Genomic DNA, 89,759 nt, shown 5'->3' with positions numbered 1-89,759 from the left:
GTTCTGTCAAAACCTTTTTACGATACTTTGGGCAAAAGACAACGTGATATTTACAGTCAAATACGATATTGTGGTTAGTTTCCACTGATCTACTCAAAACCATCACCTATGGTTAATTATACCATACTGCGTTAGATGAATGGAGTATATCTAACACCGATACAAAAAAGAACTATTTTTTGTTTGCTCTTAGCCCCCTAAAGGGGATACAGAGCAAAGTGCCTCATATCCCCATAGCTAAAGCAAGGGGTTTTACGGCACGAATGATAAATTGACCGGAATTCAAAATGATACAGTTCACTGGATGACCTGGGTAATATTTGGAATAGGTGGAAGCTATCTTTTAGTTCCAGACCTCTTCAAAAGAATCAAAAAAATTCAGTGATGGATATCCTTTGACTAACATTGCAAGTACATGATGATAGCAGGATGAGCATGAAAAAACTCGTTAAGGGCGTTTTAATAGGTACGCTAGCCTTTGGACTCTTATGGGGCAGTAAAGTCGCATATGAAATTATTGATTATAAGAAGAAACAAGTACAAAAGTACGCGATTGAAGATAGTATCTATTCAAAGGACTGCTACACTGAACAATTCAAGAGCGGGGAACTTGGTTCTACCTATTGCTTTTTGATATTTAAAGATAGCAAGGATGTAACGCTCAGGGTATCTAAGGAATTCAACGATCGAATGTTTGTTGGGCCAAAGTACTTCGTAAGTTATAATGGACTCAACGAGATAGAGAGTATTGAATGGATAACAGAAAAAATACAGTCACAGACACCCTGAAAGGGTGTTATTTGTTTTATCTGTAAGAAACTAACTGTTTCCAAAGGGGAAGATACGGGAATTAGATTAGAGATAAACTTCATAGGGAGGCATCATGAGTGTTATTGAAATTTTTATGCTGTGTGGTGGATGTATGTTAGTATTATTATCTATGCAAACATCTGAGCCATTAATTAATCATCTTTGGAGATGGTTAGAGAAAAGAAAGGGGAATAAATAAGATGGAGTTTTTCGTCCAACTCCTACTATTAGACATTCCCGAGGCAGTCCTGTTGTTGTTTGTAGGGTGTTCATTGTTCCATATACCCTTACGCAAAGAATGGAAGCGACTGATTCTGTGTGGTATCGTCTTCGCATTGTGGGGAGATTTCTTAACGTATATTGGAGTCAATTATCAAGTCAAACTGATTCTATTTTTTACTGGGCAAATGGTACTATTCTGGATACTTGGATTTCGATATCTGGCCATGGCCATGTCAATGGGATCTGCTTCATGGATGATGATGTCAGAGTCTATTTTAGGCTGGCTATTGAACTACTCCGGGATTGATTTAGAAGTGTTCGCAACAAGTTCATTGTTCCGATACGTACTATCCTATACATATTTGACCGTGATTGCATCACTTGGCATCATTCTATACTTGATCAAATTCAATCTGAGAAGTTTTTGGCCAAAAACTCATCAAAACCGCTATTTGCTACTATTACTTGTCTCAGGTGGTTTGTCTTTTGTCTCCATTCTCTTGATTAATATATCGGGAATACTGGCTGACATTTTGCCCGAAAGCGTCATTGCTGTAACAGCCAACCAGTGGATATATCAGTTGGTTGCTTTAATACTCATGTCCATTACCGCTGTCGTTTTCTTTCTGTATGTCAGGGCAACCATTCAAAGAGTCGAGAATGAAACCGAGGCACCTTTTGCAAGACAGTTGAATGATTTGACGACAGCCGTTCATTCTATCAAACACGACAGTTTAAATCACTATCAAGTGATAATCGGTTTTTTGAAGCTGAAGAATTACGACATGATTACGGATTATATCCAGCAGCTTATCATTGAGGCACGACAAATCATTGATGTCGTTCATGGCGTAAAGAATCCTACGGTATCAGCAATGCTCTACAGTAAAATGGCTATCTATGCTGGAAATGAGATTGATTTACGTCTTAATATTTCTCCTCAAGCTCCTCAGTTTTCTGAGTGGAAGAGTATACATATCTCAAAGGTTTTGGGCAATCTCTTAGATAATGCGATGACGGCAACTCAGAAACTAGAACCTGAAGATCGTTATATTCTAGTAGAATGGATTCGTGAAGGGAATAATGAAATTCTTGTCGTGGAAAATTCGGGGCCAACGATTGACGAAACAAATATTTCAAAGGTTTTTGGTTTGGGTTATACCACTAGAAAGTCGGGAAAAGGCGGCGTTGGGTTATCGGTTGTAGCATCACTGGTTAAGAAATACAGAGGACAAATTGAGGTTACATCTGTTAATGGTATCACAAGATTTACAATTTCGGTTCCGTGTACTGGAGCAGATATGGCTTCAGCTTAAATCGCCAACTTCCACTTAGTTTCATACTATAGAAATTCCATCATTCATTTCCATTGTTTCGCAAATGATGAAGTTAAAGCATAAGACCTGTTTGGTACTAGTTGCTTCTTTCTTGGGGCGAGCCTATTAAATCCTTTTTTAGGTAGCTAAATTTCGGAGCCTTGGATAATTTTGTCGTAACTACTTGTCTGTTAAATTGTTACATGCTATAATTCAAATCGAACGAAGGTCACAAACACAATAGGTAATAAGTCTAATTTCATATATCGCGTGGATATCCCAAGCGTACCAGTAAACTAGTAGATACTTGTTTACCGGGTACGCTTTTTATTTTTTCAGGATACGGACATTTTTATAAAGAAAGCGGGGCTTAAAAAGGTGAGTGTAAACAAGAAAAAGGTGACCTTATATGCAGTGCTATCACTGGGATGTGCAATAGTGGCTGCAAATTTGCTTTACAAACACAGCGAGAAACAATTTATGCAAGAGCAATATGAGGAAATCATTGCGATTCGACCTGGGAAGATCTTGGACCCATACACGCCTATTGTACCAGGCGACCTGTATACCAAGCCTGTACAAAAATCGGAATTGATCGATGGAATGATGAGCTCAACGAATATCCCGAAGATGATTGGGAAAATGACTTGGGTACCAGTAGCAAACGGTGAACCACTTCTTGATTGGAAAGTAGTAGACGATAAAAAGTTGTTTCCAAACCTGGACCAAGCAAGATATGAGATCCCAATTTCAGACTTCACTCCGATGACAGAAATTCGCAAAGGAGACTTTGTGAAAGTGTGGGTCCGCTACTCAGCAAAGAAACAAGAGCAAATGATCGAGCAGCTCGGCCCACCAATTGAATTCAAGCAAACGCCAGGAGCTGCTTCAGATTTCCTCTTTACTAGCCAGGTGGCTGGGGTGAAAGGTTCACAAGGGGAAGAAATCTTTAGCATGCTGGCCCCTATAGTGGAATCTACGCAAGCTGTAGGAGAGTTTATCGATAACAAACCAGAGAACTCTTCGGATACGCAACGGAGATTACAACAGACCTATCGAGGAGCACCTACAGCCATTCCAAGTCGTATGCTTTTCAACTGGTCTGATGAACAATACAAAATTTTTGTTGAAGCATTAAAGTATGGAGATGTCCAGATAGGTGTCTATATGCCACAAGCAGAGAAAATCACACTAAATGATAATGGGAATGTTGAAGTAATAGACATCCCGTTTGTACCGACTATTGGCGAAACAGAGTCGCAGATTACAGCTGCAAAATAGATTTAGTACGTTATTAGGGAGGAGTTATCCATGATTGCACTAGTTTTATCATCTCGCCCGCTTCAAGCAAAAGAATACCTACCAGAAACCGCCTCATTACATCGAAGAGCTCCTGAAAAAGTAGAAGCGATGAATGTGACTACATATGAAATGCTTCTCGAAAGGCTTCAAGGATATGAGCCGAAAATAATTCTTGTGGTGACAGCAGACATGTCTGAATCCGCTTATCGATGGATTCCAGAAGTCATGAATCAAACGAAAGCAGATCAAACACTATACATTCTACCGAAATCACAAAATGATCAATATCATCTTCAAGTTGTGATTGAGGAATTAGCAATAGAGTCCAATTGGAAGGGGAATATAAGTCTCCTAGAAACAAACCTTACTTTCCAAGAGGTAGCAGACCAATTGACAGGATTCGTTAATCCAAAATTGTCTGAATCAAACGAAACGGAATACGAGCATGATCAGGAACAAAGTGAGCTTTCGATCCTGCTTGCTTCCAATGAAATGGATGATGGAAGAAGTGGCCATGTTATTACCATAACTGGTCCAGGTTCTTCAGGGGCCACTACTTTCACCCTCTATCACTTTCCATTTCTAGCAAAACTGAATCCAGATAAAGAGTTTCTCATTGTGGACATCAACGATGATAAAGCTGACTTAGTAGAAACCACCGGCTCACATCATCAACGATTATCGTATTCAAAAACAGCGTTTCAGAGAAAAAAGCTAGAAGATATTGATCTAAAATATCACATCCCGTATAAGAATCTACCGAATTTGAAAGTAATATCAGCGGTGCAAGATCAACACAAATGGAGCCCGAATGAGATTGTGATGTTCTTAGAAAAAGTGAGGAAGGAATTTGATGTCATCATTTTTGATATGGGCGAATTGACATTCACTTCAAATACAAAGATTCGTTTGATGAGAGAATCGAATGAAGTAATTACTGTGGTTCGACCTGATAGTTTTTCGTTAAATCGAACTTTGCAATACATGAAAGTATTAGAAAGACTGCCTACCAAAGTTATCATTACGCATTTTGATACATCGTACGTATCAAAAAGTGAAGTGGAAAAGTATCTTGGCCTGCCAGTTCTAGGTGTGGTTCCGTACGAAAGGGGTTTGATTCCAAAGCAAACTACGAACGATTTGCTTGAACCCACGAAAAAAATGCAAAAAGAATTTGCCACTTATAAATGGGACTTGGAGCTGATTGTTGCCACGAAGAAGAGGGGATTGTTTGCCTCTGTAAGTTAACAATCGTGTAATCAGGGGGAGGGCCAAGTAAGTGAAGCAAACCAAAGCGTGGAACTATCCTCTTTTCAATAGTTATTAGCAAAAGCATGTGACAAAGTAATGCTGCGGATGAAGATCTAAACGATAGAATGGATCAACTGCAAATGGGCGTTCATATTATTTTGGAAGCAAGAACTGAAGGTTACCAGGTGGATTGTCCAGCGATGTACAGCGGTGAACAGGGCTCTATGTAGAAAAACCGTGACGAATCATATTTTTACTATCAGTGGTCGGGGAGGAAAAAATGAGCGCGAGTGTAAGTTCGAAATTATCATTAAGAGATGTTATTTCGTTGGTCACCGAATATTACAAAGATATGAACGAAATAGATGATCCTGACCAAAAGGAAAGGATTGGGAAATGGATCAAGAGTATTCAAACGGAAGATGATAATACTGCAAAACAAAACCTGATTTCAGATTTAACAACGGTTCTTGGCAAGAAAAACATTGTGCTTGGAGACGATCACATAATCTATCCCAATGTTCCACCTATTGAAGGAATCGTATTTCGTATATATGGATTAGGTGTATATGACGCAATTACTCATCAATCGCCAACGATAGAGTCTGTTTGGTTAGGCGGAGGACAAATTGCGCGGTATGTAGAGCACGGCATCACAAAAAGCTATTACGGTTATGTTACAGATGATTCCGAGTTGGAAGCCATACAATCAAGATTAGAAGAAATTTGCAAGAAACCTCACAATGCATCAGAGCCTATTCTTCGAGGATTCATTGAATCGTCTGAAACTCGTATTCAATCCTACATACCTCATCGAACTTATAGTAGGATTATCCGTACTCGTCGATTAATTACACCTTCCTTTTCATTGGATGATATCAAAATGGATGAACGGGCAAGGGAGTTCAGTAAGCAAGCGGTTTACGGACGGTTAAACATTTGTCTTGCTGGCGGACAAGGTGTTGGTAAAACAACACGACAAATTGGTTTGCTTATCTTGAAAGATCCAGAAACGGAGAACATCACGATTTACGAAACTGAACACGAAATGAGATTTCAAAAGAAATGGCCGGGGACCGTCGCAGAGATTCAAGACATTAATGATATGGGGTTTGCTGCGGTTCAACGTGATGTATTTCGAAATGGATCACAAACAATCTGTTTTGCAGAGCCACGGGAAGGGATCGAAGCTCACTATGCACTTATGAGTTGTGGAAGAGGTTCGGACCAAACTGTTTTAACCACCCATATCCGAATACCAGACATAGATGATCCGGTATCAGGAATCCGTGAGTTTGCAACACTTGTGAATGAGCATAGAAAAACAAATATCAATGATATTTATCGAAATATTGCATCGGGAATTGATCTCTTTTGGATACTTGAAAATTTGAAGGGTAACCGGGTAGATTACTGCATATTTGTACCAGAAATGCAAGAAGACTCGATTTCGCCAAGAGGAGACTATGTTCCACCGAAACCAACGGCAAGGGTATTAGCAAAATATGACTTCTCGAAGAAGGAACTTATGTGGACAGGAGAACAGTTAGCTGATCATAAGGTACATTACATGACAAATAAAGGTAAGGCAGATTTAGAAATACTTCGTGAGTTAGGATTAACGAACTTGAAAAGGGAGGTATAAGCGTGATTCAGTCCTTCCTATCAAATGTCAGCATAAGTGCTCTCCTATTAAGCATAACGATGACCTTACTTTTTGCAGGAGGGATGTTTCTTTCACTTGTACTAGCGGGTTCAAAGCTAACAAAGCAAAATAAAGCTCAGGTCCTATATGATACTCTTCGACAGAGGACGATTACAAAAATCAAGTTTTACCAACGAGCTTGGAAGGTAGAGTGGTTCGACAATTTTGAAATGTGGCTCATGGTAATCGGAAATGGTTTAAAGCCTAAGTACGATCCGTATACCTTCCTAATTTGCTCCGTATCATTTGGTCTCTGTGTACTCATATACTTCTTTAAGGTTACAGCTTCGTTTTTATTAGCTGGTACATGTGGAATTGTAGCTTGCGTGTTCCCGTTTGTTCTCATCTACGTGAAATTTTTAGGGGTTGCTTCTGCTACAAGAAAAGTATTCCTACCTTTCGTGGATGCGTATACACAAACTTACCTCGATTACGATCGAATTGTTACTTTAGCTTTTAAAGAAATCGGCGATCGGTGCCCAGTAGAGATGCGATCAGTAATCAATTACATAAATCTATGCATTGCAGACTCAACGGTTCCGTTCGATAAATCCATTTACAAATTCGCGGAAATTCTTAATTTTGGATGGGCTCATGACTTTGTTTCCATCGTGATTAGCGGAAAAAGTGGTGAGTATAAAAGCATAGAAGGAGCGCTTAATAACCTTTCCGTTTCTTTATGGGCAGCCAAATCAGTAGATATGGAACGTAACTCTACGATCAAAGTAGTAATAATGTTTATGATTCTTCTAACGCTCGTTTCATTCGGAATTATGAATCTCAACATGGAGTTTTTGAAGGAAGCAAAGCAAATCTATTTTGCAACTCCAGAAGGTATCAACTTTTTAACGATAAGCGTGATCATACTTACCGTTTCATTTCTTGGAGCAATAATATGGTCGAAAAAAGGGGATCGTCTGTAGTGGATACAATCGTAGATTTTATATCGAACGGGATTCTCGCCTTTAAGACTGTAACAGGAACAGAAACAGGAAGTCTTCTCGTAAAAATTGGATCGATCCTTGCTATAGCTGTTCCGCTAAGTATCTTCATACTATCAATAGTTTACCTGTTTAATAGTAGGTTGGAAAAACCTCAATTGACCAAGCGGCAACAGATCGAGACATTGAGAAGAAGGGTAGATAGAATTGGTACGCAATTTGAAAATCGTGCTTTACGGAAGTTTAAACACTATTCCCAATTCGAGAAAACAGTTAAGCTAGCCGATCATCCTTGGGGGCTATCTGCTAAGGAATGGGTTGTAGTCATGACTTCAACAGCAATTCTCATGTTGTTCATTGTCATCCTTCAATTCTTATTTGATCTTATGGTGACGAAAACACCATCATTCCCTTTGTTTAGTCTCTTCTTCTGGCCAGGTATCTCGGTGTTTATCATGAGTACTTACATAAAGTCAAAAGCAAAGAAGAGAGGAAAAATTATTCAATATGACTTTATGCGTGCGTTTAATCGGTTAGGGGATTTGGAAAAAGAAACTTCGCACAGGATGATTGAAATCGCATTAGCAGGAACACGTATCTTGAAGAAATATACCCCTCGTATCGATGTATTCAAGAACAACCCAAAGGAAGCGATGGAGAAATTTGCTGATGATATTGGGACAGACGAGGCAATTCTCTTTAAAAATACTGTTTTGTATATTATGAATAATCCTCAGAACAAGGAGGCACAGATTCTTAGGGCCGAGCTGGGTATACAAAAAGCACGGTCAGCTGATGAGCAAAAGGATCTAAAAGTTCTAGATACAGGATTTAATATGCTGTTGTTTGGACCATTCACGGTAGCTGCTGGAGCGTTAATCTTGCCATGGTATCAATTCTTTAAACAACAGATTGGACAGTTTATCGGCTTCTAAGCATGGTTTCCATTGAAAGGGGTGATGTATTCACACTCTATACCAGTAGGGGGTCAGAATATGATTAACTTCGCGTTAGGAAAGGTAGTTATCCTTGCTTTGATGTTGGTTTTTATCGTCTATGTATTCACTGATGTTACACCATCAATCGCAGGAAATCCGAATGATGCCAATGCAAAAAGTTTAAAAAAAGAAGTGACAACTAACATGTGGAGCATCGTTCCCAAAAAATGATGTATGAATAGTGAGGAGGAAACAGTTTGTTTGATAAAACGTTTGGAACCATCGTTGGTTTGAGTCTAGGATTGGTATTCTTGTTTGTTATGTTGGTAAACGGTGTATCTGTTGGTGGATTTGAGCTCGGTCAAAAAACTGCGGTTCAATATTCGACTATTGAAACCGATCCGATGAATGGAATGTCTAACGTACCAGTGATGCCAGCAGGTAGTTCTTCAGTAAATATCGTTCGATAGATGAAGGCATTATTTGCAGTACTCCTATCGTGCTTTTTTATCATCGCACTCGTTAATGGCATACAATTGCTGGATAACTTTAATAAAATTGGTGATGCGCATGATGATAGAAGAGATGGGATCGTTTCAACGAATTTGAATTCTAATAGGTAAAGGAGTTTGTACAGAATGTCCGAATTTTCATCTAATCTGCTATCCCTTTTCACATTTATCATCGTCTTTACATTGGGGACAATTACATATGTTTACGATGAAGAGCAGTCTGCGGTTCGGGCAATTCATGTACAAACCATTAAGGAGATGGCGGGAGCGGGTTACCTCGATCCCGTTGTCTCTGCTTATTATGAGTCCCAGTTAGAAAAATTAGGATTTGACCGCTCCAAAGGCCCATTTTTTATGGCTTCTCATAAAGATCCAAACTTTCGAGCTACTAAGCCAGTGTACAGTCAGGTAGATCCTAATAAGAATTTTGTTCGTTTAGAGACGCGAGTAAAGCCAAGCTTTTCTACACAAATGATAAATTGGTTACGTACAGGAGATGGAGATTTCCGGTATATTAACGATCGGGAAAGCCAATATATCCCGTTCATAGGAGGGTGATGTAACCGTGAAAGATGGTTTAGCAATTATCGTTATTTCCTTACTTACTTTGGTTATGGGGGTATTTACCTATATGGCTGATTCCTCGTCTGTCAACCCTCAAACAATTGGTGTTTTTGATCACATATTGCGCTTTCTAAATACATGGGGAACTTAGCGATTCCAGAGGAGTTACGTCATGCATAACTATATAGGAACATTACTTTCCATATTCGTCATGATTCTGATTCCGGTAGGATTTGTTCAAGTCCATGTCGTAGAGCAAGTGAAACAAGAGCTACGTGAAATTCAAGCAGATGCCGTGAAAAAGATCGAGGCAGAAGGAAACTTGCTGCCAGCGAATACAAAACCCTTGTTGCAAGCATTCATTGCAAGCGAGATTGAGACAAAGAAGTTCAGATTAGATATAAACAAGTTGAAGCTACAAGTCTCACGAACAGATGGAATTAGCGATAACGCCTTAACATACAATGATGAATTTATGAGTACACTTACCTACGAAAAATTAAATTTGGTTGCTTTTTTTCAAAGCAATCGGAATTTTGTACATACGATGTTCGGCACCATGGAGCCACTTCCATATGATGCTAACCCTTAGGAGACAAGGATATGTCTAAAATTTTGCTAGCACTCTTTTTGCATTTCGTGTTAATTCTCTCAGGAGCAATGGTTATTGATACGGATGTCGTAACTGGAAAGAAGATGGAAATAGAGAGGCTAGTAGATAACGCAAATCACCACGCCTCATTTGCATTAGTAGAAGAACTAAAACGTCAAGGTGTCATTGAAATTGATATGCCAAGGGCATTGGAGCGGTTTCATACCAGGATGAACCAGAACGGGAGCTTCACTTGGGATAAAGTTGGCTCTTATATCCCCGCTCCTAATTCCATTACCAAAAATAACGTATACGTAGGGTGGCAATATATCGATTTTCAGCAGTGGAAAAACTCGTATGACATTACGATGACTCTAAGTGGTGCGTCTATTAAAACCACGAACATGACAAGCATGGGTACGGGTTCAGTACTTCGGGCTAAATTAGTAGTAAATGGGACCGTGTACGAGCTGCCGCCTAAGGTTATGACAGGGCCGTGCTTAGTGGCAGTTGCGTATGTAGAAGATCCTAGCTTCATTCCAAGGTTAAGGACACAAATCGTGCCCGTGATTAGCGTACAAGAACTTCGATACTGAGTTGTCATTTAGAAAAAAGTAGATTACGCACGGAAACAATGGTATAGTGAACGTGTAAGGAAAATATTTGCTTGTGTACGTAAGGTGTTTCTATGGTATCGGCCCGATGGCCGGGAATTGCATGCCTGAGTGCATGAATAACTGTATAGTTGGCTGACTGGATATCCCAGCGGATCAAGATCTTCTTCTTTCATGGAAAGAGGAGACTTTGGTCCGCTTTTTGTTTTTTAGTAGCCAATTTACCAAACCACTTTTTGTACACCAGTAATTGTATATCAAGACTGTATCAACTATACTAAATGGAAGGGATCGTTAAATCATGTTAAAATCTGGCGAAAAACAAGAAAAAGGTTTTTGGAGTGGATTAAAAGGGAAGGTCATAATTGGAGTGGTGGGAGTACTTTCCATAACTGGAGCATTCTTTGGTGGAATGACCCTTAACCAGCCAAGTTCTAACGCGAGTGCTCAAGAGCTGGTTATGTCAGATGTAGAATGGGCGAAAAAAGAAGGTCTCATTTCGGGTGACATGCAAACTTTTGAACAGCCATTACAAGGAGACTTCCTCCGGATGGTTATGGTTCAATTCGGGGATATCTCGACGAAACCCGTTGATGTTCCAGAGGTTACGGAACCAGAGTACAAACCCATTTATGAATCCGCGAAGTTTTATGGGGTAATTCCGTGTGGTTGTGTGATTCAACCAAAACGAACACTGTCACTTCGTGAAGGCGCGGAATTCGTCATGTACGCGATTAATAAAAAGGTTGGACAACACACTGTTTCTGTAGCAGATGTAGAGGCATGGGTAGGGGTTAAGGACGGTACTGTAGCTCCACTCAATTATGAATTTGCGGCAAAGTTACTACGGAAAATGGATGAAGTATATGCAAGTAAAAATTACGAAAAACTAGGAGGCATTTCTAATGAAAAGACAAGTTAACGGATTGCTGGTTGCTACGTTGATTACAACAGGAGTTTTGGCAATGGGGCCAACACCTGTCACTTTTGCTCAAGCAGCAGCTGCGGTGAAAGCTCAACAGGCAACCGATTATCAGAACCATCAATATAAAACAGCTATTGATTACGTTCTGAATAAAAACGTGATGTGGAAGTACGCGGATGGAACTTTTAAGCCTGAGGTTCAAATGACACAAGGACAGCTGCTAACTAGCTTGGTTACGGTCATGCAATTGAAAGAGAAAACACCAGTAGAGCAACTTCCTGTTGGACACTGGGCAAAAGATGCTTATGAAAAAGCGAACAAGGTTGGGATTCTTGCAGGTGTAACGATCGATCCGAATAAACCTCTTACTAAAGAGGAAGCATCTTTGATTGTTAATAATGCGTGGAAACCATATCGCGGGGGTATATGGCCTGGGAATACAAATTATCAGCACTTACAGTCACGTTCTATTCTACCTAGGGTATGGGGACAAACTGGGGAAAGCCCTTTTGTTAGAGCAGAGGGAGCACTTGTATTAGAGTTTCTTCATGTTGAATACAACGGCATTGTGAGCGGAGGGAAAATTGCTGATCAATTCCATGCTAGTTTAAAGGTAGAGAACGGTTTTTTACTAGGTACGGTTCCAACGAGTAAAGACCATATTATTTACGGTACGATTTTGTTAGCGGATGATTCTATCGTTTATCTTAAACCCGGAACAAAGATAAAAGTGAAAGCGAATATTAAGGCTATGGTTTTTACGGTTGCTCTTCCTAAAAAAGCTGGACTAGTAACCAGTTACAGTTATACGGAATTACCAAAATTAACAAGGGTCAATATGTTACTTAAATAGAAAAACTAATGGCGGGATGAGGATGGAGTTTATAAGAAAGAAAGGCATTCCTTTACTATTAGCAGTAATCTTAGCAGTATCGGGGGTAATAAGTTCACCCCCCATTACTGTTTCAGCTATAGACGCAAATACGAGCGGTTTTAATGTTGGTTGGTTAGACCGAGCTGGAACTGCAACAGAAGAAGCGGGGCGTGTAAATATTGCTGGCCCCACTTTCAAAAAAGAGGACTTATCTACAACACTTGTTGATATGTATGTTGACGGAAAAAAACAGGGAACGGCCCTCCATTTTGCTGATAGAAAAGCGGTAGCGGATAACGGATATATTTTCGGGACCCATTCAGATGCTGAAGAATGGGCAAAAATCTTCAATGGAAACCCCTCTTATGCAAACACATGGAATGGCGGAGTTTATGCTCATGACTTTACTAATCTATCTTCAGTAAACGTAATAGGAAATATGAAAAACCTCGCAAAAGTAGCTGAATCTTCCGGTGGCTGGGGAGAATATGATCACAGTGCCATTTATGATATGGGTGGAGGTAAATATCGAAGAAAAGAATACTTCTTCACAACGCCACGACCAACCCGTGAAGTAAAGACAGATAAAACCACCTATCAGCCTAATGAAGTGGTAAAAATCACAGCTTCAGCAACCGATTTCTCGAAGTTTAATAAAGGGGTAGAAGTTCTAAACCTGTCCGTTATCAATAAGACTTCGGGAAGGGGATACGTCCAATTCGGTGATGTGATTAAATACTACAAAGAGCCTACTGGTCAGCATGTTGAATCTTTTACATGGAATAACAATGGGAAGGTACTTGAGTATAAGCCCCCAGTTGGTGGGCATGAGGCGGGTACGTATGAAGTGCAGTTCCTGATCGTAGATTCGAAAAAACGAGCGAATCAAGGAGCGCCTGATATACGTACTCCAACACCAGCAATTGCAACATTTACAGTAGGTGGTGGTCCACCAGCTGCTGTTTGTGCGAAAATCAATGTTCACTCAGGAACAAAAGCTTCAGATCCGATCGTTACAGCAGGAAGTACACAAATTGTTACGGTTGGAGAAGTAGCTCGGTTTTTGGCTGAAACCAATGGCGCGGGTGCAAAAGGTGATTGGAAAGTTGAAGGCTATCCAGCTTTTAATGTAAACAACTCTGCGACTTTTAGCTTCAGCGTTCCCAATTCTCCTGGACAAGTCTATAAAATCACCTACTCTTTACCGGGATCAAATGAGATCTGCTTAACTACGTACGTGAAAGCAGATATGCAAGGTAGTATACCGTGTCCACCTTCTGATCCTTCCCAAGCACAAAAGATGGATATTACTCACAAACTGAATTCAGGAAGTTCAGAAGCAACTGAATATTCGGTAATTACACCACACGCAACAGCAAATGTAAGCGTGAAAGTAGTCGCTGAATACATGAACAGCAAGCAAGAAAAGGTAACCATACGGCCCAGTAGCGGTGGTGGTGGTGGATCGTGGTATGTAGATGGAGCTCCTGCGAAAGCAAGTGCAGTCACCATTGGTGGCACGAGCCTTATCATCAGTGAGTATGCCATCAGCATCAGCGAGAATGACAATATTACTTTTAAGATTGAGTATAGAGGAAACGATGGAAAAGTATGGTGCTACAACGTAACGTTAACGACCGAGAAGAAAGTCAAACCAGGTGAACCAAAATGTCCCATTGTTTATAACAACTATGTTGGTGGAGAGCAGCTGAGTAGCGGAACTACGATATACCGCACTCCCGATACGGTTAAACTGGATTTCCATGTGGTTTATCATGATGGAAGAGATGCTAACCAACCATACCCTGTAAATTGGGAGATCGTTTACCCAGATGGTACTGTGAAGCGTTGGCCATTACAGCACGATGATCGCAGGGATAGATACGTTCCATATGAAACAGACAACTTCTTGTATCAGGCTTCGTATAACCAAGGACTTCCAAAGAATGATCAAGTATGGTTTGACAAAGCAGGAACGTATAAAATCCGACATGACGGACACAAACGATTTAAGGAGATTGAAGATATAGATTGTCCGCCTTGGGAAATGAATATCGTTATTTCAACAGCTCCACCGGATAAAGGATGCGAAGGATTTGAAATTGGCTCCGTGACAGTGGATGGCGAAAAAGTTAATTTTTCAAGCGGAACCGGTACACCAAGTAATCCATACATTCTCCATGTTGCACCTGGGGAGTTAAATGAGACTGTTTTTGAAGCCTTGTATCAGGGATCGCCTTCAGCAAAAGTCTATTGGTTTGTCCAATCTTCGTATGGAACTTACGGAGAAACAGCATACCAATTGAAGCAAACGTTTAATCAGGGACCTGAAAAAGTGCCTGATGGATTCCTGATTACCGTTTCAAGGGAAGATCCAAAGCTAGGAGGAGAGACGTGCTTTACCATTAAGGTTGTATGGGGATATCCTCCGGGTGGAGAATTTGATTGTGATAATCTCGATTTACGCTTAAAAGTGAATGGTACTTTCGAGAGCAAAAATGGGTCAGGGACGCAAGCCAACCCATACAAACTCAAACTCACAACGGGAACAGCTTTCGACGTCGAGGCCTATGCCCTGATGAACGGTTCTTCTAAAGGAATTCAATCTGTGAATTGGGAATTAACCAGCTCGAAAGGAACCAGTACAAGCACTGGTAACCCGTTTACGAAGAGATTTTCAGAATCTTCCCCAGTGACTTATACCCTGAAAGCAACGATGAAAGGAAAAGGGATCACGTGCATTCAGTATATTGAAATCACTGTAACGGAAACAACGTGTGATGATCTATACATCCACCTATGGACTTCGAGTAATAACAGGTGGACATACGATCAAGGAGGAAGTTCCAGCAACAACGGCGAGGGAAAGGTACATCCTTTTGTTACCTCAACAGGTTCACTCGATATTAAACTCGCTGTATCAGATGCAGATAAGAGTAATCGATTGAAAGTCACTTGGACAGCTGTCAATAAAGTGACTGGACAAGTTATCGCGAACAAAGCTAGCTCTCCTGCTGAAAGTTTTGAGGCGAACGCACTATCTACGGGTACGTATGTGATCAAGGCAAAAGTTGTTGATACCAGATACCCTGCGCTGCTTAATTGCGAACTCGCGATAACCGTTAAGATCCTCAATACATCTGAGGGTTGCGATGCGATTTATGTTCATGTGTTTGATAAGTTCGGTGACGTTTGGACGGAGAAGATTGTCAAAAGTGGTGCTACTATAAACTACCCAACATCACCAGACGTTTTCTCAGTGATTTTATGGAACACTCCAGAGCCATTATTGGATAAATCGAGTGGTTTTGGATTTTACATCGAATCAAGTTGGACATCCTCACCAGCTTTAGAAAACCTGCTTCCTGATGATGTTGGTTTTAGTCCTAGTACCCCTGTGGCTGAGGGAAGCTACCAAATAGCTGGGTCCGTAATTGATAAAGACTGGCCGAATGCTCAGGATTGTACGTATACCATCACTTTAGAGATAGGTAAAGGGAAAGATCCTCCACCTGATCCCGAACCTTGCACTACGTGCGAACCAGGGGGAGAAATCCCTGGTGGAAAGATGAAGATCAAGGTATATGATTCTGACGACCGTCTTCTGCAAAGTACAGCTGATGGGACTTGGGAAAAAGAGCCAGCCCGAATTGAGGTAGAAGTCAATCAAGGTCAAATCAATGCTGCATTTGCTCAGATTGATCAAGAAATTGCTCAAGCAATTGTAGATATGACTGCCTATTACGAAGCCAAGTACCCCGATTCCTATTACGAGAACGTTTCTATTTCAGTTAATCCAACAAGTTGGAATGCACAATCTAATTCCTTGACTAGATGGCCCGGTTCCTTCCCAATGACGGTACTTGGACCTGGAATCGATAGAAACTACTCGTTGAATCCGAAATCTGCTGTACAAAGTCAGATCTACGATGGTACAACAGTACCAACATTAACAACATGGGCACTACAACTAAATGCTGAAGATTACGTTGTTAAAACGGAAGCATTTGAAGTTGAGGTACCCTACAAGGTGGATTTTGAGATCAGTTATGAGTTATGTTCCGGAACGAGCGATCCATCTGATCCAGACGCTCCAGCTGGAGATTGCGCACCAGGAACAGATCGTGGCAGCATTCAAAACACGTTTACTATTAAAGTTACTGGGGATGATACCAAGTTTGAGGTATACGAACCAAATGCAAAAGGCGTATTGCTGCACACACCAGAATGGATTGATAAGCATTCAAGAGACCGGTACAAATCGAGTACAAACAGCTCCTACTATGCCGGGGAAACCATTCTTACTCACATGATCTTCGAGCCACGACATAAGCATCCTTTCTCCAATCAATATCCAGTCATCCTGTCTGCTACATCCTGGATGCAAGAAAAAGGCGGAAAGAACACTGACCTACGAAACTCGCTCAATCTCGTGAAAGTAGGACAAGAGTGGCACGGTCCATCCATTTCCGTACCAAAACTGGGTAATCGAGAAAATGGAGTGGATACCTTAAAGATGGGGGATGTATGGAGTGGATTGCAGCGAGGGAACTACGCTGTATTCTTCCTGCCCCGCTTCAAGTTTGGAGTCGATAAAGGGTATCCCGTGTATGATAAGACGCAGCTGCGTGGTCACAACATGGATGATTACAAGTTGCCTATCGAGATTCTAGGGAACGCAGCCGAATGGCAGGCATACAAAACCCATTACAAGTAGACCATGGAATTACTAAATGGCAAGAGATGGCTGATAATGGTCATCTCTTGTTTTATCTCAAAATCCGATAGAATAGGGGAATTATTATATGTATAATGTGAAGAAGGTAGGATTGGTATTATTTTCAATAATGTTAACGATAATGTTCATGGTTGGTGTTGCTATTAACTATCAATCCGAGACAGCACTAGGACCATCAAAGCACAATACCTACTCTGGAGGTACTGAAAATGAATGAAATTCAAAGCATGAGAGATCAAGTGCACGATTGTTTTTTAGATATAACAGGAACTAAGCCGAGCGAAGAACAAATCACAATTATTGCCGAAGAAGTTCCATCTGACATTAAAGGCTTAGCTCTTCAATGGGGATGGTATGATACAGAGGTTAAAGAGAAAATATACCTGTGGTTAGAGTCTAAATATTCGAAATGAAAATTCAAAAATTACAGTGTCATCCTTGATGTTAACTGCTGCAATAGTCTATACCTTTCTTTTTTACCTTAGTACATTAATCAGGATTGAATCTCCTACTTTTGCAGCATAACATATGAATGAGAGATTTCCTTGCAGGCTAAGTTGGTAATGTACTATAATAGAGTGGAAATTGATCGAACTAAAAAAACCTCGGCGGAAATACCGACGAATTTCTTTTCTCTTCATTGGAGAAAAGGGATTCGTCTTTTTTTGTTTCAGAACGAAAACCCATTAAAGGAGTGTTCCACTTGAAAAAAAGAGCTGCAAGTAAAGTATCCGAATCAATCGATTTGAGAATTAGTCAATTAGCTCCTTTGCCATCGGCAAGTTTCGGTACCATTTTGCGTATCGGTATTCAAGAACCTCAGATTATGGAAGACAGAAGAGGGCACGCTTATTGGGGATTGGATGGCGAAGGATTCTTAATTAGAGAAAAATCCCTATGAACACGGACGAGCCTATATTCAAAGTGAATGAATCGAAACTGAAATGGAGAGTCATCATCGGCAACCTTGCATTGGCTCTCCTTGCTCTCTTGCAAACCATATCTATTTTTAGTCAACAGAGCAATTATGAGTTACTTTATGTTGCTTTTGCATTCCCAGGCTTCTATTACTACATTACTCATAAGCACAACATGGGGTTAGGGAAAGCTGTCCTTATTTGCCTTGGCCTCAACCGAAATTTCGTCATGATAAAAGGATTCCTTACTGGTGTTTTTGGAGGATTCTTTATCGGATGGTACCTGATGTATATGAACTTGTATCATTTTATCCTGTTGAAAAGTCAGGTGGCAAAAGAGAGTAGAGGGCACAGGAAGTCAAAAGGTAAGGACGGGAATAGGGAGGACAAAAAGAGATCCTCTCTTGATCAGAAGACAGATGATTCAAATGCAACGATAGACGAAGACGAAGAGCAAGAGTCTTTATCACTTCAAACCTTCACTGAGGAAGAAGATGAGGAACGAAAGGATCTATTGAAGTCGGAACGTCCAGCTCGGGAGGGAAGATAAGATGAAAGTAGCGTGGTCAACCAAACTAAAACAAAGTGTGATGGCCATTGATTACGATCAGACTGAACATGGAATGGTGCAGTGCATCGATGCTGATTGTAGGGTTAGTGTTATACATAATCGTGGTAATCAGGACATTACGCCTCATTTCAAAACGACAGGACATGCAGATTCTCAACATAAACCAGAGTGCGGATTCTTTCAAAAACTCGATCCACTTGAAGCGCTTGAAAAGACGATTGAGTACCAGACCCTTATGGAAGCCACACAGCTGTATGAAGATGAATACGTAATTGATTTGAATCTCCGTAGGTTAGATCCCGATCGCACGTATCTATCGGACGATGAAGCGGAAAAGAAAGAACCCAGTAAAAAAGAAAAGCCTGAGGAAGAAGAAATTGATCCAGAAAGCAAGAGAATTACTAGATGCAGCTCCCCGAAGGCCATTGTAAAGCTACTCACAAAACTTACTCCAGATGAACTTACAACGATTTCCTTTTCGGTTAAGCGAGGCGGTAAGAAGATAAAGGTCCCGTTGCCGGAGATGATCCTAACACCAGACGTTGCACACCGCTATGTTACCGAGAACAACGATACTGGTGAATATTTTATCCTTGGCAAAGTGAAGCATGTGAACCGCAGGGAGAAAGTCATTTACATCAATTTGTATCCTGTTAACGGAATTAATTTTACGCTAATAGTTTTTCAGGCACATTTCCCTTACTTCACCTACAACAACGAACAATTGGTAGATAAACATTGTGTGATCTATGGTAGGTTGAGGAAAAATCAGCAGAAGGACAATGTTTGCGAAATGGTGATCAAATCGAACGATTACATTGCTGCGTTCCGTAAGAGAAAAGACCCGAAAGAACCATCCAAAAAGAAACCAGAAGGTGAGTAAAATGAACGCCAAAGTGAAAAGAATCGCAATGTTCATCGGAAACATCAACATGATGATCATCGGAATCATCATGTTGATTGGTTTTGGTTATATCTTCTTCGAATACGTGATACCACATCCGACTAGAGATTTTGTCCCTGCTGATCATAGTCAAACACAAGTAGTTAGCCCGTCCTACTTGAAAATTGGAGAAGTGGATGTCAGGGTCATTGTAGTGGATTAATTCATTGTAGAGGGGGATGCACATGGCAGCTCCTATGTCCATGCGCTGGTACCAGGAGAAAGCGGTATCAGAGGTCATTCGGCTGCAACATGAAGTAAAGAGGCAACTCATTATTGCAGCTACCGGTGCGGGAAAGACCATTATCAGTAGTGAAATCTTCAGAAGAATGAATAAAAAATCATTGTTTATCGCACACCGTGATGAATTGGTACGGCAAGCAGCAAGCAAGTTATTGCAAGTCTGGCCGGAGGCAGATGTCGGGATCATCAAGGGCCAAGAGAATGAAGTGGAAAAGCAAATCATTTCTTGTTCCGTCCAATCACTAGTAAATCGGATGGAGCAGATAACCGAAAAAGTAGAACTTATCATCATTGACGAGTGTCATCATGCGGTAAGCCCTACTTATTTGAAGGTCATTGATCACTTCGCTGAAAAGAATCCTGATCTTTTAATTGTCGGGGTTACCGCAACTCCTGATCGAACGGATGGGAAAGAACTATCGACCGTCTTTGACCAGATTGTATTTGAAATCAACATGCTGGATCTAATCAAGGAAGGGTACCTTGTCAATTTAAGAGGGCAGCGAATTGATACCGGAGTGGATCTATCAAAGATCAAAACGACCTATGGCGACTTTGATGAAGCCCAACTGGCGTTGAACTTTAATACGGCTAAAACGAATGAATTGGTAGTCGAAACCTATTTGAATCGATGCGAAGGGAAGTTATCGGTAGCCTTTTGTTGTTCGGTTCAGCACGCGATCGATTTGGCTGCTACTTTCCGCTCATTTGGCATATCAGCCCATCATGTGGATGGCACCATGAAAGACGAAGAACGGAGAAACATTCTAACTAAATTTGCACAGGGTGAAATTCGCGTAGTGACCAATGTTATGGTTCTTACTGAAGGTTTTGATTGCCCGGAAGTTTCATGCGTACTTATGGTACGGCCTACCCAAAGTCGTTCCTTGTACGTTCAAGCAGTCGGAAGAGGTATGAGACTGTTTCCCGGTAAGAAAGATTGCCTTGTTATCGATTTTGCCGGGAACTCAAGTCGACATCAGCTCGTCACTCTGTTGTCCATCATCGGGACAGCGACTGAGCAAGAAGCAATTAAGCGGGAAAAGGGGATTACGAGTGAGGAAGAATCATCAGGAAAAGTAAATGAGAACATTGAAATCAGTACTTCAGACGTCATCCGACAACAGCTCATCATGAATGCCTACGAATCAGCATTAGAAGAGAAATTCCAACAGGTAGAGGTAGTTGATCTTCTCCCGAAAGAGAGTAAGTTCGATTGGAACCCACTCCCCGTAGGCTACAGTATTAACCTAGGAGCGGGAAGTATCTGCCTCGTTCCGTCTACAGACATTGACGATCCAGGATGGAATATCTGGGCGTACGCCAAGGAGCGGGACTTTATCAGCTGTGTCAATCTAGATCCGTATCCCACTTTGGGAGCTGCTCAGATCAAAGCGGAAGAGCTGGTTGAGAAGCGGGCAACAGAACCATGGATGAAAAAGATGGTCTTAAAAGAAGCGGTCGAGAAGCAAGAGCAAGTTACCAGTGAACAAATTGAGCAGCTGCGTAGGTTAAAAATGCCCATTCCCAATACGACTGGCGAAGCTGCCCTTTTGCTAGATCGCTTTGAAATAACGGAGAAACTCCTAGAGCTTCAAATCATTCGTTGAGCTTGGTTCATGGGGCCAATCCGTAAGTTGTAACCTGCTAAGGAGGTGACTCAAGGCAATGGATTCGGAACAGAAAATTCTATCAGAAGAGACGGTAAACTTTGCAAAAAGCGTTAATGTATTTGACCTCGCCAAGGCGCTTGGCCTCCCTCTGTCTAAAACAGGACGATCTTACTTCACCAACTGCTTTGTTCATAGTGAAAAGACGCCTTCTTTAAGTATAGAACCTGGGAAAAATCGCTTTCATTGCTTTGGGCAATGCACGGACACTGGGGGTACAGGGGCTATTTCATTCATGATGTACTATCAGTGGGGAAAATTTGATGAATCACTTTTTCCAAAAGCGGTAGAAGAGGTTTGCTATTACATGGGGTATACCGTTACTTACGTTGATGGCTCGGATAGAAAATCAGATCGCCCAGCAAGGCCACTGTTTGTTCAATCGCAACGGGAAGATTCCCCCTTAGCTGAGCCACAACTCGTTGCAGCGGTCTATCGTTCCTTAATTGACAAGTTGTCTCTTAAGAAGGAGCACCTGGATCATCTGCTCCATGAGAGAAAAATGACAACAGATGTCATTCGGTTACGGCAATACCGCTCGTATCCGGATAAACCATACCTCATTGCTAGAGACATCAGTGATGAATTTACTACGTTAGAGGGTGTTCCTGGTTTTTATGAATCTGTAAAAAAAGATAGTAGCGGTGTGTATTGGAACATGTCAGGGACAAATGGAATCCTGATTCCTGTGAGGAATGAATATGGGGTTGTACAAGGTTTTCAGTTACGAGTAGAGAGCCCGATGTTACATCCTGTCATAGAAGTGATTGGAGAGCATCCTCTTAAAGCGGAAATCTCAGATGGATACGTTCTGACCGTTCACTACAAAAAGCGTTTGATTTACTCGGGGAAAGTAACCGGGAATGATCAGATTCCAATTCAAATAGCAGGGGAAACGGTAGGGAAAGTACGGATCAAAAAGAGGAACAAGTATATATGGCTATCTTCCAATGAGAAGAGAAAGGGATCGAAAATTGTTCCAACGTACCACGTTGCTTACCCGCCAGAAGCAATGCCAGATGGCTCAACCATCGATTGCAGTGTGGTGGATATCACCGAAGGACCTTTAAAAGGAGATATCATGAGTGAATTTACGGGGAGGCCAGCCGTTTGTTTTCCCGGTTTAAGTCAATGGACTCTAGCATTTGAAGGTGCGATGAAATTACAACCAAAGAAAGTAATCTTAGCGATCGATGGTGATGCTATTCGAACAGTGGTAAATAAAGACAAGGAAGATGAACGCGTGGAAGCGGGGGAAGTCATCCGATCGTTCATTCGAGCTTTCTCAGCTGAAGGAGTTAGTATCGATTTAGCTCTTTGGGATATTGCAAGCTCGGCAAAGGGAATAGACGATCTCTACCTCGCTGGGCTTAGGCCTCAGTACTTCCCCATTATTGACTTTAGTTAGCCGTAGTTCGATGACATTAGAGTTAGTAAATTGACATTAGAGTTGTTAAATCAGTCACATTAAAGTTGGTAAATCCGCTAACCTTGAAGCTTTTTGTACACATATTTCCCAATATTGGCGGACGTATTTACTAACTTTAATGTAAACGGAATCGACCGTTGAAGAGCTAAAAATATTGATGAAATAGAATTTTGTATTTACCAACTCTAATGTAAACAGACAGCCGTAGTAAGGTGCAATATTCACGTTTTACGTTCCATACTACTGAAATTTAAGTATGCGAAGCAGTGGAATAAATTTTCCATGTAGCAGGAAGGTTGGTGATTCATGCTGATAACAGAATCAAAAAATGAGAATAAGGTCTATTTCAAGACGATCCTCAAAAGGTTAGCGAAAGTAGCGATCGTGGTTTTGGCCATAAAAATGGTCAGATGGGGAATTAAGACGAATCCAGGTACACATGAACTGTTAGATCTATTAACTCAATCCGAAAATGCAACTCTGGTTATCAGGCACATGGCCAGCTTGGCTGCGATTGCTGGTGTGATTTTCCTTCTTTTCGGATTTCTAATCCGAAAGGGTAACTTTTTTGAAAGCAAGATATTCTGGTTTGTTTTTTCGTTTACGATTTTAGACGCGATACTCATCATTGTATTCCCTGAAGTTACTTGGGCTGCATTACGAGCAATTCTGGTTCATTGATAAAATGGAATCCTTTACTGGGCTGCTTGGGATGAAAGGTTAACATTTAAAGTCTCCAGCAGGAACAAAAGTCGAGAAAATGGATCAATTATTGCAGGGAGGAATTTAAATTGAATTTCACGAAAAAATGGTACATGATTGGTGCGGCATTATTTACGGTATTTGCAGGAGGGGTATTAGTTGGTTCAGCTGCTCCCGCTCAAGAATTTGTGCAAGTCATTAAAGACTCACGGATGAAAGTGTATAAAGATGGTATTCCGATTGTAGCCAAGGATCACAATGGAAAACAGATTTCCCCATTGATCTTAGATGGTGTGACATACGTACCGATCAGAGCGATTGGAGAGGGAACAGGGCTAGACGTTAGTTACGATGATGAAAAGCGAATCGTTCATCTAAATACCAAGCAGCCTGAGGGAAATCTCCGATTAGTGGATTATAAAGGAAGATCCGGAGGGAACGTATTACTCTCACTGGTCGATAAGGACTTGAATCCAGCTGATACCGATTTCTCCCATGGGGCCATCGTAAAAGGGAATACCAAACTTTCCTTTACCTTTCCTGAAGGTACGTACCGTGCATTCGAGTCTGATATTGTTGTCTTAAATAATGACCCTAATGCTAAGGCAAAAAAGACATCGAAACGAAGTATCACAATTAGAGCGTTTGAGGTTGTGAATGGGAAGGAAGTAGCCTTTTTCACGGACACCTTTAAAATGATGAAAACCTCTTCCGAAGGGGAACACTTGTCCATACGCATAGAAGGGAAGAAGGATATCCGGATTGCGGTTGAAGGATCGGATAGTTACACGCAAGTAATATTTGGAGATGCCTACTTTAGAAAGTAAAATTCAACCGGATATGATTTACTCAATCATACAAGGAGGGATCCAAAATCGAGTCCGAAATGGAAATCGAAATGATTTACTCATTACGAAAAGCGAGTTTTTTGGTGGAGTGTATTAGCGGAGCCGTGTATCTCTGGGAAGACGATCCATATTCGGAGGATTGGGAACACATATACAGAGAAGTCATTGAAGGATTCTTCTATCCAGCGCAAGATTCTAAGAATGGCTATTTTCGAGGAGACGATATCTATTTTCAAGGAATCCATGCAGAAGATGGACGTTGGATTCAAGTTATAGATGGTGTCCCTGTTGAGCCCTGGATAGGGGAAACAGAAACACTCGAAACTTTAAGAAGAACGTGGGATCAAACAATGGGAATGATGGATACATATATTCAGGAGGGAAAACCGTCAGAATCGCCATTTGGAAGCGATGATACATACATGATAATGCAATTTGCTTCTGCCTTTCATGGTGCATATTTGGTTAGAAGAAAAAACCATTTCTTTCTGCTGTCGATGAATGAGAACATTCCCAAAGAATTGCATGTCATTCTAAAGGGAAAAAACGAGTTACTATTTGGGTCTCTACTAAAGTTTTAGGGGTGCTTATTTGTTCTTAATTCTTTGACGGAATACATTCCATTTCCATTCGTTCCATGGTAAAATAAAACACATAAATCACTTTTCTTTTTTCTTTATTTTCGAGCCATTTTGTTGGTTCAGTCACCAGATTTCTCTGGATTCGTAGTTAACAGCCCGTAGGCTGGTTGGATGGTTCTCATCCTACCTTTCTACGGGTTTTTTGCGTTTTCAAAAAGCCTAAGGAGGTTTGTCTATGGAAAAAGTTCGGATGAATCGATCAAGGAATGAATGGTACAGTCAGTTGTTACAAGCACTCTCACCGAATACAGGTAAACCCATAGTCCTTTCCCATCACATTTTTGAGACAGAAAGGTGCTATTCAAAACGTGATATAGCAAGTTGTCTCGTTACGGGAGAGTGCATTGGATGGTCTGATGATAACAATCAGATCGTGAACTATGATACCGGGGAAGCTGTGATCATTGGCAGGGATTCATCGGATCAACAGATGGTGCTCATCGTGGCAAATGCGGAAAACTCGTATGTAGTGATAACCGCATTTCCCCCTTTAGACGAGCGTAAGTATGGGTGTTCGGTAGCTTAAATTTTTGTTGGAGGTAATGTGAGATGAATGCTACATATCAAACAATGAGTCAAGAAACCATCGATTTTGCTAAATACCTACCGCTTATTGATTTAGCAGAAAGACTCCTCTATTTCTCCCGTCGAAAAACCAGCAACAACATGATTTTATGCCCGTTTCATGAGGAAAAATCAGGATCGATGAACATCAATGCTTCTGGAAACTTTTTTAAATGTCATGGGTGCGGTGCTAATGGTAAGGGTTCTATATCGTTTATGATCCAGTATCTATGGGGCACGAATGCAAAGGAAGATAAATCTAAGTTCATTCCCGCGATAGAGGCCATATGTGAAACGATGAATCATCCGATCATTTATGAAGATGCTCCATCCACAGACCAAAATCACTCAAAGTCTTCAAAGACAAAACCAACTCCACGTACGTTTACCCCAAGTACATCAAAGCCACAGGTTCTCCCAAAAGATATGAAACACATTAAGAAAGCAAATCAACTACTCCTTAAACACACTCAATTGTCCCCCGCGCATTTTACTCATCTAACACAAATTCGTAAACTGACCAAGGAAACGATCGTTGCGAAAGGATACCGGAGTTTTCCAGAAAAACCATCCCATTTCGCCAAGGAAATGGCTAAAGAACTTCCCACCTTAGAAGGCATTCCTGGTTTCTATCAGGCTACACCAAAGAAAGGTGACAAGTATTGGACTCTACGTGGTTCAGCTGGATTCCTGATCCCCGTTCGAAATGAACATATGGAGATCACTGGCTTTCAATATCGATTGGATAAACCACGCTACAAAATTACTTGTCTCGATCCCAATGGGAAAGAACATAAACTTTTATCAGCACAGCTGAATTACGAAACTATGGAGCTCTGCATCAAATGGAGTGGAGAACCTAGTTTTTCTGTCCCAATCAAAGAAGCTTGCGAGATTCCAGTAAGCTCCAACGGCAAGAATATCGGTATGGTAAAGGTAAAGCCGATGAACAAGTATTTGTGGCTTGCATCTACCGATTTGGAGAAAGGAACCCCAGCAACTGCTTCCTACCATATCGCGTTGCCAACCTCTTTTCAGAAGGAAAAGAAGTCACCAATTGGAGTAAAGCGAGTGGGGATAACGGAAGGTCCTCTGAAGGGTGACATTGCTGCTGAGATCCTCAACATTCCATTTTCTTGCACACCTGGTTTAAGCAATTGGAAGGTATGTGTAGAAGGAGCACTTGCTTTGAATGCAGATGAATATGTCATTTATCTGGATTCAGATGCATTAATGCAAAAAAAGATCGACTATACAACAGGTGAAATTCTGAATGAGATTGGGATGGCCATTGAAGGAATTGCCAAGGCCTTAGTGCAAGCGGGAAAGAAAGTTTTTCTTGCTGCCTGGGATCAATCTGAAGGAAAAGGAATAGACGACATTCTTTTAGCTGGGCGTTCTGCGAAGATCTTTCCAATCAATTAAGAAGCAAGTACCAAATTTGGTGCTTGCTTTCTCATTTTTCTTCAGCAAGAGGAGTTGATGAGAATGACCAACGCCAAATTATTAGAGTCACTAGGTGTCATCATCTTATATCGGATGGTCAACCAGGGTTTACGATTAGAAGCGCAACAGGCATGGGGATCCATTCTAAAGCACCCATCTGATGCCTATATGAGGGATGAAGCGGGAAGAGCTCTTACTGAACAGGTTGATGAGATCGATATCAATGTGATTCAGAACTGGTATAACAACCTCTTTGAAGGCCTAGTGTTGGAACGGTTTCCATCATTTCGCCCCGCTCCTAAAACAGATAAAAAGAAGGCCATTCTAAACGGAAATGTGGCCCATTTCTGTGGTGAACTTCCGCAATGTTATGCGATTTACGTAGATTATCAGGAATTGGATAAACGATGTGCTCGTTTAGAAAGAGTTTTATTCATGATGTCTTAGGAGGATCTCTATGAATTTTCAAGACCGTCTGAAAGCGAGAGTTTTTCATCGGAATCAACTTTGTGAAGTCCACCTTGAGGAGTGTAATTCCTTTCCAGTCGCGGAACTGACCTCTGTACAAGGGGACAGCAAAAAGAAAATTTGCATTGAATGTATTTCGTCGTTAATGAATCAACAAGAACCTATTTTTGAAAGTGAGGGTATTAACCTATGAATATACTAGCGAAACAAGTTACAGGAGCGAAAATCCAATCTTCCCGTGAAAGTTTGAATATGTGTAGGGAAGAGCTGGCTGAACTTTGCGATACCACTGTGTTAAACATACAGGCGATGGAAGAGGGGATCTTTATTCCTGGCCCCCATCTAGCTGTTAAACTTGCCTTGTATTTGGGAGTGAACGTCACCGATATCAGGCCAAAAGGCTACACTCCTGAACTGACGTGTGTTGCGATCGAGGAGGTGCTTTTCCTATGAGTGCCCTTCTTAAGCAAGATGCTGAACTCCTCATGGTGCGAAATACGAGAATGATGAAAAAAGTAAAACCGAGAACGAGAAAAGTGATTCCGACTGCAACGGCCCTTCCTCCTGAAAGTAGATTTTGGGGGGAAGGCCCTGTATTAAGGAAAGCTAATTTTCTTCCAGGAGAACCTATTAAGGTTGAATCTTTTCCACAATGGGGTGTCATCGTTATAGAACGGTGCGACGAAGAAGAGTCTACTCATACCGTTAGTCGTCGATTGCGACGCGGTATGGAGATGGAGGAGCCGATCATTGATATTACCAATGATACGGTTCAGATGATCCCAGCTGGAACGAAGATCGATATTTTAGTTTACCCCCATAAGCTCATTATCCGCAAAGAAATCTCCTTTGAACTCGTTGAATATTCACGTCCTTCCTTTGTAAGCGATCCATTGAAGAAACTACGTCTTCTTTCATTCTTTTCTGGTGGTGGGACCGGCACGGCTTCCATGATAGAAACAGGGCTGTTTGAGAGCGTTGGGGCGGTCGAATGGGGAGAAATGCCGATTCGAACATTTGCCCATAATTTTAAAGACTCTTTTCTCTATTGGGGAGACATAGCAAATGTTTCGGAGATACCTGAGTGTGACTGTGTGCTCATCACCCCTCCGTGCCAAAGATCATCTAAACTGGGGTTCGGACAAGCTGGGCTCGATCATGCACAGAGTATCCATATTGCTCGTCTAGTCTTGCAAAGTAAATGTCAGGCGATATTTATCGAAAACGTGCCCGAGTTTTTTAAAACGCGGGGATTTCAATTGATTCAAGAGATCTTAACTCCTTTTAAATTTTGGATTCCAATCGAACTGAATCCTGTTCAAATGGGAGGAATCGCATCACGACCAAGAGGATACCGCGTTGCTTTTCGGGAGCGGGTACCGTTTCGTGTTCCCCTTACCCCCAAAATTAGAAAGCTGCCAAAAGTAGCTGACTTTTTGGATGAGAAGCAAACCATGCCATGGCGTGAAAAAGCGGGCTCAACAATGGCATATTTCGAGGGAGCACATGCTGAGAAATATGCGCATACCGGATTTGCCAAATCAGAGCTGACACTCGTTACTCCGGAATCAAATAGAGTTTCATGCTTCGCTAAAGAGTATTTTCGAATCTCCAGAACCTGCTCGTACTTACAAAACAATAAGGACAAGCAGCTATGGCGACCTTTTTCCATCACTGAAGTTGCTCGCATGATGAACCTGCCTTCCTGGTTCGAAATCTCACCGGAGCTACCCCTAAGTATCGGGTACAAGATACTGGGTGAAGGGATGGATGGTCTTCCTACCAAAGCGATTGCGGTAGAGATTGCAGCTGCTTTGATAGGAGCTCAAGTCAAAAAACTGTACTCAGCTACACAGGTTGATGAATACGAAATTCCTCTAGCGGAAACGAATGGTCAGCTAGAGTTGCTGCTTTAAACAAAAAAATGAACGACCGACTTTTTCCTTTCGATCAGGAGAGAAACTTGATTCTCTCTCCTGATGTGAAGGGAAAAGAGAGGATAAGGAATATACTATATTTTTTGTTACGTCACTTGTGGTGTTATAAAAAATATAGTATATTGTTACCAATATGATTGGTAAATATTACATGGGTAAGAAAGGGAGTGCTGACATGAAGCAGGTGAAGAAAAAAACGATAGCGGTTTTCGGAGGGCATAAGTCTACGCACCTTGAGATGCTTACAGCCGATTTCGAGTTTCTCTTTGATAACGCAAGAAATAGCGCGAAAGACTTCCGTGGCTTGATTAGGAAATCGGATGTAATCGTGCTTACGCAATGTACTTGTCATAGCACGATGAAAAAAGTGAGAAAGCTTGCCGGTGAAATGGATAAGAAAATCGTTTATCACTTTTCCAGGGGCGGGAATAGTACGCTTCGGAAAATTCAAGAGGCGTTGAGTTGTTAGTAAGAAGATTAGTCAACTGATCTAACTCACATGTAGGGGAGTAGCCTGCATCAAATTACCAGCTATTCCATTCTCGTTGATGAAAAAATGGTCCATTAATGACACTGTTGTGCTGGGAGGTAAGAAGTATGAAACCAAGAGGGAAAACACGAGAAATAATCAAGTTAGTTGATGAGATTCAAACACTGGTAGGCAACGCGAAAAGTCTACATGATGATGATCAAAACCGAGATGGCCACGCAATGGCTCAACAACAACTCGAAAAAGCATTTGAAAAATGTATCCAAATTCGGGGTATGTACGATCCCATCTAACGATATGTTCTTCACAGTAAGGAGAGGAAAGCAAATTTATGAATCACAAGCTTATAAGTTCCAAAATGGCATTTGTAACAGATGTACATAAGGATGCTAAAAACGATGATGCAATGCGGGATTTTGTCCTCAAGCATCCTGATTTCACCGGAACAGTCACATTAATGAAAGACACCAAATACAAAGAATCGAATGGGGATGTACATCGTCGACATTATGATTATGACGTTGAAAAGGGCAAATATAGAAAAAAGCTTTTCTCGAATAAGGGAAAGTGGAAGGTCATCATTCCGACCGAATGAAGAGCATGAAATCAACAATCGATAAATGGAAGGGGATTGTATGAGAAGTAGTGATTTCAATGACAGAACAGCCATGCTCTATAAATACTTTACAAATGACTATCGGTGGAAAACGAATAATCACGGTGACTATATCTACTACAAGGGGAAGCGAAATCTGAGGGAGTTAAAATTCATCATTAGTGTAGTGTTCGACTACCAATTAGAGATCCTGAAAGAGGAATATTTCATGAACGGTTCGGATGAGGTAATTGGTGGTTCTCTCATTTGCAGTTGTTTTGTAGAAGCTGATTTTAATGGGATAAACCAAGGTACCGCGGGCGCCCATGTATTCATCAAGTTCACCTTATGGGAAAACGGATATTTTACTACTCAAGCATCAAGTTTAGAGGGTTTGGAACTGTAACGATGGTGTCAAGATTCACAGAGTCAAAGCAATGGAAACACTTCAATAGAAAGGAGAATCTTAAGTGAAAAAGTTGCCTAAAAGGTATAAATGCAATACGAGTAAGAGAAAAACGGATAAGCCCAAAACGAAGTGGGTTCAGTCATTTGGTTTTGCGACATGTCCTAATTGTGGTGGTCCGTTGAAAGAAAGAGAAGAGTGGCTTGAAGCATACAGAGAAGAGCATAGGAAGGTTTGGGGATTTTAACATTCCTATTACCCACTTATGTTCGTTTCAAGAAAACAAGATGTGTAATAAGGAAAGTCGGTGTTTTATGTACTTTTCTAAACCAGAGCTTGACATCATCCAAATTATGATCGATTGCGTAACAGCTCAAGTTGAGTTAACCAAAGAGGAGCGGGAAGTTGTTGAGAGCATCGAACAAAAGGTACGGAAAGAGAAATCCAAAAGGGTTAATTCTCACGACCTGTATGCGAAATGAGTAACCAGCTAACTGAATAGGAGGCAATTCTTATTCAACCAAAAATGAGTGACACACTCTTTCTTGATATTGTTCTCTTCCTTACTATTGGCCCAATGATTGCCACTTTAATTGCTCTAGTCTTTCATTTCTTCTGCACTGGATTACTACGATCAATTGATAGGCATCTCCATCGAGAACCACATGATTTACTAAGAAGAAACTCTACTGATGAAAATCATACTCAATATTAATGGATTGGGGGAGACGAAATGATTAATGATTTTACTTCCGTTGATTTGCTTAACGTACTTTGCTTTTCTTGCTCCTGTATATGCTGCGATCCGCTTAAGTTGCAGTAAGTATAAGAAAGAGAAAATAAAACTGGTTGTTACATCAATAAAAACAACTAGTCCAGAATGTGAAGTTATTGTCCACGATCCAACGAAGCAATAAATTGTTGTGCGCTAGATTTAACACAATGCTCATTTTGAATAATGGAGGGTTCCTTATGACGAGTTCAGTGGTCAAATGGATTAAAAAGTCGGATGAAAAAAGCTTTGTCTCAGTTGATGAGTTTTTAAAATTCGTTGGAACAGGGCCGAAAAGACGTGAGGAAGCACTAAAAGCATTGATTGAAGGACGTTTATTTCAGGATGTTGAGGTGGCATTTTATATCGAGGGACTTCGACAGTAGAATGTGGAGATCCCTACAGGGGATTATCAAAATGCTCAGGGAGAAAAGGAGGATTCATGGTGTTAATTGATGCCACTAAGCTGTTCAATTGGCTCAACGAACAAGAGTACGCGCCAGCAAAAAAGAAGAGGCCAAGAAACGACGATTTGAAAACCGGAATAGAATTGTCAAAGTTGAAGTTGAAAATCGTCCATGAGGTAAAAAACGGAACGTTCAACCCATAGTTTTACAAATAATGTAGGGATACAAGGAGGAATAGCGATGTATGAATCCATGAAAAATTACAACGTTTGCGAAATGCCTGAGCGTACAGTTCAAACTACCGAGGTTTACGTTCGAATTGGAAGGCATGTGGCTACAATCCAACACAAGATTGGTGGAAACTGCTCTGGCGTGGCAATTATCAATAGTGCTATTAGCCACGTTGCTGACTGGGAGTTTTCCGCTAAAGAAGTCAAAGTTGGAGCAGCTGAAGATAACGAAGAGGAACTAGCTATTTCCTTGACTCTATATCACGAAGAATCTGGAAGGCCATACACAATTCATTTTGATGATGATCAGCGGGTTCTGGGTGATCATATCATAGGGGCACAAGTAATTGATTGGCAAGAGGAATGATGGCTTATCACATCGTTGTATCCAGCTCTTGCACAAGCCTGAAACGAGAGGAGCTATTGAAAATGGGAGATGCAAATGAGGTCAAAGTTTTTGGGGAATTTGGCGTTGGCGGATATGCTGAGATTATCTCAACAAGTCATGATGATAAAAAGCGAATCTTATATGGTGCCGTTGGAAAAATCGTGGAAATCAAAGCATCTAAACAATACGGTAATGCAGAACTGCGGTTACATTTCGGAGATGGATATGAAACTTGGATGCCAGCAGAGGATTGCACGAGTTGCTAATAGAGCATTTTACATAGGAATTATCGAACTTTCACGTTCACGCATGTCGAAGAACAACCGTAAGATGGACAAGAACAGCATTCGGTGAGGTTTTCCTTGTTGTGATTGACTCATATGTCTGGTGAAGGGAGATAACGAGAAGAACATGATAAATGCAGAGATTGATCAAATGGTTGCATCAGCATTGGAGTTAGATTATCTGCTTGTTGAAAACGGAGATGTTTACTACAAAACCGAACAGGGTGGATACGTTCTTTTCGCACCAACCGTATCTTGGGAAAGTATGGGTGTCTTGGTCGAAATGGCTAGGGAGAAAGGGGTTTATCTCATGTTTGATCAAAGTGAGGAAGGGTATCGCGGACAAGCAAGGATCATCAATGGGTATACGTACATTTCCTTCCACAACAATGCACCATTTGCTTTAACGCTCGCGTTTCTCCAGACACAAGGTGTTTTCATTACCGCTATGGACTTAACCTAAATGGTAAGTCTTCAAAGAGGTGGGAGTAGAATGTGTTCCGATAAGTCATCACAGTGAACATATCTAATAACCCAAAGATAACTTATACCATGAAATTAGAACGTTTGATGAGAAAGTGCGAAAAGCTAGGCGATGTCATTAGTATATTTAAGTTTGCTAAATGCACAGAACACGAAATGAGGGGAACGATGTGCAAATCGGTTTATTTGATAATGACCCTATAAACGTTACTACCAGGTTACCTGAAGTGATTACTGCATTAAAGAATGTTCGTGTACATGTCCTCGTCGATGAGTATCAGCTTCATAGGAAGATCAGCGAGCAACTTGATAAAGCAAATATTCGTTACTCCAGTGAGTCTAGGCTTGGCAAGGGAAGTAGAGTAGATTTTCTTACTGAAGGAGGCATTGCAATTGAAGCAAAGAAGCAAAAACCAAACGAAAAACAAGTTCTTGCTCAATTAGAGAAATATGCTTCTTATCCAGAAGTAAATGCAATCATTCTAGTTATCGAAAGGTACCAAGGTGTACCTGAAGAGATTAATGGAAAGCCGTGTTTTTGTATTGGACTCAATCGGTTATGGGGCATATCCAGTAAGTGAGGTGAAGTAGATGACGGTGTTACCTACTTATTTAGAACCACCTATCGCAATCGATGATTACTATTACGGTGATTTAATGTACGAGAAAAAGACTGACTCATGGATTATTAAAGGAGAACCGGTAGTCACTCAGATGGCGAAGAAACTCTTTCCTGGTTCAATGGGACGCGGGAAAGGAGAGGCGAGATTTAAACGAAACAAAAGAACGAATGGGGATTTAAACTGGCTGATGCAGAGATACCCCCTACGAGTCGTTGATCCTGAGCTATGGCAGCAAGATTATAGGAAAACAATTGAACACGTTCAGCAACGGTTAGAAATGCGGAAACAACCGCTAAAAATTGAAACCTCTTCATATTTCAATGGCCAGTTAAGAGAGTTTCAGAAAGAAGGAGCAGGGTTTCTATTAAATAACGCTCCAACTCTGTTAGCTGATGACATGGGACTGGGAAAAACAGTACAGTCACTTGCATGGATCGCTAAGTTGAATGGCTATCCGGGTATTATTGTTGCCCCCAAGAATATTATTCGGCAGTGGTCAAGTAATATCACCCAATTTATACAACCACAGATAGAAGGTCAGCAATCCTTGTTCCCTACAACAGAGAATATGGTCCATGTTATTAAAGGGTTAAAACCTTACGATTTGCCACCTGCCCAGTTTTACCTTATCCACTATGGTCTTTTACGAGGTTGGAAAAACGTGCTACCAGAGTATAGGTTCAATTTTCTAGTCTTCGATGAAATTCAAGAACTAAGGCATACCGGTACCGAGAAGTATAGTGCTGCATCACTTCTGGCTGAAAGCGTTGAGAATCGCATTGGTTTGTCGGGCACGCCAATATACAACAAAGGTGCCGAAATTTGGGCAGTAACTAACATCATCGAGATGCACTGTCTGGGAGATTATGACTCTTTTACCAGAGAATGGTGTTATGGTTATGGCAGTGATAGTGTTGCAGATCCGGAGTTACTCGGGGATCATCTTCGTCGCGAGGGCCTAATGCTTCGAAGAACAAAAGAAGATGTATTAGACGAATTGCCTCCTAAACGTAGAATTGTCCACGAAATAGATTATGACGAAAAGATATATGACCAAAGTATCGAGTTTGCATTGTCGTTGGTGAGGCAACTTGACAATGCTACGAATCATTTAGAGCGGGGTAGATACAAACAACAGATAAGTATTGCAGCCAGAGAAGCAACCGGGATCGCCAAAGCAAAACATGTAGCAGCTTTTGTAAAAATGCTACTTGATGCTGGGGAGGCGGTTGTCCTTTATGGTTGGCATCATGCTGTATACCAAATTTGGATGGATGAATTAGAAGAATGCTCTCCAGTTAAGATAACTGGTCATGAAACGGATCGAGAGAAGGAGGAGAATAAGAAAAAATTCTTAGAGGGCGATTCAAATCTAATGATCATTTCTTTACGAGCTGCTGCCGGTCTTGATGGATTACAGCACCGTGCAAGAATCAATGTATTTGGAGAATTAGATTGGTCACCAGGAATACATAGCCAATGTGAGGATCGTACCCATAGGATGGGCCAGAAAGACTCTGTGTTGTCGTATTATCTCGTTTCGTCTGCTGGTACAGACGAGGCAATGATGGATTGCCTCGGATTTAAAACAGCTCAATTTGTCGGCATCATGGGTGGGGATGTTGAAACTGAGAGTGATAGAGCATTGGCCCAGGTTGAAGTCGGGAAGCACATGGATCTAGTTATCGAGCGATTACGCAAGATGCAAAAATCTGCTTAATAAGGTCAAGGTTGACAATGGTAGTGAGTCATAGAAACCTCAGGTCTTAGTCATATGCAGACAGTGTTCCTAACTACCTACTTGGTTAAACAGAATGCATCAAACAAAGAATTATTTTGGAGGATTAAAATGTTATCAAAACCTACTTTCATGGATATAAGCATGTATGAGAAAGCTATTAGATTAGTACGTGATTGGAAAATAATCGACAAAAAAATAGATCAATTTATGGCAACAGTTGAGCGGGGTGAATCTAGATATCCATTTGATTACTACTATGACAAAGAGAGTGGCTCGTGGTTCATTATAACGGAAATGTGTAATGCCGGAGGTTGTACACTAGAAGAAATAAAAGTAGAAAGTAAGGAGGCTGCAAAAAGGATTGTAGCACAAAAAACAATGTTTGGTGAAAAAATGAGAACTGAACGAGCTTGCTTTGCCTGCTATTCAGAAATCTACTTTTTACAAAATGAAGAATAAAATGAGTAAGACCAAAATCGTGCTGAAAATTTTTCGTATGTACGTTTACCTAGGAAAACTAAAACGTGATTGGTCAGTTTAACACAGGTATTACTTAAATAAAAAAGCAGCCGAAAGGGCTGCCTCTGCTTAGAAATTAGGTTTCGTAGTCTTTCCTACTACGATAAATCCGCGTTGATCCCAATGAGGGAGAAATTTTAAAGTAGCATTTACTTCTGCACCGTTCTTTGGATTCCGTAACTTAAACCATTCTTCAATCGGATTGATTTTTGACATAAGGAAACACGCTCCTCTAATTATTGAGTATCGACGCATCTCAGCTCATAGTGAGCGTCTCCTTTGTCGCTTCGATCTGAAAAAATTATAGCATTTGAATTATACATTTTCAAATTTAGCCCTTAGGGATTTCACCTAAGGGCAAGTATTACAAATTATTCATGGACGTACGAAAATGCACTACCGACTTTTTTATCATCAATAGTCTTTATTTGAAGCGACAATCCATCACCACGATCTATTGCACTTAAAAAGCCAACAGTAAGTGTGGTCTTTCCGTTAAAGCCAGTTGGGGGTATACCTAAGTCATTTACACTAGAGACAATTACAGCTCCATTAATTGAATACACCTCTAAGTCATCACCGTTGTTGGTTATAACAACGTCAACTTTAAAAGGATAGAGTGGCATTGGATTGGAGTTGTTATCCAGTGCAGTGATAGTGATAGTTGATGTACCTATCCCGGAAAGAGGTTTGTCAATTTCTGCTGTAAATGATGGTCCGCTATTCTCGTTTTATACCTCTCTCTATTTCGGTTTTATAACGAGCCTACACCGTGCGGGCGACTTTCATCGCACACGGCGTTCCATCAACGGATAAAGAGAGGAAAATTTACAATGGGCATTGTGAATATATCATATCTCTTGTTTTTTTTGACCTAACTAAAGTTGGGGCCACATACCAAAGATATGTATGGTTTGACAAACCATACGATTTATTAAGTGGGAGAAATAAATTCGGAATCACAAGTTTTTCAGGTCATCGCTAGGAGGGAAATACCATTAAAGCCATTACCATATATCAACCCTACGCAACTTTGATTGCTATTGGGGAGAAACAATTTGAGACTCGAAGCTGGCTTACCAATTATCGAGGAAAAATTGCAATTCACGCTGCAAAGAAAGTTGATACGGAAATGTGTGAGACAGAACCAATACGATCGATCCTTACCCAACATGGCTACAAGGTTGATAATCTTCCGATGGGGTCTGTCGTAGCAATCGCTACACTTGCTGATTGCTTATTGGTAAAAGAAACGAATGACAAAGAAAAGGTTGCTTATTTATCTGCTCTTGGCCGTGTTACTGAAGTACGAGGGATTGAATATGATTTTGGCTGGTACGAAGCGGGGCGGTATGCTTGGGAAATGACCGATCGAAAGCAGATAGATCCTGTTCCAGCAAAAGGATATCAAAGACTGTGGGAATGGTATAACAATTCAGTCGGAGGGGTGGGTCTATGAAAGGAGATACTCGATATTTTTGGATACGTGTTTTTGATTATTCTTTTGAAAGGGATGCTTCTGAAAAGGGGACGCTTCTAGATGAGTTCTATCTAAAAGATGTCGAGCGCGATGAAGCAAAGAAAATCGTCAGAGAACGTTATTGTCATGGTACTTCAAATGAAATGAAGTTTGCTCGGCCCAAGAAGAAGGATGGAGTATATGCCATCGTTATGGATAGCGATAAATATTTCTATGATCGATTTTACAAACAAATTGATTCTTATTGTTTCTCGTGTCATATACCTCTTAAAGGTAAAGCCAGTGAGTTTCCACGGGAATACATTGGGGAAGGAAATCGGTGGGAAGCAGTAGATTATGATGAATTCGATGACTCAGACAGAACAGCCTACTTCTGTACCTATGATTGTAGGGCAGACTTCAATCGTACCCAAAGAAGCGTAGACGCTGAAGGGGTGTTTCAAGAAAAAGAAGAGGGCAGGAACGGTACTGTATTTGGTTACATATACCTTATTTACAATCGAACGCAAGATGAATATTACATTGGACAAACACGGTACCTCCCCTTCTTTCGATGGCAAGAACACGTTAAGGATGGATCCAAAGGAGATTTAAGCGACCTAAGCTTTCACGTACTAGCTGAAGTGAATAGAAATCCAAAACAAAATGATACGGAGAATCAGCTGTATCTTAATAACATAGAGGCATGGTGGATTAGTAAGTATGAACATGATGGCTATAAAGTAAAGAACCTGATGAAACCTAGAATAACGCTCCAAGATCTAAAACAAAAATTTAACGACATGGTGTTAAAGCAAGAAGAATTAAAACTGGAAATCTCTGTTCCATAAGACATGGATTAAGGAGAAGTAGATATAATGCCAACTATCATATTAGGTGAGGAAATACCTATTGAGGATGATCTTTCTGATATGACTGTAGAACAACTACGAACTGAAGCAAATCGCCTCGGTCGAATCTACTCACAACGATTTCAATTACCTTTGGATCAATATCGTCAAATAATGGTTTGTGTCACGATCTACATGATGATAGAGAATTTAGAACGTGGAGTAGATCGGTGGTACAGGATCAGAAGTACATAAGAGAAAAGAGGGTAAAAATGACAACTTCTATTGAATGGACAGACCAAGTATGGAATCCATTAACAGGATGCAGCAAAGTTTCGGAAGGTTGCCGCAATTGCTATGCTATGACTCTTCATAACAGGCGATATGATGCCTATCGTAACGGGAAAAAGCTGCCTCAACAGTATGCGTTACCGTTTAATGAAATACAGCTGTTTCAAAACAGGTTAGATATGCCCTTATCGTGGAGAAAACCAAGGAAAATATTCGTGAATAGCATGGGAGACTTATTTCATGAAGAAGTACCAGGATGGTTCATTAAGGAAGTTTTCGACGTCATGGTAAAAGCAAACTGGCATACTTTTCAAATATTGACGAAAAGGGCCGAACGGATGCGGGAGATTGTGACTGCCTATTTAAAACAGAACAACCTAGAGAAATTGCCAAGTCATGTATGGTTAGGCGTATCCATAGAGAACGAACAGACAAATCATGAGCGTGTCCATCATCTGGTCAAAACAAAAGCAGCTGTAAGGTTCCTTTCATGTGAACCGCTTCTCGGTCCGATCGATTTAACAACCCATTTTAGTTGGATAGAGCCCGATACAGGTAGATCCTACTTACATTGGGTGATAGTAGGTGGAGAGTCAGGAACGAATGCAAGACCATTGAGACAATCGTGGGTAGAAGGATTAAAAAATCAATGCGAGCAGTATGGTGTTGCGTTCTTTTTTAAGCAATGGGGCGAATTCCTCCCACATGATGAAGATAATGAGGACGACCCGGAATTTTGGGTGACTGACACAGACGCAGGGTTAGTGCATACAAGCATACCTTCTGATGATAACTACGTTTATATGGATCGGGTAGGAAGAAAACGTGCTGGACGTCTGTTGTACAGTAAAGAGTGGAATGAATTCCCTCATACTCAATAAAAGCGCGTGCAGACCCCATCGAAAAATCTTTAGTGTAGAGCGAACGGAAGAATGAGATATTTTGTTTCGTTATTTGTGTTGTAACTAAAAATGAGTTAAATTAATGATAAGTAGAAAAATTATCCAGACTGGGGAGCCAATACTTGTCTTGAAGCAAGTAAGTATTGAAGTTTTTCGTGCAGTGATGGAAGATGTAGGAGAAGGAGAGTCTCCCATGAGATTACTCGAGGGTAGACGTACATATTCTATATCTTTGACGAGAGGAACATCTTGTGATGAATATACAACTTCAAAAGATTCTCGAAGTGTTAGGAACGAAGGGGATCTCTCTACAAGAGTTATTAGATGCGATTAATGACTCTTGTGATCCCAATAAACCTGTTCTTTTGCTAACCATCTGCGATAAGTGCGAGAGTCAAATGATCAGTACAAATGCGCGAATGAAAATGAATGAATTTAAAGAAACTCTCTTGCTATGTTCATCATGTAAAGTTGAGCATGAACGAGTGAGTGGAGCTGAACGAATGAGGAAGCATCGATTGAGAAAGAAGGATCAAGGAGCGGGACTATTTAATGATGTGGACTGCTTAGAAGCTATGAAACTGGCAAAATTAGAGACAGGCAAAGTGACTGGAACCAGCTACAATGAGTGGCAATTAGCTCGTAATGGTTATCCTTCAAAGGAAGATATCGAAAGCATTTTTGGTAGCTGGAAAAATGCGAAAGAGGCATTGAAGGGAGTTTTCAATAAGGTCGATTAGGTTATTTCCAAATTGATCAATGAGATTAGAAGAAGAGGGGGGAAATAAAATGAGCAAGAATCTACAAAAAGCAAAAGAATCTCCAGTATATACTATTTTTGGGGCCATCATCATACTCTTAACGATTTTTATTGTAACTGGAGGAAAGATTCCATTTTTGGAGAAGACAGAAGCAGCTGTGAAACATCTTCGCTACCAAATAAGAGGAATTGAAGGGATGCCAGAGGATCTACGTAAACAATATGATAAAGGAAGCTCCTTTCTAACAACTGATGATAAAATGTACATCGTCATAAAATCTGAAGGTCCAGAGTTTTCGCATGTTACCTCTGTTAAACAAGAGGTAGATAAAGTAGTTGTCAGTGTTAATCGATACAGAAACATTGTTGGCGTTTATACGATTCCACCATTTTTAATTGAAATAGATAAGCCTTCTTATCCGATTGTTGTCGTTGACAGTATTATACAAAATGTTTTTCCTGGAAAAGAGTTGAAAAAAGAATGGGATCAAATGCAGAGTAAGATGGTAGCTGATTTCTTTAGTACATATGAAAAATAGCTAGCTTATTCTCATTCCAGAAGTTCTTGTATTCTTGTTACATCAAAGAATGCTCTTATTCAAGTTTGACGATAGGGATGACACTAGGTATAATTTGGTTAACTGAAAAATTAGATAAACCCGAACGGAAATACCGGTCGAAGATGCCATCGTTATGGCTCTTCGACCTTTTCTTTTTTCCGAAGCAAAGGAGCGTGGAGCTGCTGGCATATGAGAGTGGAAATGCGAACTAATAAAGAAAGGGCTGAGGAAATGAAGAAGTGGTTTTTATCATTCTTAACCATGGTTTTGGTAATAACGATGATGTTTTCTGATGTGGTAATTCGAAAAGTAGAAGCAGCATCTGGAAATACTTCTAAAACATTCGGCGAGAGTACATCTCAAAATCAAACACATTCAATATCGATCCCAAAACTGAAATCGGTATCGAGTGTTTCAGTGAACACAGGAAACGTGACGTATAGCGTGTCAGGGGAAACAATCACGTTTAACCTATCGAATGGCTCACCTTCAAGATCAGTCCAAACAGGAGGTAGTCCCGCTGAAACCAAGACAGTAACCGTTCCGGGTGGATCATACACAGCTCATACTGGTCCAATTTGTTATGGCCCTGGTAACTATGAGAGTGCTCCGCGTTCCATGGCTTATGATAGTGATGGATTTAAAGGAACATTAGGACTTCGTTTTGGTGACTTGGTTTATTCACATAGCTTACAGTGTCCAGGTATGCCAGATGATCCTAAAACTAACGTAGACGTGCATAATGTTCAGGCTTTTTACACAGGCGATGTATCTAAGCCAGATACGAGAACCTACGAACACTACTATCAATATACTGTTTCTGTGAATTATATTTTCAATACCAATCCGACAATCAACCTCACTGCACCACTTGATAGTCAATCCTTTGGAATGGCTTATCACATACCCGTAACAGGGACGATCTTGGATGAAGATGTAGGAGATAAACTCTTTGTAAAGTATACGGTTGATAATGGAACAACGAATACGCTTTATACAGTCGATGCAACAGGGGCAAATCAAAGCTTTACTAAGGAGATCCCGCTCTCCGCACTTTCTAGAGGAGATCATAATCTCAAGATCTGGGTGGAGGATAATAACGGTGGGCAGTCTCAGCAGCTCACTCGTAAATTTACTGTACTCAGCTCGAATGCTAATCTCATTAGCTTCGAAAACGATTATTCAGGGAGCTATGTAATGCGACCTTCATTTAAAAAGGAAACAACGGGGTACTTATTAGATGTCGAAAACGAAGTTGAAGGAATTTCTGTTACCCCGGTCCTCGAAGAGAACTGGTCATCACTGAAAGTGAATGGTGTGGAGCACACGAGTGGTACAAAGAGTTCTCTCATTCCATTGAAATTGGGTAATAATGATATCAAGGTGGATGTTACCGCAGAGGATGGAATTACGAAGAAAAACTATCTACTCCGAGTGACTAGGTTTGCAAGTAAGAATGTGGCATTGAGCAAACTTGAAATATCTGAAGGTACCTTATCACCTAGCTTCAACAGCAAAGTATTTTCCTATAGTGCGGACGTAAGCTTTGACACAACATCCATTACAGTTTCACCTGCAACAGATGATCCGCAAGCTTCCATCACGGTAAACAATACAACCGTAAAAAGCGGTGCAACTTCTAAATCAATCCCATTGGATGTGGGATCTAATTCTATCGGTATTCGTGTGACAGCACCAGATGGTTTGACAACGCAATCAACCGAATTGACGATCGTTCGCGCAAAGAACGGAAACTCAAAATTAAGTTCTCTTAAACCATCTTCTGGTGGATTAGCCCCAATGTTTTCACCAGATCATCTACAGTACACCTTAGACGTTCCGTATGATGTGAAAGAGATTAGCTTTACGCCAAACTCATCTGATTCAGCAGCAGTCATTAGGATTAATGGTAATTACGTCATGAGTGGAGAAGAATCTAGTACAATCACGTTGCAGAATGGTAAAAATAACGTGGTTGTTTCTGTTACGGCTCAAGATGGATCACAACGTGAATATCTAATTGAAGTAAACAGAGCAGCGAGCAACAATACCCTTCTGAAAGATGTTTCCTTTACTGATGTAAATATGCGTCCCGCTTTCGCATCTGAAACGTTATCGTATACAGGTACAGTCCTGGCAAATACCTCAACAACTACAGTTAAAGCGGTATCCGAAGATCCAAATGCGGTTATTAAAATCAATGGTAAAGTCGTTGAAAGTGGAGAAAATATGATGCTGCCCTTAACAGTTGGCACAAATGTGGTAACCATCAACGTAAAAGCTCCAGGAGGAGAAGAAAGAACTTACGGGTTTACTATTACTCGTCCTGGAAGCAGTAATGCTTTATTAGCTGATATATGGTTATCTGATGGCAAAATGGCACCCGCTTTCGACCCAACGGTTAATGATTATTCCGTACAAGTAAAAAACGATGTGAAGTATGTAAGACTAACAGCTGTAAGTGACGATAATAATTCGAAAATCCAAATCAACGGGGATGTATACGGAAGTGGCGAGACAACGGCACCCATTGTGATCTCTTCCGGAAAAACGATTATTCCTGTAAAAGTAACAGCTGGCAACGGTGTAACAACCAATACGTATACCATTACCGTGAACCGCGATTTGTCCAATAACGCCGATCTGACAGATTTGAAATTGTCTGTTGGAGCCCTTTCTCCTTCGCTACAGGCAGGCCGATATAGCTATCAAGTTGATGTACCATACAATACTACAAGCATTTCAGTTATGCCTTCAGCTGAACAAGGTGCAAAAATCACGGTGAACGGCAAGGTGGTACAGAGCGGTGGCTATTCAACGAGCATCGGGCTATCAACAGGAAGTAACGCGGTAAAAATTTCAGTGACGAGTCCAGACAAGTCAGTAACCAATACGTATGAACTGACGGTCATTAGACAATCAGGTGGAGGAACAGGACCAATTCCTGGATTTATGGTAAGTCCGATTGATACACAACTTATTGCGATGTTTCAAAACCCAACAAAAGATTTAGTAACGGGAGAACTCTGGAGAAATGGCTTAAAAGAAGCAACGGTCACATCCCGCTCCAATACGATCGTGTTTGGTAGTAACGGGCATCGAATCTCCGTACAAAAAGGAGAAGTATATACTGTAAAGATTTCGTTTCGCACGAGTGGAGTGACCGCTGAGGAAACTGTTACAGCCATCGGATCTCCAGATGTGAAAGCAACACCGGTTAGTGGTTTAAAACTGCTTGAGAATACGTCTACCTTAGCAAAACTACAGTGGAGTGCACCATCCGACAAGACACCCGCAACTGACTACACTGTGACGATCTATAACGAGACTACCGGGAAACGTGTGCAGTCTGTAAAGGTAAAAGATGAGTACTTTGACTTTAGGAAAGTTGGGGGAGCGGATCAACGCTATCGTTATGAGGTACAGCGTTTGGATGTTCACCGTAAGCCTTCCGATGCGGTTGTAATTGTGGAGTAAGTTGAGCGAGTGAAAATAAGAGAGGGGCTGCAAGCGCAGCTCCTTTTTCTTTTGATAACAAGACTGACAGCAAACCTTGATCGGAGCTGATGCCCACCGAGGGAGAGAGGATAGTGAAATTGCATTTTATCATGTAAGGGTCTTGAATAAACTCTTTTACTTTTTCGTTGAGATGACTTCAACGTCGAAATTTTCTTTAATTGCTAGACGTTCAATTCCCATTCTAAACACTAAATTAAGGGCTACGAATATGCCAATGTATAGAGTTAGTGCATTAAATGATAGATTCTCGAAACCAAGTATTGTAAAGACTTCTTTAAGGCGGTTTTGAATTTCATCTGGGAGCACATGAGCTTTAAATATGTACGGAACTACACCCAGTACTGACGTAAAGGATACAGCAATTTTTATCTTATCTAACATGTACTTATTAAGATCAAATTCTCTTTTTAATAATAAAACTTCTCCCTTTTTGCTGCGTTGTCCTTTTATTTCATTTGATTTAACTTTTTTTCGTATGCTCCAATAGTTAATTGACAAAACTATGGCAACAAATAAGACGAATAAATTAGAAGTAGTGATGGCAGTGTACCCATTATAATAACCTAAGGACAATGCAGCAGAAAAAGGGTACATTACATTAATGAAAGAATAAACTAAGACTAGGTAAATAGTCCGTACAAAAGTGAGGTCTACAAAATGAACTAAAGAATACATCAAAAGAAGTATTATATGGATGCCTACACCAAATTTTCCAAGCAACACAAATGGTGATAAAATTACTAGACAACTCCAAAAAAACCAGAATAGTTTGGTGCGTCGAGTTCGTACAGGGAAAATATTTTTTGGTTTAAGGAATTCTTTATCCTTTTGTGGGGGTTGATTCTTGTTCTCCGTTTGTTGATTTACAGATGGTATTTGCATAATAATCTGATTGTTTATCTCATTTTTTTTTGCCTCATTCCGGTCCCTCATGTTTTTCCATTTTTTCAACTTTCCTTTTTTAGTCAAACCCATCAATCCTTTTCCAAATATAAGACAACGTAATAGAGTATATCCTAATTACCATGATTTGTATTGGTAAAGTATTGAGAGTTTTTTGAGAAAGATAGCTGTTCAAAGAGTCTGAAAACCAAAGTATTTGACAGGTATTTTATTATTTAACTAGCAGGGAGCGATAGTTCAAAAAAAACCAAAGCCAGTCTTACACTGGCCTTGGCTATAGCTCCGTGTATTCTATTTAGAAAAGTATTAAGTTTGCATACGAGATGCTTTCATACGCTGATATGATTTTGGATAATCCTTTAATTCAGAGATACGCTGCTTCGCAAACGGAATCTGTGCGAAGAGTTGCTCCTTAAGTGATTGAAGAAATAGATGCCCTTCTTCAGTAACGGTAACTAGATCTGAATCTAAGTAGTCATGCTGCGACAACCAGTCCGCTTGTAAGCGATAGTGAGCTTGGTTTGTACGTAATCCAAATGGGCCTTGTTTGATTTGCTCTCTAATCGACATTTGCTGGTTTGTTAAAGACAGAATGGCCAGTCTGTATAGGTCCCTAACGCTAAGCAGATGAGGGGAATCGGAAATAAGAGAGGGGCTAATAGTTGAATCAGGTTTCAAAAATGCCTCAACGGTGCGTATTAGTTTTTGAACCTGTTCGATGCGTTCGCTCATTGTTTCTATTGCGTGTCTGGTATAATTTGCCCCCGTTACTGGTTGAAGATAATAGAGCCGTTCACGGCAACCGTCATCGAGCCATTTTGAAGTCAGAATAGGGTATTTTTCTTGTTTTGGATCATGCTTTTCTAAGTTCTTCAATAAGTTATATACATGGGTAACACTAATGGTCCAATTTAGATTTTTGGCGTGTCGTACTAGTTCCATACCGGTAACCGGTAAATCATCTTTCATAATAGCAAGGATATAGGAAATGACTTCTGCCTTTTTGATTATTCCACCTAACTCCCAGGTGGGGTAATCCTTAACTATTGCCGTTGTTTCCATTCAGGTTCCCCCCTAGAAGATTCTTTCTTAATAGTAACATGGTTAACGTACGTTCGCATAGTGAAGGAAGATCAATAGAGAAATGCTTACCAATCCGTAGTTCTTATTTGGAAACTAGGATATAATGTAGTGGTTAGCAAATATTTCTTTTTTTCTATTACCCTTTTCGTATATCCGAATGGATCGGAAAACCATGAAAATGACCCGTTGGTCATGAATGAAAAGACAAGTTGTCTTTATCGTTCTTTGCCACGGGTTTTTTTGTGTTTTCCGGTCCTTTTTTGGTTACAAGGGTGATCTGAAGGGAGAGGACAGAACAGAACAGAACGATTCATTTCTATGAGGGATGTATGACAAGAGACACATAAAAAGAAGGAGTGATTGAATGTCAAAAGACAAAGTGACGCTATGGGAAAGAATGACCAATATTTTCTCTAAGAGCATCGGCATGAGTTTGTCAGCTGCCGCTTTGCTTCTGCTGGTTGGGATGATTTCAAGTGCAATCGTGAACGCAGTTACCGAGTCTTCCCTATTGCTCAAAACGTATATTGCTTTGGGTATGGGAGGAGTAGCGATTGTATTACTCGGATTCTTCTTGTTTTGGCCATTTTGGAAGTTTAGGTGGAAGTATGAATTCCTAGCAGATGAGGGAGAGATCCTTGCTCGTAAGCTGGTGGCCATTAACAATCGAGCGAAAACCTATATTGAAACGGTTGATGGACTGATGGCTTTCCAGCTCTTTCAGGTGCATAAACAGACCAAGGATCATCATATTCAATACCATTTTCGTAAGGTTATTGAGCACAAAGGTGAGAGGTCAGACATTTCTAAGCTACGATACCGCAAGATAAAGGTACCCATTGATTTGCTAAGTTATATAATGCACAAGTCGCTTCGTAAGGCGCCAGCTGACTATGGTGCATATCTTAATGCACTTTTGTACCAGTACATCTTGTCTCGGTCTGGTCAAGATAGGCGAATGCTATCCGCTCTTCAGAATTGGGACGTGTACATTGAACAGGATGTTCGAATTATCGGATTACATTATGCAGCGATCTTTGATACGACTAGGATTGTTGCTGAAACCGAACAGGACATTTCTAGGTTAAAGGATAGTATGTCAAATCATAATGACACTGTTTATGGAATGATGTACAATGGAAATAAGAAGAAACATAAAAATCGTGCTTATCACGTCTTGCGCTTTTCGCTGGATGGTGGGGCTGAGGGAATTCAACATTATGTTGCCCTCCTTATTGTTAACCACAAAATCTTGAGCTTTCAAAATAAGGGACCAATTGCTCAAATTTTTGGTAAAGTTTTGTTTGATCAAGTGAGGCATAGTCATTTCCATGAAGAAGTTGCTGCTGCAAGTTACAATCCAAATCGGAATAGGGAGTGATCGATATGACGATTAAAAAAAGCAAATGGAAGCGGTTCTGTGTTTCCATGCTAAATATACCCTTGGCCCTGATGCGGAAAAAGCTTGTTAGTCCAGCTCAACTGATGCGTGATCGTGGGCCACTGGTCATCGATACTGCAACTCCAGAAAGTTTATTGGCTGGTGCGACTCGTCAATGGAAAAGGCTACACGATACTGAGTTTCAAATCCGAGAAGCAGAAGAGCTAGTTGACCGCATGAACAACCAGGTGAGTAGATAGAGTGGATTTAAATGGTTAACTATAGTTCAAGGGTATAATAAAAACGCCGCGTATTACTACGTGGCGTTTTTTTATGTAGTGATTATTTTACAGAATCCTTCAATTCTTTACCTGGTTTAAATGCAGGTACTTTACTCGCAGCGATCTCAATCTCTTCGCCAGTTTGAGGGTTTCTACCTTTACGAGCTGCCCGCTCCCGCACTTCAAAATTTCCAAATCCAATTAGTGATACTTTGTCGCCTTCTTTCAGAGCGTCAGCAATTGCGTCGAGAACAGCATCAACAGCGGATGTAGCATCCTTTTTAGTTAGCTCTGCTTGTTCTGCTACTTTGGCAACCAGGTCAGTCTTATTCATGAAAACACCCTTTCCTAGATATACTCATATTTTACTGTTAAATTGATGAGTTGAGAAGTGTTTAGAGAACATTTGTTTCTAATGTTTTTGATAATATACCGATTATAAGTGACTTTGGTCAGAAAGGGTTGTAATATTTCCACCCTGTTAAGATTCTAAGTACAACAGTAGAATGGCAGTAACGAAGTAATTACGGAGGTAGAAATCGATGAACAAAGGATCTGAGAAAGAGAATTTAGTAGACTATCTTGAACTATTAATGAGCGACCTAAATCATACTTATTCAAAATTAGAGCTATGGTTTCATCTTAAGAACAAAACAGAAACTCGACATGCTGTATTAAATTTGGCACCTGTTTATTTTCAACTCACAATGGATTCACTATTAAATGACGTCATTGTTAGGATAGCGAGGGTATATGATAGGAATGGATATGGAACAATTCATACATTTCAAAAAAAAATTAGGTCTCAAATGCAACTTTTTCCTATGGAACCATCAGATATAGAAGCTATTCTCAAAGATAATGAACAGGATATGATCAAACAAAAAGCACCACTAAAAAATCTTTACTATTGGAGAAACAAGTACTATGTTCATTCGGATAGAAAGTATTTCTATGATCAAGCTCAACTTGGTATAGATGCGCCCATTACGTATGGTGAGTTAAAAGAGTTAGTACAAGCGGCTGCGAAAATCATTAATAGATACACTCGGATTTTCAATAAAGGAGTATATACGTTGGGAGTAGTAAATTCTAAGGATGTTGATATTATACTAGATATGTTACACGATCATATTGAAACAAAGAAGAGATAAAGAGAAAACCGCCAACTATATCTGGCGGTTTTTCGTTTCTTATCTATTATCAACAACGCGTCCTTCTGGACTGTAGGATGCCGATCTTGCCAAGGTGGTTTCAACATTTCTCCGGCGTTTATGCCCCCACGTTGTTCCTTCTTTAGGATTGTGAGTAGGACGTGTACGTTTAGTACGGGAGACCTCGATAGATCCAGGATTATAGAAGATTCGTTTCATTTGTAGCTGATTGAAAGTACTCTGCTCTTCCCACTTTATCCCGAATATGACCAATCCGAGTTGTTCTTGGGTAGGAGCTGTTATTCCTCTCAAGTCAAAGTATCTCTTCAACGACTCGTAATACTTCTTTAATGTCCTGCCTTCGGGATGCAATACCATAACTCTCGAAGAGTAAGTCTGTAGAAAGTTAATCAGTTCTTTTTCTTCTATCATGTTATTGAGAAAGATTGCCCCTGAGTCTACATCCATTTTTCCAAGGCCTACACCGAATCGTAAGATGCAAGTGGAACCTACTTGAATGGTTGTTCCATTCAATGCGTTCTCTAGGATGAAATTATACTTTAGATTTGGAGTATGACACAGATGACAATGGTTTGAGAAGCCCTCGGAGGATTCGTCAATTAGGGACTGTACAGTCCATTCCTCCTTTGCATCATCAAACTCATGAGACTGACTGCATGTAAGTAAATTCTTTACGATGACTGGTCTGGGTTGATTCATTTCCTTAGCAGTCTTAAGTGCAACAGTCTTGTGCCGACTACTCAATAGCAAAACTCCTTTACCATTTGATTGATGACAGGAATATCAGTTCTCTCTATATATAGTGTACCATTATTTTCTGGATACTGTATATAGTGACAAATCGACACAAATATGTTTCACTTACAATTTCAGAGAGGTTTTTAACTCAGATTGCACATCATGAACATAGCATCCGAAATTACGATAGGTTTTCTCTCTGATAAACGAGAGCAGAGCCACAGACTTGATTGATAATTTGGACTTTCAACGGTTGAATTTATGAGATATACTAATCTTATTCACTCTGTATTCTCTTTTTTTGTTGATTCCACACGTCTCCGAGATTGCTCGGACTACTTGTTAGAGACCCTGTTGGTCGGTAAGATGGTTTATTCCATCATGCCCATCAGCGGGGTTTTTTGCGTGGAATAAATCTATTAGTGAAAGGAGGTAGGAGATCATGAAACCCATAATTGTTCATGTAAACAGTTTTGGGAAAAAAAGAGGGAAGTTTCAGGAGATCATCCACAGTCAAGACGAGTATTCCTTTATCCCATTGGATAGCAGGCGCAAGACCATGTATTTTGCCAGAAAACTAGTAGACGGTACAAAAGAGTCCATTCAGTTGTATCCCGATTTTGAATCTTCGCTTCGTGAGGACACGAAAAGTGTTCTTGCGATAGAGAAGAGCAAAATCAAGGAGTACACCACGAATGGTCTTTTTTTGTCAGGGAGAGTTTCTATTCAGCATTTTCATCTTATTGAAGTAGCCGAGGCACAGCGATTCATCAGGGACTATTGCTTTGATTGTGGCCACTTAGGTGAGCCTCAATGCGCGCAGACTCTACAGTGGCATTGCGCGGAAGAGGATCGCGAAAGGTATCAAGATAGCGCATGGTTTGAGATTCAGAAGGAATTAAGAAAGCAGCGGAAAGAAAAAAGATCAAAGACATTGCCCATTTAAAATGGGTTGGGGGAGTGAGAACGTCTCATGCCACGGGTATCACTTTGGTAGATGTCTCTCAGTCTTGAGTACCCTAGAAAATCGTTGCAGCAAGAGGTAGGGCATTACCGGTATTCCTGGTAGGTTACCTCTTAGCAAGTGCAGGACGTATCCCAATGCGTTCCAGATCGATTGTCCTCTCAATAAAGCCTGTGAGCTTTATTCAGAAGAGAGGGCTTCACAATGTCAGAATACGCGAAAAAGTTTACCGTATGCTCCTTTTATGTTGGGGGTGGTTTACTTGATTATGCGTTTAAAAACCATTTTCACATCATTTGGGCCAACGAGATTAATCCTTCAGCTGCACGATGCTATCAGAAAAATGTAGGGGATCATCTGGTAGTTGGGGATATCGAAGAATTGTCATACGATGATATTCCACCAGCAGATGTTTACCTCGGGACGCCACCGTGTCCAGATTACTCAACAGATGGCGTAAACCGTGGCGAACGGGGAGAGACAGGGAAACACATATGGAATTTTTTCCGCGTCATCGAGAAAAAGATGCCGAAGGTCTTTCTTTTTGAAAATGTAAGTGGACTGAAAGCACGTCATCAAGAGACACTTCTCGGGTACATCCACTCCTTCAAAAAGATAGGGTATCGAATTTCGATGCAAGAAATCGAGGCAGCAGAGTTCGGAAGCCCATCTGATCGTAAGCGTGTCTTTCTAGTCGGCGTACGTACCGATTTAGGATTTGAATTTCAATTTCCACGGGCAACGGGTTTAACGATGAATGTATATCAGGCCATTGGGAATCTTCCCGCTCCTGGAGAAACAGAAGGTACTTCTGGATGCATTCCTAATCATATCTCTACCTGGACAAGCCCTTCACCTGAACGTATTCGTCGGATCACTTCCAATCCTAACCCGAAACAATGGCACGGATTAAGAAGATTGAATTGGAACAAGCAAAGTCACACACTTGTCGCTCACATTGCAAAAGACGGAAGAGAATTCATTCATCCAAGCGAAGATCGGAAAATTACAGTCCGTGAAATGCTGCGTTTAATGGGGATGCCTGATACCTTTGTCATACCGGCGGAAGTTGTGACAACACAACAGTATCGCTTGGTTGGCAACGGTGTCGCGTTTTCTGTTGGAGATGCACTGGCGAGGGCCCTGTTTGATCAAATGACAAATTCGATCGTCTAACCAAACCGATTGGGTAGCGACGAATGTATTCGTGATTCAAAAGACTTTTGCAAATAAATATTATGCAGGCAAGTGCATGTGAGACAAGCAATAATACACATAGGAAGAAGGAAAATATAATGACTAAACAATATATTCTAAACCTCGAAACTTCTAAAATTGAATTGCAGTTCTCTAAAACAGAGTATCAATCTCTAAGCCAGGTTGAGAAAAAGACATTACAAAGTGCATATCTGTTCTCTGGTTCTCGTTCTGCTTGGGTGTCCCGGTCTACCAAAAATCATTATTCAGCTATCCGTGTAGCTACAAAACTAGGCTTTACGGATGGCGGTAAAATTGGAGAGCGCCTGTCCTACGCTGAGGAAGTAGAAAGACAAGTAGAAAAAGCAGAAGCAAGAATCGAGCGCTTTGAGCAGTATGCGGACAATGCCAAGAACAGAGCAAAAAACCTGCAATCAGACTTAAACAGTATGCGTGGTGACAATTCATTTTTTACGCAACCGATTATTGCAGGTCATGCGGGAAGTCAACGTTTTGCACGTCAAAGAGAAAAAATGTTTGACCGTTATCATAAAGGATTTGAAGAATACCGTAAGAGTGAATACTTCCGGGATAAAGCTATAACAGCAGAACAAACTGCAAGCATGAGTAAATTTAAGAATAGATCATATTTAAGTAACAGAATTGAAGAATGCAATAAGAATATTCGTGAATACCAGCGGCGAATTGTTCAAGCAGAAGAGACTCAAAACGAATCTTACATGGAAACTCTATTAGAGAAAATGGAATATGAATTAGATAAACTTGCATTTCTCCACAATAAAATGGACGAGATAGGCGGCGTTCAATTTAATAAAGAGAACGTTAAGGCTGGTTATCTCGTTAAAATCCGCGGCAGCTGGGATACAGTTGTTAAACCGAATGCAAAGACTGTGGAGGTTAAGCCTGAATTTGTTCCATATACGCTCAAGTACCCTTATGCTGAAATCCAGGAAATGAAAATTCCAGAGGGATGGGTGGAAAAGAAAAAGGAAGCAGTCAATCCATTTGAGGTAGACGACATAGTAATTCGTACTTCTATTGGTGGCAATAGAATTCTAAAAGCTTTCCAAGTAATTAAAAAGACTGACAAAAGCGTGACGATCAAAGAAATACTTATCGAAAACAATATTCCCCAGTGTAATAACTTTAAATTAGGATTACCGGAGAGACGTACAGTTAAACAAGACAGAGATAACAATTTTGTAGTAAATCATGATGATTGGTATCTATACAAATATAACAGCGCTGTATAACGGTCATCAATTGGTGATCTAAAACAGCAGCAGTCGTATGAAGATCTTTTTTGGAAGAGGTCATGTAACCAAGAGCTAAAGTTCCGGTGGAAGTATGTGATTTTCAATTAAGCAATGTTCAAATGCAACAGAAGAACTTTACTTTATTGTATTCGCTCCAAAAACTGACTGACCCACGAAACAGTTCAATGTAATGATTCAATTCGTCTCACAAGAACATTTCTGAAGAGCCATACCAAAGAACCTGTACACGTTTATGGAGTAAGTTCTTCCTCAACGTATACAGGTTTTTCTTTTTTGAATATAAGGCTCTTTTAAGCAGAGACGACTCTTAGTATTTCAACTGTTGTTGAAAAAATCAATCTGACTGTGAGGTACCAATTATGAAATCATCTGTTTTGAAAAGAATGTACAACATTAAAGAGCGACTATATATCGAGGCTCAATACCTATGCATTTATGGTTTTGGTATTGGCCAGTCCATTAAATACAAAGTAGATCAGCAACGCAAGAGAGTCACTGTTTATGCGAGTGCAAATGAAACAAAGAAAAAGGTAGCGCAAACTACACAACGAACCGGAAAAAAAGTACCAGTCATAGACATTAAGGGCGAAGACGTACGTTCCTTCTTTGCAAGACATCAGCAAGTTGAACTGGAAATTTCGAAAGGGAAAATCATCTTTACTGTTTTAGAAGAAGCGGGACAGAAATCCATTTCGAACGTGGTTGATCTTGAGGAAGCTAGGCGGGAGAAAGAGAACGTAGGGCATCGGAGTTACGCTGTTCGAGTGAATGAATTTGCAAGGGTGGTCAACTATGATCAGCTAACGATATTTGATTTATTTCGTGCAGAGCAGAATGAACAATTGCAGGGTGGATCCTCGAAAGTACCTCCTGCTTTAAAAGAGAAAGCGATCAAAATGATATCGCTATTTTCCGGAAGCGGGACCCTAGATTTAGGTTTTAAAAACGAGGGCTACGATATCATCTTTGCTAATGATCGTTTTGAAAAGAAAGCGTTACGGGACTCCCATATTAAAACCTACCAGCATAATATCGGTGATCATATCATCATGAGGGACGTCATGTCCTTAACAAAAGAGGATATCCCTAAAGCGGATATTTGTGTAGCTGGAATCCCGTGTATTGACTTTAGCTTGTTGAATACAAAAAAGAATTTCCGTGATAGTGAATCAGATCATCATCCTATAGTGGAAAAGGCAATGGATATTATTCAATGGAGCAAAGCCAAGGCCTTCTTGATCGAAAACGTAGAAAAGTTCATTACCGTAAAGAATGGCGTCATTTTGAAGCGGTTTAGGGAACGTTTCTCGAATTTTGGTATCGTCGCCAAGATAATAGATGCTACTTCGCTTGGGTCTGCACAAAAGAGAAGAAGGGCCTTTATACTCGGGATTGAAAACGATGTGCCTGAAATAGAGCTCCCACATCTAGCGGAGTGTAGAACAGTTCGAGATGCGTTTAAGGATGTGGAGAATGCCCCCCAGCAAGATCTCTTCTTTAAACCTACACCGAAGACGTTAGAACGCATGCAGTATGTTCCTGAGGGTGGATGTATCAAGGACGTTCCTGAACATTTACGATCAGCGAAGAAGAAGTTTAATGACTTTTGCATGCGCTTAGGATGGGATTTGCAGACGAAAACGCTCGCACACGTTCAGGACCACGTAATTTTTCACCCATCGCTGGATCGCTATCTGACGGTTCGTGAAACAGCGCGCTTGTTCTCCCTTCCGGATGATTTCACTTTCATCGGAAGTCTAACAGCTATCTTTGAAATGTTAAAGAATGCCGTTGATTACAGGGTTTCACGATTCCTTGCGCAGACCATTAAAAGACAACTAATCCCGCTTCTATAGCCAATTTTATGATGTAGAAGCAATAGGGTCAATGAAGAATGTGAAATTTTGACCACAAAGATGACCTAGGAGCTGGAGCCACTATTCGTTGGCCAACTTCTAGGTCATTTTCTTCCCAGTAGATAAAGGAGGATTTTCCATGAAAAATCACATCATTTTTTGCAGCGGTGGATCCGCAAGCTTTGCAGTAGCCGATTATGTAAAATCGGAGTATCCCGAAGATAACATCGTTCTCTATTTCACAGATACGTTGTGGGAAAATGAAGACTTGTACCGTTTCATTAAAGAAGCTTCAGATAAGCTGGAGTTGCCGATATTGACGCATAGTTTAGGATTAAATCCGATTGAGCTGATGTTCGAAAAGAAACTCGTTTTTAACAGTAGAATTGGTGAGTGTTCTAAGGTACTGAAAATAAAGGTTGCCTCTGATTTCTTGAAAAAAGGAATAAAACCTCCTGTTGAAGAGTGGAGGAACGGACAATACCTCAAACAAGAGGACTTCACGAGTGATGCGACGCTTTACTTTGGTATCGGAATTGAAGAATTGCATCGGGAAGAATCAATCGTGAAAAATTGGGCGCCCTTTCAAGTAGAAATGCCTTTGATTGAGAAACATATCGACATTGATGCGGTATTTCGAAAACATGATATTAAAAAGCCGCTTCTTTACGATCTTGGCTTCAGTCACAACAACTGTAATGGCCGGTGCGTAAAGGCCGGCCAAAGCCATTTTTTGAATTTGAAAATGAAGCAACCAGAAGTATTTCAAGATCTTATGGAGAAGGAACATTACATGATGATCTATGTGTCGTCATACCGCTATCTCATGAAAATTGAATCGGATGGTAGAGATGGATGGAACGAGGAAGTAAGGTCCATGTTGTTAGAGGAATTGGATGATGCTTTTCGAGACTACTTTTATGGAAGAGCTGCGCGTCCCAAAGTCTATATTCACCCAGCAGCTAGTTCCACTGATATGAAGATAACCACCTATAGTTTTATGAAACGGAAAAGTAAAAATTCAATTCAAGAGGTAGAAATCGATGAAAAGGGCAATGAGAAGGTGGTAATTAAGTATCCAAGTGAGCCTTATATGCTTCGTAATTTTAATCGTGATATGGAGAAGAAGGGAATCCAAATTGATATGTTTGATATCGGTGGGTGTGGTTGTTTTGTAACCTATTAAAAGTTTTTCTGGGTGGACTTGAACCATATATTTGCCGTAACGGCAAGCTAATGCTACAAGGAACTTTAGGCAAACTTTTGCTCCAATATAGAATACGTTGCCTAAATAGCAGCTGATCATTTCTGAGGAACTATGCAGATTTGGCAAACTTATGGTTTAATAACAGGCAATCATTTGCTTTAATCACCGGCAAACTGTTGCTTTAATGAAAAGTTCCTCAGACATTGCAATATTTGCAAGCATTGGTAAATTGCTTGAACCAAAATATTGCCGTAAATACGTTACTGAATCAATAACTTGCCGTAAAAACATATACCTCGTTTGTTTCTACCTAGAGTATGATGAGATTTGTAATGAATACTGTGTCTATCCAAGAAACGCTTGTCACAAAGTACTGTAAGTTAGCGCCTTGGCGTGCTTATGATTCAAAAAAGCGGGCAAATCTAGAGTCTAACATCAAAATAGGCCCTGCTGCTGTGATGATCAAAATCTATCTACCTTCGAATCGGAGGTTTGTAAACCATAAAAAACTAGCTATGTTATTACTCATAGCTAGTTTTTTATGGGAACCATGGTGTGAGTAATAACCAATGCTGTCACTGGTTATAACTAATTTTGTCACTGGTTATAACTAATACTGTCACTGGAGGAAACTCCTTTCACAAATTACTGTAGGTTAGCTCTTTGGCAAGCTTATGGTTCAAATGATGGCAAACTAATAGTTCAAATCACATTATTAATGGAAGATTTTTCTTCAACTGTAGGTCTATACAACCATTTTGCGACAATAAAAATTTGACTTCATTACATTTGTCACTCTATACTTAAGCTAATCACATACCACCTTCGGAAATACCGCGGGATAGACCCTTGTTTTACACATAGGGTCTATCCCGTTTTTTGTTTTTCTGGACTTTCCGTTTCTGGTAATGAATTTTGCCCTAGAACCAACTTATTAAGGAGATGATTCCATTGCATAAATAACGATAGTGCCTCATGAAGTTCTACAGAGATTTAGACAACGAGGAGGAACAAATGAAAAGAATATTAAATTTGTTGACAGTTTTTGCTCTAATGCTACAAACCTTTATAGGGATGCAATTAATCTTGCCAAATATCGCACATGCAGAAGAGGAAATAACGTTAGGCACCTATGTCCAATTTGGACGATATCTAGGGGCCCCAATTATCTGGAGAGTAGTTAATATAGATGAAAATGGCTATATGTTATTTTCCGACAAGATCCTGTCCACAAAAGGATTTGATTCGGTAGGTGATCTGACCGATGGGCGCGGAGATAAGTGGAGACAAGTGACTGGTAGTAGCTACTGGGAGAGATCGAATATTAGGGAATGGCTAAACTCCACTAATGCAATTGTGTAATACAGTCACAATCCTCCTAAATTTGACTATAATACTTACACTGACGAATTTGGGTTTCTCCATAATTCAAATTTTACACCTGATGAAAAGAATTTAATGGTTCCCGTAACTCACCGATCTAGTATATCAGACATAGATGCCCCGGTTAAAGACGGTGGAACTTTACCGATGCCGAAGTTAGCTGATAACCTATCTAGCATTAAGATTAAGAATATACAGTTTGACCAATTGGTATATAAGGATACAACTGACACCATGTTCCTTTTAAGTTTGAAAGAATTAAAGGAGTATGTTTATGATAGGGGATGGGTCACTAGAGGGATGATAACTCCTGAGGGCCTGGCTCAAAATCAGAACAAGTCCGATACGAGCCTAGATTATCGGACATACTCCCTAAGAGACGCTGTAGGAGCAGAGGATAATGTCCTAGCTCACTCAATATCAAACTATATAGACTCCCGGCAGCCAAGAGAAGGCGGATTATTGGGGATTAGGCCCGCATTTTATTTGACACGGGATGTAACTGTCACTGGGGGGTATGGAGGGCCGACCACCCCATACACCATTATAGGGGGTACTAATGTACCTACTCCTAATGATTTCACGGTATCCAATATTACGAGCACCTCAGCTAGCTTTAACTGGACTAAGGAAGCGGATAAGACCTACGAGTTAAAGTCCGGAAATACAGTTTTATACTCCGGTACAGATGGTTCATTTGTAGCCACTACTCTTACCCCGAATACGGATTATACGATGAACCTTTATGCTAAAAAGGGAAGCGCTGTTAGCGCCACACCAGCTACAGTCTCCTTTAAAACCTTAGAAGCAGTACCAGCCCCTGTTGGTTTTAAAGTGACAAATATTACTAGCACGTCAGCCGACTTTAGCTGGACTGCAAACTCAGATAACCTCTATGAACTCAAAGAAGGTACTAACGCCCTTTACTACGGTCCAAGTGGCGGATTTAAAGCCGTAACTCTGGCACCAGACACGAACTACGTTGTTAGCCTAACAGCTTACAAGGAAGGTAAACCTAGCGCACCAGTTACTTTAAACTTTACCACCCTTAAGGAAGTTGTGGAATCGCCAGCTAATTTCAAGGCAAGCAATGTTACGCAAACATCAGCAGATCTGAGTTGGGATGTAATCTCTGGCTCATCCTATAGATTAAATGACGGAACCTCAGATTTGTATACCGGCACGAGTGGTAATTATCTTTTGGAAGGTTTAATTCCTGGCACAACCTACACTTACGACGTATACAGAATTAAGAATGGTATTGAAAGCGCGCCTAGTACTGTAACATTCACCACAGCTGACATCTCCGCGCCTACGATGCCTAATATTTCCGTAGTAGACTTTAAGGCCACTAACATCACCAAAAACTCTATGACACTCTCATGGAATGCAGTTGATGGCGCAGAGTCATATCGTGTAGTTCAAGGTGGAAATCAGATTTATTCTGGAGCCAACCTTTCAACAGATCTAACCGAGCTGGAAACAGAAACGGTATATGGATTCACCCTTTACGCAATTAATTCCAAAGGTCAGAGTGCTGGGATTACAATTAATCCCAAGACCTTAGGAGAGGCTCCTTCAAATCCCGAGAATTTTAAGGTCGTGTATGCTAGACCATATAGCGTATCTTTGCAATGGGATTTGAACCCTAATTCTAAAGAATCCATTCTAATGCGTGATAATAGCGCATTAGTTTATCGCGGTGATCTAACTGCATTCGTAGATAAAGGTACTGCGCCAGAATCTACGTATGAGTATTCCATCAAATTCAAAAACGAATATGGAGAGAGTGAATCTATTTCTATTCAGGTTACTACTCCTCCAGATTCTAAGCCAGAACCTACAAAACCAGAAGTGAAGCCATCTGAAGTAAGCTTCTCATATAACCAAGTACCACAAGCGGAGTACTACACGGTGTCCCGAAATCCAGAGTGGACGTATACTCCTAATGGGGACGGTACTTTCCAATTGGAGTACTATAATACCGTTACAGGCGAGTATAAAGATTTGGGAACAATTACTGAGAACTCAGATGGAGAGGTTCCATTTAGTGAAACCGGATTGGAGCCTGGAAAACATTATAAGTACACGGTTCTAGCGCATTTAGCCAAAGGACCTAATGGAGAGGACGTTACAACCGAACCTATTGAGGTAGAAGTAACTACTCCAACTGACCCAGGAAATGGAGGAACGGACCCTGGGAATGGTGGAGGAGGCACTGACCCAGGAAGCGGTGGAGGAACCGATCCGGGCAATGGTGGATCTAACCCTGGGAATGGAGGAGGTACAGACCCAGGGAATGGAGGGGGCACTGATCCGGGCAATGGTGGATCTAACCCTGGGAATGGTGGAGGTACAGACCCAGGAAATGGCGGAGGAACTGATCCGGGTAACGGTGGTTCTAACCCAGGAAACGGTGGCGGGACGGACCCAGGAAATGGTGGAGGAACTGATCCGGGTAACGGTGGTTCTAACCCAGGAAACGGTGGCGGGACGGACCCAGGAAATGGCGGAGGAACCGATCCGGGTAACGGTGGTTCTAACCCAGGAAACGGTGGCGGGACGGACCCAGGAAATGGCGGAGGAACCGATCCGGGTAACGGCGGTTCTAACCCAGGAAACGGTGGCGGGACGGACCCAGGAAATGGCGGAGGAACTGATCCGGGTAACGGTGGTTCTAACCCAGGAAATGGTGGAGGTACTGACCCAGGAGAAGGTGGAACTAATCCAGGTGAAGGCGGAGGGACCAATCCTGGCGAAGGTGGAACTGATCCCGGAGAAGGTGAAAACCCTGAAGCTTTAACAGCGAAAAATATTGTACCATCTGAGGGCAAACTATCTCCAAGATTCAAGGATACAGAATTCACCTACGATATTGATCTTCCATATGAAACGAAATATATTAACTTCAAAGTGCAGACTCATGCCGAAGATCACAAGGTATACGTAGATGGTGAAAAGTTAAAACCATCGGAGAGATCTGATGATATTTCCCTTCAAGTAGGGAGAAATAGAATTGAGATTATTGTCGAAACTCCAAAAGGTAAGCAAGCAGTTTACAAAGTGAATGTGTATCGTAATAAAAAAGAGAGCAGCCGGGATAATGATGATAAACCATCTAAAGATCGAGACAAGGGTATTGAGTCTACCAAACCCACTATGGGAGGTAATCAAGGTAACACTGTAGTTCCCCAACCTAAGACTCCGAATGCTATTAAAGGACAGCCTTCTGTAACTGATTTGCAAAGAGGTGATTTGATAGGTAGACACGATGGACATGTTCCAATTAAGGATTCTGTCCAACAAACTAACAAGATAGTGATTAATGATGGAACGACGATTTCACAAATCCTCGACTCTGGTTTAGGATTCCGTGGATACTACTATAATGAAGCCGGTAAAAAGTGGATTGCATTACCTACTTCTTTTGGTTATAGCTATGATGGAGATAAAGTCTTCTCTGTAACGTTAAGCATTGCCAATTCAGGAGCTGGAAACTGGTATGCCGTGTTTGGTGTAAAACAACCTGGACTCACCGATATTGCCAACCATTGGGGGTACAGTTACATCGATCAAATCAATGGTATGGGATTAGTAGAAGGGTATGAGACGGGATTTGGTTATGATTTGCGTGAATTTAGACCAGATGCAAACATTTCGAGGGAAGAGCTCGCGGTTATTATCTCTCGGCTACTAGGGGTAAATACCAACGCTAATGACCTATCGTTGTACACTGTTCTTCGGAAGTTAAGTAATGAAGAAGAAGCTGCTGTGTTGAATAACATCACAGGTGTAGACCATTGGGCAAAATCCTATGTGGCCCCGCTCGTGAAAGGAAAAGTGGTACCAGCTGTATTCGGGTCGAATTTTAATGGTGGACAACCGATTTCTAGAGCGGAAGCTGCTGTATTCATTACAAACGCTATGAAGAAGACTCAAAACTACGTGTATACTCCATTAAACAAGAATGCTTTTCAGGATGGTGCCCAATTGCCAAGCTGGGCTGATGGGAACATTGACGCAAGAATCTTTGGTGGAGATAGTACTGGTAACTTATATCCAAATGAAACCATTACCAGAGCTGAGTTTGCTGCCATGATGATCAAGGCACTATCTTCCTTGGGATGGTAGATTTCTAAACCAGCGCAACTAGCTATGTTATACGCATAGCTAGTTTTTTTCTGGGAACTATGGGTTTAAACATTTTTTGAACTATGCTATAATCACCTCGTAAGCCTTGTTTCTTAACACTTTTTTGTGAGTTAGTCATCCGGAAGAATTTCGGAATGTAAGTAAGAGCCCAGTTGGGTTGATGAGATGGTTTATTCGTCTTGTCTTCTCTACTGGGCCTTTTTTGCGTTCCAGAAGGGAGGAAATTAGTTCCAAGCTACATGAATCCTTAGAAAGACGACTTTATTGCTTACCCAATGGCGGGAAACCTCTTCCCGCCAAGCGGGAGGTAGTAAGGAGAGATGAGGAATGGACAAGTTAGCGTCTGATGTAACTGATGAAGAGTGTAAGAAATACTACCAGCTCACATTAGAAGGTACAGAGGAACCGGTAGGTATGCCTTCATTCGCTCAAATTAGCTCTGGATTCATTTATGAGTATGGAGCGGGGGGTGTTTCGATGAAGCACTTACTCGGCACCATCATTCGAGGTCCGAAGGCTAGAAGTATATGCAACTACCTAGCTGATGAACTCACCATGAATGAATTAATGAGCATGTCAGAGAAAGACTTTTTACGGATTAAAGGTATTGGCCCTGTAACAGCAGCTCAACTTGCTGCTACGTTTGAGATTTCGAAAAGAGTCATTATGCATGGTAACAAATGTAGAAAAATGAATTAAGTAAGGATAGTTGGAGGGAAGAGCTTTGCGAGTAAATGTATTATTCCTGTATAGCAAGTGTATTTTGCTAGTTGAAGGAGATTTATCTGAGTTTGAATCAGATGGTGTTCTCCTTCAAACTGGAAAAAGAATCCGATATCGCAAATATGACTGGCATACAAAAAGATATCAGGACTATGTTAAACATTTACCAAACCGTTGAATGTTTTTATGGATCAAATCAAGTGTTCGATGAACCCGGCCAATTAGAATTGGATTTGAATGGGGTATGTCTTTAAATAGTGGATCATTAGAGAGGATGAGTGATCATGTTGTTTTCCTATGTACTTGTTCATAACGAAAGTGAGAACCAAGAAGGATCCGCAAACTTCCATTTTCCTTATGAGGCGGAAGGAGCCATTGAAGCAGATGAATTTGAGAGCGTAGTAGAATGGATGAAGGGTCAATGGAGCCACCTGTCTAATACAGAGTGGGACTGGTATTGTAACCCTTTAGGTACACGCGGAAGGATATGGTTCCATAATCAATATGACGGAATGGCCGTGGTATTTGAGGTCGTTTCTATTGAAGATAGAAAATAAGGTATGAAGAACATGAATGTACGCTATGCCAAACAAAGGGACAGTAATAAATTCTGTGTGGAAGCAAAAGATAACAAATCTTGAAGGAGAGCAGCTGCACTAAGGCATGCTCTCCTTTGCTATTTGGGGTGAAAATGGTTTGGTTGAGACAGTATTGAATGCATTACTTGCGCATATTGAGGTTGAGCAAAAAAAGTATAGAATATGGGCTTTTCTGAATCAACACAGTCGTAATAAATACTATTCTGGATACAGTCAAGCTTTGGAAGATCTGCAAAGCAAAATTAAGAACGAGCTTAAGACAAATACAGGTCAGTTAGTCATGGAATTTAATGAATTATCAATTGAGGCAGGTAATGTAGAAAGGGGAACGGTCTTATGCTTGTCGGAACAAATTTCGGGGTAGTCAAATATCAAAATGGAGTTATGTCCATTGTGAACAATGCTCTCCCAAAAGAGAATTCATCACGAACTGGTTTAGTAGACAATTTGATAAATGAAGGTAAAACGCTTTCCGAGGCAGCTGCCATCTTACAAGAGATCGACCAGTTTGCTTTTAACGAATGGAGTAAGCAAGTATCTCTAAAATCAGCAAATCTATAACAGTAGATAAAAATGGTATTCGGATTACTGTGTTGATAGTAAACGAGTTAGATTAAATAAAAATGTGAGTTTTATTCAGGAGGATGGAAAAATGGAAAACAATTCAACCGTAAGGACAATGGAGTATATTGGACTTGATGACTGGAACAGACCTGTTTATAAGTGCATTGAAACTGGTTCGCTATGGAAAGATATTACGCTTGGTAAAGGAGTACCAGAGCTATTTAGTTGTGGGAATATTTTTGATGGAGAACCTTGTTCACCAATCAAAAGTGATTTAACTGTAGTGTTTAAGACCAAGTACGAAGAATCTCCATACAGATTTAACTACATGATGTTAGGTAGATTGAGAAGCGACTGCGATTATTACCTTGGATATGGAAACAGAAATAAATCTCGTCTTTCTGGTGAAGATGAAAAAAATCATATTGAAGAAATGAAATCTATTTACAATAGCATAGATGAAAAAAGTAAACCTGAATGGCTTACATGGGAACAGATTTTAGAATATGAAAGACAGATGATGGGGACAGGTGAGTAAATTAAATATGACTTCCATTTCGTTTTCAGCACGATTATCCGAATAGCGGATAGTAATATCAAAAGTCAACGCATCTAAGAGAGGGAGGGAGCCCTTCTGCAAGCATTTCAGCGGAAGGGGATCTAACCCCCTTCCTTTTGCTTGTACGGGGCGTCATTATGGCACGTATCGCTTCAGAAAGTAAAGGTGGGTTTTATGCCACACCAGAAAAAGAAATGCAACTGGTAGCTTCTCGACTTCGCATTGAGGAAGCGGGAGAATTTAACTTCTATGATCCTTGCTGCGGAAAGGGAGTTGCGCTTCGGATTCTTTCCGATCATCTCTCGACACCAGATAGTAAGGTCATCACCTACGGGGTGGAATTAGAAAAAGAAAGAGCTGAAGAGGCTCGAAACATTCTTCATCACGTTCTACAAGATGGTTATGAGAATGTGCGTACTGAAGATCATTTCTCAGCTCTCTATTTGAATCCACCCTATGACGATGGATTTGGAGAACGGATAGAAACCTCTTTCTTACGTAGGCTTACGAATAAGTCTACGAATGTTCTTGTGAAGGGGGCATTACTCATGTTTTGCATACCTCAGTATGTCTTGAGCGATGCTTCTCTTTTGATTGCCTCCCGATTCACAAGTGTAAAGGTTTATCGTTTTACAGATGTGAACTATCCAACTTTCAAGCAGGTCGTAGTGTTTGGTTACTTTCAACGGCCCGATCCAGACGAAAGAAGTGTTACTACTCATTATCTTCGTGAAGTATCCAAGCTTGGACCAGAGGCATTGCCAAGCCTTGATGAAGAAGATGGGGTAACCTATCGTATTCTGCCTTCTCGCCAATCCATTCGATTGTTTCGAGCAGGGAAATTACGAATAGATGAAATGTCGAAGGATCTTGTCACTTCCCCAATTTTTCTATCCATGAAAGAGCTGTTCTTACCTTCCCATTCCAGGAATGCTGACTTAAAAAATCCGGTGCTTCCACTCAAACCAACTCACTATGCAATTGCGATAGCAGCTGGAGCAGTTGGAGGAAACATGGGCAATCACTTGCTGGTAGGTGTAACGAAGCAAATACACGATACAGCAGATAAGGTCAATGACGATGGAGAAGTAGAAGGGGAAGTCACAATCAAACATCACAAGTCGATAGTTCGCGTTTTTACGAAAGATGGAGTTTTTGATCTGGAATAGAGTACACAAGGAGGCCTACTGCTTTTGGATTTTATCCATATCGCGTCTCATCCATGGCTTATAGAAAACTATGAATTTACGAAGGGGTGTACCATATGAACCAAGTTGAACAATCCAAATTAACCGTTGCTCAAATGATTGAAGGAAAAGAATACGTCTTTACGGAGTGTTTCTTTAACGATCGTTCCAATGAGATAACCATCATTAAAAAAGAGGGAGACAAATTCTTTGTAACATATTCGGGAGGAGAGTTTATACAGGATCAAACGGTCATTTTTAACGATGAATCTTTTTATCTATTTGACTTTAACATTGACGTTTCAACCTTAACTCTTTGGGAATTAGAAGAGGCATCCGTTGAGCTATACAATTTATTCATGTCCAATGCAATCGATGAAGACATGAAAGAAAATGTACAGGTGATTTAAAGAACAATAAGTACCATCTAAATATTGAGAGGGGGATGGCCCTGAGGTAGATGTTAACTCAGGGCCATCCAAGCCCTGAGTTCTTTTACTTTAGGGCGACCAAATGAATATTTCACTTTCTACTACAGAGCGATACTTTAACGCTGCCTTACACTTTGCGGTTCTCGATCATAATGAATCAACTAAGCAGACGAGCTTAATTGCAGCTTCGTATGTTGGATTGGAAACATCAGTACGCGCAATTTCAGCAGGATTCTGTGAAGGAAGGGACGTTCAAATTGAATCCAACGGTTCGTATTCGAGGGTTGTACAAGATAAGTACCGTCGAATGGAGCGACCAATTGGTTTAGGTGATGTTACGCATGGGATGGTGATGAATGTTAGAGCCACCATGAACGGTTTAGAAGAATGTAAGGATTCGAATGTGGCCTATATTCTTGCACCAGATGGTGATTTTCAAAAGATCATCGGTGAACATGTCGTAGCTCGTTTTGGGATGCCGCGAGAGTGGATCCATCAATTTGAGTTTCTCCTCAGAAATCATCTACAATCCCTACAGATTATTAGAAACCCTGCATTTTCTATGTGGGATTCACTTGTTGGGAAGAAGCTCAATATAAACGAGGAAGAATTGAAGAATCTCGTCACGGATTCCATTAAGAGCGGATACCTGGAAATTCCGGAGTCCACGACGAATGGCGTGTACCAGCAAGATATGACCATGCAAGAGTATCTTCGTGCAAATGCTTCCGTCCTCGCTGAAAAACTCAATGAAAAAGAACCTCGACACTCCCCTGATAAACCATTAAGTCCTTTCATTGCAACAATGAAACGGACACCTTTTCCCGCTCAAGCACACATGATTCAAGCGTTACATAATACCTTGAAGCATGAAAGGAGTGCGCTTTCGTCGGCGGACATGGGGACAGGGAGTGTGCAACGTTCCTAGACAATCTGCGTGGAAACATGCAATAAAACTAGGGGGCTCATCTATTTAGCCTAACTCTATATCTGAATGGACAGGGGAAGTACCTGTTAAGGGTTGAGTTGGCGACCCTTCCCTAATACTCCGATGTGCAGATAGTTTTTACTGACTGCCTGTACAAAGCTCGGTGAAGACGTGGTAACGCGGGGGGCCAAAAGGTTGCTATGCTTAGAAAACGAACTCTCGTATAAAGTCTCGTTACCCCATACGTTTCTCCATTGCTGTTATTCTCCCTTCCTGAAGGATAACTGTACGACTTCTTGATTGTGTTCTGAGTCTTCCAACCAAAGGACAAAAGAATAATGGACGGGACATAGAGAGAAGCTAAGGCAACTCGTGGAAGGCTAGGATATAGGGAACGTTGGAACTCCAAAAGAGGTTGATAAGAGGAGTAAAACTCAATAACTCTAAACGATAGGAAATGATCGTTGAATTTGGAGGGCAGCAGCCCGTAGTAGCGATGAAATAGGGTAATTCCTATGGATGCGAAGGGGCATAGTCGCTGTAAGGTAAATCGCTTATTCTCCTAATATGCGAGTATTTTACAGCGATGGAACGCCGTATGAGGGGAAACTCTCACGTACGGTGTGAGGTGGGGGAAAAGATAACCCTAACGTTTACAGACGAGGGATATTCTTACCTATCACCATAGTCAATTCAGGCTGTCGGTGTTGCCCATGTTCATCATGAAACCCGAAAAGCAAATGGTGCGCGCCGAGGTACCGCAGTTCTTCTGTCTGCACCTGGTATCACCATTCCTAAATGGGCAAAGAAGGAGATCGAAGGAACGGTCATCGCTAAAACAGAGATTATTCGAAATGGTGATGATGCTCTCCGACTACTGAGAAAGATTCGTAGTGGATACAAACCAACTGGTTTGGAGTTTTGGCTCGTTTCGATTGATCGCGCCAAACTGGGTTCTGAGCCGTATTTTGCAGGCGTTTGGAAACGTCTAAAGGATCGAACAATCGATTACGCTTGGCATTGTCCTGATTGCTTGCGTCCATTGGAAAGATACGACAAGGATTTGGACGAAATGGTTCCGTTAGGCTGGTATGAGTGTGCAGATAGTGTTTCACCTACAATGGAGGAATGCCGTAAAGCACTCCATTCACATACTATAAAACCAAATGGTCTCCCTCATGATTTTAACGTCAAATGGAGACGAAGCCAGCGTGTAACTGAATGTACGCATGAGGATTGTCAAGCAAAATTATGGAGATATGCTAATAAAAATAAAGGGGAAACCCGAAATAAAGCGAGGGTAAATATCTCCAGAGTTTTGAAAAAAGCCAAGAAGTTTTTTGATTTACTGATCGTTGATGAAGTGCATCAATGTAAGGCAGATGGAAGTGGACGCGGAGACGCACTCCACCAGTTGGTAGGAGCTGCAAAGAAGAATCTACTTCTCACTGGAACCTTGGTGAATGGAAAGTCCACATCAATTAAAGAGATCCTTTGGAGGACAGACGCCAGGGCTTTGCTCGAACAAGGATTTGACCGGAATTCAGGTATGGTTCAATGGGCTGAACGTTACGGTAAATTGAAAGAAGTAGTGACTCTAAAAGAGGTAAATGATGGTTGGGTGACACGCAAAAAACGCGTGAAGCAGCAGCCAACAGAAGAACCTGGCATTGCTCCACAACTAACTGCACAATTCCTGTTACATAAAGCGGGCTTCTTGGAATTGCCTGATATGGGCTTACCTTTGGTCGAACTGAAGGAACTCCCCATTTTTCTCACGATGGATTCTGAGCATGGATTGGAATATGCGCTGTTCCATGATAAATTGCAGGATAAGTGCAAAACGCTTTCTGCATTGGGATTGAAAGGAGTTTGGTCAAAGTTTATTCCTGCAACGATCAACTACGCGGACGCACCACATCTTGGTGCAAGTGTTGAGTTTGGGGGTAGTGGAGCCGACAAACAAAGTAATTCGATAAAGGCAAAGGCATACCCAAGTGATTACTATCATGAAAAAGAGCGGCATTTAGTGCAACTTGTTCAACAGGAACTCGCTGAAAACCGTGGTTGTATCATTTTCAACTACTACACTGGCGAATACCAACAGAATGAACGCACGCAAGCTGTTTTGAAAGCGCATGGTATTGAATCTATCATTTTGGATGAGCCATCACCTGATAAGCGGCAAGAATGCATTGATGAATTTGAGAAGAACGGCGAGAAGGTTATTATATGCAACTTGAAAATGGTAGAAATTGGATTGGACTTGCTCCCGTGGCCAACGATCATTTTCAATCAACCATGCTATGAGTCGTCATCTGTGCGTCAAGCAGGGCGTCGAGGATGGAGAATTGGACAAGAGAAAGAATGTCGTGTGTACTATCTTGTCTACAATGGAACACAGCAGATGGCTCAATTTCTCAGAATTATGTCTGCTAGAGGCCACGCCATGATGGTAGAGGGGCGACTAGATAAATCTAGTCTTGCTCAATACTCTCGTGATTCTCAATCAACACTAGCAAGCGATCTAGCCAACTGCTTTGCGAGTTCGGAAGTAGCGGAAGCGTGGACAAAACTTGCAGCGAAAGATATTGAAGGTGTGGAAACTGTTACTGAAGCAGATTTTAAAACGGTTCTCGCTCATCGAATGAAGGCTTTGGCTAACGAGACACGTCGACTATGCGGGCTTCCTCCAATGGAAGAATCAGTTCTTCCAAAAGATGATGTAGTAAGTACAAATCAAGTGAACGCCAATGTTATTGAACATCAGGTTTCAACAGTGAAAATGAAAAAGCTTTTAACTCAAGTTACCGAACAGATAGATCTCTTTGATTACTATAATATTCAAGTAGTCGAGAGTTCGTCAATAAAACAACGGAAAAAAGTTGCCAATGGGCAACTGACCTTTGTATTCGATATGTAAACAACCTTTGAAATAGGAACAGCCCTCTGTATAACATAGCAGAAGGCTGTTTCTATTAATAGCAATATTGATCTTTCCTACGATGGTGAGATTGCTAGTGTGGGTCGTACTACGGCAAATAAAATTCAATCGCTTTACTTTCATCATCGGTCCAGCGACTGCTTATATTTTTCCGTTTACATTTTACGTAGGCCTCATATCCAAGGATTTTTCTAGTTTTCTCTAGATTTTTGGGATTAACTTTATGTGACTGGATATCATTATCAAGCCATCCCATAAAGTAAATTTTATCATTTTCTTCAACGTCTTTCCTATATGTAGCAACGTGATGTGGTTTAGGTACATTCTGGGCACTTACAGTATGAGGAACCTTTTTATCAAACTCTTGAAAAAATATTTTAGGACTGAATTTTTGATTAGGATCATATTTAAGTCCTAGAATTTTACATAAAGTATTGTAAACGGTGTTATCTAGAATTGGGTCAATATCGAAACCATTTTTAACAGGTACCTCAAAATAAAAATTGTGCCCTTTCGCCCCAAACATTAATGTGAAGGGTTTCTCATCGACAAAAAAGAAGACATCGAAAACAGCACTAGCCATCGAAAACGGAAATCTAACTCGCTTAAGTTTACTGTCCCGCATGGATTTGAATAATGGCTTTAGATTGTTTAGAATCATATTCGCTTTCATCCTTTCTTGGGTTGAACATTCTCTCGTAGTCCTTTTCATCGTCGATCGGAGAAATGTGTAAAATATCTATATCAACTAGATCTCTCCCTCTTACCATTGATTGCTAACTATATTCTATCATTTTTATTGATAGCAACCAGAAAATGGTGAGATCGAATCAGGTATAAAGGAAACAGTAAAGTATAAGAAGTTTACCAGCTAAACTGGCCGACATCTTAATAATGCAGCATTTATTTAAAATGTGATGTGGTATGGTATATTTGGTTTAAGTAAATTTACCAAAAATTTCTTCGCAATTATTGCAAAGCTGGTAGCTGCGACTAAAGTGTTTATGGCGGGATCATAAAAGGGGGAAGTGCGTTGTCAATCTCAATTCCGGACACGATCAATAAGATTTATCGAGAGGGTAATCGAAATATTCACGTTCTTTCAAAGATTAATAAAGAGAATAAAGTAGTACATGTATTAGACATGTACGGTCCTTCTACCGTCACACAGCATATCGAGTTTCTACAACACTCTATAACGGATTCTGAACAACTTCCTGGACACATTAACGATTATCAATGGATTCTGTATTGCAGGGATGCAACTGTCACTCAATTTAATGATGGTTCATTTAAAAATGCAGATTCAGCTGATCCACATTTACTAATCTTGATGAATAAGCTCCATAAACTATTATGGGAGGGTAAACTATACGATTGAACATGGTTAATTCGAAGGGATCTATGATATACTAATAGTATTAACTGTGTTTCTATCTCTTTTTTATTTAGGTAGTCATCCGATAGAATTCGGATTGCATGTAATAACCCAGCTGGGTTGATGAGATGGTGTATTCGTCTTGTCTCCGGCTGGGTTTTTTGCGTATCCAGAAAGGAGGGTAAAGGTGTTCCAAGAGGTACCAAATCAAGTAGGCTGCTGTGACTTTTGCGAGAATCAGAATGTTTTTATTAAAGAATTTGAAGATCCGTTTGGTGTTCATGTCATGAATGGTTGCTTCTATGGCTGTGGTGATAAAAGAAATGAAACTGAGAAAGGGTGAGTAACTCATGAAACGAAGAGGAAGAGGTAAAATCGGAATTGTTCACACGAGTTGTAAGCGATGCAGCAAACCGTTGGTTATGACGAATCGATCAATCTATGGGGCTTACGTAGCAAAGACTATCTATGAACAGATTTGTTCCAGTTGCATAACTTCAGAAGAGCACCATGATCTATTAAGAGCTCAGGCGGGTGCCATACTTGAAAATGGATCATCTCAAAAATAAAGATGGCAAGGATAAGGTAATGGAATGAGATATCTCTATATTTTAGGTAGAGGACATTTTGATTAAAGTCCCGAATATAGAGCTTAAGAATCTTCCTGTTCTACGTTCGAAAATGTCCATTATATTCAGCAGTTGTAGGGAGGGAGTTTTAGTAGATGTTACGTTTAGTCAAAACCAAGTCGGGTGTGGTACATGGTGTCTCTGTAACAAACTCTGGAAAGACTTTGTGTGCGACAAGTCATAATCAAGTACGAACATTTCAAGGAAAAGCAGAGGATGTCACATGCAGTAAATGCAAAAAGAAACTCGATGATCTTGCTGGGTAAATATAGACTGGTCTGGAAAGCATCTTGGTTTAATAGAGCCAAGGTGCTTTTCTATGCATTTCGGGCGAGATTTATGAATCTCAATATTGAAAAATGTGGAGGTATTGAGCGACGGCAATGAGAAAGCAAAATCAATCCAAAGAGCCGCAAGTGAGTGTCGATGTAAAAAAGGTTCTAACTAAGTGGGCTATTAAGGCATTGGAGGCTACCCCTGATTTTGATATTGAGGAAGGGGCTACAATTCAATGTAATTTGGACTGGGATGCATTCCAGAAGGAAATTAAAGCTGCTCATGGGTGGGAAGGATTTTTAGAAAACTTGCATCGGTTTAAAAAGAAAACAGATTCATTTTATAGTGAAGGCGACTTAAACTTACATGAGTTTCGTCTATTAGATTCTGAGATTGAAATCGTATATGAAAAAATGAACAAAAAGTGATCAATGTGTAAGGTTAAATGAAATGTACTTTGAGGACGTCTTTTTAGGGTGAATTATGTAGCGAAAGTATGTATGGGAAGGGTAAGGGCATTTAAGCTTGAATATATAAGAAGTACAGTAGAGAAGAAGAGGATATGAAGGAGAAGATTTTAATTAATGAATGTATCGATACGATACTCATTTATCATAAAATCAATTGATACTGTCTTCTTTTTTGGATTGAGTAGGAGGACCTTATTCGAAGATAAACTCTAATAGGTGACATAATATTTATTATGGTAAGAAGATGGAGAGAAAGAGGTAATCAAATATGGATAACTGGGAAAAATTGAAACAGTGGTTGGAACAAGAGGTTATTCATAAGTATGAAGAAGCAAACGGAAAAATTGGTCAGGAACAGCTTAACGCTTCCTCATTTGCAAGGGGAATGGATGAGGTCCTAATAAAGATGCAACTAATTGAGCAAGGCAAGAAGCTAACCTAAGTGGACCGGGAGCTCCTACTCAGGAACATGGTATTTAGTTCTGAAGCATGCTTGTAACCACTATAGAAGAGTATCTATCCCAAAAGTGAGAGTAGTTTTATCGAATACTGAAATCATAAAGGAGCGTTCTCATGAGAGAAGTAATCTACTTTCGTTTTCAAGTATTAGCAGAAGGTGCAGTTCGAATCATATCTGGTAAAGGTACTAACCAATACGAAGGGGAGGTAGACGCTAAGATCAAATATATGCGCCGAAGTGGTATAAAATCGGAAAGTATTGAGTTTCAACAGATTTTGTTAAGAAAGCCCACCGATGTTTGGGTTTGAAAAGTAAAAACTTTTCCCGTAAGCCCATTAGAATGGATAGATGATGCCCCAGACAATATTGTCTGGGGTCATATGTTTTTCACTCGTAAACAAGCATATTGTACGTGAAATACTACCAGTAGACCAGGTTTCGTGTTACAATAAGCCTGTAAACTCTTTCTTGTTTTGTTATTTTTCAGTGCAGGGAATCCGAAAGATTTCGGAATGCAAGTTATAGCCCAGTTGGGTTGATGAGATGTTTCTTTGTCTTATCTACTCATCTGGGCTTTTTTGCGTTCAAAAAAACAGATAGTAGGAATCGTTCAAGAGTTTGTGCTGAAGGGAACATACGAGAGTGGAGTTATGCAATTTCCAGTTAAGTAGATCACATTATGAAAAGAGGAATGTTATATGATCAATGTCCAGGTCGAGCAAGAAGCTGTAAAGGTGAACTCTGAAATAGGTAACTTCATTGCAGCTGGCGACAACGTCTTTGTCATTGTAGAGGATGGTTCATTAACGCGTTTAGTAAATCTAAATCATCCTACTCCATTTGTGGTAAAGCAATCATTCGCAAATCCAGAACAGGCAAGTCAATGGTTGGTAGACCAGTATGGCAATGAAGGTGAGTACGGTTATAAGTCTGAAAACGTAACGGTTTATCTTGGTGTTAATGAACCAGAAAGCCAAGATATCGAGCACTAGTACACAACAAGAGCTTCGATTGTAGGAGCGGGAATGATCCCGCTCCTCTTCACATTTTATTGGCTACTTTAGTTACTTTTCTGCATTCGACTATGACATGTAGTAGTTATCAACGGGGTAGAAAACTAGATGAGATTTAGGAGGAAATACAAATGTATACATTGATAGGGACAGATACCACTTGTGACGTTATATGGTTACGTAACAGGCTTCGAGAGGAGTGTGAGAATGCTCCAATCCCATTATTTGTAGATGATTGGTTTAATCAGATAGAAGATAGAGAGAAAGGTTACCTAGTACAGATAAACGAGCGATATGGATTTCTACTGGTGGAAGAGTTCGCTCACACTGGTGATATGGATGAGGACAAGGTATGGTCGGAAATTAATGGCCGAGATGAAGAGGTTGTCTATCAGTTTATCGAGCTGGAATTGTATGAGCATTTCCGGAATATGATACCGTTTGAAATTTATGCCTCAAAAGGCTACGGTTTTCTAAACAGACATGAGTTTTGTGTGTTTTTCCCGATCGGGACTGATCCTAACATTGTTAACGACATAACTCTGCATTGGGACGAACACATAAAAACGCTGACCACGAATAAATTCGGTGAGACAAAATGGCCAGATGTACATTCGCAAGAAGCATTGAATTCTGTGCCAATTCCGGTTACGACAGATGCAGCTAAGATTACCCACCGTGAGGAAAGCGTTGCTACTGCAATGATGCATGCCATGGTTTTGTATCAAGCTAACCACATCCTAATTGACGATACAGAGCAATTCGTATCAGATGTGGTAATGTTAGCACGTTCATACCGTGGCGAGGTTGATGATATGTTTGAATGGATTCAAGATAGTTTTCAGAATATGTATCGATACAAGTATCCGGTTACAGTGGACGGTTTATTTGGATTGATCGTAGACTATCACGCAGGGTGTAAGCCGAATTTTTTTGATATCGTTAAGAACCAAAAGATTCTGGATGATACTCTGGATGAAGCTCTTGCTCGATTGAAATGGGTGTACGAAGGCATAAGTGATTCTGAAGTAGAAAAGCTGCGAAACGAGATTGTACGTGTGAGAGCAAACGATTTGGCAGTAATGACAAACTAATTCTACTTTTCTAGAGAGATTGGGGAATCGACCCTCTACATAAGAATTTGGCAGGAAGGAGCGGGATTAGTCCCGTTACTTCTGTATACCACAATTCTTTGAAAATGTATGAACAAGGAGTAATGTAAAAATGACACCAAAAGAACGTGAACGCTTGAAATCGCAAATAAATCGACTCAATAGAGACTATGTGATTGCAAAACAAGAAGCAGACTACAAGGAGTGCGAAAAAATCAACGACCTAATTCTAGAACTGGAAAAGGAATATTACGCTCACTAAGCACTAATGAGTGGATGCATTATCTACCACTATGCATATCCAATAAGACGTTTAGGAGATTTCCCAATGACGATAATTGCATGGATAGAGATGCCTGACATGGATCAAATTGAGCAGGCTCTAGAGGATGAGGGTTTATCATATCGAATGATAAGAACCCCGAAGTTTCTAAAGCAAACGGAACCATATATTTGTAATGTCTCCATTGAGGTTAATGCCTCTAAGATCGAAACAGAGAAGGTATTGCCAACTCGAAACCTAAACATGTGGGAGGGTGAAAGACTTGATAGAACAACAGCTTAATCAGTTTGATGACCATACTTCAATTAGAAAGGAGCGGGGGAATAACCCCGCTCCTTCTTTCTTGGTGGACCTTCCTAATTCAATGACAGGAATTATTGAGCGACTACGCACGGCATGGGGTAGTGACATCAGGGTTGAAGACGTTCAATCCCATTCATGTATTTACGCAATGCTTGCGGAATTCGAATGGAGCCATCCTCCTCTTGGTGATTCTCTAGAAGAGGGATTAAAATTCGAGGAGAAGCCACCGCAGTATTATTGAGTGTGTAGCAGAATCGTACCTTTCCGTTAATGTCTCGATATCTAATGTTAGAACGACGTGCTTGGAAATCAAGAAGGTTGGATGATGAGTGGGTTTCACCGTAAGTTTGTCGACTAGGCATCCAAGTTTCGATGTCAAATTGTTTGTAGGTTTTTTGGGACATGTCGCCCGTACAAACAGCCATTGTGCGATAAGGAAGTTCCAACAACTTTAGAATTTCCTCTGCATTTCCCGTAATTTCTTGAAAAAGTTGCTCCGATTTTTCTAAACTATCTTCACAAACAATAACTTGCTCAACTTTTGAAAACTGATGAACCCGATATAAGCCGTGGACATCTTTTCCTGCTGATCCTACCTCATTTCGGAAGCAAAGTGAGACTGCGGCAAGCTTAATGGGTTCCATTACGTCAACGATCTCATTATCGTAATAAGATACAAGAGGAACCTCCGATGTACCAACTAGCCATTTGTCGTCCTCCGCAACTTTATAAGTTTGATCTTGACCGAGCGGGAAGTACCCTGTATTGAATAATGCTTCTGTTCGGACCATTAATGGAACCTCAAGAAGCGTGAACCCTTTTTCGAAAAGTAAGTCAAGGGCGAGTTGCTGCACAGCCCGGTGCAAGGAAACCCCCGCACCAGTAAGATAATAATTACGACTTCCTGCTGTTTTTACCCCTCGAGGTATATCGATCATTTTATGAAGTTCGCCGAGAGTCACATGATCTTTCGGTTCGAAGTTAAAACTTGTAGGTTCGCCTACCCGTTTGACTTCAACATTATCTTTATCCGAGAGGCCTTTTGGCGTATCTGGAGAAACCACATTGGGTACGTACATCATGAGATTTTTATATTGTCTTTCGACCTCTTTATGTTCATTTTCTGTTGTGCTTAAACGGCTATTGATTTCCTTAACTCTTTGCTTTTTCTCTTCAACTTTTTCAAGGTCATTCTTTTGAATGAGGGCATTGATTTCCTGGGTTATCCGATTTCGATCTTGCCGAAGCTGTTCTACCTCTTGTAGAAGCATCCGCCTTTTATCATCCCATTCGACTAGTTGTGAAATGGAGACGGGGATACCTTTTTGATCGGCTACAGCTTGAACCAAATCTTGATTTTGCCTTATCCATTTGATGTCTAACATGGCAACGCACTCCTTTATTATTAAAATACAAAAAGCGCTCTTTGTCCGATTGGGACGAAGAGCGCTTTATTTTCGCGGTGCCACCCAAATTGATTGAACAGCAATACTGTCCAATCCACTTAGTTCCGCGTTAACGGGCGGGTCCGGTTAACTTAGGGGGAAGTTTTTGACTCCCCTTGACGAAAACGCCTCCGAGTTGGATTCTCTTCATAGGCATGATGTCGACGTTTTTTATTAGTTATTAGTATATCTTATGTTGCCATTTTTATTCAAGGGCTTTGTTTTTCGAAAACTTGCCTTTACAGACAGCACGGAGAACTGCATCACAAGTTTAAGCTGTTATTTACTAACGGACGATTGCTCAATAAAACAGCTAAAGTCTAAGACTTTATTTTCGAGTCTTAGTCCGCCACTGCTTCTTTTACGGGGGTCAGTCAAAACTTATTTGCCGGTTTTGCTATTCAAAAACCGCATATGACTAACAACCTCGGTCTAATACTATATTTTCCTGTGACAGATAGAGGCCTTTCAAAACATCAAAAAATGGGTATTTTTTACCATTTTACAATTTTCAGACAAGACGCGACAAAAATATCGTGTTTTTCTGATATAGTAATCGGTATGTAAAAAATCCCAAATATGGATTTTATTAATTTCAAACAAGTGAATAGGGAAGGTCTATATGGGGTACCGCCAACAAAGTTGCGATTTTTAAAGCTAAGGATTACCGGCTTCGATATTTCCTTCAATCATAGGTAACACAAAAGAATGTATTTACATAAATTAGTATGTTCTGTAAAATAAAGGATGTTTGGTGATTCTTGTAATATTATAGTATGGTTTTTGTTTTTGATTTGGAATAAAAGGAGCGATCTATCCGATGAATGTAAGAAGTGTAGCCAAAAAAGCCGCGTTGGTTATCCCGGCGGTGCTGTCATTTACAATTGGGATGGGCCTAGCCCACGCAAACGTCTGGGAGGGGCGCTGGAAAAACCCTGATAGTATACCCTACGTCAACAACGTATCCGGTAATAGCGTTTTAAAAGGTCTTGTAAACAATGGAGCATTGGACAACTGGAATAATAATCAGAGTACTGTGACATTTGAGAAATCTAGTAGTACTACAGGTCGTTATATTGAGGTGGAAAATGTAAACTTAAGCTCTGTTACATGGAGTGGGATTGCCATCGGAGCTACCAACAATTGGGATTCCAATGGATATTACAGGGGCATCGATATCCAAATAAACGAAGCCTTAACTGAAAATTATAGTAAATCTAAATTGCTTGGTGTTGTCGCACATGAGTTTGGACACGCTGTTGGGCTACAGCATCAGTCGGGTTCAAAAGACTATTTGATGTATCCATATGACGATAGAAACACAAACATCATATCATCTAAAGAAAAGAATATATTAAAAGTCCATTATACTGATTGAGAGGAGCAGGATTGACATGACGAACACAATAAAAGTAGTTTTACTGTCTTCTGTATTGCTATCAGGAGTAGCAGGATACACTCTTTCGACGCCAAAGGAAAGTAATATCGTCACAGTACATGCGAGTTGGGGGACAGAGCAACCATCCGTGGAATCATTATTAGACGAATCGGACTTGGTTGTGGTGGGGACGTTGAAAGAAGATCTTGAATCGTACCAGCCATTTGACGGCTATGAGCATACATTTACTGACGGTACTATTGAGTTGCAGCGCGTTTTGAAGGGACCCTCCCTTGATGAAGTAGTTTTGTCGCAATACGGTGGAGTCCGAGAGGATGGCAATATAGAGGTATTTGATGACCTGCCATTGTTAGATAAGTCGAAGACGTATCTCATGTTTTTAAGCAAAATCAACGATAACACGGAACGGAATGGGAAGTATCAGGTTACTGGAGGCCCGCAGGGATTATATGAGTTAGCCGGAAGTGATAGAAAACGGATGAAAGCTGCTGACGCTGAATTAAGCGACTTCTCCATTTCCTCGTTTGTAGATGGGGAAATCAATCAAAAAGTCATCGACGCGGGATTAGATACGATTGCTGATTTAGCCAAGGAAAGCAAATAGAAATATTTACCAAGCGGGATGTGGGTGTTATCATAAAAACATCCACATTCTATTTTTTACAGGCAAGGAGGGTTCAGAATGAGAAGAGTACTGATCACAGTCACATTGATCCTTTCCGTTTTACTGTTTTCATCATGTACCAACAACTCTCCATCGATAAATAAACCAGAATCAACAAATGAAATCGCAAGCTGGCCGTACCCTTATGTGAAAGTCGAAAACCGTCTCTATGTAATTGAGACCGATGAAAACAAAGTCGAACTTGTAGAGAAAGAAAATATCGGAGAACAAATTGGAACAGTAGAAGAGAAATACGATTATGAAGGGGACGAACAAACATCGCAAGCAACTATTGTCTCTAATTACCTGACGAAAGGGACTAAGCTTTTCGTGATCAAGGACGTTGATCCAACTATTCATATTGCATTTGAAAAAAGTGAAGGTGTATTCGTCAAGGCTACGGAGGAAAGTGCAATTCAAAAAGAATCATCTGCAAAAGAATAGGTAGGGAAGAGATATCCAATAATAGTTGGGTATCTCTTTGATTTTATGGATGACAGGAGTGTAGTACTTTTTCATCGACGTTCAGTAATTTCATAAAATGATTTTTGCCACGAAAAGTCGAGCATGATAGAATAGAACTATGTTAACTATATTGCTTCTATTTTTTTGAAAATCAGTGATCCGAAACCTTTCGGAAACATGGTTATGACCCAGATGGGTTGATGAGATGGTTTATTTCGTCTTGTCTTCTCTATCTGGGTTATTTTTTGTTCTCAGAAATCGAGGAGAATGGTCAGCGGTATAGGAAGTTATGAGCTGGAGAACTGATTTTAAATGAAAAGTGGGGGAGTGAAAACATGTTAAGGAGGATTAGAGAAGCAGCCTCACGTTTTCTCGGTTCAAATGAGTTTATGGTAATTTTCCTTGGAGCTTGTTTATACCATTTGGCTGAGATTGGACCAGAGATGGGGGTCTTACCTGAGCAAGGATCTTTGTTATTCCGTGTAATTACAGCAATTGTCGTAGTGGTTACGCTTTTGGATTATCTTGTATATTCATTATCTAATAGAAGACGCAACTAATTTGAAAGTATGAAAACATAATAATCCGCCTAACCAACGAGGCGTAAAACGTTGGCTCATGATTTCCCGAGCCGCGTTTTGCGCTCGGATAATGAGGTTAGGAAGGAATTAGCTATGGAAAATTTCAAACAAGAATCAAAAGAGAATGGCACCACGCATCATCACTATGCTCAGAAAGCACGTGAGTCAGTCGCGAGCTATGGGACCGAACATTGCGATCTTCATGAGTTACTTGCGGTTATTATTGGGGATAACGCAAATCCAGATGTGTGTGCCAACCTGTCTCGGTTTGATATCCATTTGTTAGCAGAAATGACGATTCAGGAACTATGGGAGATACCAGGCGTAACCTATGAAGTTGCATTAAGTATTAAAGGCGCATTTGGATTAGCCAAAAAACTATCTACTCGAAGAAAATTAGGAGCTTCTATTCGAATACCAAAGCATGCAGCGGATTTAGTAATGGAAGAACTTAGGCATTTAAAGCAAGAGCATTTCATTTGTCTGTTCTTGAATTCAAGAGGTATGGTAATCGAAAAGAAAACAATATTTATAGGATCTGTGGACGCATCTGTCATACATGCTCGTGAAATTTTCAAAGAAGCAGTTAAATTAAGCAGCTCTTTCATCGTATGTATCCACACCCATCCTTCAGGAGACCCATCTCCGTCACGTGAAGACATAGAACTTACAAATAATCTCCAACATGCTGGAAACATCATTGGTATTCCCTTATTTGATCACATCATCATTGGAGATGGTTGCTATTTCTCTTTTAAAGAAGAGAGTCTCATGTAAAAGGGAGTAAATTCGAAGAGACTTGCATCATTGGTTCTTGTAGAAACCATTCAATGGAGATGAGTAAAGAAGATGAACATTATAAATCGAACGGTAAAACATCAAGGAGCGGAGTCTAATCCTACGATTTCAGATTTACAATCGGATTCACAGGATTGCAGTATATGTGATACGGATGATGATATAGATAGAGATACCGGCTTTATTTGCGGGGTTTGTGCAGAAAAGTATTGCTCTGATTAAATTTTGCCTGTTGTCAGCAGCTTATCAATAAATGATCAAAGCAATTCGATATTGGATTTTTATAGGATGCGTCTGTTCTAGCCTGTTAAATTGTGGTACCATGGAATTGAGATTTCTGTATTCTATTCCGTTATTTGTGTGTTGTATGTTCACCGAGAGTTCTCGGTATACTTTGAATCGACCTGATGGTCGGCAGAATGGGGTTTATTCCCGTACGCCTTCCATCAGGTCGATTTTTTTGTTTTCCGAGAAAGAGGAGGACAAAAAAATACGATAGGAGGCTGATGCTCGCAGGTTTTACCAGACAATCAAAAACGCTGAGAATGGTTATATTCTCAAGCAATCCATGGATGCTTTTCTTTTGAAAAGCATCTTTTTTTTGTGCCTAAATGTCAATGAAAAGGTGGTTTGTACCATGTCAACGTTAACAGTAATGCGTGTGGGTCCCTACGATTATCAAATTATGGGTGATGATGTGAATGTGAGTGTAAAGAGTTTCGATCTGTTCGGTTCCCGTCCGATTGCAAAAATGAGTGGAAAAGGTTCACGGAAAATTAAAACAGAGATTCCTGAATTACTAAAGGACTTCGTTAAAGAAGAGAATGAAAAGAAAAGAAAAGCGATAAAAGAACAAGCAGTAGCCTTTTGTAGTAAGGCTCCAGAGATCAAGCCTGGCAACATTTACTCCGTTACTGTTGCTTACGCAATCAATGATGAATACGGGTATGAAGATGATACTCAAACATCAACCTTCCTACTCGATTACCAATCAACAATGCTACATATCAAAAGAAATATCGCTATCGATGTAAAGCAAGAAATGATAAGAAACACGGCCATTTATACTATTGGCAGCTTCATCGGTTCTGGAAAAGCTCCGTACGTTCGTGAAGAGAAACGTCTCTTTGTTCTGCTCAATGGGATTAAGCTGACAGGACTAGCCTTAAAAGAAATGGCAAAAGAGGGGAGACGTTTTTACAAGTTGTATGAAGATAAACGCCGATTAGAAACAATTGAAGATGAAGCAAATCGCTTTGATATTAAACAAAGTCGAGCGGTATTCGGCCTGTTGGCTGAAGAGAAAGAGATCCTGGATATTGATATGGTTGAGAGATTTAGAAGTGAAGTTGCAAGAGCGAAAGCAGCGCCTGAGTAAACGGCGTTGCTTTCTTTACTTCTTAGCTCAAATCAAAATCAAGGACGGATCGTCCAAAGGAGGAAGTGCTTTGACCACACTAGCAGCGTTTCTGAAAGAATATCTACTCGATAATTACGATGACATTCAATCCGAGAGCCACGCTGAAGATGTATCTCATGCAGTTGAGTTCTACGTCTCCCATACTCTGATACCCGAAATGATCTTGCAATTCTCCCCTGGATCCAGAAGCGGATCAAGCCAAGAGAATGAACTTGAAGAAGCAGGTCATGGGCGATATCAGGAAAGGCTAGAATCGTATCTCACGTCTGTGTATGGCCATGAATCAGTCATATCGATACTATTCGAAAATCAAGATGTCAAAGGTGAGTATTTTCTCGTTCGACTGATCGTTAACGAGGAAGAAACAGAAAAGCAAATAAGAGTTTGTTATGCATTTCAACCGGAGACACAAGAAGACATTCAATATTACGCATCGGATTCAAATTGCTGGTTTTCGGTTGGGGAATTGCCTTAGCGCTTTCCTACATCTGTATCATTCATCATGAGCTTCGCTTACCTCAGCAGGAATATGAATTGTATGGAGGTTTGAATGATGAACATAACTGTTCAAAATGACGCTGAACAACCAAATCCAGCTGAGAATGTGTATATGAGCGTATCTAAATTTCTATGGGGCCGTACCCCGAAGCTCCACATCATCATTCGGGAGTATCGGCATAGTGATTCCGATTTAGAAGTTGACTCGATTAGTGAAGTGATTTCCATCATCGAGAAGAATTACGCCAAAGAGTATGGCAAAGAAAACATTCAAGTAACAAGAATGCTTCTGAATGGATATAGCGTGATTCCATTATAAAAACCGACCTGGAGGTTTATCAAATGACACTTCCCGCTTCCCATAAATACTTGAGAATTGGAAATAAAGTAATGGGTGCGATTCATACTAAGCACGCTAAACAGATTGGATTTATCTCAGCTTTTGTATTAAGTGCTTCTGCTGGGAGATCAGAGAATCTATATAGGGTCATTGTAGACTTCCAAAAGGCTGATACACTTCCATCTACAGATGAAGGTGAACATTTTGAAATAGTAACCGTTTCGGAGCGGGATCTGATCGTCTTTCCTGAGGAAGAGAGTCAGTTTGGGTTTGATTACATGGGGAGGGTAGTTTGCCCCGATTGTTTGCAGCCAATTGAAATGTTTAAAGGATATCATGAAGATCGGAAATTTACGTATGAATGGAGAAGAGGAAGGTACATCTACTCCAATTCGCACGAATATGCAGAGAAACTCTATTGCCCGGAGTGCAACTATGTATTCAGAAAGAATAATGACACCGTAACTTTTCATACCCAAGCTTCGTTCTATGTAGGGGAAAAGTGGGGATGCTCTCCTTATTACGGTGAAACCATTCTGGAATACTTACATCAATTCAACTATCGAGTTATTGGGATAGATTCATCCGTCTATTTAATGACACCGGTTAACACTTTGAAGAAGTTGGGGTTTATGGGCCATATTGTCATCTTTTTCAATGACAATGGTGGTGAAATAAACTTGGGCATTGTCAATTCAAACCAGTACTTTTCAAGCGTTCCTTACATGCGTTTTGGACAGGTTATTTCACCCGAAACCGTTGTTTACAGGATCATGCAAACACTGTCTGCTGAACCCATTGATTACGAATTAGAGTGCACCAGTTCATGGTTAGAAGAGTATAGAGAAAGTAAATAGAGTAATATCTACGAGAAAGGAACTTAGAATATGAAGCAGCTGTCCGCTTTTGAATATGGAGTTATGGCGTTTAAAAAGGGATTAAAATGTGTCCCAGCTTGGGATCGAGAATTTTTAGAAGCTCATATCAAGGACTTGAGGGTTGGGGAAGGGATCGAAGCCTACAATGAATGGATACGAGGTTGGACACAAACAAATTTAGAGGAACCTGTGGAGGTTGATAGTCTCCCAAGGTAATCACAAAAATACGTGAATAGTGCGAAAGAGCAGCAAACCATTGCTGCTCTTTTTTATATCATCTCATGATGCTAATAAATCATTAGAAGTACAGGCTGTGTATCTCATCACGGAAATGAATGGCATCTTCTTGCCAACGATGGTTCGTGTCAAGAAAATAGGTAAGAGCCTGTTCTAACGTAATCATGGATTCATCAATCTCATTTTCCTTCACTAAAATTTGGCTAAGGAGGAAGAGTGCTTCAGCTCGTAATGTGCCTTGTGCATAGGATAATACATCGGATAATGATGTTTTTGCTTCATCGCTTTTATTCATTCTCATCAGCAAAAGGCTTTGCTCAATTTTGACCTTATCCAATTGTTCCTGGATGTCGTGGGCTTGGAAAATTTCGATAGCTTGCTGGAAGTGTGAATGAGCGAGATAGAAGCGGTTGAGCTCTCGATAGACAATTCCAAGATTGGTACAACAAATCCCTATTCTTGGAAGATCGTTGGAAGCTGTAAAGATGGAATGGGCTTGAAGATAATAACTCTCTGCATTTTGAAATTGGTTCGTATGGATTAATGAGTACCCGATAGCCATTTGATACGAACCATTCGTGGAGAATGATTTGCTCTGCTTCACCAGACGCTCGATGTCATTAAAGTATTGTAAGGCAATATGATGTTGATGGAGTCGGCCATACATGATACCGAACGCATATAAGACAGAGATGTGTATGTTACCGCTTATATCGTACTTCGTGACTAGCTTCAGAGACTCATTGAGTAATGGTTGAGCTCGTTTTGCTTTCCCTTGGTAGCAATAATATGAACTCAGCGAAACCAATGACCGGATAAGCGGGAAGGGATCTGGATTATTCCGGTGTAGCTTGATACTTTGGAGGTACATCAACTCGATGTTATGGCTATGCTCCCCAAGGAAATCAAGGCACCTGGCCTTCGCCCAAAGATAAGTACCGCGATATTCATCAGTTTCGATCGAATCGAATGGTATTTTGTTTACCCAAGCAAGTGCATTATGCCACTCTTCGTTCTCAATTAGTTCAGTTAGCAGGTTCATGGCATTACTCAAATTGATCTGCACATTGCTTTTTGTACGGATCATGGTAGGGACAATTTTCCTTAGGGTGGAAGATGATGAACTCATAATCTCTTACCTACTCCCAAATTTTTTTCAAAAGCTATACCATTATATAACAAGAAATCTGAGGAAAAGGGAACAAAATAGTAAAAATAAGACACATTATTGAACGAATTCATGATAAAATGACAGCAACAAGACACATTTTTCCCTATTCCTGTAATTAAGTTATCCGAATGTCTTCGGAAAATTCGTAAGAGGCCCGGTGGCTACACGCTTGTTTTTTCGTGTGAGCTGCTAGGCCTTTTTTGTTGTTTATTCGAATATGAAGGAGGCAAAAACTTGCAGTGGTATCACGGAACAACACTTGAGAAATTGGGAAGTATTCTGGAAATAGGCTTTGTTCCTGAGAAAGGGGTATTTGGAAAAGGGGTATATTTCAGTTCTTCTAAAGAAGGAGCAAGGATATTCGGCACGCATATCATCAGGATTGCAGTGGATGACGCTCATATTCTCCACCTGACATATGAGGATTTGAAGGAGGACCCGATAGAAAATGAAGCATGGTTTAAGAGAATAAAACGCCAGGATTGCCCCGCTATTGCTATGAATTATACATCGGGGGAGTGTGAACTTGTTATCTATGATATGGCAGTCATCAGAGAAATCTATTACTAATTTACAATAGAAAGAGGTTTTGAATATGCAATTAACAATGGATGCACATTTCACGAATAGCTTTTGTAGTGCCAAGCAAGATCAGGAGAGGGCTACTGTTTACTCAAAATGGAGGCTCTTTGAATACCTCGAATACTTAGGAATCCATGGTCAAACTGCTTTAATATCCTACCAAGATGATTTTTTATCCTTTTCTCTTCCTATTCAATTTGGAGATCTTCATTTTGGCCTCTTTTCAAATCCATTTCAGCTGACCATGATTTCCTCAAAAGAATCGGTCATTCGTATAAGTGGAAAAAACCCTACACTGGTAGAGAAGAATGGAGTCCATACGATTACCTATTCAACAGTAAAGTATGGGAGTGGCAAGGATAATAGAAAGTCGCAATTGGACCTAACCGGGAAAAGTGAGTTCATTTTAAAAGAGTATTGTTATTGCAAGCAGACAAGAATGCCTGAATTGACTGGTAAAGAAACAACAAAAGAGATATTGAATAAATTGGTAGGAGCAATCATTCACCTAAAGGCCTATTGCTGCGATGACTGGTTATCTGAAGTTAAAACAATACCATTTCAGGTGCAAGCGATCCAAGTTGATCGAAATAGATTAACGTTGATTGGGGATCACGATGTGAGGTTGTGCGTAAAAGGGTTCAAAAGTATTCGAAGAAGTAGTAACAATCTTATTTTAGATGTTTTCAATGATGGGTACGGGTATTCTCATACTTTTAGCATTGGTAAGTCGATTAAGGAATTGCTTTAAGGCTTTGAGATGGTTTCTATAAAGGCTGCTCTCTATAGAGCAGCTTATCTTTATGTATGAAGTAGATTGCACCTCTGCTTTTTTTGTCCCATGCCGGAATGTTATGTTGAGAGTGGAGGGTGATAATGTTGGAAATATCATTTATATTTGAGAGTAGTTGGAGAAATGCAACTACGATAAAGAGGCAGCTGGAGAGTTTATCTATTCCTTTCCGGATTCAGGCAAATCAAAGAGGAGTGATCGTTTTTTTATTTCCAGAGCTTATACATCGAGAATACAATCATCTACGCAGAATATTTATTGATGATAGTTTAATGAGTAATTGAAAAACCGAGCTACAGCTGGAACTAAATGTAATAGGAGGTTTGGAATGAAAAAGAGCTTCGTTCTGATCATTTTTATTATTATCGTTTTAGTAATGGGCGCTTGTTCTAACGAGACAACTACAAATACGAATCAAACCGAAATTGAGAGGTTAGAAGCTGAAATAACTCAATTGAAAAACAAAAACGAAAAACTTGAAGCCTCTTTAGTTAAGGAAAAACAGATTAATGATACTAATAAGAAAATCTACGAATTGAGAAATATCATAGATTCACAGACAAGGGAAATGTTTCGAGCCATGATGAAAGGTGACACTGAAAAAGTCAAACAATATATTTCCGAGAAAGCTACAGTGGAGGGTGAGAATTTTATTTATAAAGTGGAGAACGAAACCATAACCACTCCATTCCCTATGAAGGGAAGTACTTTCCGTCAGAGGTCTTTCGATATAACCCAAAATGGACGATTTCTTACAGATTATGAAGTATGGATAAACGATGAGACTTACGCAGGAACTCGAGAATTAATCTTCACTGAGGAAAATAACGAATGGAAGCTGAGTAGTATGCAAGGAGATAGATAATTTGATGTTTTCAATGAAGCGTACGGATGATCACATACATTTAGTAATGATAAATCGATTAAGGAGTTGCCTAAAATCTGCAAATTGAGAGATCGTCTAACTGAAAACTCCATTTTAAGCTAACGACTAATTTGAATAGGCAATAAGTTCCGATATAATGGGTAGAAAATGGAAAAACAAACAACAGAAAACGGGGGTTATTTTGTGAACGTTTTCCTTGATTCAAATATCCTTTTCTCCGATCCGTACTTCACAGGGAATTTTGAACGTAATTTTCTTAATACACTCAAAACTATTAATGGAAGGCTTTATTTGTCTGAAGTCGTCTATAAAGAAACAATTAAAAATTACAGGCGAGAAGTAAAAAAGAGGAGAAGAGCATACTCTTCAGCTTATGGATATCTGATAAAGATATTGCCTTCAAGGCCAGAGTTTACTCTTCAGGAAGATGAGATCTATGTTCAGGAGCTTATAGCCTTTTATAACGAGTTACAAGAATTAGGGATATTAGAAATCATTGAACACAATCAATTTGATATATACTCTAAGATAGTAAATAGGGCGCTTGATAATAAAAAGCCATTTGCAGATGGAAAAGAGGAGTTCAAGGATACTGTCATATGGTTGTCTTATGCACATTTTGTAGAGGAGAAGAGTTTAAGTAATTGCTTTTTTATTACTAATAACTCATCGGAGTTTTTTAATTCCAAAAAAACTGACCTTCATCAAGATTTACTTGAAGATACTAGACGAATTAAGGGTTATTTATCAATTGAAGCATTCATGACAGCTGAAAGTAAATTAATTTCGGAAGCGACAGAGGAAGCAAGAGAGGAAGCTTATTTTGAAAGATTAATAGAACTTGGTAGTAGTAAAAAGGTTAAAAGCTTAGACTACATTGATGATTTACTAAAGGAGTATTTTACAGAAACTATTAATGATGAGATTACCTTCTATATTGATCATCTGAATGCGGTGGATAGATATAAGCTGTTTCTTAACTTTATAGAAGTGCAAACGGGCCCAATTTATAAAATGAAAATGATTGATGTTGAGCGCGAAGTGTACAGGGATGAGGTTGTTATTTATGGAGTAGTTCAAGTAACACATGACGTATCTATGCAAATAACAGAAGGTTTAAATATGGGCAATAAATCACTCGTCCATAGAATTGATTTTACAT

At 40.4% G+C, this 89,759-nt stretch carries 99 protein-coding genes (1 of these 99 only partly in view); 90 read left to right on the top strand and 9 right to left on the bottom strand.

Translation table 11 applies throughout. The annotated features are described in order from the left end of the window. On the bottom strand, positions 1 to 106 hold a 106-nt coding region (locus tag C3B52_RS38235), incomplete at its 3' end, for a transposase (RefSeq protein ID WP_201264908.1). Positions 107 to 435: 329 nt separating this feature from the next. On the opposite strand from C3B52_RS38235, the gene C3B52_RS22400 reads away from it, so the two are divergent. The 44 genes from C3B52_RS22400 (at position 436) to C3B52_RS22195 (ending at position 36,561) form a co-directional block, all read left to right on the top strand. Further along, entirely contained in the window at positions 436 to 789 is a 354-nt protein-coding gene (locus C3B52_RS22400; RefSeq protein ID WP_103108615.1) for a hypothetical protein, read from the top strand. Between the two features lie 221 nt (positions 790 to 1,010). Further along, positions 1,011 to 2,348 (top strand): sensor histidine kinase, encoded by a 1,338-nt coding sequence (locus tag C3B52_RS22395; RefSeq protein ID WP_103108614.1) that lies wholly within the window; start codon positions 1,011 to 1,013, stop codon positions 2,346 to 2,348. Positions 2,349 to 2,828: 480 nt separating this feature from the next. Next, positions 2,829 to 3,629 (top strand): hypothetical protein, encoded by an 801-nt coding sequence (locus C3B52_RS22390; RefSeq protein WP_164684874.1) that lies wholly within the window; start codon positions 2,829 to 2,831, stop codon positions 3,627 to 3,629. Positions 3,630 to 3,659: 30 nt separating this feature from the next. Then, positions 3,660 to 4,898, top strand: a complete 1,239-nt coding sequence (locus tag C3B52_RS22385) for a hypothetical protein (protein WP_103108612.1) — start codon at positions 3,660 to 3,662, stop codon at positions 4,896 to 4,898. A 283-nt stretch (positions 4,899 to 5,181) separates the two neighbouring features. After that, on the top strand, positions 5,182 to 6,546 hold the full coding sequence (locus C3B52_RS22380) for a Flp pilus assembly complex ATPase component TadA (protein ID WP_103108611.1): 1,365 nt from the start codon (positions 5,182 to 5,184) through the stop codon (positions 6,544 to 6,546). 2 nt (positions 6,547 to 6,548) lie between these two features. Further along, positions 6,549 to 7,529 (top strand): hypothetical protein, encoded by a 981-nt coding sequence (locus tag C3B52_RS22375; RefSeq protein ID WP_103108610.1) that lies wholly within the window; start codon positions 6,549 to 6,551, stop codon positions 7,527 to 7,529. Continuing rightward, a complete protein-coding gene (locus C3B52_RS22370) occupies positions 7,529 to 8,482 on the top strand; it encodes a hypothetical protein (RefSeq protein ID WP_103108609.1) in 954 nt (317 codons plus the stop codon). Before C3B52_RS22375 ends, C3B52_RS22370 begins: the two co-directional genes overlap by 1 nt. A 60-nt stretch (positions 8,483 to 8,542) precedes the next feature. Continuing rightward, a complete protein-coding gene (locus tag C3B52_RS36625) occupies positions 8,543 to 8,716 on the top strand; it encodes a hypothetical protein (RefSeq protein WP_164684873.1) in 174 nt (57 codons plus the stop codon). 26 nt (positions 8,717 to 8,742) lie between these two features. Continuing rightward, positions 8,743 to 8,955, top strand: a complete 213-nt coding sequence (locus C3B52_RS22365) for a hypothetical protein (protein WP_103108608.1) — start codon at positions 8,743 to 8,745, stop codon at positions 8,953 to 8,955. A 168-nt stretch (positions 8,956 to 9,123) separates the two neighbouring features. Beyond that, positions 9,124 to 9,555: a hypothetical protein gene (locus C3B52_RS22360; protein ID WP_103108607.1), complete on the top strand. Its 432-nt coding sequence runs from the start codon at positions 9,124 to 9,126 to the stop codon at positions 9,553 to 9,555. 7 nt (positions 9,556 to 9,562) lie between these two features. Next, positions 9,563 to 9,712, top strand: coding sequence for a hypothetical protein (locus C3B52_RS36620; RefSeq protein ID WP_164684872.1), 150 nt, complete (start codon positions 9,563 to 9,565; stop codon positions 9,710 to 9,712). 21 nt (positions 9,713 to 9,733) lie between these two features. After that, positions 9,734 to 10,153 (top strand): hypothetical protein, encoded by a 420-nt coding sequence (locus C3B52_RS22355; RefSeq protein WP_103108606.1) that lies wholly within the window; start codon positions 9,734 to 9,736, stop codon positions 10,151 to 10,153. An 11-nt stretch (positions 10,154 to 10,164) separates the two neighbouring features. After that, positions 10,165 to 10,749 carry a hypothetical protein gene (locus C3B52_RS22350; RefSeq protein WP_103108605.1) on the top strand — a complete coding sequence of 195 codons (585 nt, stop codon included), beginning with the start codon at positions 10,165 to 10,167 and terminating at the stop codon, positions 10,747 to 10,749. A 319-nt stretch (positions 10,750 to 11,068) separates the two neighbouring features. Next, positions 11,069 to 11,689 (top strand): hypothetical protein, encoded by a 621-nt coding sequence (locus tag C3B52_RS22345; protein ID WP_103108604.1) that lies wholly within the window; start codon positions 11,069 to 11,071, stop codon positions 11,687 to 11,689. Next, the gene (locus C3B52_RS22340; protein ID WP_103108603.1) at positions 11,673 to 12,545 is read left to right on the top strand and encodes an S-layer homology domain-containing protein; all 873 of its coding nucleotides are present in this window, start codon (positions 11,673 to 11,675) and stop codon (positions 12,543 to 12,545) included. The genes C3B52_RS22345 and C3B52_RS22340 overlap by 17 nt, the downstream gene beginning before the upstream one ends. 22 nt (positions 12,546 to 12,567) lie before the next feature. Next, the gene (locus tag C3B52_RS22335; protein WP_164684871.1) at positions 12,568 to 17,283 is read left to right on the top strand and encodes a hypothetical protein; all 4,716 of its coding nucleotides are present in this window, start codon (positions 12,568 to 12,570) and stop codon (positions 17,281 to 17,283) included. A gap of 230 nt (positions 17,284 to 17,513) precedes the next feature. Continuing rightward, on the top strand, positions 17,514 to 17,717 hold the full coding sequence (locus tag C3B52_RS22330) for a hypothetical protein (RefSeq protein WP_103108601.1): 204 nt from the start codon (positions 17,514 to 17,516) through the stop codon (positions 17,715 to 17,717). Positions 17,718 to 18,007: 290 nt separating this feature from the next. Continuing rightward, complete coding sequence (locus C3B52_RS22325) at positions 18,008 to 18,205, top strand: hypothetical protein (protein ID WP_103108600.1); 198 nt, start codon at positions 18,008 to 18,010, stop codon at positions 18,203 to 18,205. A 23-nt stretch (positions 18,206 to 18,228) separates the two neighbouring features. Continuing rightward, complete coding sequence (locus C3B52_RS22320) at positions 18,229 to 18,771, top strand: hypothetical protein (protein ID WP_164684870.1); 543 nt, start codon at positions 18,229 to 18,231, stop codon at positions 18,769 to 18,771. Position 18,772: 1 nt separating this feature from the next. Next, positions 18,773 to 19,675: a hypothetical protein gene (locus C3B52_RS22315; RefSeq protein ID WP_103108598.1), complete on the top strand. Its 903-nt coding sequence runs from the start codon at positions 18,773 to 18,775 to the stop codon at positions 19,673 to 19,675. Continuing rightward, entirely contained in the window at positions 19,668 to 19,898 is a 231-nt protein-coding gene (locus C3B52_RS22310) for a hypothetical protein (RefSeq protein ID WP_164684869.1), read from the top strand. The genes C3B52_RS22315 and C3B52_RS22310 overlap by 8 nt, the downstream gene beginning before the upstream one ends. A gap of 22 nt (positions 19,899 to 19,920) precedes the next feature. Beyond that, on the top strand, positions 19,921 to 21,588 hold the full coding sequence (locus C3B52_RS22305) for a DEAD/DEAH box helicase (protein ID WP_164684868.1): 1,668 nt from the start codon (positions 19,921 to 19,923) through the stop codon (positions 21,586 to 21,588). Between the two features lie 58 nt (positions 21,589 to 21,646). Beyond that, on the top strand, positions 21,647 to 23,056 hold the full coding sequence (locus tag C3B52_RS22300) for a CHC2 zinc finger domain-containing protein (RefSeq protein ID WP_103108595.1): 1,410 nt from the start codon (positions 21,647 to 21,649) through the stop codon (positions 23,054 to 23,056). A 327-nt stretch (positions 23,057 to 23,383) separates the two neighbouring features. Further along, complete coding sequence (locus C3B52_RS22295) at positions 23,384 to 23,758, top strand: hypothetical protein (protein ID WP_103108594.1); 375 nt, start codon at positions 23,384 to 23,386, stop codon at positions 23,756 to 23,758. Between the two features lie 110 nt (positions 23,759 to 23,868). After that, the gene (locus tag C3B52_RS22290) at positions 23,869 to 24,606 is read left to right on the top strand and encodes a stalk domain-containing protein (protein WP_103108593.1); all 738 of its coding nucleotides are present in this window, start codon (positions 23,869 to 23,871) and stop codon (positions 24,604 to 24,606) included. A 59-nt stretch (positions 24,607 to 24,665) separates the two neighbouring features. After that, positions 24,666 to 25,208 (top strand): hypothetical protein, encoded by a 543-nt coding sequence (locus tag C3B52_RS22285; protein WP_103108592.1) that lies wholly within the window; start codon positions 24,666 to 24,668, stop codon positions 25,206 to 25,208. A 235-nt stretch (positions 25,209 to 25,443) separates the two neighbouring features. Beyond that, positions 25,444 to 25,794 carry a DUF4258 domain-containing protein gene (locus C3B52_RS22280; RefSeq protein ID WP_103108591.1) on the top strand — a complete coding sequence of 117 codons (351 nt, stop codon included), beginning with the start codon at positions 25,444 to 25,446 and terminating at the stop codon, positions 25,792 to 25,794. A 23-nt stretch (positions 25,795 to 25,817) separates the two neighbouring features. Then, positions 25,818 to 27,257: a CHC2 zinc finger domain-containing protein gene (locus C3B52_RS22275; RefSeq protein ID WP_103108590.1), complete on the top strand. Its 1,440-nt coding sequence runs from the start codon at positions 25,818 to 25,820 to the stop codon at positions 27,255 to 27,257. A gap of 63 nt (positions 27,258 to 27,320) precedes the next feature. Further along, on the top strand, positions 27,321 to 27,725 hold the full coding sequence (locus C3B52_RS22270) for a hypothetical protein (protein ID WP_103108589.1): 405 nt from the start codon (positions 27,321 to 27,323) through the stop codon (positions 27,723 to 27,725). A gap of 10 nt (positions 27,726 to 27,735) precedes the next feature. Continuing rightward, a complete protein-coding gene (locus C3B52_RS22265) occupies positions 27,736 to 27,939 on the top strand; it encodes a hypothetical protein (protein WP_103108588.1) in 204 nt (67 codons plus the stop codon). After that, positions 27,936 to 28,199 carry a helix-turn-helix domain-containing protein gene (locus C3B52_RS37845; protein WP_103108587.1) on the top strand — a complete coding sequence of 88 codons (264 nt, stop codon included), beginning with the start codon at positions 27,936 to 27,938 and terminating at the stop codon, positions 28,197 to 28,199. Before C3B52_RS22265 ends, C3B52_RS37845 begins: the two co-directional genes overlap by 4 nt. Beyond that, entirely contained in the window at positions 28,196 to 29,662 is a 1,467-nt protein-coding gene (locus tag C3B52_RS22255) for a DNA cytosine methyltransferase (RefSeq protein WP_103108586.1), read from the top strand. Before C3B52_RS37845 ends, C3B52_RS22255 begins: the two co-directional genes overlap by 4 nt. A gap of 196 nt (positions 29,663 to 29,858) precedes the next feature. Then, positions 29,859 to 30,152: a DUF2325 domain-containing protein gene (locus C3B52_RS22250; RefSeq protein ID WP_164684867.1), complete on the top strand. Its 294-nt coding sequence runs from the start codon at positions 29,859 to 29,861 to the stop codon at positions 30,150 to 30,152. 128 nt (positions 30,153 to 30,280) lie between these two features. Continuing rightward, the gene (locus tag C3B52_RS22245) at positions 30,281 to 30,466 is read left to right on the top strand and encodes a hypothetical protein (RefSeq protein WP_103108584.1); all 186 of its coding nucleotides are present in this window, start codon (positions 30,281 to 30,283) and stop codon (positions 30,464 to 30,466) included. Positions 30,467 to 30,531: 65 nt separating this feature from the next. Further along, positions 30,532 to 30,768: a hypothetical protein gene (locus tag C3B52_RS22240; RefSeq protein ID WP_164684866.1), complete on the top strand. Its 237-nt coding sequence runs from the start codon at positions 30,532 to 30,534 to the stop codon at positions 30,766 to 30,768. 40 nt (positions 30,769 to 30,808) lie between these two features. Continuing rightward, positions 30,809 to 31,174: a hypothetical protein gene (locus C3B52_RS22235; protein ID WP_103108582.1), complete on the top strand. Its 366-nt coding sequence runs from the start codon at positions 30,809 to 30,811 to the stop codon at positions 31,172 to 31,174. A 972-nt stretch (positions 31,175 to 32,146) separates the two neighbouring features. Further along, on the top strand, positions 32,147 to 32,332 hold the full coding sequence (locus C3B52_RS22225; RefSeq protein ID WP_103108580.1) for a hypothetical protein: 186 nt from the start codon (positions 32,147 to 32,149) through the stop codon (positions 32,330 to 32,332). 59 nt (positions 32,333 to 32,391) lie between these two features. Then, positions 32,392 to 32,556, top strand: coding sequence for a hypothetical protein (locus C3B52_RS36615; protein WP_164684865.1), 165 nt, complete (start codon positions 32,392 to 32,394; stop codon positions 32,554 to 32,556). Positions 32,557 to 32,593: 37 nt separating this feature from the next. Continuing rightward, the gene (locus tag C3B52_RS22220; protein WP_103108579.1) at positions 32,594 to 32,950 is read left to right on the top strand and encodes a hypothetical protein; all 357 of its coding nucleotides are present in this window, start codon (positions 32,594 to 32,596) and stop codon (positions 32,948 to 32,950) included. A 62-nt stretch (positions 32,951 to 33,012) separates the two neighbouring features. Beyond that, complete coding sequence (locus C3B52_RS22215; RefSeq protein WP_164684864.1) at positions 33,013 to 33,237, top strand: hypothetical protein; 225 nt, start codon at positions 33,013 to 33,015, stop codon at positions 33,235 to 33,237. Between the two features lie 145 nt (positions 33,238 to 33,382). Further along, a complete protein-coding gene (locus C3B52_RS22210) occupies positions 33,383 to 33,718 on the top strand; it encodes a hypothetical protein (protein ID WP_103108577.1) in 336 nt (111 codons plus the stop codon). A gap of 190 nt (positions 33,719 to 33,908) precedes the next feature. Beyond that, positions 33,909 to 34,319, top strand: a complete 411-nt coding sequence (locus C3B52_RS22205) for a hypothetical protein (RefSeq protein WP_235615820.1) — start codon at positions 33,909 to 33,911, stop codon at positions 34,317 to 34,319. Between the two features lie 10 nt (positions 34,320 to 34,329). Further along, positions 34,330 to 36,081, top strand: coding sequence for a DEAD/DEAH box helicase (locus C3B52_RS22200; RefSeq protein ID WP_103108576.1), 1,752 nt, complete (start codon positions 34,330 to 34,332; stop codon positions 36,079 to 36,081). 129 nt (positions 36,082 to 36,210) lie between these two features. Then, positions 36,211 to 36,561: a hypothetical protein gene (locus C3B52_RS22195; RefSeq protein ID WP_103108575.1), complete on the top strand. Its 351-nt coding sequence runs from the start codon at positions 36,211 to 36,213 to the stop codon at positions 36,559 to 36,561. A gap of 129 nt (positions 36,562 to 36,690) precedes the next feature. Here C3B52_RS22195 and C3B52_RS36610 read toward each other — a convergent pair whose 3' ends face one another. Further along, positions 36,691 to 36,837: a hypothetical protein gene (locus tag C3B52_RS36610; RefSeq protein WP_164684863.1), complete on the bottom strand. Its 147-nt coding sequence runs from the start codon at positions 36,835 to 36,837 to the stop codon at positions 36,691 to 36,693. Between the two features lie 781 nt (positions 36,838 to 37,618). Here C3B52_RS36610 and C3B52_RS22190 point away from each other — a divergent pair. The 6 genes from C3B52_RS22190 to C3B52_RS22160 all read left to right on the top strand — a co-directional run bounded on the left by C3B52_RS22190 (position 37,619) and on the right by C3B52_RS22160 (position 44,921). Next, on the top strand, positions 37,619 to 38,080 hold the full coding sequence (locus C3B52_RS22190; protein ID WP_103108574.1) for an ASCH domain-containing protein: 462 nt from the start codon (positions 37,619 to 37,621) through the stop codon (positions 38,078 to 38,080). Then, entirely contained in the window at positions 38,077 to 38,931 is an 855-nt protein-coding gene (locus tag C3B52_RS22185) for a GIY-YIG nuclease family protein (protein WP_103108573.1), read from the top strand. Before C3B52_RS22190 ends, C3B52_RS22185 begins: the two co-directional genes overlap by 4 nt. A gap of 230 nt (positions 38,932 to 39,161) precedes the next feature. Further along, the gene (locus tag C3B52_RS22175) at positions 39,162 to 40,103 is read left to right on the top strand and encodes a DUF5131 family protein (RefSeq protein ID WP_201264926.1); all 942 of its coding nucleotides are present in this window, start codon (positions 39,162 to 39,164) and stop codon (positions 40,101 to 40,103) included. 275 nt (positions 40,104 to 40,378) lie between these two features. Next, on the top strand, positions 40,379 to 40,864 hold the full coding sequence (locus C3B52_RS22170) for a hypothetical protein (RefSeq protein ID WP_103108570.1): 486 nt from the start codon (positions 40,379 to 40,381) through the stop codon (positions 40,862 to 40,864). Between the two features lie 49 nt (positions 40,865 to 40,913). Further along, complete coding sequence (locus C3B52_RS22165; RefSeq protein ID WP_103108569.1) at positions 40,914 to 41,423, top strand: hypothetical protein; 510 nt, start codon at positions 40,914 to 40,916, stop codon at positions 41,421 to 41,423. Between the two features lie 252 nt (positions 41,424 to 41,675). After that, complete coding sequence (locus C3B52_RS22160) at positions 41,676 to 44,921, top strand: cadherin-like beta sandwich domain-containing protein (RefSeq protein ID WP_235615819.1); 3,246 nt, start codon at positions 41,676 to 41,678, stop codon at positions 44,919 to 44,921. Between the two features lie 156 nt (positions 44,922 to 45,077). On the opposite strand, the gene C3B52_RS22155 is transcribed toward C3B52_RS22160, so the two are convergent. Continuing rightward, positions 45,078 to 45,938 (bottom strand): hypothetical protein, encoded by an 861-nt coding sequence (locus C3B52_RS22155; protein ID WP_103108567.1) that lies wholly within the window; start codon positions 45,936 to 45,938, stop codon positions 45,078 to 45,080. Positions 45,939 to 46,172: 234 nt separating this feature from the next. Further along, positions 46,173 to 46,928: a hypothetical protein gene (locus C3B52_RS22150; protein ID WP_103108566.1), complete on the bottom strand. Its 756-nt coding sequence runs from the start codon at positions 46,926 to 46,928 to the stop codon at positions 46,173 to 46,175. Between the two features lie 385 nt (positions 46,929 to 47,313). Here C3B52_RS22150 and C3B52_RS22145 point away from each other — a divergent pair, with 385 nt between their 5' ends. Next, a complete protein-coding gene (locus tag C3B52_RS22145; RefSeq protein WP_103108565.1) occupies positions 47,314 to 48,330 on the top strand; it encodes a hypothetical protein in 1,017 nt (338 codons plus the stop codon). A 5-nt stretch (positions 48,331 to 48,335) separates the two neighbouring features. Next, the gene (locus C3B52_RS22140) at positions 48,336 to 48,590 is read left to right on the top strand and encodes a hypothetical protein (RefSeq protein ID WP_103108564.1); all 255 of its coding nucleotides are present in this window, start codon (positions 48,336 to 48,338) and stop codon (positions 48,588 to 48,590) included. An 82-nt stretch (positions 48,591 to 48,672) separates the two neighbouring features. Here the strand turns inward: C3B52_RS22140 and C3B52_RS22135 are convergent, their stop codons facing one another. Continuing rightward, positions 48,673 to 48,945 carry an HU family DNA-binding protein gene (locus tag C3B52_RS22135; RefSeq protein ID WP_103108563.1) on the bottom strand — a complete coding sequence of 91 codons (273 nt, stop codon included), beginning with the start codon at positions 48,943 to 48,945 and terminating at the stop codon, positions 48,673 to 48,675. 208 nt (positions 48,946 to 49,153) lie between these two features. Here C3B52_RS22135 and C3B52_RS22130 point away from each other — a divergent pair, with 208 nt between their 5' ends. Continuing rightward, a complete protein-coding gene (locus tag C3B52_RS22130) occupies positions 49,154 to 49,765 on the top strand; it encodes an AbiU2 domain-containing protein (protein ID WP_103108562.1) in 612 nt (203 codons plus the stop codon). 39 nt (positions 49,766 to 49,804) lie between these two features. On the opposite strand, the gene C3B52_RS36605 is transcribed toward C3B52_RS22130, so the two are convergent. Further along, on the bottom strand, positions 49,805 to 50,197 hold the full coding sequence (locus C3B52_RS36605) for a hypothetical protein (RefSeq protein WP_164684862.1): 393 nt from the start codon (positions 50,195 to 50,197) through the stop codon (positions 49,805 to 49,807). A gap of 769 nt (positions 50,198 to 50,966) precedes the next feature. Here C3B52_RS36605 and C3B52_RS22120 point away from each other — a divergent pair. The 15 genes from C3B52_RS22120 to C3B52_RS22035 all read left to right on the top strand — a co-directional run bounded on the left by C3B52_RS22120 (position 50,967) and on the right by C3B52_RS22035 (position 70,495). Next, positions 50,967 to 51,470 (top strand): hypothetical protein, encoded by a 504-nt coding sequence (locus tag C3B52_RS22120; protein WP_103108560.1) that lies wholly within the window; start codon positions 50,967 to 50,969, stop codon positions 51,468 to 51,470. A gap of 222 nt (positions 51,471 to 51,692) precedes the next feature. Beyond that, positions 51,693 to 52,664: a DNA cytosine methyltransferase gene (locus C3B52_RS22115; RefSeq protein ID WP_103108559.1), complete on the top strand. Its 972-nt coding sequence runs from the start codon at positions 51,693 to 51,695 to the stop codon at positions 52,662 to 52,664. A gap of 119 nt (positions 52,665 to 52,783) precedes the next feature. Then, positions 52,784 to 53,959, top strand: coding sequence for a DUF3560 domain-containing protein (locus C3B52_RS22110; protein ID WP_103108558.1), 1,176 nt, complete (start codon positions 52,784 to 52,786; stop codon positions 53,957 to 53,959). 383 nt (positions 53,960 to 54,342) lie between these two features. Then, positions 54,343 to 55,839: a DNA cytosine methyltransferase gene (locus C3B52_RS22105; protein ID WP_103108557.1), complete on the top strand. Its 1,497-nt coding sequence runs from the start codon at positions 54,343 to 54,345 to the stop codon at positions 55,837 to 55,839. A gap of 139 nt (positions 55,840 to 55,978) precedes the next feature. Next, positions 55,979 to 57,025 (top strand): phosphoadenosine phosphosulfate reductase domain-containing protein, encoded by a 1,047-nt coding sequence (locus C3B52_RS22100; protein ID WP_103108556.1) that lies wholly within the window; start codon positions 55,979 to 55,981, stop codon positions 57,023 to 57,025. A 1,035-nt stretch (positions 57,026 to 58,060) separates the two neighbouring features. After that, positions 58,061 to 58,408 (top strand): hypothetical protein, encoded by a 348-nt coding sequence (locus C3B52_RS22090; RefSeq protein ID WP_164684861.1) that lies wholly within the window; start codon positions 58,061 to 58,063, stop codon positions 58,406 to 58,408. A 168-nt stretch (positions 58,409 to 58,576) separates the two neighbouring features. Next, a complete protein-coding gene (locus C3B52_RS22085) occupies positions 58,577 to 62,560 on the top strand; it encodes a fibronectin type III domain-containing protein (RefSeq protein WP_103108553.1) in 3,984 nt (1,327 codons plus the stop codon). Between the two features lie 348 nt (positions 62,561 to 62,908). Then, positions 62,909 to 63,280, top strand: coding sequence for a hypothetical protein (locus C3B52_RS22080; RefSeq protein WP_103108552.1), 372 nt, complete (start codon positions 62,909 to 62,911; stop codon positions 63,278 to 63,280). Between the two features lie 308 nt (positions 63,281 to 63,588). After that, the gene (locus C3B52_RS22070) at positions 63,589 to 63,861 is read left to right on the top strand and encodes a hypothetical protein (protein WP_103108550.1); all 273 of its coding nucleotides are present in this window, start codon (positions 63,589 to 63,591) and stop codon (positions 63,859 to 63,861) included. 106 nt (positions 63,862 to 63,967) lie between these two features. Next, complete coding sequence (locus C3B52_RS22065; protein ID WP_103108549.1) at positions 63,968 to 64,267, top strand: hypothetical protein; 300 nt, start codon at positions 63,968 to 63,970, stop codon at positions 64,265 to 64,267. A gap of 288 nt (positions 64,268 to 64,555) precedes the next feature. Next, entirely contained in the window at positions 64,556 to 65,005 is a 450-nt protein-coding gene (locus C3B52_RS22055) for an LPD11 domain-containing protein (RefSeq protein WP_103108547.1), read from the top strand. 158 nt (positions 65,006 to 65,163) lie between these two features. Then, positions 65,164 to 66,195: a DUF6094 domain-containing protein gene (locus C3B52_RS22050; protein WP_103108546.1), complete on the top strand. Its 1,032-nt coding sequence runs from the start codon at positions 65,164 to 65,166 to the stop codon at positions 66,193 to 66,195. 95 nt (positions 66,196 to 66,290) lie between these two features. Next, on the top strand, positions 66,291 to 66,623 hold the full coding sequence (locus C3B52_RS22045; RefSeq protein ID WP_103108545.1) for a hypothetical protein: 333 nt from the start codon (positions 66,291 to 66,293) through the stop codon (positions 66,621 to 66,623). A gap of 103 nt (positions 66,624 to 66,726) precedes the next feature. Next, positions 66,727 to 67,572, top strand: a complete 846-nt coding sequence (locus tag C3B52_RS22040; protein WP_103108544.1) for a hypothetical protein — start codon at positions 66,727 to 66,729, stop codon at positions 67,570 to 67,572. Between the two features lie 913 nt (positions 67,573 to 68,485). Next, complete coding sequence (locus tag C3B52_RS22035; RefSeq protein ID WP_164684860.1) at positions 68,486 to 70,495, top strand: helicase-related protein; 2,010 nt, start codon at positions 68,486 to 68,488, stop codon at positions 70,493 to 70,495. Positions 70,496 to 70,604: 109 nt separating this feature from the next. On the opposite strand, the gene C3B52_RS22030 is transcribed toward C3B52_RS22035, so the two are convergent. Further along, positions 70,605 to 71,189, bottom strand: a complete 585-nt coding sequence (locus tag C3B52_RS22030; protein ID WP_235615818.1) for a DUF6037 family protein — start codon at positions 71,187 to 71,189, stop codon at positions 70,605 to 70,607. 892 nt (positions 71,190 to 72,081) lie between these two features. On the opposite strand from C3B52_RS22030, the gene C3B52_RS36600 reads away from it, so the two are divergent. The 9 genes from C3B52_RS36600 to C3B52_RS21995 all read left to right on the top strand — a co-directional run bounded on the left by C3B52_RS36600 (position 72,082) and on the right by C3B52_RS21995 (position 76,419). Continuing rightward, positions 72,082 to 72,237, top strand: coding sequence for a hypothetical protein (locus C3B52_RS36600; RefSeq protein ID WP_164684859.1), 156 nt, complete (start codon positions 72,082 to 72,084; stop codon positions 72,235 to 72,237). Between the two features lie 7 nt (positions 72,238 to 72,244). After that, entirely contained in the window at positions 72,245 to 72,463 is a 219-nt protein-coding gene (locus C3B52_RS38230) for a DUF2688 domain-containing protein (protein WP_123058865.1), read from the top strand. A gap of 443 nt (positions 72,464 to 72,906) precedes the next feature. Beyond that, on the top strand, positions 72,907 to 73,227 hold the full coding sequence (locus C3B52_RS22015; protein ID WP_103108539.1) for a hypothetical protein: 321 nt from the start codon (positions 72,907 to 72,909) through the stop codon (positions 73,225 to 73,227). 310 nt (positions 73,228 to 73,537) lie between these two features. Continuing rightward, complete coding sequence (locus C3B52_RS36595; RefSeq protein ID WP_164684858.1) at positions 73,538 to 73,711, top strand: hypothetical protein; 174 nt, start codon at positions 73,538 to 73,540, stop codon at positions 73,709 to 73,711. A gap of 131 nt (positions 73,712 to 73,842) precedes the next feature. After that, positions 73,843 to 74,037, top strand: a complete 195-nt coding sequence (locus C3B52_RS22010; RefSeq protein WP_103108538.1) for a hypothetical protein — start codon at positions 73,843 to 73,845, stop codon at positions 74,035 to 74,037. A gap of 390 nt (positions 74,038 to 74,427) precedes the next feature. Beyond that, positions 74,428 to 74,721 (top strand): hypothetical protein, encoded by a 294-nt coding sequence (locus C3B52_RS22005; protein WP_103108537.1) that lies wholly within the window; start codon positions 74,428 to 74,430, stop codon positions 74,719 to 74,721. A 152-nt stretch (positions 74,722 to 74,873) separates the two neighbouring features. Then, positions 74,874 to 75,836, top strand: a complete 963-nt coding sequence (locus tag C3B52_RS22000; protein WP_103108536.1) for a hypothetical protein — start codon at positions 74,874 to 74,876, stop codon at positions 75,834 to 75,836. Between the two features lie 130 nt (positions 75,837 to 75,966). Further along, entirely contained in the window at positions 75,967 to 76,116 is a 150-nt protein-coding gene (locus C3B52_RS36590) for a hypothetical protein (protein ID WP_164684857.1), read from the top strand. 66 nt (positions 76,117 to 76,182) lie between these two features. Next, positions 76,183 to 76,419: a hypothetical protein gene (locus C3B52_RS21995; RefSeq protein WP_103108535.1), complete on the top strand. Its 237-nt coding sequence runs from the start codon at positions 76,183 to 76,185 to the stop codon at positions 76,417 to 76,419. Between the two features lie 128 nt (positions 76,420 to 76,547). Here C3B52_RS21995 and serS read toward each other — a convergent pair whose 3' ends face one another. Then, the gene (gene serS / locus C3B52_RS21990; protein WP_103108534.1) at positions 76,548 to 77,825 is read right to left on the bottom strand and encodes a serine--tRNA ligase; all 1,278 of its coding nucleotides are present in this window, start codon (positions 77,823 to 77,825) and stop codon (positions 76,548 to 76,550) included. An 880-nt stretch (positions 77,826 to 78,705) separates the two neighbouring features. On the opposite strand from serS, the gene C3B52_RS21985 reads away from it, so the two are divergent. The 9 genes from C3B52_RS21985 to C3B52_RS21945 all read left to right on the top strand — a co-directional run bounded on the left by C3B52_RS21985 (position 78,706) and on the right by C3B52_RS21945 (position 85,144). After that, the gene (locus C3B52_RS21985; protein ID WP_103108533.1) at positions 78,706 to 79,263 is read left to right on the top strand and encodes a M57 family metalloprotease; all 558 of its coding nucleotides are present in this window, start codon (positions 78,706 to 78,708) and stop codon (positions 79,261 to 79,263) included. Positions 79,264 to 79,279: 16 nt separating this feature from the next. Further along, positions 79,280 to 79,888 (top strand): hypothetical protein, encoded by a 609-nt coding sequence (locus tag C3B52_RS21980; protein WP_103108532.1) that lies wholly within the window; start codon positions 79,280 to 79,282, stop codon positions 79,886 to 79,888. 78 nt (positions 79,889 to 79,966) lie between these two features. After that, positions 79,967 to 80,392, top strand: a complete 426-nt coding sequence (locus C3B52_RS21975; protein WP_103108531.1) for a hypothetical protein — start codon at positions 79,967 to 79,969, stop codon at positions 80,390 to 80,392. 695 nt (positions 80,393 to 81,087) lie between these two features. Continuing rightward, complete coding sequence (locus C3B52_RS21970; RefSeq protein WP_103108530.1) at positions 81,088 to 81,771, top strand: JAB domain-containing protein; 684 nt, start codon at positions 81,088 to 81,090, stop codon at positions 81,769 to 81,771. Positions 81,772 to 82,429: 658 nt separating this feature from the next. Next, positions 82,430 to 83,170 carry a hypothetical protein gene (locus C3B52_RS21965; RefSeq protein WP_103108529.1) on the top strand — a complete coding sequence of 247 codons (741 nt, stop codon included), beginning with the start codon at positions 82,430 to 82,432 and terminating at the stop codon, positions 83,168 to 83,170. Positions 83,171 to 83,240: 70 nt separating this feature from the next. Next, entirely contained in the window at positions 83,241 to 83,687 is a 447-nt protein-coding gene (locus C3B52_RS21960) for a hypothetical protein (protein ID WP_103108528.1), read from the top strand. Between the two features lie 78 nt (positions 83,688 to 83,765). Beyond that, on the top strand, positions 83,766 to 84,029 hold the full coding sequence (locus tag C3B52_RS21955; protein WP_103108527.1) for a hypothetical protein: 264 nt from the start codon (positions 83,766 to 83,768) through the stop codon (positions 84,027 to 84,029). A 23-nt stretch (positions 84,030 to 84,052) separates the two neighbouring features. Then, positions 84,053 to 84,907 carry a hypothetical protein gene (locus C3B52_RS21950; protein ID WP_103108526.1) on the top strand — a complete coding sequence of 285 codons (855 nt, stop codon included), beginning with the start codon at positions 84,053 to 84,055 and terminating at the stop codon, positions 84,905 to 84,907. Positions 84,908 to 84,937: 30 nt separating this feature from the next. Continuing rightward, positions 84,938 to 85,144 (top strand): hypothetical protein, encoded by a 207-nt coding sequence (locus tag C3B52_RS21945; protein WP_103108525.1) that lies wholly within the window; start codon positions 84,938 to 84,940, stop codon positions 85,142 to 85,144. Between the two features lie 82 nt (positions 85,145 to 85,226). Here C3B52_RS21945 and C3B52_RS21940 read toward each other — a convergent pair whose 3' ends face one another. Beyond that, positions 85,227 to 86,207 (bottom strand): tetratricopeptide repeat protein, encoded by a 981-nt coding sequence (locus C3B52_RS21940; protein WP_164684856.1) that lies wholly within the window; start codon positions 86,205 to 86,207, stop codon positions 85,227 to 85,229. 363 nt (positions 86,208 to 86,570) lie between these two features. Here C3B52_RS21940 and C3B52_RS21935 point away from each other — a divergent pair, with 363 nt between their 5' ends. From C3B52_RS21935 to C3B52_RS21915, 4 genes are all read left to right on the top strand, one after another. Next, on the top strand, positions 86,571 to 86,906 hold the full coding sequence (locus tag C3B52_RS21935; RefSeq protein WP_103108523.1) for a hypothetical protein: 336 nt from the start codon (positions 86,571 to 86,573) through the stop codon (positions 86,904 to 86,906). A gap of 25 nt (positions 86,907 to 86,931) precedes the next feature. Further along, positions 86,932 to 87,669, top strand: a complete 738-nt coding sequence (locus C3B52_RS21930; protein WP_103108522.1) for a hypothetical protein — start codon at positions 86,932 to 86,934, stop codon at positions 87,667 to 87,669. A 370-nt stretch (positions 87,670 to 88,039) separates the two neighbouring features. After that, positions 88,040 to 88,576, top strand: a complete 537-nt coding sequence (locus tag C3B52_RS21920; protein ID WP_103108520.1) for a hypothetical protein — start codon at positions 88,040 to 88,042, stop codon at positions 88,574 to 88,576. Between the two features lie 168 nt (positions 88,577 to 88,744). Next, positions 88,745 to 89,759, top strand: partial view of a PIN domain-containing protein gene (locus tag C3B52_RS21915; protein WP_103108519.1) — the 5' portion only. The gene runs 83 nt beyond the window's last position; only the first 1,015 of its 1,098 coding nucleotides appear in the window; the start codon lies at positions 88,745 to 88,747; its stop codon lies beyond the right edge, outside the window.

The organism is Brevibacillus reuszeri (genome assembly GCF_002897295.1).
Taxonomy (GTDB): Bacteria; Bacillota; Bacilli; order Brevibacillales; family Brevibacillaceae; genus Brevibacillus; species Brevibacillus reuszeri_A.
Note: the sequence above shows the minus strand (reverse complement) of the source record. Positions and strands in the feature narration are given on the sequence as shown.

Excerpts from the sequence above, each read along its gene's own strand:
- C3B52_RS22210 (WP_103108577.1), top strand. The coding sequence starts at position 33,383 with ATGATAAATGCAGAGATTGATCAAATGGTTGCATCAGCATTGGAGTTA.
- C3B52_RS21985 (WP_103108533.1), top strand. The coding sequence starts at position 78,706 with ATGAATGTAAGAAGTGTAGCCAAAAAAGCCGCGTTGGTTATCCCGGCG.
- C3B52_RS22295 (WP_103108594.1), top strand. The coding sequence starts at position 23,384 with ATGCTGATAACAGAATCAAAAAATGAGAATAAGGTCTATTTCAAGACG.
- C3B52_RS22240 (WP_164684866.1), top strand. The coding sequence starts at position 30,532 with ATGGCATTTGTAACAGATGTACATAAGGATGCTAAAAACGATGATGCA.
- C3B52_RS22335 (WP_164684871.1), top strand. The coding sequence starts at position 12,568 with ATGGAGTTTATAAGAAAGAAAGGCATTCCTTTACTATTAGCAGTAATC.
- C3B52_RS21970 (WP_103108530.1), top strand. The coding sequence starts at position 81,088 with ATGGAAAATTTCAAACAAGAATCAAAAGAGAATGGCACCACGCATCAT.
- C3B52_RS22065 (WP_103108549.1), top strand. The coding sequence starts at position 63,968 with ATGCTCTCCTTTGCTATTTGGGGTGAAAATGGTTTGGTTGAGACAGTA.
- C3B52_RS22165 (WP_103108569.1), top strand. The coding sequence starts at position 40,914 with ATGAGCAAGAATCTACAAAAAGCAAAAGAATCTCCAGTATATACTATT.
- C3B52_RS21940 (WP_164684856.1), bottom strand. The coding sequence starts at position 86,207 with ATGAACCTGCTAACTGAACTAATTGAGAACGAAGAGTGGCATAATGCA.
- C3B52_RS22255 (WP_103108586.1), top strand. The coding sequence starts at position 28,196 with ATGAGTGCCCTTCTTAAGCAAGATGCTGAACTCCTCATGGTGCGAAAT.
- C3B52_RS22110 (WP_103108558.1), top strand. The coding sequence starts at position 52,784 with ATGACTAAACAATATATTCTAAACCTCGAAACTTCTAAAATTGAATTG.
- C3B52_RS36590 (WP_164684857.1), top strand. The coding sequence starts at position 75,967 with ATGACACCAAAAGAACGTGAACGCTTGAAATCGCAAATAAATCGACTC.
- C3B52_RS22360 (WP_103108607.1), top strand. The coding sequence starts at position 9,124 with ATGTCCGAATTTTCATCTAATCTGCTATCCCTTTTCACATTTATCATC.
- C3B52_RS22090 (WP_164684861.1), top strand. The coding sequence starts at position 58,061 with ATGAAAAGAATATTAAATTTGTTGACAGTTTTTGCTCTAATGCTACAA.
- C3B52_RS22350 (WP_103108605.1), top strand. The coding sequence starts at position 10,165 with ATGTCTAAAATTTTGCTAGCACTCTTTTTGCATTTCGTGTTAATTCTC.
- C3B52_RS38230 (WP_123058865.1), top strand. The coding sequence starts at position 72,245 with ATGAAACGAAGAGGAAGAGGTAAAATCGGAATTGTTCACACGAGTTGT.
- C3B52_RS21945 (WP_103108525.1), top strand. The coding sequence starts at position 84,938 with ATGAAGCAGCTGTCCGCTTTTGAATATGGAGTTATGGCGTTTAAAAAG.
- C3B52_RS21980 (WP_103108532.1), top strand. The coding sequence starts at position 79,280 with ATGACGAACACAATAAAAGTAGTTTTACTGTCTTCTGTATTGCTATCA.
- C3B52_RS22155 (WP_103108567.1), bottom strand. The coding sequence starts at position 45,938 with ATGGGTTTGACTAAAAAAGGAAAGTTGAAAAAATGGAAAAACATGAGG.
- C3B52_RS22030 (WP_235615818.1), bottom strand. The coding sequence starts at position 71,189 with ATGAAAGCGAATATGATTCTAAACAATCTAAAGCCATTATTCAAATCC.
- C3B52_RS21930 (WP_103108522.1), top strand. The coding sequence starts at position 86,932 with ATGCAATTAACAATGGATGCACATTTCACGAATAGCTTTTGTAGTGCC.
- C3B52_RS22400 (WP_103108615.1), top strand. The coding sequence starts at position 436 with ATGAAAAAACTCGTTAAGGGCGTTTTAATAGGTACGCTAGCCTTTGGA.
- C3B52_RS21955 (WP_103108527.1), top strand. The coding sequence starts at position 83,766 with ATGAACATAACTGTTCAAAATGACGCTGAACAACCAAATCCAGCTGAG.
- C3B52_RS22270 (WP_103108589.1), top strand. The coding sequence starts at position 27,321 with ATGACCAACGCCAAATTATTAGAGTCACTAGGTGTCATCATCTTATAT.
- C3B52_RS36610 (WP_164684863.1), bottom strand. The coding sequence starts at position 36,837 with ATGTCAAAAATCAATCCGATTGAAGAATGGTTTAAGTTACGGAATCCA.
- C3B52_RS21995 (WP_103108535.1), top strand. The coding sequence starts at position 76,183 with ATGACGATAATTGCATGGATAGAGATGCCTGACATGGATCAAATTGAG.
- C3B52_RS22305 (WP_164684868.1), top strand. The coding sequence starts at position 19,921 with ATGGCAGCTCCTATGTCCATGCGCTGGTACCAGGAGAAAGCGGTATCA.
- C3B52_RS22285 (WP_103108592.1), top strand. The coding sequence starts at position 24,666 with ATGGAAATCGAAATGATTTACTCATTACGAAAAGCGAGTTTTTTGGTG.
- C3B52_RS21965 (WP_103108529.1), top strand. The coding sequence starts at position 82,430 with ATGTCAACGTTAACAGTAATGCGTGTGGGTCCCTACGATTATCAAATT.
- C3B52_RS22055 (WP_103108547.1), top strand. The coding sequence starts at position 64,556 with ATGGAAAACAATTCAACCGTAAGGACAATGGAGTATATTGGACTTGAT.
- C3B52_RS22170 (WP_103108570.1), top strand. The coding sequence starts at position 40,379 with ATGAATATACAACTTCAAAAGATTCTCGAAGTGTTAGGAACGAAGGGG.
- C3B52_RS22130 (WP_103108562.1), top strand. The coding sequence starts at position 49,154 with ATGAACAAAGGATCTGAGAAAGAGAATTTAGTAGACTATCTTGAACTA.
- C3B52_RS22315 (WP_103108598.1), top strand. The coding sequence starts at position 18,773 with ATGAAAGTAGCGTGGTCAACCAAACTAAAACAAAGTGTGATGGCCATT.
- C3B52_RS21950 (WP_103108526.1), top strand. The coding sequence starts at position 84,053 with ATGACACTTCCCGCTTCCCATAAATACTTGAGAATTGGAAATAAAGTA.
- C3B52_RS21920 (WP_103108520.1), top strand. The coding sequence starts at position 88,040 with ATGAAAAAGAGCTTCGTTCTGATCATTTTTATTATTATCGTTTTAGTA.
- C3B52_RS22280 (WP_103108591.1), top strand. The coding sequence starts at position 25,444 with ATGGAAAAAGTTCGGATGAATCGATCAAGGAATGAATGGTACAGTCAG.
- C3B52_RS22225 (WP_103108580.1), top strand. The coding sequence starts at position 32,147 with ATGACGAGTTCAGTGGTCAAATGGATTAAAAAGTCGGATGAAAAAAGC.
- C3B52_RS22010 (WP_103108538.1), top strand. The coding sequence starts at position 73,843 with ATGAGAGAAGTAATCTACTTTCGTTTTCAAGTATTAGCAGAAGGTGCA.
- C3B52_RS22300 (WP_103108595.1), top strand. The coding sequence starts at position 21,647 with ATGGATTCGGAACAGAAAATTCTATCAGAAGAGACGGTAAACTTTGCA.
- C3B52_RS21975 (WP_103108531.1), top strand. The coding sequence starts at position 79,967 with ATGAGAAGAGTACTGATCACAGTCACATTGATCCTTTCCGTTTTACTG.
- C3B52_RS22085 (WP_103108553.1), top strand. The coding sequence starts at position 58,577 with ATGCCGAAGTTAGCTGATAACCTATCTAGCATTAAGATTAAGAATATA.
- C3B52_RS22140 (WP_103108564.1), top strand. The coding sequence starts at position 48,336 with ATGACGATTAAAAAAAGCAAATGGAAGCGGTTCTGTGTTTCCATGCTA.
- C3B52_RS22380 (WP_103108611.1), top strand. The coding sequence starts at position 5,182 with ATGAGCGCGAGTGTAAGTTCGAAATTATCATTAAGAGATGTTATTTCG.
- C3B52_RS22340 (WP_103108603.1), top strand. The coding sequence starts at position 11,673 with ATGAAAAGACAAGTTAACGGATTGCTGGTTGCTACGTTGATTACAACA.
- C3B52_RS22355 (WP_103108606.1), top strand. The coding sequence starts at position 9,734 with ATGCATAACTATATAGGAACATTACTTTCCATATTCGTCATGATTCTG.
- C3B52_RS22345 (WP_103108604.1), top strand. The coding sequence starts at position 11,069 with ATGTTAAAATCTGGCGAAAAACAAGAAAAAGGTTTTTGGAGTGGATTA.
- C3B52_RS22235 (WP_103108582.1), top strand. The coding sequence starts at position 30,809 with ATGAGAAGTAGTGATTTCAATGACAGAACAGCCATGCTCTATAAATAC.
- C3B52_RS22250 (WP_164684867.1), top strand. The coding sequence starts at position 29,859 with ATGAAGCAGGTGAAGAAAAAAACGATAGCGGTTTTCGGAGGGCATAAG.
- C3B52_RS22100 (WP_103108556.1), top strand. The coding sequence starts at position 55,979 with ATGAAAAATCACATCATTTTTTGCAGCGGTGGATCCGCAAGCTTTGCA.
- C3B52_RS22150 (WP_103108566.1), bottom strand. The coding sequence starts at position 46,928 with ATGGAAACAACGGCAATAGTTAAGGATTACCCCACCTGGGAGTTAGGT.
- C3B52_RS22040 (WP_103108544.1), top strand. The coding sequence starts at position 66,727 with ATGAATATTTCACTTTCTACTACAGAGCGATACTTTAACGCTGCCTTA.
- C3B52_RS22050 (WP_103108546.1), top strand. The coding sequence starts at position 65,164 with ATGGCACGTATCGCTTCAGAAAGTAAAGGTGGGTTTTATGCCACACCA.
- C3B52_RS36625 (WP_164684873.1), top strand. The coding sequence starts at position 8,543 with ATGATTAACTTCGCGTTAGGAAAGGTAGTTATCCTTGCTTTGATGTTG.
- C3B52_RS22395 (WP_103108614.1), top strand. The coding sequence starts at position 1,011 with ATGGAGTTTTTCGTCCAACTCCTACTATTAGACATTCCCGAGGCAGTC.
- C3B52_RS22385 (WP_103108612.1), top strand. The coding sequence starts at position 3,660 with ATGATTGCACTAGTTTTATCATCTCGCCCGCTTCAAGCAAAAGAATAC.
- C3B52_RS22215 (WP_164684864.1), top strand. The coding sequence starts at position 33,013 with ATGGGAGATGCAAATGAGGTCAAAGTTTTTGGGGAATTTGGCGTTGGC.
- C3B52_RS22160 (WP_235615819.1), top strand. The coding sequence starts at position 41,676 with ATGAAGAAGTGGTTTTTATCATTCTTAACCATGGTTTTGGTAATAACG.
- C3B52_RS36595 (WP_164684858.1), top strand. The coding sequence starts at position 73,538 with ATGGATAACTGGGAAAAATTGAAACAGTGGTTGGAACAAGAGGTTATT.
- C3B52_RS22045 (WP_103108545.1), top strand. The coding sequence starts at position 66,291 with ATGAACCAAGTTGAACAATCCAAATTAACCGTTGCTCAAATGATTGAA.
- C3B52_RS22105 (WP_103108557.1), top strand. The coding sequence starts at position 54,343 with ATGAAATCATCTGTTTTGAAAAGAATGTACAACATTAAAGAGCGACTA.
- C3B52_RS22185 (WP_103108573.1), top strand. The coding sequence starts at position 38,077 with ATGAAAGGAGATACTCGATATTTTTGGATACGTGTTTTTGATTATTCT.
- C3B52_RS22145 (WP_103108565.1), top strand. The coding sequence starts at position 47,314 with ATGTCAAAAGACAAAGTGACGCTATGGGAAAGAATGACCAATATTTTC.
- C3B52_RS22005 (WP_103108537.1), top strand. The coding sequence starts at position 74,428 with ATGATCAATGTCCAGGTCGAGCAAGAAGCTGTAAAGGTGAACTCTGAA.
- C3B52_RS22195 (WP_103108575.1), top strand. The coding sequence starts at position 36,211 with ATGTTATCAAAACCTACTTTCATGGATATAAGCATGTATGAGAAAGCT.
- C3B52_RS22265 (WP_103108588.1), top strand. The coding sequence starts at position 27,736 with ATGAATTTTCAAGACCGTCTGAAAGCGAGAGTTTTTCATCGGAATCAA.
- serS (WP_103108534.1), bottom strand. The coding sequence starts at position 77,825 with ATGTTAGACATCAAATGGATAAGGCAAAATCAAGATTTGGTTCAAGCT.
- C3B52_RS22200 (WP_103108576.1), top strand. The coding sequence starts at position 34,330 with ATGACGGTGTTACCTACTTATTTAGAACCACCTATCGCAATCGATGAT.
- C3B52_RS22220 (WP_103108579.1), top strand. The coding sequence starts at position 32,594 with ATGTATGAATCCATGAAAAATTACAACGTTTGCGAAATGCCTGAGCGT.
- C3B52_RS22115 (WP_103108559.1), top strand. The coding sequence starts at position 51,693 with ATGTCAGAATACGCGAAAAAGTTTACCGTATGCTCCTTTTATGTTGGG.
- C3B52_RS22330 (WP_103108601.1), top strand. The coding sequence starts at position 17,514 with ATGAATGAAATTCAAAGCATGAGAGATCAAGTGCACGATTGTTTTTTA.
- C3B52_RS22080 (WP_103108552.1), top strand. The coding sequence starts at position 62,909 with ATGGACAAGTTAGCGTCTGATGTAACTGATGAAGAGTGTAAGAAATAC.
- C3B52_RS22070 (WP_103108550.1), top strand. The coding sequence starts at position 63,589 with ATGTTGTTTTCCTATGTACTTGTTCATAACGAAAGTGAGAACCAAGAA.
- C3B52_RS22275 (WP_103108590.1), top strand. The coding sequence starts at position 25,818 with ATGAATGCTACATATCAAACAATGAGTCAAGAAACCATCGATTTTGCT.
- C3B52_RS22120 (WP_103108560.1), top strand. The coding sequence starts at position 50,967 with ATGAAACCCATAATTGTTCATGTAAACAGTTTTGGGAAAAAAAGAGGG.
- C3B52_RS22000 (WP_103108536.1), top strand. The coding sequence starts at position 74,874 with ATGTATACATTGATAGGGACAGATACCACTTGTGACGTTATATGGTTA.
- C3B52_RS22245 (WP_103108584.1), top strand. The coding sequence starts at position 30,281 with ATGAAACCAAGAGGGAAAACACGAGAAATAATCAAGTTAGTTGATGAG.
- C3B52_RS22135 (WP_103108563.1), bottom strand. The coding sequence starts at position 48,945 with ATGAATAAGACTGACCTGGTTGCCAAAGTAGCAGAACAAGCAGAGCTA.
- C3B52_RS37845 (WP_103108587.1), top strand. The coding sequence starts at position 27,936 with ATGAATATACTAGCGAAACAAGTTACAGGAGCGAAAATCCAATCTTCC.
- C3B52_RS22015 (WP_103108539.1), top strand. The coding sequence starts at position 72,907 with ATGAGAAAGCAAAATCAATCCAAAGAGCCGCAAGTGAGTGTCGATGTA.
- C3B52_RS36605 (WP_164684862.1), bottom strand. The coding sequence starts at position 50,197 with ATGATAGAAGAAAAAGAACTGATTAACTTTCTACAGACTTACTCTTCG.
- C3B52_RS22390 (WP_164684874.1), top strand. The coding sequence starts at position 2,829 with ATGCAAGAGCAATATGAGGAAATCATTGCGATTCGACCTGGGAAGATC.